Source organism: Methanofollis sp. UBA420 (genome assembly GCF_002498315.1).
In the GTDB taxonomy this organism is placed as follows: Archaea; Halobacteriota; Methanomicrobia; order Methanomicrobiales; family Methanofollaceae; genus Methanofollis.
The window spans coordinates 681,738-795,484 of the sequence record NZ_DAGX01000002.1; the positions used below are offsets into that span (position 1 = coordinate 681,738).

113 protein-coding genes and 1 tRNA gene (2 of these 114 cut by a window edge) are annotated in these 113,747 nt (G+C 60.7%); 50 read left to right on the top strand and 64 right to left on the bottom strand.

The genetic code is table 11. The features are described 5' to 3' along the window. The 5 genes from BP869_RS03325 to BP869_RS03345 form a co-directional block, all read right to left on the bottom strand. Positions 1-461: the start of an Ig-like domain-containing protein gene (locus BP869_RS03325; RefSeq protein WP_342676868.1), read on the bottom strand. Its footprint begins 1,312 nt before the window's first position; only the first 461 of its 1,773 coding nucleotides appear in the window; it begins with the start codon at positions 459-461; the stop codon falls past the left edge of the window. A gap of 3 nt (positions 462-464) precedes the next feature. Continuing rightward, complete coding sequence (locus BP869_RS03330) at positions 465-1,391, bottom strand: dockerin type I repeat-containing protein (RefSeq protein WP_342676870.1); 927 nt, start codon at positions 1,389-1,391, stop codon at positions 465-467. Between the two features lie 89 nt (positions 1,392-1,480). Continuing rightward, positions 1,481-7,009, bottom strand: coding sequence for a NosD domain-containing protein (locus tag BP869_RS03335; protein WP_342676872.1), 5,529 nt, complete (start codon positions 7,007-7,009; stop codon positions 1,481-1,483). 291 nt (positions 7,010-7,300) lie between these two features. Next, on the bottom strand, positions 7,301-9,403 hold the full coding sequence (locus BP869_RS03340) for a S8 family serine peptidase (protein WP_342676874.1): 2,103 nt from the start codon (positions 9,401-9,403) through the stop codon (positions 7,301-7,303). Positions 9,404-9,597: 194 nt separating this feature from the next. Then, entirely contained in the window at positions 9,598-10,884 is a 1,287-nt protein-coding gene (locus BP869_RS03345) for a bifunctional hexulose-6-phosphate synthase/ribonuclease regulator (protein ID WP_342676876.1), read from the bottom strand. 115 nt (positions 10,885-10,999) lie between these two features. Here BP869_RS03345 and gpmA point away from each other — a divergent pair, with 115 nt between their 5' ends. Beyond that, positions 11,000-11,749, top strand: coding sequence for a 2,3-diphosphoglycerate-dependent phosphoglycerate mutase (gene gpmA / locus BP869_RS03350; protein WP_342676878.1), 750 nt, complete (start codon positions 11,000-11,002; stop codon positions 11,747-11,749). Positions 11,750-11,906: 157 nt separating this feature from the next. Here gpmA and BP869_RS03355 read toward each other — a convergent pair whose 3' ends face one another. The 3 genes from BP869_RS03355 to BP869_RS03365 all read right to left on the bottom strand — a co-directional run bounded on the left by BP869_RS03355 (position 11,907) and on the right by BP869_RS03365 (position 14,303). Next, entirely contained in the window at positions 11,907-12,446 is a 540-nt protein-coding gene (locus BP869_RS03355) for a hypothetical protein (protein ID WP_153015953.1), read from the bottom strand. A gap of 170 nt (positions 12,447-12,616) precedes the next feature. Further along, positions 12,617-13,936, bottom strand: coding sequence for a cobyrinate a,c-diamide synthase (locus BP869_RS03360; protein WP_342676880.1), 1,320 nt, complete (start codon positions 13,934-13,936; stop codon positions 12,617-12,619). A 73-nt stretch (positions 13,937-14,009) separates the two neighbouring features. Then, positions 14,010-14,303 carry a hypothetical protein gene (locus BP869_RS03365; protein ID WP_300165410.1) on the bottom strand — a complete coding sequence of 98 codons (294 nt, stop codon included), beginning with the start codon at positions 14,301-14,303 and terminating at the stop codon, positions 14,010-14,012. A 183-nt stretch (positions 14,304-14,486) separates the two neighbouring features. On the opposite strand from BP869_RS03365, the gene BP869_RS03370 reads away from it, so the two are divergent. Beyond that, positions 14,487-14,627 (top strand): hypothetical protein, encoded by a 141-nt coding sequence (locus BP869_RS03370; RefSeq protein ID WP_342676882.1) that lies wholly within the window; start codon positions 14,487-14,489, stop codon positions 14,625-14,627. A 112-nt stretch (positions 14,628-14,739) separates the two neighbouring features. On the opposite strand, the gene BP869_RS03375 is transcribed toward BP869_RS03370, so the two are convergent. Further along, the gene (locus tag BP869_RS03375; protein WP_342676884.1) at positions 14,740-15,243 is read right to left on the bottom strand and encodes a hypothetical protein; all 504 of its coding nucleotides are present in this window, start codon (positions 15,241-15,243) and stop codon (positions 14,740-14,742) included. Between the two features lie 103 nt (positions 15,244-15,346). On the opposite strand from BP869_RS03375, the gene BP869_RS03380 reads away from it, so the two are divergent. The 4 genes from BP869_RS03380 (at position 15,347) to BP869_RS03395 (ending at position 19,120) form a co-directional block, all read left to right on the top strand. Then, positions 15,347-15,592: a hypothetical protein gene (locus BP869_RS03380; protein WP_394339010.1), complete on the top strand. Its 246-nt coding sequence runs from the start codon at positions 15,347-15,349 to the stop codon at positions 15,590-15,592. Positions 15,593-15,754: 162 nt separating this feature from the next. Further along, positions 15,755-16,693, top strand: a complete 939-nt coding sequence (locus BP869_RS03385) for a hypothetical protein (protein WP_342676888.1) — start codon at positions 15,755-15,757, stop codon at positions 16,691-16,693. Between the two features lie 46 nt (positions 16,694-16,739). Further along, positions 16,740-17,792 carry an ATP-binding protein gene (locus BP869_RS03390; RefSeq protein ID WP_342676890.1) on the top strand — a complete coding sequence of 351 codons (1,053 nt, stop codon included), beginning with the start codon at positions 16,740-16,742 and terminating at the stop codon, positions 17,790-17,792. 119 nt (positions 17,793-17,911) lie between these two features. Further along, complete coding sequence (locus tag BP869_RS03395; RefSeq protein WP_342676893.1) at positions 17,912-19,120, top strand: ORC1-type DNA replication protein; 1,209 nt, start codon at positions 17,912-17,914, stop codon at positions 19,118-19,120. A 172-nt stretch (positions 19,121-19,292) separates the two neighbouring features. Here BP869_RS03395 and BP869_RS03400 read toward each other — a convergent pair whose 3' ends face one another. Continuing rightward, a complete protein-coding gene (locus BP869_RS03400; protein WP_342676895.1) occupies positions 19,293-20,342 on the bottom strand; it encodes a BMP family ABC transporter substrate-binding protein in 1,050 nt (349 codons plus the stop codon). Positions 20,343-20,461: 119 nt separating this feature from the next. Between BP869_RS03400 and BP869_RS03405 the strand changes: the two genes are divergently transcribed. Continuing rightward, on the top strand, positions 20,462-20,641 hold the full coding sequence (locus BP869_RS03405) for a hypothetical protein (RefSeq protein WP_342676897.1): 180 nt from the start codon (positions 20,462-20,464) through the stop codon (positions 20,639-20,641). A gap of 56 nt (positions 20,642-20,697) precedes the next feature. On the opposite strand, the gene BP869_RS03410 is transcribed toward BP869_RS03405, so the two are convergent. From BP869_RS03410 to BP869_RS03435, 6 genes are all read right to left on the bottom strand, one after another. Next, complete coding sequence (locus tag BP869_RS03410) at positions 20,698-20,982, bottom strand: hypothetical protein (RefSeq protein ID WP_342676899.1); 285 nt, start codon at positions 20,980-20,982, stop codon at positions 20,698-20,700. A gap of 10 nt (positions 20,983-20,992) precedes the next feature. Then, positions 20,993-23,896, bottom strand: a complete 2,904-nt coding sequence (locus BP869_RS03415; RefSeq protein WP_342676901.1) for an HsdR family type I site-specific deoxyribonuclease — start codon at positions 23,894-23,896, stop codon at positions 20,993-20,995. Between the two features lie 101 nt (positions 23,897-23,997). Next, on the bottom strand, positions 23,998-24,372 hold the full coding sequence (locus BP869_RS03420; RefSeq protein WP_342676902.1) for a hypothetical protein: 375 nt from the start codon (positions 24,370-24,372) through the stop codon (positions 23,998-24,000). Between the two features lie 2 nt (positions 24,373-24,374). Further along, a complete protein-coding gene (locus tag BP869_RS03425; RefSeq protein WP_342676904.1) occupies positions 24,375-24,926 on the bottom strand; it encodes a hypothetical protein in 552 nt (183 codons plus the stop codon). Beyond that, positions 24,927-25,667, bottom strand: a complete 741-nt coding sequence (locus BP869_RS03430) for a TIGR04255 family protein (protein WP_342676906.1) — start codon at positions 25,665-25,667, stop codon at positions 24,927-24,929. A 162-nt stretch (positions 25,668-25,829) separates the two neighbouring features. Continuing rightward, complete coding sequence (locus tag BP869_RS03435; RefSeq protein ID WP_342676908.1) at positions 25,830-25,955, bottom strand: hypothetical protein; 126 nt, start codon at positions 25,953-25,955, stop codon at positions 25,830-25,832. Positions 25,956-26,172: 217 nt separating this feature from the next. Between BP869_RS03435 and BP869_RS03440 the strand changes: the two genes are divergently transcribed. Beyond that, a complete protein-coding gene (locus BP869_RS03440) occupies positions 26,173-27,807 on the top strand; it encodes a hypothetical protein (protein WP_342676910.1) in 1,635 nt (544 codons plus the stop codon). Positions 27,808-27,854: 47 nt separating this feature from the next. Here the strand turns inward: BP869_RS03440 and BP869_RS03445 are convergent, their stop codons facing one another. The 12 genes from BP869_RS03445 to BP869_RS03500 all read right to left on the bottom strand — a co-directional run bounded on the left by BP869_RS03445 (position 27,855) and on the right by BP869_RS03500 (position 39,215). Then, the gene (locus tag BP869_RS03445) at positions 27,855-28,820 is read right to left on the bottom strand and encodes a hypothetical protein (protein WP_342676912.1); all 966 of its coding nucleotides are present in this window, start codon (positions 28,818-28,820) and stop codon (positions 27,855-27,857) included. Beyond that, positions 28,801-29,328: a DUF6932 family protein gene (locus BP869_RS03450; RefSeq protein ID WP_342676914.1), complete on the bottom strand. Its 528-nt coding sequence runs from the start codon at positions 29,326-29,328 to the stop codon at positions 28,801-28,803. Before BP869_RS03450 ends, BP869_RS03445 begins: the two co-directional genes overlap by 20 nt. Before the next feature lie 63 nt (positions 29,329-29,391). Further along, positions 29,392-29,673 (bottom strand): hypothetical protein, encoded by a 282-nt coding sequence (locus BP869_RS03455; protein WP_342676915.1) that lies wholly within the window; start codon positions 29,671-29,673, stop codon positions 29,392-29,394. Beyond that, positions 29,670-30,488 carry a hypothetical protein gene (locus tag BP869_RS03460; RefSeq protein WP_342676916.1) on the bottom strand — a complete coding sequence of 273 codons (819 nt, stop codon included), beginning with the start codon at positions 30,486-30,488 and terminating at the stop codon, positions 29,670-29,672. Before BP869_RS03460 ends, BP869_RS03455 begins: the two co-directional genes overlap by 4 nt. Next, on the bottom strand, positions 30,488-31,735 hold the full coding sequence (locus tag BP869_RS03465) for a restriction endonuclease subunit S (protein ID WP_342676918.1): 1,248 nt from the start codon (positions 31,733-31,735) through the stop codon (positions 30,488-30,490). Before BP869_RS03465 ends, BP869_RS03460 begins: the two co-directional genes overlap by 1 nt. Beyond that, the gene (locus BP869_RS03470; protein WP_342676920.1) at positions 31,728-33,206 is read right to left on the bottom strand and encodes a class I SAM-dependent DNA methyltransferase; all 1,479 of its coding nucleotides are present in this window, start codon (positions 33,204-33,206) and stop codon (positions 31,728-31,730) included. Before BP869_RS03470 ends, BP869_RS03465 begins: the two co-directional genes overlap by 8 nt. Beyond that, positions 33,207-34,706, bottom strand: coding sequence for a class I SAM-dependent DNA methyltransferase (locus tag BP869_RS03475; protein ID WP_342676922.1), 1,500 nt, complete (start codon positions 34,704-34,706; stop codon positions 33,207-33,209). 86 nt (positions 34,707-34,792) lie between these two features. Continuing rightward, the gene (locus tag BP869_RS03480) at positions 34,793-35,044 is read right to left on the bottom strand and encodes a hypothetical protein (RefSeq protein ID WP_342676924.1); all 252 of its coding nucleotides are present in this window, start codon (positions 35,042-35,044) and stop codon (positions 34,793-34,795) included. Next, positions 35,014-37,791 carry a hypothetical protein gene (locus tag BP869_RS03485; protein ID WP_342676926.1) on the bottom strand — a complete coding sequence of 926 codons (2,778 nt, stop codon included), beginning with the start codon at positions 37,789-37,791 and terminating at the stop codon, positions 35,014-35,016. Before BP869_RS03485 ends, BP869_RS03480 begins: the two co-directional genes overlap by 31 nt. Beyond that, positions 37,788-38,087, bottom strand: a complete 300-nt coding sequence (locus tag BP869_RS03490; RefSeq protein WP_342676928.1) for a hypothetical protein — start codon at positions 38,085-38,087, stop codon at positions 37,788-37,790. The genes BP869_RS03485 and BP869_RS03490 overlap by 4 nt, the downstream gene beginning before the upstream one ends. Further along, positions 38,084-38,347 carry a hypothetical protein gene (locus BP869_RS03495; RefSeq protein ID WP_342676930.1) on the bottom strand — a complete coding sequence of 88 codons (264 nt, stop codon included), beginning with the start codon at positions 38,345-38,347 and terminating at the stop codon, positions 38,084-38,086. Before BP869_RS03495 ends, BP869_RS03490 begins: the two co-directional genes overlap by 4 nt. 298 nt (positions 38,348-38,645) lie before the next feature. Next, a complete protein-coding gene (locus BP869_RS03500) occupies positions 38,646-39,215 on the bottom strand; it encodes a cobalt-precorrin-7 (C(5))-methyltransferase (protein WP_342677399.1) in 570 nt (189 codons plus the stop codon). Between the two features lie 869 nt (positions 39,216-40,084). On the opposite strand from BP869_RS03500, the gene BP869_RS03505 reads away from it, so the two are divergent. After that, positions 40,085-41,290 (top strand): hypothetical protein, encoded by a 1,206-nt coding sequence (locus tag BP869_RS03505; RefSeq protein ID WP_342676932.1) that lies wholly within the window; start codon positions 40,085-40,087, stop codon positions 41,288-41,290. Positions 41,291-41,388: 98 nt separating this feature from the next. Here the strand turns inward: BP869_RS03505 and BP869_RS03510 are convergent, their stop codons facing one another. From BP869_RS03510 to cobT, 12 genes are all read right to left on the bottom strand, one after another. Then, on the bottom strand, positions 41,389-42,423 hold the full coding sequence (locus tag BP869_RS03510; protein WP_342676934.1) for a cobalt-precorrin-5B (C(1))-methyltransferase: 1,035 nt from the start codon (positions 42,421-42,423) through the stop codon (positions 41,389-41,391). Continuing rightward, positions 42,413-43,042, bottom strand: coding sequence for a precorrin-8X methylmutase (locus BP869_RS03515; RefSeq protein WP_342676935.1), 630 nt, complete (start codon positions 43,040-43,042; stop codon positions 42,413-42,415). The genes BP869_RS03510 and BP869_RS03515 overlap by 11 nt, the downstream gene beginning before the upstream one ends. Beyond that, positions 43,032-43,799, bottom strand: coding sequence for a precorrin-3B C(17)-methyltransferase (cobJ, locus tag BP869_RS03520; protein WP_342676937.1), 768 nt, complete (start codon positions 43,797-43,799; stop codon positions 43,032-43,034). The genes BP869_RS03515 and cobJ overlap by 11 nt, the downstream gene beginning before the upstream one ends. Further along, positions 43,783-44,655, bottom strand: coding sequence for a cobalt-precorrin 5A hydrolase (cbiG, locus tag BP869_RS03525; protein WP_342676939.1), 873 nt, complete (start codon positions 44,653-44,655; stop codon positions 43,783-43,785). Before cbiG ends, cobJ begins: the two co-directional genes overlap by 17 nt. After that, on the bottom strand, positions 44,652-45,371 hold the full coding sequence (gene cobM, locus BP869_RS03530) for a precorrin-4 C(11)-methyltransferase (protein WP_067052075.1): 720 nt from the start codon (positions 45,369-45,371) through the stop codon (positions 44,652-44,654). The genes cbiG and cobM overlap by 4 nt, the downstream gene beginning before the upstream one ends. After that, on the bottom strand, positions 45,368-45,982 hold the full coding sequence (locus BP869_RS03535; protein WP_342676941.1) for a cobalt-factor II C(20)-methyltransferase: 615 nt from the start codon (positions 45,980-45,982) through the stop codon (positions 45,368-45,370). The genes cobM and BP869_RS03535 overlap by 4 nt, the downstream gene beginning before the upstream one ends. After that, positions 45,983-46,513, bottom strand: a complete 531-nt coding sequence (locus tag BP869_RS03540) for a methyltransferase domain-containing protein (protein WP_342676943.1) — start codon at positions 46,511-46,513, stop codon at positions 45,983-45,985. Between the two features lie 121 nt (positions 46,514-46,634). After that, entirely contained in the window at positions 46,635-47,153 is a 519-nt protein-coding gene (locus BP869_RS03545; RefSeq protein WP_342676945.1) for a nitroreductase family protein, read from the bottom strand. Between the two features lie 579 nt (positions 47,154-47,732). Next, positions 47,733-48,935, bottom strand: coding sequence for a TraB/GumN family protein (locus BP869_RS03550; RefSeq protein ID WP_342676947.1), 1,203 nt, complete (start codon positions 48,933-48,935; stop codon positions 47,733-47,735). Further along, the gene (locus BP869_RS03555; RefSeq protein WP_342676948.1) at positions 48,928-49,470 is read right to left on the bottom strand and encodes a YkgJ family cysteine cluster protein; all 543 of its coding nucleotides are present in this window, start codon (positions 49,468-49,470) and stop codon (positions 48,928-48,930) included. The genes BP869_RS03550 and BP869_RS03555 overlap by 8 nt, the downstream gene beginning before the upstream one ends. Beyond that, a complete protein-coding gene (locus BP869_RS03560; RefSeq protein WP_300165493.1) occupies positions 49,458-50,012 on the bottom strand; it encodes a GMP synthase subunit A in 555 nt (184 codons plus the stop codon). Before BP869_RS03560 ends, BP869_RS03555 begins: the two co-directional genes overlap by 13 nt. A 35-nt stretch (positions 50,013-50,047) precedes the next feature. Further along, positions 50,048-51,058 (bottom strand): nicotinate mononucleotide-dependent phosphoribosyltransferase CobT, encoded by a 1,011-nt coding sequence (gene cobT, locus BP869_RS03565; protein ID WP_342676951.1) that lies wholly within the window; start codon positions 51,056-51,058, stop codon positions 50,048-50,050. Between the two features lie 106 nt (positions 51,059-51,164). On the opposite strand from cobT, the gene cobS reads away from it, so the two are divergent. Together cobS and BP869_RS03575 are read left to right on the top strand one after the other, a co-directional pair. Next, complete coding sequence (gene cobS, locus BP869_RS03570) at positions 51,165-51,878, top strand: adenosylcobinamide-GDP ribazoletransferase (RefSeq protein WP_342676953.1); 714 nt, start codon at positions 51,165-51,167, stop codon at positions 51,876-51,878. Positions 51,879-51,936: 58 nt separating this feature from the next. Further along, the gene (locus BP869_RS03575; protein ID WP_342676955.1) at positions 51,937-52,803 is read left to right on the top strand and encodes a 4Fe-4S binding protein; all 867 of its coding nucleotides are present in this window, start codon (positions 51,937-51,939) and stop codon (positions 52,801-52,803) included. On the opposite strand, the gene BP869_RS03580 is transcribed toward BP869_RS03575, so the two are convergent. Next, the gene (locus BP869_RS03580) at positions 52,787-53,038 is read right to left on the bottom strand and encodes a hypothetical protein (RefSeq protein WP_342676957.1); all 252 of its coding nucleotides are present in this window, start codon (positions 53,036-53,038) and stop codon (positions 52,787-52,789) included. The genes BP869_RS03575 and BP869_RS03580 overlap by 17 nt on opposite strands. Positions 53,039-53,262: 224 nt before the next feature. On the opposite strand from BP869_RS03580, the gene tuf reads away from it, so the two are divergent. The 3 genes from tuf to BP869_RS03595 are packed head-to-tail and all read left to right on the top strand — an operon-like array spanning position 53,263 to position 56,484. Continuing rightward, positions 53,263-54,543: a translation elongation factor EF-1 subunit alpha gene (tuf, locus tag BP869_RS03585; RefSeq protein ID WP_067052112.1), complete on the top strand. Its 1,281-nt coding sequence runs from the start codon at positions 53,263-53,265 to the stop codon at positions 54,541-54,543. A 20-nt stretch (positions 54,544-54,563) separates the two neighbouring features. Next, a complete protein-coding gene (gene rpsJ / locus BP869_RS03590; RefSeq protein WP_067052113.1) occupies positions 54,564-54,872 on the top strand; it encodes a 30S ribosomal protein S10 in 309 nt (102 codons plus the stop codon). Positions 54,873-54,876: 4 nt separating this feature from the next. Continuing rightward, positions 54,877-56,484 (top strand): flippase activity-associated protein Agl23, encoded by a 1,608-nt coding sequence (locus BP869_RS03595; protein ID WP_342676960.1) that lies wholly within the window; start codon positions 54,877-54,879, stop codon positions 56,482-56,484. Between the two features lie 821 nt (positions 56,485-57,305). On the opposite strand, the gene BP869_RS03600 is transcribed toward BP869_RS03595, so the two are convergent. Both BP869_RS03600 and BP869_RS03605 read right to left on the bottom strand, forming a co-directional pair. Then, positions 57,306-58,424, bottom strand: a complete 1,119-nt coding sequence (locus tag BP869_RS03600; protein WP_342676962.1) for a hypothetical protein — start codon at positions 58,422-58,424, stop codon at positions 57,306-57,308. Positions 58,425-58,429: 5 nt separating this feature from the next. Continuing rightward, positions 58,430-59,605, bottom strand: a complete 1,176-nt coding sequence (locus tag BP869_RS03605) for a tubulin/FtsZ family protein (RefSeq protein WP_342676964.1) — start codon at positions 59,603-59,605, stop codon at positions 58,430-58,432. A gap of 129 nt (positions 59,606-59,734) precedes the next feature. Here BP869_RS03605 and BP869_RS03610 point away from each other — a divergent pair, with 129 nt between their 5' ends. From BP869_RS03610 to BP869_RS03675, 14 genes are all read left to right on the top strand, one after another. Next, positions 59,735-60,967, top strand: coding sequence for an NAD(P)/FAD-dependent oxidoreductase (locus BP869_RS03610; protein WP_342676966.1), 1,233 nt, complete (start codon positions 59,735-59,737; stop codon positions 60,965-60,967). Continuing rightward, positions 60,960-61,676 carry a dolichyl-phosphate beta-glucosyltransferase gene (locus BP869_RS03615; RefSeq protein WP_342676968.1) on the top strand — a complete coding sequence of 239 codons (717 nt, stop codon included), beginning with the start codon at positions 60,960-60,962 and terminating at the stop codon, positions 61,674-61,676. The genes BP869_RS03610 and BP869_RS03615 overlap by 8 nt, the downstream gene beginning before the upstream one ends. Further along, positions 61,660-62,631 carry a lysylphosphatidylglycerol synthase transmembrane domain-containing protein gene (locus tag BP869_RS03620; protein ID WP_342676970.1) on the top strand — a complete coding sequence of 324 codons (972 nt, stop codon included), beginning with the start codon at positions 61,660-61,662 and terminating at the stop codon, positions 62,629-62,631. The genes BP869_RS03615 and BP869_RS03620 overlap by 17 nt, the downstream gene beginning before the upstream one ends. Then, on the top strand, positions 62,621-64,597 hold the full coding sequence (locus tag BP869_RS03625; protein ID WP_342676972.1) for a DUF2298 domain-containing protein: 1,977 nt from the start codon (positions 62,621-62,623) through the stop codon (positions 64,595-64,597). Before BP869_RS03620 ends, BP869_RS03625 begins: the two co-directional genes overlap by 11 nt. 97 nt (positions 64,598-64,694) lie before the next feature. Further along, positions 64,695-65,063 (top strand): 50S ribosomal protein L7Ae, encoded by a 369-nt coding sequence (rpl7ae, locus tag BP869_RS03630; RefSeq protein ID WP_067052131.1) that lies wholly within the window; start codon positions 64,695-64,697, stop codon positions 65,061-65,063. Positions 65,064-65,076: 13 nt separating this feature from the next. Further along, on the top strand, positions 65,077-65,283 hold the full coding sequence (locus tag BP869_RS03635) for a 30S ribosomal protein S28e (protein WP_004039246.1): 207 nt from the start codon (positions 65,077-65,079) through the stop codon (positions 65,281-65,283). Positions 65,284-65,285: 2 nt separating this feature from the next. Next, positions 65,286-65,477 (top strand): 50S ribosomal protein L24e, encoded by a 192-nt coding sequence (locus tag BP869_RS03640; protein WP_342676974.1) that lies wholly within the window; start codon positions 65,286-65,288, stop codon positions 65,475-65,477. 5 nt (positions 65,478-65,482) lie between these two features. Next, entirely contained in the window at positions 65,483-65,932 is a 450-nt protein-coding gene (ndk, locus tag BP869_RS03645; RefSeq protein ID WP_342676976.1) for a nucleoside-diphosphate kinase, read from the top strand. Between the two features lie 424 nt (positions 65,933-66,356). Beyond that, on the top strand, positions 66,357-67,013 hold the full coding sequence (locus BP869_RS03650; protein ID WP_342676978.1) for a MarC family protein: 657 nt from the start codon (positions 66,357-66,359) through the stop codon (positions 67,011-67,013). Then, positions 67,010-67,750 carry a carbon-nitrogen hydrolase family protein gene (locus BP869_RS03655; protein ID WP_342676980.1) on the top strand — a complete coding sequence of 247 codons (741 nt, stop codon included), beginning with the start codon at positions 67,010-67,012 and terminating at the stop codon, positions 67,748-67,750. The genes BP869_RS03650 and BP869_RS03655 overlap by 4 nt, the downstream gene beginning before the upstream one ends. Beyond that, positions 67,747-68,460 carry a metal-dependent hydrolase gene (locus BP869_RS03660; RefSeq protein WP_342676982.1) on the top strand — a complete coding sequence of 238 codons (714 nt, stop codon included), beginning with the start codon at positions 67,747-67,749 and terminating at the stop codon, positions 68,458-68,460. The genes BP869_RS03655 and BP869_RS03660 overlap by 4 nt, the downstream gene beginning before the upstream one ends. Before the next feature lie 40 nt (positions 68,461-68,500). Continuing rightward, a complete protein-coding gene (gene thrC, locus BP869_RS03665) occupies positions 68,501-69,706 on the top strand; it encodes a threonine synthase (protein ID WP_342676984.1) in 1,206 nt (401 codons plus the stop codon). Continuing rightward, positions 69,643-70,257: a DUF5803 family protein gene (locus BP869_RS03670; RefSeq protein WP_342676986.1), complete on the top strand. Its 615-nt coding sequence runs from the start codon at positions 69,643-69,645 to the stop codon at positions 70,255-70,257. Before thrC ends, BP869_RS03670 begins: the two co-directional genes overlap by 64 nt. 442 nt (positions 70,258-70,699) lie before the next feature. Next, positions 70,700-72,523, top strand: coding sequence for a HAMP domain-containing sensor histidine kinase (locus tag BP869_RS03675; RefSeq protein ID WP_342676988.1), 1,824 nt, complete (start codon positions 70,700-70,702; stop codon positions 72,521-72,523). Here BP869_RS03675 and BP869_RS03680 read toward each other — a convergent pair. From BP869_RS03680 to BP869_RS03710, 7 genes are all read right to left on the bottom strand, one after another. Next, a complete protein-coding gene (locus tag BP869_RS03680) occupies positions 72,465-72,893 on the bottom strand; it encodes a hypothetical protein (RefSeq protein WP_342676990.1) in 429 nt (142 codons plus the stop codon). The genes BP869_RS03675 and BP869_RS03680 overlap by 59 nt on opposite strands. A gap of 132 nt (positions 72,894-73,025) precedes the next feature. Beyond that, positions 73,026-73,925 carry a pyruvate synthase subunit PorB gene (gene porB, locus BP869_RS03685; RefSeq protein ID WP_342676992.1) on the bottom strand — a complete coding sequence of 300 codons (900 nt, stop codon included), beginning with the start codon at positions 73,923-73,925 and terminating at the stop codon, positions 73,026-73,028. 1 nt (position 73,926) lies between these two features. After that, positions 73,927-75,081 carry a pyruvate synthase subunit PorA gene (porA, locus tag BP869_RS03690; protein ID WP_342676994.1) on the bottom strand — a complete coding sequence of 385 codons (1,155 nt, stop codon included), beginning with the start codon at positions 75,079-75,081 and terminating at the stop codon, positions 73,927-73,929. Positions 75,082-75,084: 3 nt separating this feature from the next. After that, positions 75,085-75,345 carry a 4Fe-4S binding protein gene (locus BP869_RS03695; RefSeq protein WP_300163431.1) on the bottom strand — a complete coding sequence of 87 codons (261 nt, stop codon included), beginning with the start codon at positions 75,343-75,345 and terminating at the stop codon, positions 75,085-75,087. After that, positions 75,345-75,887: a pyruvate ferredoxin oxidoreductase subunit gamma gene (locus BP869_RS03700; protein WP_067052158.1), complete on the bottom strand. Its 543-nt coding sequence runs from the start codon at positions 75,885-75,887 to the stop codon at positions 75,345-75,347. Before BP869_RS03700 ends, BP869_RS03695 begins: the two co-directional genes overlap by 1 nt. Positions 75,888-76,183: 296 nt before the next feature. After that, positions 76,184-77,056 carry a methanogenesis marker 12 protein gene (locus tag BP869_RS03705; protein WP_342676999.1) on the bottom strand — a complete coding sequence of 291 codons (873 nt, stop codon included), beginning with the start codon at positions 77,054-77,056 and terminating at the stop codon, positions 76,184-76,186. A 150-nt stretch (positions 77,057-77,206) separates the two neighbouring features. Next, the gene (locus tag BP869_RS03710; protein WP_342677001.1) at positions 77,207-78,007 is read right to left on the bottom strand and encodes a DUF368 domain-containing protein; all 801 of its coding nucleotides are present in this window, start codon (positions 78,005-78,007) and stop codon (positions 77,207-77,209) included. A 227-nt stretch (positions 78,008-78,234) separates the two neighbouring features. Between BP869_RS03710 and BP869_RS03715 the strand changes: the two genes are divergently transcribed. From BP869_RS03715 to mch, 6 genes are all read left to right on the top strand, one after another. Then, positions 78,235-79,173, top strand: coding sequence for an NAD-dependent epimerase/dehydratase family protein (locus BP869_RS03715; protein WP_342677003.1), 939 nt, complete (start codon positions 78,235-78,237; stop codon positions 79,171-79,173). 25 nt (positions 79,174-79,198) lie between these two features. Further along, positions 79,199-80,356 (top strand): cofactor-independent phosphoglycerate mutase, encoded by a 1,158-nt coding sequence (locus BP869_RS03720; RefSeq protein ID WP_342677005.1) that lies wholly within the window; start codon positions 79,199-79,201, stop codon positions 80,354-80,356. 521 nt (positions 80,357-80,877) lie between these two features. Continuing rightward, the gene (locus BP869_RS03725; RefSeq protein ID WP_342677007.1) at positions 80,878-82,422 is read left to right on the top strand and encodes a beta-ribofuranosylaminobenzene 5'-phosphate synthase; all 1,545 of its coding nucleotides are present in this window, start codon (positions 80,878-80,880) and stop codon (positions 82,420-82,422) included. A 56-nt stretch (positions 82,423-82,478) separates the two neighbouring features. Continuing rightward, positions 82,479-83,060, top strand: coding sequence for a hypothetical protein (locus tag BP869_RS03730; protein WP_342677009.1), 582 nt, complete (start codon positions 82,479-82,481; stop codon positions 83,058-83,060). A 60-nt stretch (positions 83,061-83,120) separates the two neighbouring features. Beyond that, on the top strand, positions 83,121-84,245 hold the full coding sequence (locus tag BP869_RS03735) for an ORC1-type DNA replication protein (RefSeq protein ID WP_342677011.1): 1,125 nt from the start codon (positions 83,121-83,123) through the stop codon (positions 84,243-84,245). Positions 84,246-84,307: 62 nt separating this feature from the next. Continuing rightward, a complete protein-coding gene (gene mch / locus BP869_RS03740) occupies positions 84,308-85,252 on the top strand; it encodes a methenyltetrahydromethanopterin cyclohydrolase (RefSeq protein WP_342677013.1) in 945 nt (314 codons plus the stop codon). 38 nt (positions 85,253-85,290) lie between these two features. Here mch and BP869_RS03745 read toward each other — a convergent pair whose 3' ends face one another. Further along, positions 85,291-85,872, bottom strand: coding sequence for a nitroreductase (locus BP869_RS03745; RefSeq protein WP_342677015.1), 582 nt, complete (start codon positions 85,870-85,872; stop codon positions 85,291-85,293). Positions 85,873-85,951: 79 nt separating this feature from the next. Here BP869_RS03745 and BP869_RS03750 point away from each other — a divergent pair, with 79 nt between their 5' ends. The 5 genes from BP869_RS03750 (at position 85,952) to BP869_RS03770 (ending at position 88,590) form a co-directional block, all read left to right on the top strand. Next, positions 85,952-86,545 carry a PH domain-containing protein gene (locus tag BP869_RS03750; RefSeq protein WP_342677017.1) on the top strand — a complete coding sequence of 198 codons (594 nt, stop codon included), beginning with the start codon at positions 85,952-85,954 and terminating at the stop codon, positions 86,543-86,545. A gap of 108 nt (positions 86,546-86,653) precedes the next feature. Further along, positions 86,654-86,727 (top strand) — tRNA-Val (locus tag BP869_RS03755). Positions 86,728-87,071: 344 nt separating this feature from the next. Then, positions 87,072-87,473, top strand: coding sequence for a hypothetical protein (locus tag BP869_RS03760; protein ID WP_342677019.1), 402 nt, complete (start codon positions 87,072-87,074; stop codon positions 87,471-87,473). 213 nt (positions 87,474-87,686) lie between these two features. Next, positions 87,687-88,208, top strand: a complete 522-nt coding sequence (locus tag BP869_RS03765; RefSeq protein ID WP_342677021.1) for a hypothetical protein — start codon at positions 87,687-87,689, stop codon at positions 88,206-88,208. Positions 88,209-88,422: 214 nt separating this feature from the next. Continuing rightward, positions 88,423-88,590 (top strand): DUF1059 domain-containing protein, encoded by a 168-nt coding sequence (locus tag BP869_RS03770; RefSeq protein ID WP_342677023.1) that lies wholly within the window; start codon positions 88,423-88,425, stop codon positions 88,588-88,590. A 226-nt stretch (positions 88,591-88,816) separates the two neighbouring features. Here the strand turns inward: BP869_RS03770 and BP869_RS03775 are convergent, their stop codons facing one another. Then, complete coding sequence (locus tag BP869_RS03775; RefSeq protein WP_342677025.1) at positions 88,817-90,526, bottom strand: chloride channel protein; 1,710 nt, start codon at positions 90,524-90,526, stop codon at positions 88,817-88,819. Between the two features lie 479 nt (positions 90,527-91,005). Here BP869_RS03775 and BP869_RS03780 point away from each other — a divergent pair, with 479 nt between their 5' ends. Together BP869_RS03780 and BP869_RS03785 are read left to right on the top strand one after the other, a co-directional pair. Continuing rightward, a complete protein-coding gene (locus BP869_RS03780) occupies positions 91,006-91,872 on the top strand; it encodes a formate/nitrite transporter family protein (RefSeq protein ID WP_067052183.1) in 867 nt (288 codons plus the stop codon). 13 nt (positions 91,873-91,885) lie between these two features. Beyond that, on the top strand, positions 91,886-92,392 hold the full coding sequence (locus BP869_RS03785) for a nucleotide-binding protein (protein WP_342677028.1): 507 nt from the start codon (positions 91,886-91,888) through the stop codon (positions 92,390-92,392). A gap of 36 nt (positions 92,393-92,428) precedes the next feature. On the opposite strand, the gene BP869_RS03790 is transcribed toward BP869_RS03785, so the two are convergent. From BP869_RS03790 to BP869_RS03805, 4 genes are read right to left on the bottom strand one after another with little or no spacing between them, the layout of a single operon-like run. Continuing rightward, positions 92,429-94,027 carry an ATP-binding protein gene (locus BP869_RS03790; RefSeq protein WP_342677030.1) on the bottom strand — a complete coding sequence of 533 codons (1,599 nt, stop codon included), beginning with the start codon at positions 94,025-94,027 and terminating at the stop codon, positions 92,429-92,431. Further along, the gene (locus BP869_RS03795; protein ID WP_342677032.1) at positions 94,002-95,027 is read right to left on the bottom strand and encodes a DNA double-strand break repair nuclease NurA; all 1,026 of its coding nucleotides are present in this window, start codon (positions 95,025-95,027) and stop codon (positions 94,002-94,004) included. Before BP869_RS03795 ends, BP869_RS03790 begins: the two co-directional genes overlap by 26 nt. Further along, positions 95,024-98,188 carry an SMC family ATPase gene (locus BP869_RS03800; RefSeq protein WP_342677034.1) on the bottom strand — a complete coding sequence of 1,055 codons (3,165 nt, stop codon included), beginning with the start codon at positions 98,186-98,188 and terminating at the stop codon, positions 95,024-95,026. Before BP869_RS03800 ends, BP869_RS03795 begins: the two co-directional genes overlap by 4 nt. Continuing rightward, the gene (locus tag BP869_RS03805) at positions 98,175-99,323 is read right to left on the bottom strand and encodes an exonuclease SbcCD subunit D (RefSeq protein WP_342677035.1); all 1,149 of its coding nucleotides are present in this window, start codon (positions 99,321-99,323) and stop codon (positions 98,175-98,177) included. The genes BP869_RS03800 and BP869_RS03805 overlap by 14 nt, the downstream gene beginning before the upstream one ends. A 115-nt stretch (positions 99,324-99,438) precedes the next feature. Here BP869_RS03805 and BP869_RS03810 point away from each other — a divergent pair, with 115 nt between their 5' ends. The 3 genes from BP869_RS03810 (at position 99,439) to BP869_RS03820 (ending at position 101,897) form a co-directional block, all read left to right on the top strand. Next, a complete protein-coding gene (locus BP869_RS03810) occupies positions 99,439-99,621 on the top strand; it encodes a hypothetical protein (RefSeq protein WP_300167427.1) in 183 nt (60 codons plus the stop codon). Beyond that, positions 99,618-100,799: an O-phospho-L-seryl-tRNA:Cys-tRNA synthase gene (gene pscS / locus BP869_RS03815; RefSeq protein ID WP_342677039.1), complete on the top strand. Its 1,182-nt coding sequence runs from the start codon at positions 99,618-99,620 to the stop codon at positions 100,797-100,799. Before BP869_RS03810 ends, pscS begins: the two co-directional genes overlap by 4 nt. Positions 100,800-101,252: 453 nt before the next feature. Next, positions 101,253-101,897, top strand: coding sequence for a GNAT family N-acetyltransferase (locus BP869_RS03820; RefSeq protein ID WP_342677041.1), 645 nt, complete (start codon positions 101,253-101,255; stop codon positions 101,895-101,897). A gap of 9 nt (positions 101,898-101,906) precedes the next feature. On the opposite strand, the gene thiI is transcribed toward BP869_RS03820, so the two are convergent. The 3 genes from thiI to BP869_RS03835 are packed head-to-tail and all read right to left on the bottom strand — an operon-like array spanning position 101,907 to position 104,203. Continuing rightward, positions 101,907-103,094 (bottom strand): tRNA uracil 4-sulfurtransferase ThiI, encoded by a 1,188-nt coding sequence (thiI, locus tag BP869_RS03825; RefSeq protein WP_342677043.1) that lies wholly within the window; start codon positions 103,092-103,094, stop codon positions 101,907-101,909. Next, positions 103,095-103,826, bottom strand: coding sequence for an ATP-dependent sacrificial sulfur transferase LarE (gene larE, locus BP869_RS03830; RefSeq protein ID WP_342677044.1), 732 nt, complete (start codon positions 103,824-103,826; stop codon positions 103,095-103,097). It lies immediately after the preceding gene. A gap of 47 nt (positions 103,827-103,873) precedes the next feature. Further along, positions 103,874-104,203 (bottom strand): NifB/NifX family molybdenum-iron cluster-binding protein, encoded by a 330-nt coding sequence (locus BP869_RS03835; protein ID WP_342677046.1) that lies wholly within the window; start codon positions 104,201-104,203, stop codon positions 103,874-103,876. A gap of 116 nt (positions 104,204-104,319) precedes the next feature. Here BP869_RS03835 and BP869_RS03840 point away from each other — a divergent pair, with 116 nt between their 5' ends. Then, entirely contained in the window at positions 104,320-104,952 is a 633-nt protein-coding gene (locus tag BP869_RS03840; RefSeq protein ID WP_342677048.1) for a DUF2150 family protein, read from the top strand. Then, a complete protein-coding gene (locus BP869_RS03845; protein ID WP_342677050.1) occupies positions 104,949-105,401 on the top strand; it encodes a DUF5814 domain-containing protein in 453 nt (150 codons plus the stop codon). Before BP869_RS03840 ends, BP869_RS03845 begins: the two co-directional genes overlap by 4 nt. 102 nt (positions 105,402-105,503) lie before the next feature. On the opposite strand, the gene wecB (BP869_RS03850) is transcribed toward BP869_RS03845, so the two are convergent. After that, positions 105,504-106,565, bottom strand: coding sequence for a non-hydrolyzing UDP-N-acetylglucosamine 2-epimerase (wecB, locus tag BP869_RS03850; RefSeq protein WP_342677052.1), 1,062 nt, complete (start codon positions 106,563-106,565; stop codon positions 105,504-105,506). Between the two features lie 81 nt (positions 106,566-106,646). Between wecB (BP869_RS03850) and BP869_RS11830 the strand changes: the two genes are divergently transcribed. Continuing rightward, the gene (locus BP869_RS11830) at positions 106,647-107,093 is read left to right on the top strand and encodes a hypothetical protein (protein ID WP_422655884.1); all 447 of its coding nucleotides are present in this window, start codon (positions 106,647-106,649) and stop codon (positions 107,091-107,093) included. Here the strand turns inward: BP869_RS11830 and BP869_RS03860 are convergent. Continuing rightward, positions 107,038-107,373: a nucleotidyltransferase family protein gene (locus tag BP869_RS03860; protein ID WP_342677056.1), complete on the bottom strand. Its 336-nt coding sequence runs from the start codon at positions 107,371-107,373 to the stop codon at positions 107,038-107,040. The genes BP869_RS11830 and BP869_RS03860 overlap by 56 nt on opposite strands. 211 nt (positions 107,374-107,584) lie before the next feature. Further along, a complete protein-coding gene (locus tag BP869_RS03865) occupies positions 107,585-109,030 on the bottom strand; it encodes a flippase (protein WP_342677058.1) in 1,446 nt (481 codons plus the stop codon). Positions 109,031-109,342: 312 nt separating this feature from the next. On the opposite strand from BP869_RS03865, the gene wecB (BP869_RS03870) reads away from it, so the two are divergent. The 3 genes from wecB (BP869_RS03870) to BP869_RS03880 are packed head-to-tail and all read left to right on the top strand — an operon-like array spanning position 109,343 to position 112,349. After that, the gene (gene wecB, locus BP869_RS03870) at positions 109,343-110,425 is read left to right on the top strand and encodes a non-hydrolyzing UDP-N-acetylglucosamine 2-epimerase (protein ID WP_342677060.1); all 1,083 of its coding nucleotides are present in this window, start codon (positions 109,343-109,345) and stop codon (positions 110,423-110,425) included. Continuing rightward, entirely contained in the window at positions 110,422-111,672 is a 1,251-nt protein-coding gene (locus tag BP869_RS03875; RefSeq protein ID WP_342677062.1) for a nucleotide sugar dehydrogenase, read from the top strand. Before wecB (BP869_RS03870) ends, BP869_RS03875 begins: the two co-directional genes overlap by 4 nt. Continuing rightward, entirely contained in the window at positions 111,669-112,349 is a 681-nt protein-coding gene (locus BP869_RS03880) for a class I SAM-dependent methyltransferase (protein ID WP_342677064.1), read from the top strand. The genes BP869_RS03875 and BP869_RS03880 overlap by 4 nt, the downstream gene beginning before the upstream one ends. Positions 112,350-112,354: 5 nt before the next feature. On the opposite strand, the gene BP869_RS03885 is transcribed toward BP869_RS03880, so the two are convergent. Beyond that, positions 112,355-113,608: a glycosyltransferase gene (locus tag BP869_RS03885; protein ID WP_342677066.1), complete on the bottom strand. Its 1,254-nt coding sequence runs from the start codon at positions 113,606-113,608 to the stop codon at positions 112,355-112,357. After that, positions 113,605-113,747 carry the final stretch of a class I SAM-dependent methyltransferase gene (locus tag BP869_RS03890; protein WP_342677068.1) on the bottom strand. Its footprint extends 625 nt past the window's final position, so the window shows 143 of its 768 coding nt (coding positions 626-768); its start codon lies beyond the right edge, outside the window; its stop codon occupies positions 113,605-113,607. Before BP869_RS03890 ends, BP869_RS03885 begins: the two co-directional genes overlap by 4 nt.

Here is a 113,747-nt window from a genome sequence, read left to right on the forward strand (position 1 = left end):
CCGTTCACGACAGAATACTTTTTCGAGACATCGTCGCCGGGCGTGCCGGCAGAACCCTTCTCCGCGATACACCTGACAGTCAGGGTCACGGGCGCGGAGAGGCCCGACGTCGTCGGCGTACAGTCCACATAGAAAAGCGTCAGGTCGCCGGTAACGCCGGTCAGGTGATAGAAACTGACCTCCGCGGTATTATCGACGGTATTCACCGTCAATGTCGCCCCGTCGACGGGGTTCGTCGTGTTCGCGGCGATGACGACGCTCGACGCGTCCGCCGTGACACTGATATCGCATGCATCGAGTCTGTCCGCGCCGGTCACGGTGACAGGCACGACAACGGTCTCGCCGACAGGTATGGGTCCTGTCGGCGTCTTCACCGTGATCTCGGCGGCACCGACCGCACCGGCACTGCCCAGCAGGAGCAGGGCCAGCGCGACCAGCACCATAGAACGTACGAATCTCATCCTTCACCTCTGCTGGAAATGTTCGTCCAGGAGACCGACGGCATATCCGGCCATTTCACGCACGTCGCCCTCGTCAAGGACGCCGTCGCCGTTCACGTCGCCGTAGAAGACGCCCGTTTCATCGAGGGCCGACAGATGCGCCAGGTGTCGTGCACCATCGCGTGCATCCGCGGAGTTCGCGACACCGTTGCCGTTCGCATCGCCGATGACCCTCCCGGTAAAGGCCAGGTCGAGTTTTGCGGCGGCGCCCGGGTTTCCCGAGATCGTAACTCTGCCGTCGCCGGCGACACTGACATTCGACCGTGGCACGTCGGTCCACGATCCCCCGGCATACTTTCTCACCGCCAGGTCGCCCAGGAGGACCGACCTCTCACCGCGGGAGAGAGACGGGGCCCGGATAGTCGCGCCCGGCACAACCTCGTACCTGAGACCAGCAGGGGTCAGTGCGCTCCAGGTGCCGTCTTTCACCGTGTCGGCCACCATCTTCCTGAAGGAGAGGGTGTCGCAGGTTTCGTGGGCGAAGGCCAGGTTCTGGTAGCCGACGCTGTACTCGGAGTCGTGCAGCGTCATCCTGACAGATCCGGGTTCATCCGACCGGGTGACATACGCGACCGAGACGAGAGGTTCTTCAGCGGTCGCCGTCAGGGCCTCCGGGAAGATGAGCGCCACCGAGAGGGTGCCGTCGTGCGCATGGTGGTTCACGTACCCCGCAGAGATGTTCGTCACCCCGGTGATCTCCAGGTAGTCGGGGTCGTATGAAAGCCTGAACCCGACCCCTTCGACCGCGTCCAGGTCGGAGGCGGCGATCGTGAACGCCCCCTCGCCGGTCTCGACCATCGATTCCTGTACTGCAATATCTGCCGCGCAGGCCACGCCGCAGACCATCGCCAGGACGCAGACCGACAGCAGGCATATCTTTGTCGGTGTCATGTGCCGTACTCCTCGCACAAAAGAGAGGGTTTCCTGATCGGAAACCCGGTGCTCGTCATTCTGGTGTGCTGTCATTTTCCCCCGCCGGATCAGTCCCTGCGTCCCGAGAGGGCGACTGCAGCAGCCGCGCCCGCGAGGGCGGCGAGGGTGCCGAAGCCCGGACTCTGTGCGGGCGTGGTCGTGGCGGAGGCAACGGGTGCGTCGGTCGTCGGCGCCCCTGTGGGCGCGACCGTCGGCGTCGGGGTGTCGACCGCCGCCGAACCGCTGCCCGCGGTTACCTCCTTCCCGTACACGATTGCGCATGTGCCTGCCGCGGGGATGTGCGCCGCGTACGAGGTCATGCCTCCCTCCTCGCCGAGACAACGGGTGGACTGGACGGTCCAGTTCCCTCCCGCCAGGAAGGCGAGGGCGACATCGTCCTTCGTGTACCCGGCGCCGGTGCAGGCGGCGGTCGGCACGCAGAAGGTGATGTCGATGCCGTTCTCGACGGAGACGCGTTTGACGGTGACCGTGAAGGCCCGGTAGAACGCCTGTGCCGGCCTGACCCCGGCGTCCTCGTCGACGACGACGAGAGCGCCCGCGGCGCCTGAACCCGGGGAAACGTCCCGCACGACGCCCTTGAAGTGGGCGACGCCGTCGCCGTCACAGACGGCCGCAACAAGGTCGCTCTTCCCGCCGCTCCCGGAGGAACCGACAGGGGACGACGGGGTCGCCGGAGTGGGCGGCATGGCCTTCGGGATGGCACGCACGGCCGTGAAGACGGAGAAGCCCGGCGTCTTCACCTCATAGTGGTGATAGCCAGCCTCGGTCTTCACCCAGACGGTCGGCAGCGCCTCCCATGCCGCGGTGACGGTGTTGTACCGGTACACTCTCATGTTGTACTTCTCGTCCTCCGGGACCGTGCTCGTCGGGATGCAGACGGTCAGCACCGCACTGAAATTGAGTTTCTTCGCGTCCTTCAGGTTCTCCGGCGTGATGTCGAGGGAGAAGAACGCATCTTCAGGCCTGCCCATGCCCGCGACAAAGGTCGGGACATCCCCGCTCGCCGGGGTCACGACCGTAACATTGAACCTGGCATCTCCGTCGACATCCTGCCGGTCGACACAGATCTCCGGGACGATTGCCGAAACATCAGGGGAACCCGACTCGATCGTCGGCCTGACCGGGTTTTGGGGTGCGGGGGGCGTCGGAACGGAGGGCGTGGCAGTCACGACTGCGGTGCAGACGACAAAATCGGAAGGATACGTCTCCGCATCGACACCGCCGGGGGTCACGGTGAGTCTGATACCGCAGATGCCGGGCCGTGCAAAGGTGACGGTCGTCTCCGGGGTATCGCTGGAGGAGAACGTGCCGACGTCGTCACCGACAAACTCCCAGAGATAGGTTGCATTTTCCGGGTCATCCAGGTCGGGGACGTCGGCCCGGAATGTGGCGCTGGTGGTGACGGTGAAAGCCGCACCGTCTTCAATGTCGTCGATCCCGATCTTCAGGGGCAGACAGGCCACGGTGCCCGCCCAGCGGGCGGTGCCGATTGTCTGGCCGTCCCTGTCGGCGACGGTCAGGGTTACATTCGCAGGGCCGAAACGCGTGAAAGTGTGTTCCGCCTCCATCGCAGCAGAGGCGAAGGACAGCGTCGCGGTGCCGGAGGCATCGGTGAAGGTCCAGGTCCACGCACCGCACCAGTCAAGGCCGGTGCCGGCAGACTCCGCGGCGAAGACCGCGGGCATGCCGATGACCACGTCACCGTCCGCAACGCGGAGGGCGGGGTCGAGGACGAGGTCGGTGGTCTGCACGAGGGGATAGTAGTCGCAGGCGCCGGGTGCAGGTTCGTAGCGGTTTGCCGGGTCCACGCCGAGATATCCGTTGACCGCATGGTTCGTCTCCGAGTAGCCGCTCGCGCCGTCGGGGGAACCCCACCAGTTGCCGGCGCGGACACCGCCGCCGACGATGTTTTCTCCCTCTTCGGGCGTGATGTTCCAGGCATAGGCCGATGCGGCGATGCCGGAGACGTAGGTATCCGTGGAGAAGACGTTGTCATAGACGGAACCGCTGCCGCCGTCGGCCTCGACCGCACACCCGCCGACGCTGACAACCCTGTTCCGGGTGATCTCTGCCGGACGGGAAGCGCCCGCAGGGACGGCGATGCCGACCATGCACTCCCTGACCGTGTTCCCGGCGATCTCGCCGTCGCCCGAGATGCCGGTGCCGCAGTCCGTAACAGTGTTGCCGCGGGTCAGTTCAAGAGTCTTGACAGTCGAATCGATGCCGACCTCGCAGCCGGTCACGGTGTTGTCGAGCACGCGGACGGTGGCGCCCGCGATATCGGGATTGTTCGTCCCGGGCGTGACGGAGATGCCGGCGTGCCGCATGGCGGTCACGGTATTGCCGGTGACGGTGGTGGTGCCGTCCTTCCCGGTGACGGAGATGCCGTCTCCCCTGCCGTCCATAACCCTGTTGCCGGCGATCTCGGCGCCGCCGGCACCGTCGGAGAGAGTGTTGGAGTAGTAGATGCTGCTTTTGGTGGCGCCGGAGACGATGTTGTTCGTCACGCGGGCATGGTCGTAGGCAATGATGGACTGGTACCCGATGCCGCCGTAGGCGCAGTTCGTCAGGACGTTCCCATCGGCAACGCCGTTTTTGACATAGATGCCGTACGATTTCGTATTCTTCAGCGTGCAGTCGAGGACGGAGACATCAGTCCCCTCAGTCCCCTCCACCCTGATGCCGATGTACCCGCCGTCGATGTAGCAGTTTTTGACGGTAATGTTCCTGTACTCTGTCCGGGCCTTTGTCGAGACGACCGTGCTCCTGGTGTCGGCGGTGAGCAGGACGTCGCGCCCGTCCATGACAACGTTGTCGCTCTCGATGCTGACGATGTGGGGCTGGGCTGCGAAGTAGTAGTAGCCCGGGGCCGTGATGGTGTACTTGCCGCTGGCATACGCGTACCCGGCCTCTCCGGCCTCTGTCAGTTCCACGCCGGTGACAGGCGGCATACCCACGCTGCACAGCGGGGCCCTGTCATAGGCGCCGTCGGCCACCGCGAAGGGAGTCCGCGAGTACCCGGTCTCCGAGACGGCGGTGTCCGACCACCCGGTGCCGGTCGCGTTCGTCCAGTAGTTCCCCGCGATATACTTCCCGAGGACGATGTTCCGTCCCGACATATCGGTCGGGGCGATGTTCCAGGTGTAGGAGGCGGGCGCCGTGCCGGCGACATAGGTCGGGGCACAGAAGAGGTTGTTGTAGACCTGACCGCTCCCGCCATCGACGGCGAGGGCCGTCGCCTCCGACCGGACAATGTTTCCGGCGAGCGTCGCCGTGCCCGTCCACGCGGACGGAACGGCGATGCCGGTGGCCGTCGCTGTCACCGTGTTCGACGCGACGGAGACGGCCTCCGCGTCGCGGGCGACCTCGATGCCTGTCGGGGCTTCGACCGTGTTGCGGGAGATGGTGCCGCTTCCCCTGATGCCGACCGCCTTCGCGGTCACCGGGTTGTCGGTGACGGTCGCCGCGCCGGTGTATATGCCGTACAGGGCGCTGCCTGTGACGGTGTTCCCTGCGATGACGATCTCCGTCCCGGTGACATTGATGCCGACATCGCCGTTTTTGACCTGGCAGTTTTTAACGACGATATTCGACCGGCCTTCGGCGAAGATGCCGGTCTTGCCCGGTGTCTTCGCGCCGACATACATGGTGAGGTATCCGCCGTCCAGCGTGACGTCGTCCGAGGCGATGATCACCGGTTTGACATGGGCAGAGCCGGTGAACCAGTACTCGCCGGGCGCGGTGATCGTGTAGGTCATGGTGGCCCGGTCGTACGTGTAGCCGCTTCCTCCCGTGATCTTCAACTCGCCGCCGCCCGACTCCGAGATGCCGCAGAGGGGCATGGTGTCGTACACGCCCGACCCGGCGACGACCTCGAATGCCTCCTTGCCGAAGCCCTTGACCGAGGAGTGGGCATCAGAGTACCCGCTCGCGCCGTCGGTCGAACCCCACCAGTTGCCCGCGGTCCATTCCCCGCCGACAATGTTTCTCGCAAAGACCGGGGTCTCCGCATTCCACGCGTACTTCTCGATTGCCGCCGTCGTGACGTCGGGGTGGACGTAAGACGAGGTGTTGAAGGCGTTGTTGTAGATCCGGGACGACCCGATCTGGCCGCCGGTGAGGGAGAGTGCCGGGCCGTCGGCACTGATGCGGTTCTCCGTCATGGTGAGGGCCGATACCGAGTTCAGTCTCAGGCCTGCGGTGGCGCTCGTGCCGGCGATCGTGTTGTTCCTGATGACGCTCTTCGAACCAGTCTTTGACCCTGAATTCATGGCAACGATGCCATAGCCCTCGGCCGCGGAGACGCCGCAGCCGGAGACCTGGTTGTCGGCGAGAGTCAGGTCGGAGAACCCTCCGCTCAGGAAGATGCCGCAGCCGCCTTTGACGCAGTCGATGCCCGAGTCGGAGACGCGGTTGCCCGTGACCTCGGCGCCGGCGACAGACTGGATGCCGTAGCCCATGGGACTCTCCCGACCGCACCCGGTGACGACGTTGTCCCTGACAGACCCGTCTTCAGTCCTGATGCCGAAACCGAACGAGAGGTCGCTCTCTCCGTTGCTGAAACCGCTGTCGGTGACGGTGTTCTTCTCGATCGTCGTGCCGGCCATCCCGAAGATGCCGTTCCCGATGTTCTCGCCGCCGGCGCCGACGGTCTTGCCGCAGTCGGTGACCGTGTTGCCGGAGATGATGCCGCCCTGGGCAAAGATGCCGGTGCCGGAGACCTCCTCCGCGCCCGAGGTGGTGACCTTGCCGCAGTCGGTGACCGTGTTGCCGGAGACGACGAGGCCGGTCTTCACATAGATGCCGTACGACCCCGTGCGCCCGTCGCGGCTCTCGGCGATCTGAGCGCACCTGGTCACGGTGTTGTCCGAGACGCTGCCGTCATAGCCCATGGCCAGTATCCCGTAACTTCCCGGCCCCGGGGTCGTGCTGATCGCGGGGTTGCCGCAGTCAGTCACCGTGTTCGAGGTGACGACGACCTTCTGGGACGCCGCGTAGATGCCCTGGCACTCGGTGCTCTTCAGGGAGGTGATGGGTTCGTCGCCGCAGCCGTAAACGACGTTGTTGCGGATCGTGGTGGTCCGGAATGCTTCGGAGCGGATGCCAGGGCCGCGAAACCCGGTGATGTTCCCGAAGTTCTCGATGGTCGCACTGCCCGTGCCGTCCGTGACCTGCACGCCGTATGTCTGGCCGGCGGCATGGTCGGGGTCGGGCCTGAGGATATGCCCGTTGCCGTTCAGCACAACGCTCCCGTCGACCGCGACCTGGAACGTCCCGGAGACGTCCTCCTGCAGGGTGTACGTGCCGGGGACGGTGATCGTGCAGACGCCGTCCACGAATGCTTCCTGCGTGATATCTGACGGGGTGACGGCGAGGGCCGAGATGCCGTCCTCAGATGTTATTTCCGTGTCATTGCCGCCGGGAGTGACGGTCCCGACGATGTCTGTATCTTCGCCAGGGATTCCGGCGCCCGATGCGTTCTCGTTTCCCTGCATTCCTTCTGCCGCCGCACCGGGCATGCAGCAGAGTACCATTGCCGCCACAATGAGCAGCACCATCCATCGCATAGTTTTCATCGAACCACGATCCGTCGTACAGGGTACACGATATCACCCGAACGGGCAACCGTGTAACCAGATAATAATTTTCATGATAAAGGTAACACGCGGTTCGATATATAATGTATAGTTTCAAATCACGTATCCGTGACCCGAGGAAAACATATTACGCCATACCAGGACTGTCGAAGAAAGAAAGCACGAATAAAACGTTTAAAATAATTATGTGCGGCGAAGAGTCTGGCTGAGGCGGCGGATCAGTACCGTGCCGAAAAAAAAGAGTGCGCGGCCCCTGCCGCGCCACCGGTTTTACCTGCCTGGCGGCACCACCACGCCCACATACAGGTCAGAGATGTACGTCGCATCCGCGAGGTCGACGACACCGTAGGGTTCGGCATAATCGGCACGGAGGTCGGGTTCGGAGGCCGCGTCCCGTGCACAGCTGTACACATAGGCGACATCCCCGATGTCGGCCTCGACACCGTTGCCATTGAGGTCCGGCGTCGTTATCGACGGCAGGGTCGCCCGTGCCATCAGGACGGCACGGGAGGCGTTGACCCTCCCGCCTGAGGATATTTTCCCGTCAAGAGAGGGGATCCTGTCCACCGAGTCGATCAGGATCTGTCTGGTCTCTTCCGCGGTCAGACTCCGGTTCACCGACTTGATCAGCCCCGCAGTCCCCGAGACCATGGGCGTCGCCATGGACGTGCCGCTGTAGAACGCATACCCCTCTTCGGGGTCTGTATAGCGGGTGATCGTGAAACTGTCCAGCCAGGCAAAACTGCCCGGGTTTTTGGAATAATACAGGTACCCGATGTACAGGGGGTCGCCGACGAGCATCGTGCCATACCTGTCCAGACCGACGACCCGGGAGACGATCTTCCCGTGCGAACTCCCGGTGACGACGTCGGCGATGTAACAACTCTCATTGTGGATCATGTCGTCATAGGACGGATAATTTCTGAAGTCGGTGGTGGAGACAAGGACCTGAAGTTTGTCCGTCCCCTCCCTGAGGGCGTACGCGGTGACGAACTCCAGCGCGGTGTCCTCGAGGTCGGTGAACGGCGTGTCGGAGTACGTCAACGACACGTTCACGCCGGAGACGCCCAGGGCGTACCTGTCCGTCCCGCCCATGTACCCCCCGCTCCAGTTGTCGCTCTCCAGATAGGAGAGCACATTCCAGGCGGCCGCCGACGACTCGGTGATATCGTCCTGATATGCCGCGGACCATACGGGGACGGTGGAGAGGATGCCGACGCCCGGCGCCGCGACATGGACGCTGATCTTGCCGTAATTAGAGAAGATGGCAGGGTCGTCCCTGTTGTCGAGTGCGGCGACGGAGAGCACGTTCGGGCTGTTGTAGTTCGCCGGGTACATCGGGAAGGCGTCGTTGTCGGTGCCGTCATTGCCCGCGGCGCAGACGACCAGCGCCGACGAGGCCCGGATCGCATCCCTGTACGCCTCGCTCCCTTCGGCACCGCCGAACGAACAACTGATGACGTCGGCCCCCATCGCGGTCGCGTACTTGATGGCGGCGATGGAGTGATAGACCGTGCCGTACCCCTGCGTGTCGAGCACACGGACGGGCATGACCTTCGCCTCCCACATCACGCCGACAACGCCGGCGGTGTCGTTCCCGACGCCGGCAATGGTACCGGCACAGTGGGTCCCGTGCCCGTTGAAGTCCATCGGGTCGTTGTCAGAGTCGACAAAGTCCCAGCCGCGGATATCGTCGACATAGCCGTTGCCGTCGTCGTCGATACCGTTGCCCGGGATCTCCCCGGCGTTTGTCCAGATGTTCGCCGCAAGGTCGGCGTGGGTGTACATGACCCCGCTGTCGACGACCGCGATTGTAACGTCGGACGACCCGGTGGTGATGTTCCAGGCGGCGGGGACGCTCATGTCGGCGCCCGGCGTCCCGGCCTGGTTATTGTAGTAGGCCAGCATGCCATCGAAGCTCTGGCCGTCCTGCAGGACCTGGCCGGTGTTCTTCATGCCCCACAACTTCTCGAAGTAGGGATCGTCCGGTTCTTTCAGGGCGTGCACGTAATAGTTCGGCTCGGCATATTCGACACTGGAGAGACCGGTGTAGTAGGCGACGGCCTCGTCGACGGAGACGCCGTCGGGAAGTTCCACGACCTGCATGCCGGGGACGAGGTCGCTCAGGTCCTCGGCCACGTCCGCACCGAGGGCGGCGTGGGCGTTTGCCGATGCCGAACAGAGGGCCGGGCCGTCTCCTGCCCCGTCGGCAAACCGTACGATGACGGTGTCGGGTTCGTACAGGGACGCGTCGGGCACGACCTCGCCGCCGAAGCCCGAGCCCTGGACCAGAGGGACGACAGACAGCAGGCAGAGGACTGCCAGGAAGGCATGAAATCCCCTGAATTTTCTGAGGGGAGTATGAAAAATCATATTTGAGATATTGGAATGCATAATACCGGTTAATCAGGTGGGAGGCATTCACATATAATCGTTCTTTTTTCACACGACCTATTACTTAAAGTGCAATATGTATTATGCGGGAGTGTGCGCAGGTCTGCCAGGAAAAAGAATGTCGACAGAAAAGGATGGAGACTATCACCGAAAATTAGGGGGGCGGGACTTTTTCACTTCTTCTCCCACTTATACAGTTCCTGCACCTGCGCGAGGGTGCTCCCGCGTGCGATCTCCGCCCGCACCCGCTCCTCCATCTTCTTCACCTCGAGGGCGCGGCGGGCGATCTCGTAGGCCCGCTCCTTCGGGATGACGACGGCGCCGCTCTCGTCCGCGATGATCCAGTCGCCCGGCCTGACCTGCTGGCCGCAGCAGGCGATCTCGGCGTTGATCTCGCCGAAGCCCTTCGCCTCCCCGGCGTTCGGGACGCAGGCGCGGGCGAAGAGGGGGTACTGCATCGCCCTGATGTCGTCGACGTCGCGGACGGCGCCGTCGATGATGACGCCGGTGACGCCCCGGTTCTGTGCCGAGTGGGTGGCGAGTTCGCCCCAGGGGGCGACATGGGTCCGGCCGTCGTTGTTGATCACCAGGACGTCGCCGGGTCTGCAGAGGTCGATCGCCTCCACGGGTTTGGCCCAGTCGCCCGCGAAGGTCTGGACCGTCACCGCGGGGCCGACGGCCTTCACGCCCCTGGTGAGGGGGACGAGGCCGTTCATCGCACCTTTCCGGTGCATGGCGTCGGTGACGTTCGGGGCCGAGACCTGCATCAGGATCGCCCTGATCTCCTCGTCAGGGGAGGCCCTCTTCGCGGGGGCGAGGGAGGGGTCGTCCAGGGCCGCCCGGATCGTCCGTGCCGATCCTTCGACGTCCCCGGACTTGACGATCCAGCCGCCGACGATGACGATCTCGGCACCGGCACGCACGCACTCGGCCGCGGTCGCGGCGTCGAGGCCGCCGGCCACCGCGAGGGGGAGGGAGACCGACCCGGCAAGGGTGCGGAGGAGGTCGACGGAACTTTTGCCGAGCATCTGCTGGTCGATCCCGACGTGGGCGTTGACGATGTCGACGCCGAGGACTTCGAGGTCCTTCGCCCGCCCCACGGGGTCGGCGACATGGATCAGGTCGGCCATGATCTTCACGCCGTACAGGCGTGCGGCCCGGACGCACTCGGCGATGACCGAGTCGTCGGCGTCGGCGAGGACGCAGACGATGTTCGCCCCGGCCTTGGCCGCCATCTCGACCTCCAGCGTGCCGGTGTCGGCGATCTTCATGTCCGCGACGATCACCTGGTGGGGGAAGGCGCTGCGGAGTTCGCGCACCGCCGCCATCCCCTCGCTCTTGATCAGAGGGGTGCCCACCTCGATCCAGTCGGCGCCGCCCGCAACCGCTTCCCTCGCGATCAGGGCGGCCCGGTGCAGTTCGAGGATATCGAGCGCCACCTGGAGCGTCGGACGTGTCATGCCTGAAAATGGGGGCGCGAAGGTGTTAAGGCTTACTTTTGCCGGGACACGGGAAGCGTCACCAATAAGAGGCAGCCCCGTAAACCAGTAGAAGAGAACACTTCGAGGAATGGTCATGATCAAACTCGTCCTATTACGGCATGGTGAGAGTGTCTGGAACAGGGAAAACCGGTTCACCGGGTGGACCGACGTCGACCTCTCGGAAAAAGGGGTGGAGGAGGCGCACGAGGCTGGCCGCGTCCTGCGGGAGGAGGGCTACACCTTCGACTGCGCCTTCACCTCGGTCCTGAAGAGGGCGATCCGCACACTCTGGATCGTCCTCGACGAGACCGACCTGATGTGGATCCCGGTGACGCGCTCCTGGCGGCTGAACGAGCGCCACTACGGCGCCCTCCAGGGCCTGAACAAGGCCGAGATGGCAGCGAAGTTCGGCGACGAGCAGGTCTTCATCTGGCGGCGGAGTTATGCGACGCAGCCGCCGGCGCTCGAACGGGACGACGAACGCCACCCGGTCCACGACCGCCGGTACGCGGCGATCCCTGAGGCCGCGGCCACGGGGACCGAGTGCCTGAAGGACACGGTCGGGCGTTTCCTCCCGTACTGGGAGAAAGAGATCGTCCCGGCCCTGAAGGCGGGGAAGAGGGTGCTCATCGCCGCCCACGGGAACTCTCTCCGGGCCCTGGTGAAGCACCTCGACGCCATCCCCGACGACGAGATCGCGCAACTGAACATCCCGACAGGCATCCCTCTCGTCTACGAACTCGACGACGACCTGACGCCCCTGCGCCACTACTACCTCGGCGACCCGGCGAAGGTGAAGGCGGCGATCGAGGGCGTCAAGAAGCAGGGGACGGCAAAGAAATAATTTCTCTTTTTTTCGGTCCTGCCGGAACCACCCGACAGGTCAAAAAGATCCGGACGTCCCCGACCTCAGTCGGGGGAGGGGTCGCATGAATAGTATAGGGTATCAAAAAAGGGGTCCCGGTGGTGTTCCTGAGATCCCCACACAAAGGACGTGCCACCTATGCCAGCTGGTATTGCCGCTGAATGAGCTGCATCCCCCCGTCCTCAAGGAAGTTGTCCAGGAATATGTTCTGCACAAGTTCCCAGCCCTCCAGTTCCGTCTCCTCCTTTTCGGTCGGGAAGTAGAGCCAGAGGCGTTCTTTTCCCACCCTGAAGAGACAGAACCGTCGTCCTTCCTTGTAGAAGGTGACAAGGCCTTTCCCGGTTCTGTTGAGCGGCGACACCACAGGATCATACCCCACGGTGAAGGTGACGCCGCCGCCCAGGGCGAGCGTCCGGTCGAAGAGGTCGAGAGCAATTTTCCGGTAAACCGGGCTCTCCGGGAGCTCCACCCTCCCTTCGAAGTCAGATGAGTCGCGTGAGTGGATGCCGGCGTCATAGGCCTCATAGAAATCGAGCAGACGCTCGATCACATCGGAGAAGGAGTCCCGCACCGTGCCGAGGGCCTTGAGGCGGGCGTACTCCTGTTCCCTGACGCGGACCGTCCTCGTCTCCATCGCCCGTCCGGCCGCTACCTGTTCGATTGCCGATTCAGTCATAGAGTTTTTCCCCCTTGCACCGAAGTGCATCCCCATCTCTGTGCACAAATAATAAAAATGTATCGAAACGTATGAACAATAAACACGATGCGATCGCTGCGTAATACTCTGGCGGCGGCACAGGGAGAAGAGAGGTCACGACAGGGACAAAAAAAAGGGAGGAAAAACTTTCACCTTTCCCGCCGCCACCGGTCCAGGGCGGCGCAGAAGGCCCGGGCAAAGCGCTCCGTCATGTAGGCATGGCTGTAGCCGGCAAGGACGGCGTGCTCGGAGAGGCCGTCCCGCCCGTCGCCGATGCCTTTGCCGCGGCCAAGGCTGAGGGCGAAGCGGGCGTCGGCCGCCGGGTCGACGGAGGAGTAGTGGAACTCGTGCCCCCGGAAAGAGAGGCCGGCAGGGAGGAGGGGGGATGTGCCGGTGCTCTTTGCCTCCACGTAGCCGAGGGCCTGGAAGCGCGGGTTCATCCGGGCGTCGGCCGGGAGGACGCCGGCCATCGGGTAGTCGGCGTCGGAGGAGAGGCGTTCGCAGAGGTAGATGAGGCCGCCGCACTCGGCATAGACGGGCATCCCGTCTGCCGCCGCCGCACCGACCGCACGGGTGCAGGGGGCGCGGGAGAGGGCCGCCGCGTGGAGTTCGGGGTAGCCGCCGCCGAGGTACAGGCCGTCGACGTCGGGGAGGGGGTCGGCGAGAGGGGAGAAGAAGACCAGGTCGGCACCGGCCTGCCGCAGGAGGTCGAGGTTGTCCTGGTAGTAGAAGCAGAAGGCGGCGTCACGCGCCACGCCGAGGCGGACGCGGGGGGAGTCGCCGGCGGCGGCCGGGGCCGGGACGGCCGCGGGGGCCGATGTGGCCGCGGCGATGAGGGCGTCGAGGTCGCAGTGTTCCTCGCAGACCGCACCGAAGGCGGCCATGCTCGCCTCTCCGGCCATCGCAAGGCCGAGGTGGCGGCTGGAGACGGCCTTCGCCTTCTCTGTCGGCACCCAGCCCAGGGCCGGGACAGAGAGTCCTTCCTCGATCATCTGCCTGTGGCGCGTGCTCCCGACCCTGTTGAAGATCACGCCGGCGAAACGCACCGCGGGGTCGAAGGAGGTGTAGCCGCGGACGAGGGCGTGGGCGCTCCTTGACATGCCGCCGACGTCGGCGACCAGGACGACGGGTGCGCCGAGGGCCTTCGCCACGTGCGCGGTGGAGCCGAGGTCGCCGCCCTCCAGGCCGTCGTAGAGTCCCATCACGCCCTCGATGACGGCGATGTCCGCGCCTGCCGATGCCGATGCGAAGGTCCGCACCACGCCGTCCTCCCCCATCATGAAGGGGTCGAGGTTCCTGCAGGGGCGGCCGCAGATCGCGGTGTGGTGGGAGGGGTCGATGAAGTCCGGGCCGACCTTGAAGGGCTGGACGACGAGGCCCCGCGCCCGCAGCGCCGCCATGACGCCGCACGCGAGGGTGGTCTTGCCGCAGCCGGAGTGGGTGCCTGCGATGACGATTGCCGGGATCATGCCGGTGGATCTTGGCGAGGAAGAAAAATGAAGGTATGGTTTTTTCGGCCTCATTCAGGAAAAATTATCTGGTTCATTTAATAAGGGTATCAGATGCTTCTTTGAGCGAAATGACAGAAGAAATCCGCCCCTTATGATTTGTGAGCATTATACCGGAGAAGAATGCAGTTATCGTTTTGACATCATCTGATTCAAGAATGAAATAGAATGTGTGTTCGCTTGGGCAGGAATATGCTCCGTGAATCCTTATGTTCAGTTTCTTTGCCAGGTCATTCATTCCGTCGATCCAGCGCTTGGCTTCAGCATTGAATTCATTCCGTGCAAGACACAACTCGGGAGGATGGACAAGGGTGATCACAAACATCATAACTTCTCACCACCCCCACCATGCAAATTTTGGATAATAAATATATCGCATATATTTTATTCACAGATTTATTTCCCGCGTCGTTTGCACCGAGCAGGGGGGATGGCGAGGGAGGCACGGCGGATCCCTCTTACAATTCTCACGGAAAAAGAGTGAAAAAGATCAGAAATTGCCGTATTATGTATGCCATACACATGTGGCGAAAAATCCGGCAAGGGCGGATATGTCTGCCTGTATGACAACGAGGTCGTCCGTCTCAACGACGACACCGACACCCTTCCCCCCTGCCGCGTCTGCAAAGGCGAGGTGTACAGGAAAGAGTGAGCCGTCGTTTTTCGGCATTTTTCCGAACGCTGTTTCGCGCCGGAGAGGAGGGCGGTGAAAGGGGGAATAGAACCCAGAATAACGAGACCGGGAGAGGGGGGTGATCCCTCTCTCAGTTCAGCGCCGGCACGCTGTCGGCCCAGGTCTCGACCGTGGCGAGGACGGCATCGTCCTCGTAGGACGAGACCCGCACCGAGGTGCGGGTGAAGGCGACGGAGTACACCTCGCCGTTCGCCGCGTGGCAGCGGAGGCGGCAGGCGTAGGTCTCGCTGTCCGGGTCCGCGACCGGGGAGCCGCCGATGGCGGTCTCCAGTGCAGTGTTCCCGAGGATCTCGGTCTTCGCCGCGTTGAAACCGGCGAGGGTCGGGGCGCGGGCCGCGGCGGTGCCGACGACGCGGCCGAGGGTGTTCTCGTACATGACCCGCGCCGTGTAGGCCTCGCTGGCCTTCTCGACCGGGTCGTGGGACTCGCCCGCCCCCTCCCAGGACGTGCAGCCCCAGGGGTTGTTCGTCAGGATGTCCTGGATGATGCCGTTGAAGGCGGCAGCATCGGCGATCGGGGCGGCAAGTTTCCGCACCGACGTCTTGTTCGTGGTGGACAGGGTAAAGTCTGCCATGTTTCGTGTCTCCTGCCTGGAGGTCCCGGGTCCGTCGCAGGCACATCCCAATATTACTACAAGTAATATTAATCTGCCTTAACCGCCATTCTGTGTTCGGGAGATGGCGATGGCCGAGAACCTGCGGGAAAAGATCGTCGAGACGAACCGGGACGTGAAGTGGATCTGCCGGACTCTGCGGAGGATGGAGGAGAGGGACGCGGAGATGGAGGGGAGGCTGCGGGACCTGGAGAACTGGAAGAGCGAGACGGTCGGCGAGGAGAAGAGGGAGAGGCAGATCGCCGCCGGGGCCGGGGGCGTCGTCGGCGGCATCGTCGCCGTCGTCGTGAAGGTGATGGGGTGGGGGTGAATCTTTTGTGGAGGGTACGAATTCGAGATTCTCTGATGGATTGTCTAAAAATAGAAGACATTAAAATAATTTAATTCGACAAAAACACGATCAAAACGACAATATTATGTATTCACTCGATAAGCACCTTTCATGTGTCCTTCTAAACCATCAAAGGTCATAATGCCCAAAAACGTCGATGATCTTTTTAAACACGTTACTGAAAACAAAGAGAACACACGAAAAAAAGAGACCTGGGATACTTTTCTTGAGAGGTATTGGTCCATTCATAAAATCGATCCCGATGAGTTGTTTTGCAATATGCAGTTTCTCGGGAGCATACAATCAAGAAAGAATATGTATTTTTGTTACGACTATGGGGATCTCTACCTCATATCAACCGGATTTAAAGAGATCACCCGGCTAAACATCGCCATGAAAGAAGAAGTCGAAGAAATTGCCGACTTCATCTCACATACAAAGTCCCTTAAATCCTTTTCATTAAACCAGCTGATGGATGCGATGTCAGGTCACACCTTTTCATCAGAAAGGGTCTCAGAGGCATTGACATTGAACCGGACTGAAAAATTGAGGGATGATCCGCTCTATCTGTTGGTGCTAAATTCATGCTATGTCCTGACAGCCCTCAACAGTTTGTCCCTCGATAAAGTTGGAAGGGGCATTATCTTTTCCAGAAAGGTGCGAAAAGATCAGCACGCAGATGACACTGATATCTATGCAGGTATCAGATATGTCAGAAAAATCCGAGAGGACACATTGTTTTTCGAAAATAAAAGATTATACTTTACGATAAAGCTGAATCACTTCCGGGGAAGCCTCATTCCATACATAAAGGAGGAGATCGAGTATCTTCGAGACTTTGTAAAACGTTATCCTGTCGGTGAAAAGGTCGTCATAAATGATATCGTGGACGATCTTGATTATTCAAAACGCTTTCAAAAGATCTATACTCTGATCGAAGACCGGAATATCAGAAATAATCGTGATGATAGGGATTTTTTCGTAAGCAGGATAAAAAACAGTCTTGAAGTGGTCGAATATCTCGATAAATCTATAAAAGTGACTAAAGAAGGCAGAAATAGAATATTTAAAAGAGTTTGACTGCTGACCGAAGAATACCCTACATCAACTACCTGGAGCAAGACCCGTGACTGCAAAAATCTGGCTTGGAAAATTGGACGAACTGAATACGTGGGATCAAAAAGTCTTCTGGACCCCTGAATCAGAACAAAATCCCCATATGGTGATATCAGGGGCATCTGGTTCGGGAAAAACAGAAACGCTGAAAGTGATCTGTGAGGAACTGAATCGTCAGAATGTTCCCCTGTTAATCTTTGATTTTCACGATGATTATCTTGGCTTTGGATCGCATATTGTCAATGAAGATAAAATTCGGATTCATCCTCTCCAGATCCTTATTGGCGAAAAACCAAAAGATGTCGTCTATAAGGTGTCGTCGATCATCAGGCATACGTTCCAAGAGATCACTATCATTCAGGAAGGGACATTGCGGGAAGCAATGAGGTTGTTCTACAAAGATTCAGGGATCGCTGATCTCAGTGAACCGATTACAGAGGACATTTCTCTGCTTCCCTTCTCTGACTTTAAGGATTATATTGACCTGGCATCCTCTGATCAACGTACCGTAAACAGCCTGAAAATAAAACTGGACATTCTCTTCGATTATGAACTATTTCAGGCTACGGGAGACACCATTAACTTCGAATCGCTTCTTACTTTATCAACAGTTTTTCAATTAAAAAATGCCCCGAGCGATGACGTGAAACAAATTGTTGCGGATCTGATGATCAATAAATTAATTCAGTACTCATATCACCTTGAGAAGTCCAAAAAATTACGGTTGTACTGTGTTTTAGATGAAGCTCACAGGATGGTTTATCCTGGATCTCCGCTTGATACGCTCTTTCGAGAGGCAAGGAAGTATGGTATCGGTGTTATATTAGCATCTCAGAGAGCGAGTGACTTTAATGAAGTCCTTCTCTCAAATGCAGGCACGATAATTACCCTGAAGCAGAATCTGATAAAAGATGCAAGTTATATTGCAAAAAATAACTGGGCAGACAAACAGGTTCTGTTAAATGCCCGGCCAGGTTGTGGATTTATTAAAAGATCGAGTGATAAAAGGGCAAAGCAAATCCAGATTGTCCCACTGAGTGAGAGGTTAAAGGAAAATATCTGAGGGGACTTTTTCCGCAGGCAGAAGAGAGTGTGTGGGTGGGGATGATCCCCATCCCCCACTTTCAACTTTCGGCCCCCACACGCCTCACCCCTATATACCCCGGCCGCCACCCCTCACCCATGACGCACCGCCCCCTCATGGCCGACCAGACGCTCTTTCGCGACCCCGACCTCTTCGAGGCCGACCGCCTCCCCGAGGTCTTCAACCACCGCGACACACAACTCGAAGACCTCGCCTTCGCCCTGCGGCCCGCCCTCCGCGGCACCCGGCCGCTGAACACCGTGCTCCGCGGCACGCCCGGCACCGGCAAGACCACCGCGGTCAGACTCCTCTTCGCCGAGATCGAGGAGACGACCCGCCGGGTCGTGCCGGTGCTCGTCTCCTGCCAGGCCGAGAGGACGGCGCACGCCGTCTTCACCCGCCTCTTCACCTCCCTCTTCGGCCACCCGCCGCCCACCCACGGCGCCTCCAGCCAGCGGGTCCTCTCCGGGGTCGGCCACACCCTTGCCGGGCGGGGGGCGGTCCTCGTCGTCTGCCTGGACGACGCCAACTACCTCGCCCCGAAGGGAGTGCTGAACGACGTGCTCGCCCGCATCCTCCGCCTCCACGAAAGTTGCCCCGGAGCCCGGACCGGCGTGGTCATGACCGACTCGTCGCCCGACACCGACCTCTCCCGTGCCCTCGACCCGGCCACCCGCTCGGTGCTCCAGGCCTCGGAGATCCTCTTCCCCCCATACACCGCAGAGGAGGTGCGGGGCATCCTCGCCGACCGCCTGCGGGCCGGGGTGTACCCGGGCGTCGTGCCGCCGGCGGCCCTGGACCTCGTCGTCGGGCGGACGGTGGCCTGCGGGGACTCGCGGGTCGGCCTCCGCCTGCTGAAGGAGGCGGTGCTCCACGCCGAGAGGGCGGGGAGGACGGCGGTCGAGGCCGCCGATGTGGAGGCGGCGTTCGCAGTCGCCAGGCACGCCCGCCTCGCCGCCGGCGTGGAGGCCCTCGCCCCCCTGGAGAGGACGGTGCTCTCCGTGCTCGCCGGCATGGCGGAGAGAGGGGAGGAGACGACCTCGGGCCGGGTGTACGAGGCCGTCTCCGCAATCGAGCCGATGAGTTACACGATGTTTTTTGAACGCCTGAAGAGGCTGGAGGCGTTGCACCTGGTGGCGACGCGGCAGAGGAAGAAAGGGCAGGGGAGGACGCGGGAGATCGTGGTGCGGGAGGGAGTGGGGGACGCGGTCGCCCCTGTTCCGGCAGCGTCGTCGGGGACGTCGGTGAAGTGTCCTGCAGGCGTCGCGGACGACGAAAAACGTCGCTATGAAACAGGACAGGAATAAAAAAAGTCACCGGACGACCGGTCTCTCGGCCGGACTCCGGTACAGGGCGTCGGCGGCGTTCTCGCCCGGGGTCGGAATTGCACGCCGGGTCAAAGACCGGCGGCCACCTGACCTTCCTGTTCGTTCAGGGTCGAGACTCTCTCCCTGTCGGCCGGGATGGGGTGCTCCCGTATCAGGGCGTCATTGACGCAGGCGTATCGTCGCCCGGCCGAACGGACTGGTTGAGGGAAAATCCGCTCTCCGGCACGGAGCGGCGGAGGTATGCCTCTTCCGCGTCCTGCGCCCGCACCTCCCACGCGCTGACGGTCTCGTTGTAGACGGCGAACCTCGGGTTGACGACGATGCCGGTCGCACCGTCTTCGAGCCCGGCGACCTGGTCGCCGCCGGTGAACGTACCGTTCAGGTGCTCCGCGATGCCGGTGGAGACGACGCGGTCGACCCGCTTTATTGCGGACGCGAGCACGACGTCCGGGCCGAGCGGCGACTGGTCGGTGTCGGTCCCGATAATATACCGGCCGGTGGCATTCCCTGCCGCATCGAACACTCCCATGCTGGAATACCCGGCGCACGTGAAGATCACGTCGGTCCCGGTGCCGTACATCCTTTCGGCAATCCGGCCCGCCTCTCCGGGATCGGTGAACCCGTCGGTGGAGTGCTGCCGCACATAGGCATGGTCCACCACGACCGACGCGTTGACGGCACGGGCGCCGTCCGTGTATCCCCGGAGGAACGTATCGAGGAGGTCGGACTGCGTGCCGAGGATGATGCCGACCCGCCCGGTCCGCGTCGCCGAGGCCGCAAGGACGCCGGCCAGGTAACTGTCGCCGTAGGAGACGAACTCGTATGCCCTGACATTGTCGGACCCGATGCCCGCCTGGTCGACGGCGAGGAACCTGATGTCAGGGTGGTCCTGCGCGAGCTGGCGGGTGAGGTTGGCGTACTGGTAGCCGACCGTTATGACGAGGCCGGGTTTTTCCGTGCCGGCGAGAAGGCCGGGGAGGGTGTCGCAGTCGCGGGGCGTGAACTCCCGTGCGGTGAACGACAGGGTGTCGTGCGCCGCGAGCAGGCCCTGGTGTGCGGTGTCGGTGTACGAGAGGTCGCCAATATCCGACCCGTACAGGATGTACACGGAGGGGAGGGAGGACGACCCGGTGCACCCGGCGGCGGCGAGCAGGAGGGCGAGGACGATGGTGAGGGAGATGAGGGGGAAGGACGGTTTCATGGGGAGAGGTGGTTCTGGATGGGTATTAAACGGGGGGGATGGCGTGGGGGAGGTGGTCGCTCCTGTTTCGGCAGCTTCATCGGGGACGTTGCCGCATCGGTGTACAGGAGGTGCCGACGATGAAAAACGTCGATATGAAACGGGACGGGGATAGGCTGGTGATCACGGTCGACCTCTCGAAGGATTTCGGGGAGTCGAAGTCAGGGAAGTCGATCACGATCGCGTCCACGGAGGGGAATGTCTCGGTGCCGGGGGACGAGGAGGTCAAGATCGGGCTGAATGTGTACAGGAAAAAGTGAGATCGGGGTGTGGTGCTCAGGAGAGCAGAAGAGGGGAAAACGTGGCGGAGTAATGATCAGGGGAGATATCCCAGAACATGAAGGATCGCCCAGGCATATGCAGGCCTTTCATCTGCAACGTCACGTCTATAGTCAGTCGGAGAGGAGATACGTAACCCCCCTTCGATCTTCTCTACGGCTCTCTCCAGGTTTTTCCTGCTCATACTCTGTTTGCCCGAGGGGAGCTTGATGTACACAGAACTGGCCGTGACCCTTGCAATCGTTACTTTTTTTCGGTTAATTGTCTCTGTTTCCGGATTTTCCTGATACCTTCTCATCACACTGTTCCAGTCAAGCGGCATTTCCATCCCCTCAATAATACTGCCTGATATATTCATACGCCCTGTCGAAGAGATCCTGATCGTTCTGCAACTGGTATTTTCTGAGCGCCCCCCGGAGGGCCTTCTTCACGTCCCGCTCCCCCGGGTTGCTCTGCTGCCAGCCATCGAACCTGACCGCCCGCACCACCGCGTCGATGTCGGTGACAATTCTCTCGATGATCACCGGCGTCGTATCGGTCCGCGCCTCCTCAAAAAGTTCGGTCAGGGCAGCCTTCGCCTGCTGCTGTTCCTCGACCGTTTCAACCTCTTTCTCGGCCTGCACCACATCGCGTGCGAGCTGGATGAGGGACTTCAGAAATTCCAGACTGTCGATGAACCCACGCTCGTACTGCTCTTTGATCTGCTCCAGACGCTCCCCAAGCCTGACGAATGCCGGATTGTTGGCATGTTTCCTGAGGCGCTTGATGATCTGGATCTCCAGTTTCTTGATCGTGTGCTCGTCCCTGTTCTCCAGCAGATCCCTCACCGTATCCTCATCGATCACGATCTCGTCGAAGTCGTCCCTGATCCCTTCGACGTGCACATTTTCATGGATGATCTCGATGGTCTTCGCCCCCAGTTTCTTCCAGAGGAGACGGCCTGCACAGTTGACCGGCCTCACCGATTCATAGACCTGGGTAAGCCAGCGGTAGTCCCCCTTGTATGTCGCCAGGAAGGGGTCAGGCGACATGGCCTCCCAGAGTTTTGCAAGGTTGATATAATCGAGGGCGAAGGCATCGCGTGCCTCGTTGGTCGGGATGCACTGCTGGGCGGCGATGAGTCCCTCCCACCCGTTCACACCCCGGTCGACACCGGGAAAATGGGCGAGGCAGGCCGCGAGCATCTGGGGGAACTGGTCTTTCAGGCTGTCGATGTTGGTGACGATCTCTCTCATCCTCTTCTCGTCGAAGGCGAGGGATCTGGCCACCTCGTCGAAGACCCCGATGTAGTCCACGATCAACCCGAAGGACTTGCCTGAATAGGGCCGGTTGGTCCGGCAGATCGCCTGCAGGAGAGTGTGGTTCTTCATGAGTTTGTCGAGGTACATCGTCTGGAGGACGGGTGCGTCAAAGCCGGTGAGGAGTTTGGCGGTGACGATGACAAACTGCAGGGGGTCGAGCGGGTCACGGTAGCGGTCGAGGAGTTTCTCCTCGTCCTCCTTGCTCCGATCCCAGCGGTGCTTCCACTCGTCGGGGTCGCTGCGGCCGAGGGTCATGACAATATCCGACGCCTCGGGCGGGAGGAGTTTATCGAGGGCCTCTTTGTACTGGACGCAGGACTGCCGGTCATAACAGACGATCATCGCCTTGAAGCCATGCGGCTCGACCGATTCCTTGAAATGACGCACGATGTCCTCGGCCACCCGTTCAATCCGTTCACGGGCATGGACGAAGGTGGACCGGCGGCTGGCCCTCCGGATCAGGTCCCGTGTCTCGTCTTCCTCAAGGGAGTCGGTGAGGGTGGAGAAGGCCTCGTCGATCCCCTCCCGATCGATATGGTACTCGATGAGACGGGGCTCGAAGTGGAGGGGAAGTGTGGCGCCGTCTCGCATGGCGTCCTCGGGCGAGTAGATGCTGAGGTATCCTGACTCGTCCTCCGTTGCTCCGAAGGCCCGGAAGGTGTTGCGGTCCACCTCGTTGATGGGGGTGCCGGTGAGGCCGAAGAGGAAGGCATTAGGGAGGGCCTCCCGCATCTTCTGGCCGAGGTCGCCCTCCTGTGTGCGGTGGGCCTCGTCGCAGAGGAGGATGATGTTGGCCCGGTCGTTGAGGACGCCGTCGGCCTCGGCGAACTTGTGGATGGTGGTGATGATGATCTTTCTGGTGTCCTGGGAAAGGAGGCGCCTGAGGTCTTCCCGGCTGCCGGCGTTGACGGTGTTGGGGATGTCGGTGGTGTGGAAGGTGGCGTTGATCTGGGTGTCGAGGTCGGTCCGGTCCACGACGACGATCACGGTCGGGTTTCTGAGGGCCGGGTGGAGACGGAGTTTCTGGGCGGCGAAGACCATGAGGAAGGATTTCCCCGAGCCCTGGAAGTGCCAGATGAGCCCTTTTTTGATCCGGCCGTCCACGACGCGGTTGACGATCTTGTTGCCGGCATCGTACTGCTGGTGGCGGCAGACGATCTTGATCTTCCGGTTCTGTGCGTCGGTGGCATAGAGGGTGTAGTTCTTGAGGATGTCGAGGACGGTTGCGGGGGCGAGGAGGTTCATGGCGGTGTCCATGACGTCGGCGATGGGGGAGGGGGTCTCCTCGTCTTCGTCCTCTTTCCAGGGGGCCCAGGCATCGAGGGGAGCACGGACGGCGCCGTAATAGAATTTCTTGCCTTCGGTGGCGAAGGAGAAGATGCCAGGGACGAAGAGTGCCGGGACGTTCACCTCATAGTCGTCATGGATCTGTTCGGCGGCGTCGATCCAGCTGATCGCCGGGCGGACGGGGGTTTTACATTCGCCGACGACGAGCGGGATGCCGTTGACGAGGAGGACGTTGTCGGCCCGTCTGGTGACGGCGCCGGCATAGGAGTATTCGGTGGTGGTGACGAAGTGGTTGCTGGCCGGGTGGGCGAAGTCGATGATCTTCACCGGGACATAGCGGTAGTTCTCGCCGAAGGGCATGGAGAGGCCGCCGCAGATGATCTCGGCGAAGCGTTCGTTGGCCCTTACGAGTCCTTCGCCCTGCACGGCGAGGAGGATGGCCCTGAGACGGTAGATGACCTCGTCGGCCCGGTCGGGCTGGCGGGCGATCTCGGGGTTGAGCCTGATGAGAGCGGTTTTGAGGTAGGGTTCGACCAGCACGTCTCCCTCTGTGCGGGGAAGGGTGGCGGCGGGGATGTATGTCCACCCGTTCTGCTTCAGGTGGTCCCGGAGGCCGTCGCGGGCGGTGTTTGCTTCGTCAAAACTCATGGGAGGTCATCTCGATGGATAAAATATTGCTCGAAAGGCAATTGATAGAGAGAATAGTGGCTCAGGGTTATTGTATTTTCGATATGGTTCTTTCTGGGGGGTCATTTGAGGGCATTAATGATCTGATGAGCTTCAGAGATTGAATCGCGCACGCAACTGGATACATTGACTATTTTCTGGAAGGGTTCGTTATAATCACAATCTTTCCGCCACTGGTGAAGGCGACTGAGGTGACGGGCAATATCTGCCATATTTTCGCCTTTAAATCGCTCTCTCAAATTTTTATGGTCGGTGCCGTCGATTTCCGGCACGTACCCCCAGGTATCCTTCGCGTAGTTCTGGGCATGGCGATAGGCACCGTAATACGCTCTGCTCACTGAACAGCGGTATGCGGCCTCCTGTGGGATCAGGTTGTCATCGCCCTGTTTTTTGAGATGTTCGGCAATCTCAACGAACTGCGACCAGGAAAAAATCATGGTTATGAGGTGGGGGGCCTGTAATCGGTGGTCAGGAGGAGCCAGCCGGACTGACCCCAGAGGGCGGGTTCGTATTCGTCACAAATTCTGTCCATTCTTGCGATGATAGTGGGGTCGTACTCCTTCTGCCTGACATAGATGGTCAGGTAGCGGTCGTCGCTTTCCGGGTCCTGGAAGAGGTCGAGGGTAATGGTTGCGTCGTGCCCGAATTCATCTTTGGTGAGGAGGCAGGCGTACATCGTGATCAGGTCGAGGCCGGGATTCTGGAGAATATACTCAAGGACATCTGCCCGGTGTGCGATCTCGATATCCACAAGATCCAGGATTGTGAGGAGGGACTGTTCGACCGTATATGAGAGGCTCGCACTTTCCCCCAGGGCATCTTCGGTATAGGGATCCTGATAACAGGCATAGGTGTCGCTGAAGAGGCGGATGATGAGGTTCCTGAGTTTTGTTATCCATGAGTCTTCCGATGCTTTTTCTTCAGGGAGTTCGGCAAAATACCAGACCTTCTTCGGGGACTCGAAGGGATAGCCTGAGAGATATGCTGTCATTCACTCCTCCTGATCAAAGATCTCTTCCAACTTTTTCGTAATGCAGCCTTTGAAGAGGTTTTTCACCTCGGTATGCGCCTCTTCCACCCATGCGTATGCGTCGTCGGGTTGCACGGTGTCCTTCCGTGCAAGGAAGTAGTCGGTGGTGAGCAGGTAGGCCAGGGTGTTCTGTTTCTCCGGCATCGCCTGGGTCAGTTTCAGCCGGCAGATGTCCCGGTCTTTGTAGGTGAAGTCGCACCCGACCATGAAGTTCTCGACGTCCTGGGGAAGTCCCTCACCCAGATGGGGATAAAAGGTGAAGTAGTCTTCGAGCCTGATTCTCTCTCCCAGGATCTCGATCTTGTCGATGTAGAGGAGGCCGATGCGGTCGAACCCTCTGATGCCCCCGGTAAGGGAGGCGATGGTCTCGTAGGCCTGGCGGATCATCGGGCCGAACACTTCCCACGAGGGATAGGGCCTGAGGCAGTGGATGGAGAGTCCCCGCGGGCCGAGCTGGACGAGCATCTTGCGGTCTTTCGCGAGGAAGACCTGTATATCGATCGTCTCCACCCTGTGCCCCTCGATGCCGGTGGTGTTTGTCTTGATCTCCAGACTCTGTCCCTTTCTGGACTCGCGGATCGGGAAATGATCTCTGACGGCGTCGTAGAAGCGGTCGGGGAGGTCGTGGTCCCACGGCGTATCGGACGAAAACCGGAACTCACAGACTGCTTCGACGATGGGTGGGTTCCGATACTCGTTCATGGATATTCACGCTCCCGTATACAATTGTTCGGAAGATGGTAATAGGTTCTTCTTTCTTGACCTGATATCCTGTGGCATCATGGATATAGGTGTCGGTTGGGTCGGGAGAGGGTCGCAGGGGCGAGAAAAGAGGGATGTTTCCAGCGAAAGAAAGGGAAGGGTTTACTTCTTCCCCTTCGATGCAGCCGCCTGGGCACGGGCCTTGAAGCCCTGATTGGTTCCACTCCGGTCGGCATGGGACTGGACGCGGGCCGCAGCCTTCTGGTTCATTGCTGTGTTCTTTGCCATCATTCACCTCCCTACACATAAAATTCTGAATGTCGGCAGGATAAATCCCGTGAAAGGGTCGGGTGGAGAGAGGTGTGGTCGACGCGTCTGGTGACCGTCTGTAGAGTCGACGCGTCTGCTGATGGTCGGTCGGGTCGATGCTTTCCGGCCTCTTATCCGGTGCATTGATGACATATGAACGGGTATTTTCATGGAAAGCGACAGGGAAGATTCTGTTATGGAACCGGAAGAGATGACGAAACAGAAGTGGGGGGTGCTCAGGTATTTTGTCGAGAACACGACAGGATACAAAAAACCCTATTGGACGAGAAAATGCGGTGTCGTGATCACGACCGCTGAGGGGGAGGACCGCTTCTATTCGTATCCGTCACGGATCCACGAAGATTTTGGGAAGTCATACTTTTTACCGCAGGAGAAGACGTCGATCACAAAGGACTGGGCCGGAAAGATCTGCGAGGATCTCTGTGCAGTCGGGATCCTGGGGTCTGAGATGATAAAGGCGCCCCGGCAGAGCGGAGAAACGCCGCACTACTATCTGAAGGAGGGGTATGAGCCGTACATCCAGGTCATGAAATTCTTCTTCGAGATGGTCACCGACCCCAGGATGCAGCGGGTGACGATGAGCGACTATGTCCAGGAGCACACCGACGCCGGGCTGGTCAGGTATATCCTCCACAAAAATGGGGCGGAGATGCGGCGGATGGTTCCGCTCAGGGAGTGGGACGTCCATGAGGCGCCGAAGGTCTTCGAGGAGTATTATCGTGCGGAGAACCAGAACGGGGGTGTTCCGCCGTGCTCGTTTGCGGCATATGTGCAGGGTGAGGAGTCATGCTCCCCGACGGTGTCGCTCAGGCTCCCGGTGTTTCCGGACGGTCTCTCTGAGGAGGAGAGGATGGCGGCGATCGAGTATCTGAACAGGCAGACGTTTGAGCGCCATGCCTGGCTGAAACATTACCGGAGCGGGATTCTGGAGCACTATGAACGTGTTGAGTACGAACGCTGGGTCCTCCCGATCCTCGCCCTGATCCGGGCGTCGCCCGCGGCCCTTGAAGTGTTCCTCTTCGGGGACTGGAAGCCCTATGGGCTGGAGTCAAGGTGCTACTGTTTCTCTGCAGACGGAGGGTCCTGCATGAGCTATCCCCTCTTCACCCTGCTGTTTGCGGCGGTCAGGGACCTGGCGATGGTGCGGGACGTGGAGGGGGACCATCTGGTAGAGAAGGTGTGCTTCCGCCCGGCGCATGTGGCGTCGCCAGACGGCACCGGGTCGGCATTGCTGGAGATCGAGTTGACTGATTGGCGGAGGGTGTACTATGACGCGGAGTTCGACACGGAACAGCGGTGGATCGCCGTCAGCGACAGCGATGTGGTCCAGCCGGCCAATGAAACGAATTACTCCTTCAGGTCGTGGGTGACGATCCCGGTGTACAGGTCAGGCGGTACATTTTTTGCGCCCGATGAATTTCCGGCAGTGCTGCGGTTCCTCGGGCACCTCCGGGACACGCCGACCATAGCGGCCAGAGATCTGTTCGGGCGGCTCTCGCACGAGGTGCAGAACACCATCGCCACCCTCGGCGATGGGGAGGTCCCGGCCGACTCTCCGAAGGGGCGGGCGGTCCTCCGGGACCTGAACGAACTGCTTCTCTGTGAAGACCTCTATGTGCCTGAACGGTTTCCCGATCTCTGCCTGACGAAGGAGGGAGAACGGGTGATCGGCCCCGATCCAATCTGCCGCTCGTCGTGGGATACGATCGAACGGGCATACTTCAACCGGGAACTGCTGGAGCGGGTGTTTCCCGGCGTGGTGCCGGAAAGGAAGAGAGGGGAGGGGGAGACGATGCGGTATTTTGTGTAATCTTGCTAAAATAGTATCAAAGTAACAGAATGGAAATTACTATGAGATCATTGATCTCTGAGAGCAGATTGAACAAATTCAATTAATTCCCATTCTTGATGCTCTTCATCAGTGACTTCATTATACTGAGTTGAGACTACAAATTTTACTGTTGTAAATTGATCTAAATATTTCTTTACTGTCGAGTCTGAAATTTTTTCGTTATAGTGGCCATTAATTTGCTTCTCTCCATCTTCTAAAACAAATGTAATCTTACGTTTTAACAGATCAACCATCTTAAGGGTTCCATTATAGGTCTCTTCTTTATCCGGAACTTTTTCCATCTCATCAATAACACGGAATATACTCTCTGCGTTTTCTTTCGTGATTGTAGTTGTGTCAAAGTATTCTCGACCAAATTTATCGTATAATGTTACGTTGGACGAATGGGATTTTAGAACTCCAAGAAATTCTTTGTATTTACTCATCACGCGGGTTCCGACGATTTGTTTTATATTTTTAATTTTTTCTTTGTTGTTTCCACATTCTATTAGATCATTGAATTTCATTAGTGCTCGTTTTGATGGAGCGTCAATTAGAGTAGGAGTATTTCCACTCACAATAACACGAAAAGATCCGCTTGCAGTTGCAATGACATTTAATTGAGCCATTTTTTTGATTTCATTTGATATTGGCCCCCGAGAGGCATCTCCCTGATTTTCTTTTTGGACGAACGCCGTAATAAGGTCCTGGAGTGCACGTAGCGATCCTCCTAAGTAGGAGAGCGAAACCGCAGTTCCACGTACTGCGTCTCCTGTTAAGACGATATCATATGTATCAATCATATTCGACCGATATGACATTTCAAGCTCGTTGAATAACTGCTGCTGCCGACATTTGAGATTATCAAGACCAATCTTTAGGGCAAAATCCTCAGGATAATTGTCTAATAATCTAATATTCTCGTTAATCAGAGAATCAAGATCTTCAAGTTCTTCTTTTATAATTATTGGTTCACGAGGTTTCACTGGCATAAGCCTCCTCCATTATCTTGCTCTGATGGTCTTGAGAGGAGAGATCAAATTGGATCAATCCTTTGGGATTCATTTCTCGATCATGCCCAAACCATTTGATCCAATACTCTTTTCCCGCCAAGGTATGACTATAGCGGGGATCTTCTTTGGGATAGACAAAGATGAAATAAGTGTCGCAACGATAGTTTTCCTTGACCTCTCCATGATTTAGTAGAGAGACGAAATCCGAATCATTTTTTAAGCTATTCACTTTTATTGCATCCACATGGGTTACAAAATCAATGTCACCCGGGTTTTCCTTTTTGGTGGTATAACTTCCGTCAAGCCATTGAAGATCAGCCACATCATATTGTATCATTTTATTGCAGTAATGGGTATATCTCGCAAATATATCTTTACGGGATGCAGATTTTTTGAAATTTAAAACGTATTTTTGTTTAAATTCTGGTATCGAAGGCTTATGGATCCCTTCGGGGAGATTTCCATGCTGGTTAAGGTCCGGAATCATTCAAAAGCAATAAGAGTCGTCATCAATATTATCTTTTCTATTTGATTGCGGGAATGTTCCTGATTAGTAACGATTCGTAGTATTCAAAAAAGTTACGAAAGATAATGCCCCACCGACACCAAAGGCCGTATCAATAGCGATCCTTCCACAATCGATAACATTTTCCTGGGCTTCTTTCCATGCCCCCTCAACAGGACATGCAGAGGTTATCGCCGATGTAATGTCTGGGAAAACAACCTGGGTTATCAGCACTTGAATGACCTCTCCTATTATCGCCCCAACAATGAAACCCATGATGGCAAGGATTATCGTACCATCAACAACACCGAGATCGTTCAGTTTCATACCGCATCATTCTCAAAGAAATCCCGTAATTCATAGATCCTCTTACAACACGGGATGAACAACTGAAGATTGACGTAGCACTGCTCTCGCGAAAGCACCTTGCCGCTCGGGTGGCCGGACTCGTTGCGATAGTTTCTGATGAGTGAAACGATCATGTCGAGGTTCGTGTCGAGGTCTTCTTTGAGGTTGGAAGGGAGATCCTTTTTGATCTCGGTGAGTTTATGCTTGAATTTGTTGAATTTCTTCAGCAGGGTTGTTTCCTGAGATACTTTCTCAAAGTGGGCAGAGTATTTACTGTTCTTTTCGATGACATCATACAGAGAATCAAGCGTGTATTCGAGGGCGACGCCCAGCATCACGGCAGAGGAGAGCCTGCATCCCACTAAAAACGCCTGCATTGCCTCTTTGAGATAGGAAACAGTGAGTCTGTCGATGGCGGGGATGCTTTCTCTGATGATATTTTCATAACTCGTTAAATCGTGGAAGAAGTAGACATCCTCGTTTTCAAGAATTTTCTTTCCAAAACTGGATACTCTGAAGAAAGGATATGCCAGATTTGGATCATTCTCTGCCCCGAGGGTAATAATATTCTGTCTGAACAGATCCCAGAAAACTTCCTGCAATAAGGCTAAATCGTTCTTAGACAACCTTTCTCTTTGCGTTGGGTCATGTGGTAACCCATCCCTCTTCCGTAATACTTCTTTGACATCATCACGAAGGTAAACAAATTGTTGCGAGGTAGGGGAGGATGACGGCTCCCGTCCTGCCAGTATATCAATCGCTGCCTTTCTGATTTCTTCGTATGAATGATCCATCAACTATCATCTCCTGCAGACGGCGAGAGCAATTGACTGATCAACCGCATCTTCAGCGCCTTCGAGGCCTCAACGCTCGCACGGGCGGCGGCGATGGTGTCGTCGATGGCGGAGAGGATGGTGGCGATCTGGCGCTGTTCGGGGAGGGGAGGAAGGGGGATTTCAGTTTTTTTCAAACGACCTACACTTAGGGTGAATAGACCACTTGTACTCATACTTTGTTTTCTTATGATCTGCTGTCCAGCAGGACTATTTAGGAAATATGTCAGATATTCGGAGATAAGCAAATCGTGATCTGGTCGGACACGAATTACATGATTCTGATGTACGCAATCTTTAACTTCCCCCATAAATATCGCCGTTCTACCAACTTCGTCTTGATTCCCGTTCCCTTCAATAACGAGTACATCTCCAGATACTAATCTCCATTGTTCCAGTTCTTCATCGGAAACTTCAAAATAGCGGGGATCACTAAAGTCGATGTAATTTCTTTGAACATGAGCAACGGTAAGATATCTTCGAGGATTATTTTTTGGAGTTCTGTCTTTTGTTTTCTGAATTCCTCCCTTAACATCGCTTATAGATCCGATCTGTAACCCTTCCCACTCCTTCGGCACCACGCCAACCTTCTTCACCTCCCAAAACTCCTCATGCCCGATCCCCTTCGAGAACAACTCCCGCATCATCACCTGCTTATAGTGCTCGGCCTCGGCGAGGAGCGCCTCGTCTTTCACGATCACGTCCTCCGCCGCCCAGAGCACCTTCGCAATGCGGCGCTGCTCCTCGATGGGAGGGAGGGGGAAGGTGTAGGCGGCGAGGTCTCGCCAGATGATGTACGGATTCGTTGACCCCTTCGAGTGCTGGATCGAATACTGGGTAAAGTCCTCGCTCTGCATGAGGAAGGGCAGAAGTTCCGGGATCATCATATCGCCCGTTGGCTCGATAACGAAGGTGGTATTGGCACAGATCCCGTCGAAGGGAGCAATGGCAACCTTTCTCAGATAGGTCCTCCGTGACCCGTAGAGGATCTGGCCCTTCTCAAACTTGCAGTGAAAAGCCGGACCGAGATAATCGTCACCGATGGTTCCCCACTCTCTGATGTGGAGATCATCGGTCTTCATGTGTTCCCCTGCGATGAACTTGTCGAGGCCGCAGGTCTCTCTGTCCACGACATTCTTGACATTCCTGGCAACCTCCTCAAACGAGGCCATCCTCCACCCTCTCGGGAGGTCCGTTGCATCACCCATCCAGCCCCACCTCCTTCAGCACTGCACGCAGTTCTTCCATCGCGTCGCTCTTCTCCGTCGCATACTCCGCCCACTCCTCATACACCCCTGCAAACGTCGGTGTCACCGCCCCGTCATCGCACCGGGCGATATACCGGGGGATGCTCAGGTTCGCGTCCTTCGCCAGGATCTCCTCGACCGGCACAGAGCGGGAAAATCCCTCGACATCCTCGTCGCTCAGGTAGGCCGCCAGGATCTTCTCGATATGCCGGGACTCCAGGAAACTCTGCGCCTTCTCATGGGTCACCTCGTCCACCGCGTTGATGAAGAGGACCCGGCCCTGTCGTGCAGGCGGTTTCTGCATCCGGCACACGATCACGCACGCCTCCATCGGCGAGTTGTAGAAGAGGTTCGGCCCGAGGCCCAGCACACACTCGATCAGGTCGGCCTCCACGATCCGACGACGCATCTCTCTCTCCGCATCGCGGAAGAGCACCCCATGCGGGAAGAGGATCGCACACCGCCCTGTCGCCGGGTCCATGCTCCTGATGATATGCTGGAAAAAGGCGTAGTCCGCACGCCCCTGCGGCGGCACCCCGAAGAGGTTCCGGCCCCAGCGGTCACTCGAAAACGCCTCCCTGTCCCAGCGCGAGATCGAGTACGGCGGATTGGCAAGAATACAGTCAAAGGTCTGCAGACGGTCCTGCTCCACAAACGCCGGGCCCGCCAGGGTGTCGCCCCGCACAATCGTGCAGTCCTCGATACCGTGGAGCAGGAGGTTCGTCCGCCCGATCGAGGACGTGATCAGGTTGATCTCCTGTCCGAAGAGACGCAGACTCCGGTACTCCTTCCCCTGCTCCCGCACCTGCAGGGCGGCGACAAGAAGCATCCCCGCGCTCCCGCAGGTAGGATCGTACACCGACTCCCCCTCCTGCGGGTCGAGCATCTGCGTCATCAACCGCACCAGAGTCCGGTTCGTGTAGAACTCCGCCGCCGTATGCCCCGAATCGTCAGCAAACTTCTTGATCAGATACTCGTAGCCCTGCCCCAGTTCGTCCTGCGGCACATGGGCAAGGGAGAGCGTCTCGGACGAGAAATGCTCCACCAGATCGCGGAGCGTCGCGTCGGAGAGGAAGTTCTTGTTCGTCCACGACGTGTCCCCGAAGATCCCGGCAAGCGTCTCCCTGTTCGCGTCCTCGATCCGGTGCATCGCCTCCTGGACCGCCACCCCCACATCCTCGGTCACCGCCCGGACATCACGCCAGTGCGCCCCCTCCGGCACCACGAAGCGGTGGTCCTCAGGGAAGACCTCGCCGCACGCCGCCAGCGCCCGCTCCGTCTCCTCGTCGTAACAGTCGCAGATCCGCTTGAAGTAGAGCAGCGGGAAGATGTACTGCTTATAGTCGCTCGCATCGATATAGCCCCTGAGCAGCACCGCCGCCCCCCAGAGATACTTCTCCAGTGCGGCCTGGGTGATTGGTTCAGGCGCCATTCAGACCACCCCCTCCTCGGCAAGCAACCTCTTCAACCGCTCCTCGGCCTCGGTGCACGCGGCCGCCGCATCCTTCACCCGTGTAAGGCCTTCTTCGACCGTCATCGGGTCCTCCTCGACCACAGGCTCGACATAGAGCGAGATGTTCAGGTTATGGTCCTCTCCCCTGATCTCGTCGAGCGTCGCCACCCGCACCGCACCCGGCACGTCCTGGCACCCCTCGTACCAGGCAGAGATCCGGCCCACATGCTCAGGACAGAGCTGGTTCTGGTTCCGCCCCTTCTGGTACTCATCCGATGCATCGATGAAGAGCACCCGGCCCCGGAGACGCTCCTCCTTCTGCCACCTGAAAACCAGAATGCACGCCGCAAGCGTCGTCCCGTAGAAGAGGTTCGGTCCAAGACCGATCACCGCCTCCAGCAGGTCCATCTCCAGGAGCGCCTTTCTGATCCGCCCCTCGGCACCCTTCCGGAAAAGCGCACCCTGCGGCAACACGATCGCCATCCGCCCGTTCGGCTTCGCCATCGAGGCGATCATGTGCTGGACCCAGGCGAAATCGCCATAACTCTGGGGCGGCATCCCGGCAAAATTCCGGCCATAGGGATCGTGTTCCCAGACCTCCTCCCCCCACTTCTTCAGGGAGAAAGGCGGGTTTGCCACCACGCAGTCGAAGGTCTGGAGACGGTCCTGCTCCACAAACGCCGGGTTCCGGAGCGTGTCCCCCCGCACGATCTGGAAATCCTCGCGGCCGTGCAGGATCAGGTTCATCCGGGCGATCGAGGAGGTGGTCATATTCTTCTCCTGCCCGTAGAGGTGGAGGAGGTTGATGTCCCCCCCATGCTCCTGCACATAGGAAAGGGCCTCCAGCAGCATCCCGGCCGTCCCCACCGCCGGGTCATAGATGCTCTCCCTCTCCTGCGGCTTGAGGATCCGCATCATCAACGTGATGACCATCCTCGGCGTGTAGAACTCGCCGGCCGCCTTATTCGACTCGTCCGCAAATTTCTTGATGAGATACTCATAGGCCCTCCCGGCGATGTCGGGCTCCACAGAGGCATTTGAGAGGTTTTTTTCCGAGAAGTGCTCGATCAGGTTCTTGAGCAGGGCATCGGAGAGGCGCTCCTTGTTCGACCACTGCACATCTCCGAAGATCTGGCTGAGCGTCTTCTCGTTTGCGTGCTCGATACACCGCATCGCGTCCTGGATCGCCTTCCCGATATCCTCGCTCTGTCCCCGGATAGTCTTCCAGTGGCAGCCCGTGGGGATCAGGAAACGGAAGTTCTCCCTGTACTCCGCCTCCTCGATATTCCCATCGGCCTCTGCAACAGCCAGATCGTATTCTTCGTCGTAAACATCGCAGATCCGCTTCAGGAAGAGGAGGGGGAAGATGTAAGTCTTGAAATCAGCCGCGTCGATCGGGCCGCGGAGGATGTTCGCGGCCTCAAAGAGCCATGATTCCAGTTCTGAGAGTGAAAGGGTGTTCTGTTCGTGTGGATCCATCGATTGTATTCACCTGATATCTGTCAAGATGTCGATCTTCCCCCCTAAAAGGAGATCGAAAAAATTTTAGTGCAAATAAAGGTTTTTTAGAGATCACAAATTCTCTTATGTCTTCTTTCGCCGATCTGGTTCACCACCCCCACGATCGCCGTCACCCAGTAAAACCCGAACATCACCATCACGTACACATTCCCGGTCACCCACATCCCAAACCCACACCTCCGCGCCCTCGCCCCTCGGCCGGCCACGAGGACCGCACCCGCCATGCCGAGCACCACCGCCGGCGTCTGGAGAGGGTCGAGGGGGATCACCCGCCCAACCCCCTCTTCTCGTTCCACGCCTGCACCAACCGACCATAACACCTCTCGCAGAGCACCGCCCGCCCGTCGACCGACCGGAACACCGCCCTCCCCTCATCGCACACACTGCACCGCCCGAGGTCGGTCTTCGTCCGGACGAACTCCCGGTGCTCCAGCACACCCGGCAGGGACTCTTGCAGCAGGCCACCTTTATTTACAGCCGTTTGCAGCAGTTTGCGGAAGGCGACGTCATTCAACGGACGATGAGAAATAGTTTGAATCAGATTATCTCCCCCGTGCGGCGATATCCCCCGATCACTTCCAGCATTTTTGATTTCGCACACACACCCACACTCACCCACCCGGAGAGAGGGGGCACCGGGTGTGTGTGTGTTTTGCTGTAAACTAGTACTGAGAGAGAGACGCGTCTCTCTATCTGTACTAGTACTGTCAGTTTCCGGGCCGTCCCTCGCCTTCTGATCTTCGCGGCGGGTGCTGGAATTCTGCTGGAAACCTGCTGCAATGTTGCAAGGGTCGTCGGGGCCGGGACCGCCGTCCCGGTCCGTATCCCCGCCACCGTTATCGATCCACACTCCGGCCCCGCGCGCCCACTGTCGGTAGATCCTCGGATCGAAGGAGAAGAGGTGCTCCCGCCGGCGGACCGCACACCCGTCCCTGTCCTCCAGGACCGTGGTGTCGAGGTAACTGATCGCCGGACACTTCTCCAGGAGGCCGGAGTAGGTCGTCCCGCGGCTTGCGTAGCCATGGAGGATGCGGCGGGTCTGGTGATACGAGAGGCCGAGGGCGTCCTGGAGCATCCTGACGGTGAACTGCTCCCACCCCATCGTCTCGACGGTCGCCAGCGCGGCGGATTCGTTCTTCGTGAGTTTCGTCTCCTGCCCGCCGGCCTCGCCGTTGATCGCGGCGTAGATCCTGGCGGCGGCGGCGAAGTCAGACCTGTCGGCCCTGATGCCGCCGTCGTACGCCTCCCTCTGGAAACGGTGGAGGAGGGCGTGGCACTTGATGAGGTCGAAGAGCATGCCGGGGTTCCGGCGGTTCGTCGTGGCGGAGAAGTGCACCTTCTCGGCGTACGGGATGGAGACGTGGAGACGTTCCTCCTTCAACACCTCCCAGATGGCCCGGCAGACCGGGAGGGCCGGGTCCTCGTCGTCGCCGTCGTCCTCTCTGGCTTCCTTCTCTTTCATGTGCCTGAGCACTCTCTCGTCCTGCTCGGCCGAGTCGTCGATCCAGACGGTGAGCATCCTGTTCATCACCTGGTCGTCGCCGACGCTCTCCACTTTCGCGAGCCACCAGACGCACCTCTCCGGGATCCGGCAGACCTGGAGTTTTCTGTCTGCGGTGACGGTGTGGTGCTCGATCCTCTCCCTGAAGTTCGCCGTTGCGCTTTTGAGGACCTCCTGGAGGTCGTCGGAGAGGGAGACGTCGTCGAAGAGGAAGACGGTGCTCGGCCGCATGGCGTCGTTGTAGTAGAGGGCCTTGTTGCTCACCGTCCCCGCGAGGCGGTAGGCCGCGGGGACCTGCTTGAGCATGGTGGTGCAGGCGTGGGTCTTGCCCTTGCCCGAGTTCCCCGACACCGAGACGTGGAGGCCGTTCGTATTCTCGACAGACTGCGAGGCGAGGGACATGACAAGGCACTCGGCGACGGTCCTGTCGCCGACATGCTCGCGGGTGAAGGTGTCGAGGAGGAAGGCGAGCGGGTCGCTGTGGGTGAGGATGTCGAGGGCTTTCTCGCGGTACGCGGGGTCTGGCGCCGGCGGCGAGGGGGGAGGGGGCGGCACCTCCTCTTTCATCCTCTTTTTTTTCGGTTCGTGCATGGCCCGCAACTCCGGCCACCTCTGCGTCCCGCCGCCGCAACTCGCGTGATGGCAGCCGGCATAGACCGCTCCCGAGGGGAACTGCACGGCGAAGGCGCCGTCGTGGTGGGCGGTCGAGAAGGGACAGTCCTCCAGGACATGGAGGGTGCCGCCCTGCCAGGGCCGCGTGCTCCGCACCCCGAGGCCGTGCTCCCTGAGCCACGCGGCGAGGTTGATCTTCCCGCCCGTCGGCGCCGCCGGGGCCTCGACCGGGAGGCGAGTGGCGATCTCCTTGAGGCGTTCTGCCGTGACGATCTCCCTCTCCTCGGGCACCGAGAGGACCCGCGCCCGCCGGTGCGGCCTCCCGGGGGTGTTGTCCCCCTTCCGCGAGCACGTCCCGTAGAGTTTCCAGATCCGGGCGGCGTTGAAGTTCGCCGTGTCGACAGTGACCGTCTCGTCGGAGAACAACGCGTCGAGGGTGGCGAGCACGCCCTTCACGAGTCCCCCGTCGTCGTTCGGAAGGTCGATCGGGTAGAGGAGGTGGGCCCCGTTCCCGGAGTCGGCGCGGATCGGATGGGGGAACCCCTGCTCGTCGAGCCAGAGGGCGATCGCGTCCGCACGGCGGAGCGCCGCGGCGTGCTCCTCCTCCGTCGACGACACCCCGCTCGGCCGCACAGGGTCGAGGTCGACGGGCAGCCAGCGGCGGCGGACGATGTCGGCGTCCGCGGTCGTTGCGTCGCTCCGCGAGAGGCGCATCTTCACCCTGTTCGCCCTGCGGGCCAGGAGGGCCGGGTCCACCTCGTTCAGGGTGACGTAGATCCCCTTCACATCGGGATCGGCGTCGAGGGCCTCCGCAGACGCGGCGAGTTTCGCAAAGTCGTCGAAGTAGCCGGAGTGCGTCGCATAGTCGCCGAGGGCCCGCACCTCCACCACGCCGCCGGAAAACAGGGCGGCAAGGGCCTGCCTGATCATCCCCACCCCTCCGGCACCAGGGGAAACAGCGGGGCCGAACGGGCCTCGCCCGTGGCGACGCGGCGGAACGAGACGAGCGGCACGATGAAGTGGCCGGAGACCGTGAAGACCTTCACCGCACGGCCTGCAGGGTTCACGGCCGCGTGGCCCACGATCGCCGGGCCCTCCCGCGTCACCGGCACCGCGTGGCCGTGGAAGATCAGGCCACGCAGGTCGTCGGGTGCGATCCGGTAACGTTCGCGGCCGACGAGCAGGTAGACGGCGTCGTCGGACCCGAGACGGAGAGTGGCACTCATTCCCGCACCACCACCGTGATCCCGTACATGTGCCGGCCGCCCCGCGTCACGTGCACCTCGCTGACCACGCCGCCGAGCCTCTTCACCTCGGCCATGACGGTAGGGGCGATGAGGTACAGGGGTACCGGGCCGGTGGTGTGGACACCATTCGATGCGCTTAATACCGAGGACGCCGACGTGGTGGTGGCGGTCTTCCTGGATCCGGTGTTGGCGCACGGGGAGTCATGAAGGCTGCCGTCTATCCTGTCATCGCCCGGCATTTCTCTCCCTCTTTGCAGTTTGTCGTCTTCCGGCCGTACAGTCCCTGATCCGCGGACCCGGGACATCCTGAGATCTCTTGCATGTTTTTCAGTCCTCCTGTGCGGGCCGCCGCATCGATCCGGGCGACGCCGCACCGGGGAGAAGGTGGGGGAGAGAGGATAAAAGAGGGAGGTAAGTGGGCCGAAAGAGCGAAAGTCGAATCGAGAGGGGGGGTATTGACCGCCCGGCAACAGGTCGTGAAGACGGCGACGAAAAAAAGAATTTTTCAGGGCCAGGAGGCCCCGTCCATTTCGCGGCTCAGAACCCCGCGACCACGACGAAGAGGCCGGACACCGGCACCGGCGGGGCGGCCGCCGTGCCGACATCGATCCGCTCCTCAGGGTAGCCGAGGTCCTCGCAGACGGCGATACGCGCCTCGCCGTCCAGCGCCGCGGCGAGGTCGGGGACCGAGAACGCCGGGTCGGCGATGAGGAAGACGACCCGGCCGCGGCCGATCTCCTCTGCCGCGAGGGCGATCGCCGCCGCGTGGTCCCTGCCGTGGGCGTTCACGACGACGCCCCGCACCTGGGAGACGCCGAGGCGGGCGAAGGCGACCTGCATCGAGGAGATGCCGGGCACCACCTCGCCGCCGAGATAGCCGAGGCCCGCGAGCATCGGGTCGCCTGTCGAGAGGACGACCGCGTCCTCCGGGAGGGAGCGGAGGGCTTTGTAGTCGTCGATCTCGTGCACCTCGCACCCGTCGCGGATATGCGGGCGGGCGAGGGCGATCGCACGGGCCGAGCCATAGACGAGGGCGGCGGCCGCAATGACGCGGGCCGCCTCCCCGGTGAGCATGCCCGGGCCGCAGCCCACGCCGACGACCTTCATCGCCGTCGGTTGTGGCATCCCGGTCTGTTCAGACAGGGGGCGATTTTTCTTTTTCACTTCAGATTCGTTTTTTCCAGGCATACTTCCCTCGTTCATCAGGGAATTTTTCATTCGTGCAGGGGATGAACACTATCGTCTCTATGACATCAGGCATATAATGCACCCCTACAACGCTTGAGTGGCCTTTTCTGGTGCATCATCTTTTTCAGGGGACGTGAGTACAGGAAAAGACGTATCACCCGAACAATGTGTCCGACTTTCCTCTCACATGTTGCTATCGTACGTCTCCGCTGGCTCTGTCGTCTGTCTATCCTCTGAATGATAAACGAATTGATCATAAGTAGTATATATTCATATTAATATACTTTAGAACGTGGATGCCAAAATTGGTGTCCCACGGAGGCCTGATCCTCTTATCTACATGTGAAGTCAGGCCCCTGTGTTGCCCGAAGGCTATGGTGCTGTTGGTCATCTGATGAGATAGCCATTGCGGTCCTCTGCCTCCGGAAAGGGTTCACGGAGAATATGAAAATTACGTAGGAAATAATTGGGACTCAGGGAAAAATTTCAAGAAAATATGCAATGACAACTGGTATTACTACGCCATGTCAAACCCAGCACAATCAGTAAAGTCATTGGCTTCCTATTCAAACGCTAAACTTGATGATCTGTATTACGCGGTATATAATCATCGCTATACATTCGAATCAGATCCAGCTGTAAAGGAGATTACTGATGACTGCTTATTAGATCTGGCAAAACATACAATGGGCCTTGTAAAATATGTGAGGGATTGAAATCGGCCTTAATATCATCTTTTTTTCTTCAGAATATTGTGTGGATGCTCAATAAGAGAGAGCATCGGAATTTTGGTATTTGATCACAGAGTTTTCGAAAAAGAAAAAAGGGAGAGGGGAAGTATGAAACCAAATACATACGGAGAGATCGGTACCCTGGTGCTCTGTCTCTGTTTTCTGCTGGTCTTTGCGGCTGGGTGCCTTGTGCAGGAATATGGGATAAGCCGCGATATCATGGTCTTCAAGGTCGACGCCGGGGGGACAGAGCAGTGGCAGACAGTCATCGATACCGGCGGAGATGATATCGCAGATACTATCATCCAGACTGAAGACGGCGATTATCTCATCGGGGGAAGGGTCTGGCCCTGGCGGGGTGATTCATCCTATGGGATTTTCAGGGTCGACAGCAACGGCGCCTTCGTCTGGAATGTCACTGATAAAGGGGATCCGATCTCTTCTCTCACCCGGACAATGGGAGACACCATCGTCGCGGTAAGCGGTTCGAGACTCCTGTTCTTCGATCAGGTGGGGAACCCTCTGGACGACGACGGTATGGAGACCGACGGTGTCCTGCGGTCGGTTACTGGGACTGCCGACGGCGGGTTTGTCGCCGCCGGGAAGGCCGGTGGAGATGTCCTGGTGCTCAAGAGGGATCGGAACCTCACCGAAGAGTGGAGAAATACCTATGGGGCAGACGGACAGGACGACGCATGGACCATCATCCAGACATCGGATGGCGGATACCTGGTGAGCGGCATCACAGAACCCGCTGGTCGGACAGACTATGATCTATGGGTACTCAGGCTGAATGCCACAGGAGATCTGCTCTGGAAAACGACACTTATCGAAACAGACCTTTTAAAAGGCGCAGAATTTATGGGAGAGTTACCCGAAGGCGGATGTAGCGTCATCTACAGCAACGTGACGCTGGAGAAGGGGCGGTATGTCAGAAAAATCGTGGATGTTACATTTGATCACGAAGGGAAAGTGCTGGAAGAGAAAGCAGTCAATGCAGAACTCCCTATTATCAAAACGACCGATGGGGGATATGTATCCGGCAATGTTACGTATCATACCGTATCCCGATACCTGATACGTCAGGATCAGGTCGGCGTTCCTCACATCATGAAACTCCGGGGCGATGGATTGCAGGAATGGAATACCGAATTGAACTCCACATTCGAACTGATAGGCGACCCGGTTTCAGTGATCCAGACCGCCGACGGAGGATATGTCCTCCTTGTGAACAGACAGAACTACCCCAAGGAACCTGAGTAACAGGAATCTGGAATCCATTCTTTTATTCTCAGAAATTACTCCTTGTGACCTCAGAAATGAAGCAGACTGAGCAAAAGGAGGGCGTAGGTACACGTCCCTCAGGCCGGAGGAGTCGACGCCGAGTCCCCCAGGACCGTTCCGGCCCGGTCCACCACGACGACCCGCACGCCGGGGTGCTCCTGGCGGCAGCGTGCGAAGGCCCGTTCGAGGACGCGGGGCCAGGCCGGGGTCGCGGTCAGGTCCTCCACCGTGGCGCACCCGGTCCCCGTGAGGACGTCGGGGTCGATGAACTTCAGGACAAGGCCGGGCAGGCCGCAGATCACCGCCTCGCCCCGCACCTCGTCGAGGGCCCGGCCCAGGTTCACGCCGACGAGCACGGCCTCGTGGGAGGGGAAGAGGAGGCGGGAGTACCGGAGACCGATCCGGCCCGTCGTCAGCACCACGCGGTCGGCCCCCCGGATCCTCTCGAAGGCCGCCTCTGAGAGGTGGTCGTCCCAGGGCTCCACCAGGCCGGTCGAGCCGAGGACAGAGACCCCGCCCTCGACGCCGATGCGGGGGTTGAGGGTCTTCTGTGCGACAGCCGCACCCTCGGGGATGGCGAGGACGACACGCACGCCGGCACGGCCGACCTCCTCCCTGGCCTCGTCGACCGCCCTCTCGATCGACGCCATGGCCGTCTGGCTGACCGCCGCGTCCCCGGCACGGTACCGGGGGGTGTCGCGGACGAACCTCCCAATACCCTCGCCGGCGACGACCTCGACGCCCGCGGGGGCCGGTTCTGCCGTCGCCACGAAGAGGAGGCCCGCGGTGACGTCGGAGGGGTAGTCGCCCGAGTCCTTTCTCGCCTCGCCCCGGCCCCCCTCGCCGCGGGCGGGCACCGCGACCCTGAGGCCGCAGGGGAGAGTGATGGCGACCCCGTCCACCGGCCGCCCGAGGGAGAGAACCGCCGCCTTCGCCGCGGCCGCGGCCGTCGTCCCGGTCGTGAAGCCCCGCCTGAGCACCCGGCCGTCGGCAGTCAGCACGCCGAGGCCCGACGCGGCGAGGGCACGGGTTGCAGGGTCCTCGCACCTCGCGACCCACTCGTCCGGGTAGGCGTACCCCGTCACCGGGTCGACGACCCTCTCACTCCCCACCTTTCTGCTCCACATACATCGTGACGATCTCGTTCATCGCCGCCACCGCGGGCGGCGTCCCGCCCCGCGTCCCCTGCGTCGAGATCGAGGGGATGTCGAGGGTGCGCAGTTCCTCCTTCGACTCCGCGGCATTCACGAACCCCACGGCCATCCCGATGACCAGGGCCGGCCGCACGCCCTCCTCCCGCACCATCGTGCAGAGGGAGAGGAGGGACGAAGGGGCGTTGCCGATCACGACGATCGCGCCGTCCAGGCGGTCGCGCAATGCGATGAGGCCGGCCGAGGAACGGGTGATCCCCCGCTCCGCGGAGATCTCCCGGCCGAAGTCCAGGGCGCAGAGCACCTCGGACGAGTGCTCCTTCTTCCGGATCCCCATCTGCACCATGTGGATGTCGGTGACGATCGGGGCGCCGCGGGCGAGGGCCGCAAGCCCGGCAGAGATGGCGTCGCCCCTGAACCGCACCAGGTCGGCCATCACGAAGTCGCCGACCGAGATCGCGCACCTCTGCCTGATCCTGTCCTCAGGCGTCCGATCGCCGATCACCTGTCTGGCGAGGGCGCGGCTCGTCTTCGAGATCGTGTAGCCTTCGGGCGTGTCTGCCCCCGGGTCAATATACATACTTCCTCCCATACCCCCGCGGCGTCAGCATGCCGCCGTCCTTCATCGCAAAGGTCTCCTTCCCGCCGATGAAGACGACCGTGCGCATGTCCACCGCGCCGTCGTCCTCGGAAAGGGCACCGAGGGTCGTGACCCCTGTCTCCTGGCCGTCCCGGTAGGCGTTCCGCACCAGGCCCACCGGCGTCTCGGGCGGGAGGTGGCGGGCGGCGATCGCAAGGGCGCGGCCCAGGTTCTCCGGCCGTCCGTGGCTCTTCGGGTTGTAGAGCACGACCGGCACGCCCATCTGGAAGGCGAGGTCGAGGCGGTGCTCGATCTCCTCCCAGGGGGTGAGCAGGTCGGAGAGGGAGAGGGTGACATGGTCGCCGGAGAGGGGCGACCCGAGGAGGGAGGCGCCGGCGCAGGACGCCGTGACGCCCGGCACGACCTCCCAGTCCACCGTCTCCCCGGCGCGGTCCAGCACCTCGAGGACGATGCTCGCCATCCCGTAGATGCCGGGGTCGCCGCCGCTCACCATGACGACCCGGTGGTCGCGGGCGAGGTCGATGCACGCCTTCGCCCTGTCGACCTCGCGGCCCATCGAACTCCTGACCACCTGCTTTCCCGGCAGGAGGGGGGCGATCTGGTCCAGATAGAAGGCGTTCCCGACGACGTACTCCGCCTCCCTGATCGCCTCCACGGCCCTGCCTGTCATCTGCGCCATACCGCCGGGGCCGATGCCCACGACGGAGAGTTTTCCTGTTTTATCGTCCGATTGCAACGGTCACATCCCCATAGACATGTTTTTTCAGCACCAGTTCGCCCCGGCGTGCGAGTGCGAGCACGGCGGGTTCGGCGACCCCGACAAGCCCGATGAGCCCGGCCCGCGAGGGCGAGGGGGGCGTCAGGGCGTTGAGCGTCCGGTCCGGGAGACAGAGGAGGACGCCGCCGAGAGCGGCGACGCCGTCCCGCAGTCCCGGTTCGTCGCGTTTCTTTTCGGTCGTGGCGTACACGAGCACCTCATCCTGCCCGACCCCGGCCTCCGCAAGGGCCGAGCGTATCGCCGCCTCGACCGCGGCCGCCGGCACGCCCCGCCTGCACCCGACGCCGACGACGTACTCACCGCCCCGCACCAGCACCGAGACGGCGGAGGAGGCGACGACGATCGCCGGGCCGCCGACCGTATAGACGGGCACGTCGCCGTCGAGCATGGCGGCGTTCACCGGCAGGGTGGAAGGGGGGTTCGCGATGACGGTGCCGGTCGCGGCCGCCACGCCCTCGACGCAGGGGCGGCCCAGGGCCTCGGTCGCCGTCGAGATGACGGGCACGGCGCCGATCGCCGCCCCGATCTCGCGGGCGAGGTCGTTCGCCCCGTGGTGGCCGCCGAGGACCGGGACCGCAAAGCGGAGGTCGGGGCTCACGACGACGACCGCCGGGTCCTGCCACTTGGTGACCAGGAGGGGTGCGCACTTGCGCACCGCGATCCCGGCCGACATCAGGGCGACGATCCGGTCAAAGCCGGCGAAGGCCCGCTCGAAGACGTCGGGGGCGTACGGGAGGAACTCTCCCTCGATCGCCGCCGCAAGCCGCCGCGCCTCGTCCTCGAAGCGCTCCAGCGCGATGACCGCCGTCGTCATCCGTAGAGGTCCGAGTTGGTGTAGGCCGACCTGGTGGCGTCGACGACGCCGCCGATGATGATCAGGGCCGAACGCTCGATCCCGGCGGCCCGCGCCTTCGCCGCGATGTCGGCGACCGTCCCCCGCACCACGATCTGGTCTGGCCAGGTGGCGTGGTACACGACGGCCGCCGGGGTCTCGGGCGGGCAGGCGGCCTTGGCGAGCACCTCCTCCATGTGCTCGGTCCCCAGGAAGACGACCAGCGTCGCCCCGGTCCGTGCGAACTCGGCGATCTGGTCGCTCTCCAGGGTCGCGCCCGCGGGCCGCGTGACGATCACCGACTCTGAGACGCCCCGGAGGGTGAACTGGGTCTTCAGGGCGGCGGCCGCCCCGAACATCGACGAGACGCCGGGGACGACCTCGACCTCGATCCCGGCCTTTTCCAGGTCCGCGATCTGCTCGACGATCGCGCCGTACAGCGCGGGGTCGCCCGAGTGGAGCCTGACGACGCACTTCCCCGCGTCGGCGGCCTCCTGCATGATCCCGACCATCTCCGGGAGCTTCATGCCCCAGGAGTCGTACTTCTCCGGGGCCGGCGACCTGGCGACGAGCGCCGGGTTCACGAGCGACCCCGCATAGATGAGCACGTCGGCCCGCATCAGGAGGGCGTTGCCCTTCACCGTGATCAGGTCGGGGTCGCCCGGCCCTGCGCCGACAAAATACACTGTCTTCGTCATCTCTTCTTCCTCGCAAACAGCACGCTGAAATAACTGCTCTCCTCCGGGAGGGCGTCGTTCTTGACGACCTGCTGGCCGTCCATGTACATCTTCTCGACCAGCACGAAGTCGTCGAAGCCCTCGGTGCGGAGACGGGCGGCCGTCTCCTGCGGCCTCTTCACCTTCAGGAGGAGACGCGCCTCCTCCTCGGATCCGTCGCTCACCCCGATGCCGCCGGCGACATGGACGCCCGCGACCGAGGCGAAAGCGGTGATGGCGCTGATGCCCGGCACGGTCGAGCACGCCACGTCGGGGTGGCGCCTTTCGAGCACCTCTGTCAGGCGGGAGAAGGTGCCGTAGAAGTTCGGGTCGCCGAGGATGCAGAAGACCGCAAGGCCGTCCCGCGCATGGGGGGCGATCCTCTCCGCATTCTCCTCGATGCACCGGGAGATATACGCTTCGTCGTCGGTCATCGGGAAGGAGAGGACCTCGACGTCGGTGCGGTACGGGGCGATGATCGTCGCCGCCACCCTGCCCGGCACGAAGACGGCGTCCGCCTCCCTGATCAGGCGTGCCGCCTTGACGGTGAGGAGTTCGGGGTCGCCGGGGCCGATGCCCACGCCGACGAGCACTCAGGCCACCTCCCCGATGACGAGCCAGACCGGGTTTGCCGGTCTGAACATCAGGCCTGTGCCGAGGGGGCGGGTGCGGGCGACCTGGAGGGAGACGGCCTCCCTGAATATGCCGAGTCTCTGCATCTCCTTCACCGCCCTTTCCAGGGTCTCCAGGAGGACGCAGTCGACGACGATCCGGCCCCGCACCGTGCGGGCGAGGACGCCGAGCACCTCTTCAAGGTCGCGGGAGCCCCCGACGAACGCGGCGCCGAGGGGTCCGGCGGCCGGGAGGACCTCCGCGGCCTCCCCGCAGATCACCTCGATATTCGCGGCGCCCGCCTCCGCGACAGACTGCCGTGCGACGGCGGCCGCCTCGGGGCGGCGGTCGATCGCGATCACCCGTCCGGCCGTGCGGGCGGCGGCGACCGCGATCTTCCCGGTCCCGCACCCGACATCGGCGACGGCGCACCCCGGCACGATCCCGAGGTGCCAGAGTGCCACGGCCGCCACCTCGTCCTGCGTCGGGCCACCCGAAAGTCCCCTATCCATGTAGGTAAAGGTGATTTGCGCAGGATAAATAACCCTTGTTTTCCGCGGCCACGAAACCCGGAAATCAGGCGGGGCACACGACAGGGAAAAAAAGATCGGGGGGAACAACCCCGAGGGCGGTTCAGTTCCCGGAATAGCGTTCCCGGAAGACGAGGTCGTCCAGGTCTTTCTTCTCGGCGAGGGTCAACTCCTTCGGGTACCCGGCCGGGAGGAGGGAGACGAGGGTGTACTCCTCGGGGACGCCGAGGAGCGCACGCACGTCCTCGGCATAGTCCTTCTTCTCCCCGGCGACCCAGCAGGAGCCGATGCCATAGGCCCACAGCCCGAGGATGAGCTGGGTGGTGGCCGCGGAGCAGTCTTCCAGGTAATATTTCGCGTCCCTCTTGCCGAAGACCGCGAAGCAGACCTGGGCACCGGCGATGAACTTCCCGTGGTCGGCGAGACCGGCGATCTTCGCGAGGGTCTCCTTGTCCCTGACCACGCCGAAGAGCCACGGCTGCTCGTTTCTGGCCGTCGGGGCGAGACGGGCGCAGTCCAGGGCGTTCTGGATGATCTTCTCCTCGATGGGTTCATCCTTGTACTGCCTGATGGAGTGACGCGTCCTGATGATGGTAAGCCCAAGGTTCGGACCAAGATACATGCTCCTCACTAGGCCGTGAAATAGGATAAGATTTGCGCAGAGCGTGATTCGGGTGGGGGGGAGGAGGCGAGGAGGGAAGTCTTCCGGTCGGCGGGGGAAGACCACGGTGCGGGATGCCGATCAACTGCCTTCCCTGCAATCTGGACCGGGGGCTATCGCCCCCAGACCCTCCGAAATTATGATAGTGCCGGGGAAGGGTGAACACAAGATCCGGGGAGGGAGCCTTCCATCCCCTCGCCTATCTTGAGCGGGGGGCCGGGGGCGTAGTCCCCCGGCGCGAGATGTCGATCAACTGCCTTCCCCAAGTCTTCCACCGGGGGCTCCTCGAAGGTCTTCGACCTTCTCATGCTCCCTTCGGTCGCACCTCGAAAACCTACGGTTCGTGGCACATCGAAGATGTGCCCGAACAGGAAAATCTTCGATTTTCCGTATTCTCGAACTCGCTATCGCTCGTCGCCCCCAGACCCCCACCTGCGATAGGACCGGGGAAGGGCGAACACAAGCTCTCGGTGAGGGAGACGACTGCTCCTTCCATCCCATGAGGAGAAGCGAGTGATAGCAAGTTCGTCCAAAAAAAAGTTAGAACGGCAGGAGACTGCCGAGCCAATCGACGAAGTTTGCGAAACCCTGCGGGATGATCACCGTCGGGTCGATCCCGAGAATCGGGGAGATGAACGCGAAGTAGGCGATCGTCCCGAGAGTCGAGCCCACATTGGCGAGGGCGGCGACGAGCACCACCCTGAAGATCGGGACCTTCCGCATCTCCGAGAAGTTCGCGGCGTCCATGATCTTCTGGAAGTCCGCGGCCGAGGGTTTCCTGATCTTCGCCTCCGTCAACGCCGCAAACCAGCCCGCGGCGACGAGGGGGTTGAGGGACGTCGCCCACGCCACCGCAAAGGCCGTCGCCGCCGAGAGGGGGTGGCCGCCCGCGGCGATGGTGAAGGCCGCCGCGAGGACGCCGTTGATGAGCACCCAGTACAGGACCGCCCAGACGAGCACGCTGGTCCCGACGCCGGAGAAGGCGATCGAGATGATGAGCAGGGCGAAGATCACGACGACGATCCCGCCGAGGATCTTCCCCCAGGGGTACGTCTTCGGCGCCGCGGTGAGTTCCGCGTCCGACGGGAGGAGGTCGGGCGCCGCAAGGTAGCGCTCCACACCCCGCACGTGCCCGGCGCCGATCACCGCCATCACCCGGTCGTAACGCCGCGAGAGGTCGATAAGGCGGCGGGCGAGGTACGCGTCCCTCTCGTCGATGAGGGCCCGCGCCCCGTTCGGCGAGAACTTCCTGAACTCCTCCAGAGCCACGGCGACGACGTCCTGGTTCTTCAGGGCCTCGATGTCCAGTTCCTGCTCCTCTGTACCGCCGAGAGAGACCGCCAGAGCGTAGACCATCTTCGTCTTCTCCCAGAGGGTCATCCCCTGCCAGAACCTGGCCAGGGTCAGCCTGATATCGCGGTCGATGAGGGCCAGGGGCAGGCCGCGGCCCTCCACCTCCTCGATGGCCGCGACCATCTCCGCGCCCGGTTCCACCCCGACGTCCATCCCGATCTTGCGCTGGAGGTAGGCCAGAGTCCACTGGAAGAGGATCTGCGAGAAGTTCCCGGCCTTCAGGACCTCCTCCACCTTCGGCGGCGCCTGCTCCTTCCTGAGAGCCGAGTACCTCCCGGGATCGAGTTCGACCCCGACGATGTCGGGCGCGAACTCCTCGATCGCCGCCCGCACCTCCTCAACGCTCTTCTCCGATACATGCGCCGTTCCGACGAGTTTGATCTCACCCATGAACGACCCACACTCCTTCGCTGTCAATCACCGCAACACTTCCTGAAGGGACAGGCACGGCCCCCATGACCGCCCTGATCCCTGCTTCCTCCCTGACCTCGGCCTTCTGCCGTTCAAGCAGATCCCGGGCGAGGGCGATAGCCGCCTCCCGACCGATCGGCCGCCCGAGGCCCGGGCACTCGGAGACGATCAGTCGGTCCCCGTCGAGCATAAAAGGGTAGGTCCGGCAGATCCAGGGACGGGCGGCGTACACCCGGCACCTCCCCTCGCCGAGAAAGCGGCAGCGTCCGCCCTCGCGCCGCAGGCACCAGTCGAAGGTGAAACGCCGGCCGTCCTCGCCGTCCAGGAACTCGGGGAAAGGGTCCGCGACCTCGTCGGCAGGGATGCCTGCCGCACCCGCGACCGCCCGCACCTCAGGCGGCGAGACGATGACGAGGTTCGAGTCCCCGGAGACCTCGGTGCAACAGGCGCCGCACCGCGTGCAGGAGAACCCGATCTTCATGACCTCGTCGGCGAGGTCGTCTACTCCCCGCATATCCTCTCGAAGTTGCGGAAGACCAGGTCGCCGTTCTCGGTGTGACTCACCTCGGGGTGCCACTGGACCCCGTAGATGCGGTCCTTCTCTGACCCCATCGCCTCGACAGGGCAGATGTCTGACCGGGCATAGACCGTGAAGCCCTCCGGGACCTGCTTCACCTCGTCCGCGTGCGAGGCCCAGACATGGATCTGGTCCGGGTAGCCCGCCAGGATCTCGCTCTTCCCGGCGATGTCGACGGCGACGCCGCCGTAGCCCCCGTGGGCGCCCGGCCCGACGATGCCGCCGCGTGCCGTCGCGATGATATGGAGACCGAGGCAGATGCCGAGCACCGGCAGTCCGAGGTCCAGGTACGCAGCAGCGTTGCCGGCGCGTTCGAGCGTGGGCCCGCCGCCGAGAATGATCCCCCTGCACCCCTTCTCGACCTCGGCCGGAGAGGTGGTGTTCGGGACCATCGCCACCTCTATCTCCAGGTCCCGCAGTTTGCGGTGGATGAGGTGGTTGAATTGCCCATGGTTGTTCACGACAAAAATGGGAAGCATCAAAAAGGTATGGAGATGTCAGGGTATATCATTTTTCAGCGGAAGGAGATCGTGGTCGAGAGGATCGCGGACCTGATCTCTTCAGGGGAGTGGCCCATGAGCCGCGCCAGGAACATGGCGCCGCCGGCACCCATGCCTTCCTTCACCTCGCCCTCGCAGTACCGGGCGATGCCGGTGTCGCCGATGGTCCCGAAGTCGGGGTCGACGAAGTATGCCTTCACGCCGATCGCGTCCGCGATCGCCTCGACGTTCGCCGAGGCGTCTCTGCGCACGTACTCGGTCGTCGCAATGGGCACCGTCGTCTTCCCGAGGCCCTTCAGGACGGCGTCGACGGCGAGCATCTGGGTGCCGCCGCCAAAGACCAGGGTGCCTGTATAGGTACTCGCAATACCGGCGGCCACCGGCATCATGGGGTCGCCGCCGATCCGCACGACGTCGAGGGAGTCACGGATATCGGCCTCCTCGACCTTCTCTATCACCGCCCGGCAGATCTCCTCCTTCAGGCCCACCGGGTTCTCGATGAAACTGCTCGACACCCGCGCCTCGTAGCCGAGGGCGCGCAGCACGCAGAGGGCCGTCGTCGTCCCGCCGGGGACGCACTCACCGAGGACGAGGAAGTCGGCGCACCGGGAGAGGTGACGGCCGACCCGCTCGCCCGCGGCAAAGAGGGCCCGCGCCTTCGGCACGGCCTCGCCCGTCCTGGGGTCGCCGCCCGCGTCGCCGTACACGTCGATGCAGGGCACGGTCGGCGGGTTGAACATCCCGGCATTCACGAAGACAGGGTCGATGCCGGCGAGGGCCATCATCGACCGCGTGATCACCGCCGGCGTCGGGCACCCGGTCGGGGTGTTCGGCTTGAGGGGCAGGGAGGTGATCGACCCGGTGGTGATCAGTTCGGCGTCCAGGATCGGGGTGAAGACCGTTTTCTGGGGAGACGGCCCGGCCCCGGAGACGCCGGGCACCATCGAGAGTGCGGTGTTCCCGAGCACGCTCGCAAAGAGCGGCCTGGAGAACTGTATAGAGGGGACTTCGGAGAGAAATGCCATACACGGTATAGAACGAGTCCGACTTTAAAGTCTCCTCGGGAACGCGGCCGGAGAGCGGTGCGGCGACGCAGGACTTATCGCCGGGAACGCCTCACATCTATTCAGGATGATTCTCGAACCCGTCCGCGCCCTCCTGCAGTTCTGCACCGTCCTCCCGCTCGGACGGCCCGCAGACTTCGACGCCTTCGCCCGCCACTCCTGGCTCTACCCCGTTGCCGGGTGGGTCACCGGCGGGTGCGCCGCAGGCGTCGCCTTCCTCCTCTCCGGCAACCCGGGCCTTGCCGCGGCCGCCGCGATCGCCGCGGCGATCATCGTCTCCGGGGCAAACCACTTCGACGGCCTCCTCGACCTCGGCGACGGCCTGATGGCGCACGGCAGCCGCGAAAAAAGGGTCACCGCCCTCACCGACAGGCAGATCGGCGCGGGGGGCGTCGCCTGCGGCATCCTCACGACCCTCCTCGCGGTTCAGGGCCTCTCCACCGTCGCCTCAATTCCCCTCGCCGTCCTGACCGCCGAGGTCTGCGCAAAACTCGCCATGGCCGGGATCACCGCCCTCGGCACACCCTTCCACGAGGGCATCCACGCCTACCTCCACGGCTTTGCACGGCCCTGGTTCGCGGGCCTCGCCCTGCTCCCGGTCGTTCCCCTCGTCCTCCTGACGGGCCCGGTCCCCCTCCTGAAGGCCCTCCTCGCGACCGGGATCGTCGCCGCCCTCCTGGTCGCCCTCGCGTACCGCCTCTTCGGCGGGGTGAACGGCGACGTCGCCGGCGCCTCGAACGAGATCGTACGGGCGGCCGCCATTATCGCCCTCGCGATCTAGGGCGCATACACCTTTTTATGCTCATCTTCAGCATCTATTCCTGATGATAACGGACAAAATGATACAGGAAAAAACCGTCCATACACGGGGCGGGGTGATCACGCAGAGGAACCCGGACCTCTGTGCGATCAGGATCCGGATCCCTGCAGGTGTCCTTTCAATCGAAAAGATGAGAGGGATCGCACGGATCGCCAAAAAATACGGGAGCGGCGAGGTGCACCTCACCACCAGGCAGACCATGGAGATCCCGGCCGTCGACGCCACCAAAATTGCCAATATCGCCCGCGATCTCGAAAAGAACGGGACGCCCCTTGGCGCCGAGCACAACGAAGTCGTCAATATCATCGCCTGCCCGGGGACGGCACAGTGCAAGTTCTCCAATATCGAGACCTTCGACCTTGCCCGGAAGATCGACGCACTGGTCTTCGGCCGCGAGATGCCGGTCAGGGTACGGATCTCCGTGTCAGGGTGCCCGAACGCCTGCACGAGCCCGGTGCTCAACGAGATCGGGATCGTCGGCCGGATCCGCCCCCTCAGGGTGGAGGGGATGTGCACCGGGTGCGGGACCTGTGCCGAATACTGCAAGGAAAAGGCGATCATCATCAAGAACGGGATCTCCGAACTGATCCCGGAAAAATGCGTCCAGTGCGGCATCTGCATCCAGTCCTGCCCCTTCGACCTGCTGAAGTCTGAGTACCGCCACTATCTCGTCACCGTCGGCGGGCGGCGCGGCCGGCACCCGGCGCCAGGCCGGGAACTTGTCACCGTCGAAACCGAGGAAGATGTCCTGAAGGTGATCGACAAAACCGTCTACTGGATCTTCAGAAAAGCATGGAGCGGAAGGCACCTCGCCGACCAGCTCGACGAGATCGGCTTTGAAGACTTCCGCAAAGGTATACGAGAGGAATTCAGCGGCGAAACATAGACGTATAGCCACAACCGGCATCGTCTTCACAGGCGACGGCGTCCCCGTCCCGCACTATCGAGTTGAAGAGCATCGCGGCGTTCAGGACCTCTTCGTCCATTCCGAACCCCGCGGGCTTCTTCATGATCTCGCGCTGCGGGGCAGGGAGCACCCTTTTGCCCGCACGGACGCCGGTACAGTGCTTGCAGTAAGCGCAGTGGCTGTAAACGGAAACCTCTCCCGTAGCGCAGGTCACAGTTACCCTGCCTTTTTCAGTATCGCGGTGGAACTCCAGTGTTTTCATAGGACACTGAGTGTTTGTACAATCAGGAATTTGAGCGTGTCGATACTCCAGTATAAACCCCGATGGCCAGAGAGCAGATGGATATCGAAATGGTTTATATAGATCGATGCCCAATATATGATACTCGCTTCAATCCGACTGTGCAAACAGTCCCATATTTGAGTGGAGGATAACCAATGGCAACCGAAAAACCACACATGAACCTCGCTGTCATCGGGCACATCGACCACGGCAAGTCGACTACCGTCGGTCGCATTCTCTTCGAGACAGGAGCCGTAGCGCCTCATATCATTGAGGGATTCAGAAAGGAAGCCGAAACCAAGGGTAAGGGTACCTTTGAGTTCGCATGGGTCATGGACAGTCTCAAGGAAGAGCGTGACCGCGGTATCACGATCGATATCGCTCACAAGCGCTTCGACACGGAGAAGTACTACTTCACCGTCGTGGACTGCCCCGGCCACCGTGACTTCGTCAAGAACATGATCACCGGTGCATCCCAGGCCGACGCCGCACTCCTTGTCGTCGCCGCACCCGATGGTGTCATGGAGCAGACCAAGGAGCACGTCTTCCTTTCGAGGACCCTCGGTATCAACCAGCTCATCGTCGGCATCAACAAGATGGACGCCGTCAAGTACGATGAGAAGCGTTACAACGAAGTCAAGGAACAGCTCTCCCAGCTCCTGAAGATGGTCGGCTTCAAGCCGTCGGAAGTTCCGTTCATTCCGATCTCCTCGTACGAAGGGACCAACATCAAGCCGAAGAGCAACGAGAAGACCCCGTGGTACACCGGCCCGTCGGTCATCGAAGCACTCAACGCGCTCAAGGAGCCCGAGAAACCCACGAGCCTTCCGCTCCGCCTCCCGCTTCAGGATGTCTACACGATCTCCGGCGTCGGCACCGTGCCTGTCGGCCGTATCGAGACCGGCATCATGAAGAAGGGTATGAAGGTCTCCTTCATGCCGGCAAACGTGAACGGCGAAATCAAGTCCATCGAGATGCACCACGAGGAAGAACTCGAGGCGCTTCCGGGTGACAACGTCGGCTTCAACGTCCGTGGCGTCTCCAAGAACGAGATCCGCCGTGGCGACGTCTGCGGTCCCATCGAGGCCCCGCCGGTCGTTGCCGAGGAGTTCACCGCACAGATCGTCGTTCTCCACCACCCGAGCGCGATCACCGTCGGTTACACCCCGGTCTTCCACTGCCACACTGCACAGGTCGCCTGCACCTTCACCGAACTCGTGAAGAAGCTCGACCCGCGTACCGGCCAGGTCAAGGAAGAGAACCCGACCTTCCTCAAGACCGGCGATGCGGCGATCGTCAAGATCCGCCCGACCCGCCCGATGGTCATTGAGAAGATCAAGGAGATCCCGCAGCTCGGCCGCTTCGCGGTCCGTGATATGGGATCGACGATTGCCGCCGGCATGTGCATCGACATCCAGGCAAAGCAGATGAGATAAGTCTTCAGTGGGTGAAGTCAATGCAAAAAGCCAGAATACGCCTTTCAGGGACGGACTACGATAAGGTTGAGATGGTCTGCGACAGGATCAGGGAAATCGCTGAGAGGACAGGCGTGAATCTGGCAGGGCCGATCCCTCTGCCCACCAAGAAGCTTGTCGTCCCGATCCGGAAGAGCCCTGATGGCGAGGGAACAGCGACCTGGGATCGCTGGCAGATGCGCGTGCACAAGCGGCTCATCGACATCGACGCCGACGAGCGTGCTCTCAGGCAGCTGATGCGTATCCAGGTGCCGAAGGATATCGGCATCGAAATCGTGCTGGAGAGTTGATGCTGTGAGCGGCACTTCAGCCGCCGGATTTGCCATTCGAATCCAGAAATCTCTCTCTTTTGAGAGACTATTTTTTTTTATCTTCGTGCTTGCGGCGGTCCTGCGGTTCGCATTCCTGGATCTCAAACTCTTTCACCACGACGAGGCCATCCACGCGTGGTTTTCGTACAAACTCCTGACCGAGGGCACCTATATCTATGACCCCTCGTATCACGGCCCTCTCCTCTACTATGTGACGGCCGGCATGTTCGCCCTCTTCGGCGACTCCGACCTTGTCGGCAGGCTTGTCCCGGCATTTCTCGGCACCATGGTCGTGGCCCTGGTGTACCCCCTGTACCGCCTGGGATATCTCGACCGGATGCAGGCGCTGGTCGCGGCTCTGTTCCTCGCGATCTCGCCGAACATGGTGTACTTCTCACGGTTTCTCCGAAACGACATCTTCATTCTCTTCCTGACCTTCGTCCTTCTCCTCGCCCTGATCCTCTACTTCGAACGGGGGCAGGTGCGGTACGCCGTCCTTGCAGGGCTTGCGGCGGGCCTCGGCATATCGTCCAAGGAGAACATGCCGATCGTGCTCGGCATCTTTGCGGCGTACATCCTGTACCTCCTCTGGACACAGAAGGTGAAGCTCCCGAAGCGGTGGATACGCGACTTCGTCCTCGGCGTCCTGGTGATGGGCGGGGTGATCGCCGTCCTCTACTCGTCCTTCGGCGCCAACCCGGAGCGGGTGCTCACCTGGGTGCCCGACGCCATCGGTCACTGGTGGGCGATGCACGAACAGGAAAGGCTCGGCGGCCCGTTCTTCTTCTACATCATCTTCTTCCTGCTGTACGAGCTGCCGATCTTCGCCCTTGCCATTGTGGGCACGGCCCAGTTCATCCAGAAGGGGCGAAAGAAGGCGGAGACGGCGGTCCAGAGCCTGCACGAGGTCGTCGAGACGTCCCTTGCGCAGGTCAACGGCCACGTGCCCGTGCCCGTAGCCGCCGATCCCCCCTTCGACAAGAAGGAAGAGTTCTTCAGGTTCTGTATCGTCTGGATGGTCCTCTCGCTTGTGGCCTATGCCTATATCGGCGAGAAAGTGCCCTGGCTCATCGTCCACCAGCTCCTGCCCCTCATCTTCGTCGCAACCTACGCGATGACGAAGAAGAAGGCGGTCATCGCCGTGGTGTCGAGCATCTTCCTGGTGCTCGCCCTCTGGCATGTCGCCTATGTCCCGGCCGACGTGAACGAACCGATCGTGCAGGTCCAGAACTCCGAGGACATGCGGGAGGTAATGGCCCTGATCGACGCCTCGAACGCGACGGCGATCGCCTCCGACCGCTACTGGCCGCTGCCGTGGTACTACCGCGGTGAGAGGGCAGAGAAGTTGAGTTATTACGGGCGGAAGATCGAAGAGAGCAATTTCAGGGACGGGAAGTTCGACGTGGTCATCGCCTCGGACCAGGACAGTTATGATTCTCTCCCGGGCTTTGAGAAAAAGACCTACAACCTCAACTACTGGTTCTCGTGGTACGACAACAAGGACCGTCTCCTCCAGTATTACTTCCTCCGTGACGGGAAGATGGGGAACATGAAGCTCGATGTCTTTACGAGAAACGTGACATCGGCCTGAATCCTTTTTTTTCGGCTCTGTAGAAATCCTGTTCTGGAGTGCCTGGCCCGGGGGACTCCGCCCCCGGACAATCGACTCCCTTCGGTCGTCCCTCGAAAATCACAGATTTTCTCGACTCCCTTCGGTCGTCCCCGCTCAGGATAGGTGGTGATACGGCAATCTCCCTCCTCTGGATATCCCGTTCGCTCTTCCCGGTCCTATCCCAAATGGGGGTCTGGGGGCGATAGCCCCCGGTTCAGATGGAGGGGAAGGCGGGGGGTCCACACTCACTCAAGGAAATTCGAGGGGACGACATCACCCTGAACAGGAGGGTTTACTATGAAAATGATCCAGAAGATTGGCTCAATAGATATGAATAAGGATTTAACCACATCGAACCCCCCTGGCACCGATACACAGAGGACTGAAAGACCTTCTGAACGATCCGGCTCTCTGCCTTCCCCGCTCTATCTTCATCCCGGGGGTCCGGCGGTATAGTCCCCCGGCGCAAAGGTGTGGGAAGGCGTGGTGATCAGGCGTGCCGCCCTCATCGTAGAATCTTTCCTGTACTCTCGCACCGGGGGGTTGTACCCTCCCCGACCCCCCACGTCGAGGATAGGCCGGGGCGGCAATGAAGTGGTTGCATGTTGAATTCTACAAAGCCTTTTTTTTCGTCGAGAGGGGGCAGGGAATTACCTCCCTCCCCGGGATCTCGTGTTCGCTCTTACCGGGCCTTATCCTGATGGCAGCAATCGAAAACACAGAACCGCAAGAGAAAGAGAAACAGGCAAAAAAGAATAGAGAGACGAAGTCTCCCTGGCCGACTGATGGTAAATTATGGTTTATCCCAGTTCGTCCCACTTTCTCCGGCCCCTGAAGTGGAGCACACCGGCGACGATGAGGACGATCAGGACACCGGCACCGATATAGAGCGGGAGGTTCCCGAAGTTGAAGGAGAAGCCCTCGCCAACCTCCTGGCGGACCTGCGTCCCCATGGTGAGGGTGGAGTTCGCCTTCTGGTAGGCCTCTGTCGCCTTGATCCTGGCAGAGTTATAGTCCTTCGCGTTCATCTTCTCGTTCGCCGCAGAGAGGGACTGGGCCGCGAGGTCGCGCTGGGTCTTGAGGTTGATCACCCGCTGGTCGGTGCCCATCCTTCTCTCCACCTCGAAGTAGGTGATGATCCCGTCGATCTGGCCGATGGTATTCTGGGTGTCCGTGATCGCCTTCTGGGCCCAGGCCTGGGAGAGGGCGGTCTCTGCAGCGGTCATGGCGTCCTGTGCGGCGGTCAGGTCCTTCTGGGCCGCCGCATAGTCGGAGGTCGCCTCGGCCCGGTTGATCGCGATCTTCGCCTCGTCGTACTTCGTCTGGGCCGCCGAGGTGTCGACACCCATGGCAAGTTTCTCGTCGATACCGGCCTTCAGTGTGTTCATGCGGGTCTTTGCCGTGCCGATGTTCGCCTGGACGTCCTGCGGGTTCACGACCGTCCGCTTGATCACGTACTCGGTGCCATCCCTGACCTTGTAATCGGCATCGACCTGCCTGTACCTGGTGATGATCTTCTCCTGGGTGCTCGTCACCTTCGGGACGGTCCCCTCGAAGTCGACGATAAGGGCCTCGTCGCCCTTATAGTCGAGGAGCCAGACGCTGAGCCGGAGATTGCGGCTGGAAGAGACAGTCGGTTTGCCGCCCGACATATCCTTGCCATCGACCGAGACATAGTACGTCCACTTGATGTTGTCAAGGTCGGAGTAGAACTCCAGCAGATCGTCTTCGTACTTGTCGGCGGTCTCCTTCGGCGTTATCTTCATGGAGACGGTCACTTTCTCGCCGGGAGTGAGATCTCCCGATGACGGACTGACCGTCGGATTTCCTGAAACCGTGTAACTTGACGATGCAGCCGCCGCCTGGACCAGACAGGCGGCAATGAGAAGCCCGATCAATACCTTTGTTATCGTCCTCATAGTCCTCACTCAAACAACGGATCGACATCGGAGTCATCGAACATCGAAGAGCGCTTCTTCGACTGGATAACATCCTCTTTCGTCTGCTTTGCAATTTCAAAGAGCTCGCGGACCCGCGGGGCCTCGCCGATGGTCGCAAGGACGACCACGGCCGCGACATAGTTGCTGGCGACCGGGTAGTCGCCGCCGCGGACCTCGACACCGGCGATGTTCTCCTCGACCCAGCTCTTCGCCTTCTCGACACCTTTCCGGTCCATCTCGGCCGAGTTGCCGGCGACGAGAACAAGCGCACGCTCCGCGGTCGAGTAGTCGCAGGGGAGGGTCAGACGCCCGAGCATGGCCCGGCGGACGAGGGCGATGATCTTTGCAGATTTGTCCTCGCCGGTCAGCACTTCCTCGACCTGCTCCTTCTTCGAGAGCGTGTCACGCAGGCCCCCGAAGAACCCTTTCTTCTGCTTCGTCCGCTCGCTCACGACCTCGGTGACGGCATAGCCGACACTCGTGATCCCGCCGCCGCGGAGGGTGTTGATCACTTCGGACGAATCGACGACCATCTCGCCGACGCCGGCCTTGCCGACCTCGCCGGCACGGAAGAGGACGCCGAAACGCCTGACGATCTCGTCGTTCAGACGGGAGTAGGCGGTCTTGACGCTCTCCCCCTCGTTCTTCCAGGCGGCATTGTCGAAGACGAAGACGTTGTCGGCCTCGTTGACAAGAGTGGAGAGGCTGCGTGCCGCGTTGTAGGTGTACAGCCTGCCCTCTTCCGGCGCGGGGATGAGACCGAGCGCGTAGACAGGTTCACGGTAGATCCTCTTCAGGTGCCGGGCGAGCACAGGGGAGCCGCCCGATCCGGTCCCTCCGCCGAGGCCGGCGACGATGACAAAGGCGTCGACGTCATGGGTGCCGCGCGTGTCGATCGCATTGATGACCGAGTCGATCTCGTCCGCGGCGATCCGGGCGCCGGTGACGTTGTCGGTACCCACGCCGTGCCCCTTGACCACTGTCTGGCCGATGAGAATCCGATCTTTAAGTTCGATATGCTTTAGCCCCATCAGGTCGGTGCGTGCGGTGTTGACGACGATGCCCCTGAAGTTATTCGAGCCGGACACTCTGTCCTGCTCGATAAACATGTCAACGACCTTCCCGCCAGCCTGACCGAATCCTATGAAAAATACCCTCATTCAGTTACACCATCCAGTCGGCTCCATAAGTATAAGGACACTATTGCTGGTATCTAGCTAATAGTAAAGTTCTCCCATGAGTTCAAAAACTTTCTTATGCGCTTTCGATGATACACAGTATTGCAGATTATGGATATTTGTATTCTCGGAGGGGGCCTATCAGGCCTTGTCGCCGCCCTCTCCCTCTCTGATATATCTGAGGTCACGATCCTTGAAAAAAGACCGGTCCTCGGCGGCTGCCTCGCTTCATATCACCGCGGGGACTCCTGGGTCGAAGAATATTATCATCACTGTTTTGCCGGGGACGAGCACCTTTTCGCCCTCCTCCGCGACCTCGGCCTCTACGAGAGGCTCGAATGGCTGAAGGGCTCGACAGGCTACTACGTGGACGGAAAGATCCATCCCCTGACCTCCCCGATGGAGATCCTCCGCTATCCCCACCTCTCCTTTTTCGATAAATTCCGCCTGGGCATGCTCACTCTCAGGGCAAAGCACCTCGACCTGGGACCTCTGGACGCGGTCCCCGCGGTCGACTACATCAGGGAGCACCTGGGCGACCGGGTCTACACCTCCTTCTTCGAGCCCCTGCTGCGGAGCAAGTTCGGGGAGAGGCGGCACGAGGTCTCGGCGGCGTGGCTCATCTCCCGCATTGCGATCCGGTCTGACCGCGGCGTCGAGGGGGAGAGGCTCGGGTACCTGAAGGGCGGGTGGCACCAGGTCATCGACGGGATGGAAGAGAGGCTCCTCACAAAGGGGTGCACGATCGAGAAAGGGACGCCCGCAACCTCGATCAGACGCGAGGGGGAGAAATGGCTCGTCAATGATCGGGCCTTCGATGCCGTGCTCGCCACCATACCGCCGCAGGAGGTCGCACGCCTCAGCGGGATCGGGGAGTTCTCTCCCGTGCCGTACCAGGGGGCGGCCTGCATGACCATCGGTCTCGACCGCGACGTCTCGAAGGGTATCTACTGGCTGAACATGAAGGACCAGGCGCCGTACGGCGCCGTCGTCATGCACACGAACTTCGCGCCGCGCGAGCGTTACGGCGAGGATATCGTCTACCTGGCCTCGTACTTCAGCGACAGGCCGGCGCCAGGCCTGAAGGAGACGATGCTCGCCGACTTCCGCCGCCGGTTCTCGGTGCCGGAGAGCGCGGTTCACTGGAGCGAACTTGCGGTGGAGCGTTTCGCCGGCCCGGTCTACACGACGGGTTTCGCCGACCAGATCCCGGCGTACGAGGAGCACGGCCTCTACCTTGCCGGGATGTTCTCGAAGCCCAACTACCCGGAGCGTTCGATGGAGGGGTCGATCATCGCCGGGCAGGAGGTCGCCCGGAAGATGACGGGGGCGCTCCGTGGCTGAGGACGGGGTCTCGGTGATCCTGCCGGTCTTCAATGACAGACCTGCTCTTGAACGGGCTATCCCGGAGTCGGTCGCCGCACTCGCGGCGATCACCGACGCCTTCGAGGTGATCGTCGCGGAGGACGGGAGCACGGACGGGAGTGCGGAGTTCGTGCGGGCATGGCACGAGAAGGACCCGAGGGTCCGCCTCCTCCATGCCGACGAACGTCTCGGCCGGGGAAGAGCGCTGAACCGCGCGATCGAGGCCGCACGCTACGAGGTCGTCTGCTACTATGACGTGGACCTGGCGACCGACCTTGCCCATCTCCCCGAACTTGTCGGGGCGATCAGGTCGGGTGCGGACATCGCGACGGGGTCGCGCCTGATGCCCGACTCGGACATCGTCAGGAGCGGCGGCAGGGAGGTCGCAAGCAGGGGCTACAACTTCCTGGTGAGGACGATCCTCGGGAGCCGCCTCCACGACCACCAGTGCGGCTTCAAGGCCTTCAGGCGGGAGACGATCCTCGCCCTCGTCCCCGAGGTGCAGGCGCCGCACTGGTTCTGGGACACCGAGGTGCTCGTGCGGGGGCAGCGCAAAGGCTATGTGGTGAGAGAGTTCCCTGTGGTCTGGCGGCAGGGGCCAGGGACGACCGTCCGGTTCAAGGACGTCTTCTCGATGGGCTCGCAGATCCTCGGGCTCTGGTGGCAGATTCATGTGGCGAAAAATTAGTGCGGTCGTTATCCCGACTGTCATCGCGGTCGGAATCCTGGCGTACATGCTCTGGCGGGTCTGGGACGACCTTGTGATGACAATCGCCAGCGCCGACCCGCTGTACCTTGCGGCGGCCGTCGTCGTCTGCACGGCCGCCTGGTTCCTGCGGGGCTGGCGGTACCGGGCGGTCCTGGGGGGGCTCACCGTCAGGGTGGGCCTCATCTTCTCGACGGCCTGCATCTTCCTCTCCCAGACGGCGAACCTGATCGTGCCGGCACGCCTCGGCGACCTTGTGCGTCTCTTCATCCTGAAGCACGAGAGGCTGGCCACCTATTCCCAGGGATTCTCGTCGATCGTCGTCGAGCGGGTCTTCGATGTCGTGACCGTCGCTGTCCTCGGCCTGATCGCCCTGCCCTTCGTCCTCGACGTGCCCGACTGGTTCCTGCCCCTGATCGCCGTCCCGATCATCGGGGGGATCGCCTTCGCCCTCTTCCTCTGGTTCGTGGGCGACCGGCACTCGGAGAACCGCATCCTGGCCGTCGTCTACCGGATGCTCGCGGAGATCAGGGCGGCCTCCCTCAACCTGCAGGCCGTCCTGGTCCTGGGGGCCTCGTCCATCGCGATCTGGCTCGTGGACATCGCGGTCTGCGCCATCGTCGTCCTGATGTTCGGGGAGTGGATACCTTTCCCGATCATCGTCCTTGCGGTGGTCGTCGGCAACCTGGTGAAGGCCGTCCCGATCACGCCCGGCGGCGTCGGCACCTACGAGTTCGCCCTTGCCGTCACCTTCGAACTCGCGGGCATGGCGCCGGCGACGGCGACGGTGATCGCGGTCATCGACCACCTGATCAAAAACGGCGTCACCCTGGTCGGCGGCATCGCGTCCCTCTACTACTTCGGCGACTGGTCGGTCTCCCTGATGAAGCGCTCCTTCTCGGAGGGGCTTTCCCGGGAGGAGTTGCGTGAGCCCTGAGGCGCAGGTCCTCATGGTCCTCTCCTGGCTCGTGCTGGTCAAGTTTCTCCAGGTCGCCCTCTGGCCCCGCCTTGCCGGGGCGCTCGGCGAGTATGCCGCACCTGTCGCATACCCGGCGTCGGTCCTCATCTACGGGGCCGTCTCGTGGTACGCGGCCCTCGCGGGGCTTCCGGTGCAGACGGCGCTGGCACCTTTCGTCGCCCTCGCGGGTTACGCCCTATACAGGGGCGAGTACACGCGGGAAGCCCTGCGGTCGGCCCTGATCTGGGACGCCGTATTCCTGGCCTTCTTCGCCGCGATGCTCTCCGCACGGTTCGTCACCCCGTCCATCTCCTTTGCCGAGAAGTTCATGGACCACGCTTTCCTCGCCTCGGTGATGCGGGAACCGGTCGTGCCGCCCCTCGACCCCTGGTTTGCCGGCGGCACTCTCGATGTCTACTACTATCTCGGCTACTGGATCGCGGGCGTCCTCGGGGTCACGGCGGGCGTGCCCTCGACGGTGGCGTACAACCTCGCCCTGCCGACGATCGCGGGCGCCGCGGCGGTGACGGCCTATGCCACCGGCCGTCTCCTGGTCCCGCGTCTCCCCTGGGCGCCGCTCGCGATCTTCCTCCTGATGAACCCGGCGTTCATCAGGGAGGTCGTCATCGGCACGCCTGTGGCAAAGGTCCTCTGGAACAGCACCCGCGTCATCGACGGGACGATCAACGAGTACACTTTCTTCTCTTTCGTCTGGGGCGACCTCCACCCCCATGTCTCCGGGATCGCCGTCCAGTTCCTCCTCATCTTCCTGATCGCGTACGCTCTCTGCCGCTGGGAGGAGTCAGGGGAGAGGGCGCGGTGGACGGTCGTCGGCCTCTCGGCTCTCGCCCTCGGCTCGATGCCCGCGATCAATTCCTGGGACGTTCTCCTGTACGCTCCCGTCATCGTCGCCGTCGGTCTCCTGATCTGGCGGCGGCACGGCGACCTGCGCTACCTGCTGGCGGTCCCGCCCCTCGGGATCGCCCTCTATGCGCCGTACTATCTCATGCTCAACGGCGCCGGTGTCAAGGGGCCGGGTTTCGTCACCGCACCGTCGGACCCGGTCCAGTTCCTCTTCGTCCACGGCTTTTTCCTCGCCGTCCTCATCGCACTCCTCCTGCCTGAGATCAGGCGGATGCCGGCCCTCCTCCTGGTGCCCGTCCCCTTCGCCCTCGCGGGCTACCTCGCGGCAGGGATCGCCGCCCTGCCTCTTGCTGTGCTCCTTGCCCGGCGCAAGGTCTCCCCGGAGGCATTCCTCTGCGCCGCGGGCCTCGTCATCGTCATCGTCTGCGAGTTCGTCTACCTCCAGGACAACATGGGGGAGACGTATTTCAGGATGAACACCGTCTTCAAGTGTTACTCGGTCGCCTGGATACTCCTCGGCACCGGCACCCTTGTCGCGGCTGGGAAGAGGCTTGCAGGGGTGGTCAGGCCCGAGAGGGTCTCCGCCGCACAGTGGCGGGCCCTCGGGGCGATCGCGGCCCTTGTCCTGGTCATCATCCCCTTCACCGTCCCCATCGGGTACGGCAGCGGCACCCACACCCTCGACGGCGCCGCCTGGATCGCGGAGCAGCACCCCGGCGATGCCGAAGCGATCGCGTGGCTCAGGACGCAGGAGGGAGACCTCACCCTCGTCGAGGCGGTGAAAGGGGACTACACCTACTACTCGCGGGTCTCCTCCTTCACCGGCATCCCGGCAGTTCTTGGCATGCCCTTCCACGAACAGATGTGGCGGAACGACTGGCCGGAGATCGCGCAGCGGAAAAATGACGTGCAGGCCATCTATGAAGACCCGTCGAGAACTCTCTCCCTGATGGAGAAATACGGCGTGACGCACCTGTACGTCGGCGACCTCGAACGCTCGCACTACCAGATCGCCCTCCCGTCAGAGGGCCTTGTGCCTGCGTATAATGCCGGTGGGGTTACGGTGTATATCAGGCAGTGAAGGAAGGTTTATCAGTTTCCCTGTAGAATTGATATGGTTGCTCAATCACGACTGATGATTGATGAGGGAGAATCTACGCTCCTGAATGAGGTGAGTTATGGCAAAGATATACGTTAAATTCGAAGTTCCGGAGGAAATCCAGAACAAGGCTCTTGAATCGCTCGAGATCGCCCGTGACACCGGTAAGATCAAGAAGGGATCGAACGAGGCCACCAAGTGCATCGAGCGCGGTACAGCACAGCTCGTACTCATCGGATCCGATGTCGAGCCCGAAGAGATCGTCATGCACCTTGCTCCTCTCTGCGACGAGAAGAAGATCCCGTACCTCTTCATCAGCAAGCAGAACGAGATCGGCGCGGCATCCGGCCTGAATGTAGGCTCTGCTGCAGCGGCGATCGTCAAGTCCGGCAAGGCAAAAGAGCTCGTCGAAGAGATCGTGAAGCAGGTCAGCGAACTGCGCGCTTAAGGGGGTTTTCAGAATGGCAGACGGAACACCCGCAGAGGTCATTGAAGTCATCGGCAGCACCGGGATGCACGGCGAGGCCATGCAGGTGAAGTGCCGCGTCCTTGAAGGCAACAACAAGGGCCGGATCATCACCCGCAACACCGTCGGCCCCATCCGCGAGGGTGACATCCTGATGCTCCTCGAGACCGAGCGCGAAGCGAAGAAGCTTTCGAGGCGGTAAGGATGGTAGAGACGTACAAGTGCAGCTTCTGCGGCAAGACGATTGAGCCGGGGACGGGGAGACTCTTCGTCCGGAAGGACGGGGCTCTCTTCTACTTCTGCTCGACGAAGTGCCAGAAGAACAACAAGCTCGGGCGTGTCCCCCGTAAGGTCGCCTGGACCGAAGCAGGCCGCAAGGCTCTCGGCAAGGAGTGAACCTGATGGACAGGACCTTCGTGATGATCAAGCCCGACGGTGTCCAGCGCGGCATCATCGGCGCGGTCATCTCCCGGCTCGAGGCCAAGGGCCTCAAGCTCGTGGCGGCGCGGCTCACCATGCTCCCTGAGGAGAAGGTCATGGAGCACTATGCCGAGCACGTCAGCAAGCCCTTCTTCCCCTCCCTCAAGGAGTACGTCATGAGCGGTCCCGTGCTCACGATGGTCTGGGAAGGCAAGGGTGCCGTGGCGATTGTGCGCAAGCTCGTCGGCGCAACCAACCCGGCCGAGGCCGCACCCGGGACTATCAGGGGAGACTTCGGCATGGAGACCGGCAAGAACGTGATCCACGCCTCGGACTCCGACGAGAGCGCCGCCCGCGAGATTGCAATCCACTTCGCCGGCGACGAGATCGTATCCTACACCAGGATCGACGAACCGGTCCTGTACGAGTAAATAATACCGGGATTTTCCCGGTTTCTTTTTCTCGTCTGTTCTGTACGGTTCTTTTCTTCTTCGCGGTTTCTTTTGCGGATCTCCACAGGGCCGACTTTGTTAGTGCGGAATCCGGTCAGGTGTGCGCGATGAAATTGCGGAGAGAGAGCAAGCGCCTGCCCTGAAATCTGAAACAGGGGAGAGATCCGATCCCCTGCCTTCCCCGAGGAGTGGACCGGGGGCAAGCCCCCGGACCCCCAGTCAGGATAGGACCGGGGAAGAGTGAACACGAGATCCCGAGGAGGGAGATTGCCCATCCCCTGCCTATCCTAACGAGCGGCAGCCCCCCGGTGGAGACACCGATCAACTGCCTCTCCCTGCCTGCCTTCCGCCCCAGAAGAGATCCCTCGAAAGGCATTAACCCGGAGAGAGCCTACCTTTCTCCATGAGCGGCGACATGCTGAGTTTTGTACTGCTCAGCGTATCATCGATTTTCATCGTCATCAACCCTCTGGCAGCGACGCTTCTTTATGTCTCCCTGACCGAAGGGATGGAAGAGGTCCAGAAAAGGTCGGTCGCCAGGGTGGCATGCTGGTACGCCCTCGCCGTCCTCCTCCTCTTTGCGATCGCGGGCAGCCTGATCCTGCAGCTCTTCGGGATCACCCTGGAGGCCTTCAGGATCGCGGGCGGGCTTCTCCTCTTCGGCATCGGCATGGAGATGGTCCACGCGAAGACCTCGCGGACGAAGATCTCGGCGACCGAGAAGTACGAGAGTCAGGACGCCGACGACGTCGGGGTGATGCCCCTCGCGATCCCGATGATCGCGGGGCCGGGCGCCATCACGACGGCGATCGTGCTCACCAACGAGGCGACGTCCAGCCACCCGGTCGGCATCGCCGTCGTGATCGGGGCGATCCTCCTGGCGGTCGGGACCACGTACCTGATGCTCGCCAACTCCGAGAGGATCATGCGCCATGTCGGGCAGCGGGAGTACCGCGCCGTGAACAGGCTGATGGGTATGATGCTCATCGCCATCGCCGTCCAGTTCGTGATCACCGGGATCAAGGCGGCCTTCCCCATCCTTGTGGGGGTGGGGCTGTGAAGGTCTGCTGTGCCGGCATGGCGCCCGCCGCCACGGTCGCGGACGGCCTTGCCCGGGCCGGCGCCCTCGCCGGAGAGGCACGGACCGCCGGGGCCGACCTCCTCCTCCTCCCGGAGCAATTCGCGACCGGGTGGTCGGCCACGGAGCCGCGGGCCGACCCCCGCATCCTCCGGTCCCTCTGCCGGACCGCCGCGGAGCACGGCATCTGGATCGTCGGGTCGTGCTATGAAGGCTATCTCAGGCCGCGGAACATGGCCTATGCCGTCAGCCCGGAGGGCCGGGTCGCCGCAGGCTATGCGAAGGTCCACCTCTTCTCCCCTGACGGCGAGGATGCGGCCTGCACGCCGGGCACCGTCCCGGCGACCTTCGAGGCCGGGGGCGTCAGGTTCGCCCTCGCGGTCTGCTACGACCTCAGGTTCCCAGACCTCTTCGCCCACTACGCGGCCTGCGGGGCCGACTGCGTCCTCGTCCCTGCCGCGTGGCCGGCGGTGCGCCTCGCCCAGTGGGACCTCCTCGTGCGGGCGCGGGCCCTCGACGGGGAATATTATGTCGCCGGCGCGAACGCCGGGGCCGGTTCCTGCATCGCCGGCCCGGACGGGGAACTCGTCGGCGAAGAGAGGGGCGGCCTCGTCATCGGCGAGATCGACCTCACGAAAATTTCAGCGATGCGGACGGCCCTCCCGGTCGTGAAAGACCGGCGGCCCGACCTGTACGCTGCATGGAAGGAGTGCCTTTGAACGGTAACGAACATATCACCATCAGCCTTGCGACAGCCGCCGCCGTGCTCGCCCCCTGGCTCTGGTCCATCCACCCGGCCTGGCTGATCGCCAGCCTCTTCGGCGTCTTCATCGGGGCCCTCGCGCCCGACGCCGACGCAAACGACTCCGCAATCTTCCACACCCGCGTGCCGGGCGGCAGGGGAAAGAGGCTTGTCATCCTCCCGGTCTTCGGCTACGGCATCCGCTACCTGATCTACTACCCGATCTCCCTGCCCTTCATCCTCCTCTGCGGGGAGAGGGGCATGCCCCGGCACCGCGGCGTCCTCCACTCCCTCATCGGCGTCGTGCTGATGACGGCCCTCCTCGGCTTCTATGCCTGGGTGATCGGGGCCATCGTCTTCGCGATACCCTGGGACATGGGCTTCACCATCTTCCTCCTCGGGTTCCTGGGCGGGGCAATCGGCCACCTCCTCGAAGACTCGTGCACGAAGAGCGGGGTCGCCTGGCTCTTCCCCCTCTCCGACCACCGGACGAGAGGGAAGATCGTCACAGGCAGCGGCGACCAGAGGCCTGCCATCTATGCGGGCGCGATGTGCGCCGCGGCCTTCGGCCTTGCGGCCGCAGGGCCCGCCGGACTCGTCCCGGCCGACCTCTACCCCTGGACGGGCGTCGTTGCAGCCTGTATTCTCTGGCTTCTCTTTCTCATCACCGCCCGGATAGGGCGGTAGCGTCCCGAATTTTATCTACCCTGACGACCTACTCTCTTCCATGTACCGTCTCTCGTGCATCCACTGCGGTGCCGAATACGCGCCCGGCGAGATCATCTATACCTGCAAAAAATGCGGGCACCTGCTCACCGTCAACTACGACCTTGACGCGATCAGCGTGACAAAGAAGGAGTGGGAACAGCGCCCCCTCTCGGTCTGGCGCTACCGGGAGCTCCTGCCGGTCACCATCAAGCCGGTCACCCTCCAGGAAGGCGGAACACCCCTGTACCACCTTGAGAGGCTCGGAAAGGAACTCGGCCTCCCCCACCTCTATGCCAAACACGAGGGCATGAACCCGAGCGGCTCCTTCAAGGACCGCGGCATGACTGTCGGCGTCTCGATGGCCATTCAGCTCGGCATGAAGAGCGTGGCCTGCGCGAGCACCGGCAACACCTCGGCAAGCCTTGCGGTGTACGCCGCAAAGGCGGGCATCCCGGCTGTCGTCCTCCTCCCGGCGGGGAAGGTCGCTCTCGGCAAGGTCGCCCAGGCGCTGATGCACGGCGCCAAGGTGATCGCGATCCGCGACAACTTCGACGTGGCCCTCGCCCTTGTCCGCGAACTCTGTATCAAGCATGGCATCTACCTCCTCAATTCCATCAACCCCTACCGGCTTGAGGGGCAGAAGACCATCGGCTTCGAGTCGGTCGACCAGCTCGGCGAGGTGCCGGACAGGCTCGTCCTCCCTGTCGGCAACGCGGGCAACATCTCCGCAGTCTACAAGGGGCTGAAAGAACTGGAGACTCTCGGATTCATCGACCGCCTCCCGAAGATGACAGGCATCCAGGCCGCCGGCTCGCAGCCTCTCGTGCGTGCGATCCAGGGCAACCTCGGTGAGGTCGTGCCGGACGAGCACCCGGAGACGGTGGCGACCGCGATCAGGATCGGCGCACCGGTGAATGCCGAGAAGGCCCTCATCTCCATCAGGGCGACCGGCGGCACTGCGGCCTCGGTGACAGACGAGGAGATCCTGGCCATGCAGCGTGCCCTCGCCCAGAAGGAAGGGATCGGCGTCGAACCGGCCTCGGCGGCCTCGGTGGCGGGGATCAAGAAACTCGTGGAGGAGGGTGCGATCGACCGCGACGAGAAGATCGTCTGCGTCGTGACCGGCCACCTCCTCAAGGACCCGGAAACGGTGATAAAACAGTGTCCACCCCCGATCGAGATCGACGCCACCGAACAGGCGTTGCTCTCTGTCTTGCACTTGTAATCCTGCTGGCGCCTGCCGCGGCCTTCGAGGCGACGGTGACGGTGCTCCCCGGCGGCGATGCCTACCGGGGGGAGGTCACCCTCGTCAACGCGAGTGAATACTCTTTCTGGGAGCCCGGGATGCTCGGGGAGAGGGTGCCCCTTACGGGCAAAAATGTGACGGTCTCCGGGGCGTGCGGGGAGAACTGCACCTACACGCAGAAGAACCGGAACACCATCGCCTTCGAGAAGGGGAATGTGACGGTGACCTACGAGGGCCCGATCACGGAGAAGAACCTCCAGCTGATCTTTACCGAGCCTTCGAACATCACGGTCACCCTCCCTGAAGGCCAGGCCGTCAAAAACCCCCTCCTCGGGCGGGTGAGCGAGGGGGGGAAGGTCTCGACGGAGAACAACACGACGGCGATCGCATTCGACCGCGTGCGTTCTGCCGAGGTGCGCTTCTACGACCCGGCACGGGAGCGTCTCCTCTATATCTTCGGGAGCGTCTGGCTCACCGTGGCGGTTGTGCTCCTCTTCCCCTTCCTGCTGATGCGAAGACGGCAGGAGTGAGGTAAACTTTCTCCAGAGTCCTCTTTTTCCTCTCCCCTTCAGGCAGACGACCCGATGCCGGGGCAGGGGGCGTTTCATCAGAGCATCACTCTCAGGGCCATACAGGAAAAGTACAATCGCACCTCTATCCGTGCAGCCTCTGCTGCAGGTGAACACCAGAGGAGGCCGGACAACAGCCCTGTCGGTTCCGGGATGGTCACGAGACCGCCGGCCAGCCCCGGTCACGGGGGCACATATATAATAACCCCCCTCATAGAGGATAATTCTGCAGAATATTATGATAAAAATAAATATATCAAGAGTTTTACAAATAGATAATTTTATAATCGAATGATAACAATAGAAAATATCGTACGAAAATGACACCTGTGCAGCAATTCCGGTACACCCCATGAATAAGACCAGCACCACCTCCCGGGACAGAAGGCCGTATCTTCATTACGTGCTGTTCTTCGTTTTTCTGGTCATCAGCGCCACCATCGGTTTTCTCTCGACGATCTCGTATCTCGAAGTGAGTGGCGAGATCGTCGAGGCGTACGAGGAGGTGATGGACCATACCGACGAGATGATCCGCGAGGCCGTCGTCCTGGTCAACAGAGAGGATGCATACAGGGGAAGAGACTACAGCACGGAGATGGTCACCATCCTCGACACGTACGTCACAGGGTACACCCCGCCGCCGGACAATGCGTCCCTGCCCGACACCCGGGCGCTGGAGGAATATCTGCACCGTCTGTTCGGCGAAAACACCGCGACATCGGTGCACCTCACCAGAACCACCGAGGTCGCCGACGTTGTCAGGTACAGCAGGCATTTCCAGCCCACATGGGAGGTCAGGACGAACTCCGACGGTTCGGTCACCACCAGCGCATACGACCTGACGCCGGACGGGTCCTATCTCCTGGAAGTGGCCGTCATCATCCCAAAGCAGGGCGGGATACCGGCGATCTACCAGCAGGACATCGTCGCGAAAGCGCGGGAGGTCAACCCGTTCATGGAATCGGCCAGGGTCTACGACGCTGCCGGAGACCTGGTCATCGACCTCACCGACCCGATGAACACGACGGCAGGGACGCTGGGGCCGGAGATGTTGCAACAGGTCCTCACGACGCAGGCAGACGGTGCGGTCATGGACAAAGAGACCCACAGGATGACCAGGTACCTCTTCGTCGACCCTGACAGGGGGACAGACGAGAACGCCAGGATCGTCGAGGTCACCTACAACCTGCAGGAGAGGGTCGACCACATCAACGCGGTCAAACTGTTCAATATCATCACGGGGATGCTCGGCGTCCTCTTCGGGGCGCTGGTCGCCCTCGCCTCCTCCTGGTACATCACCCGCCCGGTGGACGCCATCGTGGAGGACGTCGGGATCATCGCGCGGGGCGACCTCGACCACAGGATCAGGGCGACAAAAGGGATCGAGTTCGCCCGCCTGGAAGAGAGCGTCAACATGATGGTCGGGCGTCTCAAGGAGACCATCGAAAAGTTGAGGGAGTCTGAGGAGCAGGTCAGAGAGTACAGCGGAGACCTCGAAGAGATGGTGGACCAGAGGACCGGACAACTGGAAGTTGCCAACGAGGAGGCAAACCTCTACATCGACATCCTCCTCCACGACATCAACAACGCGAACACCGTCACCCTCGCGTACCTCGAGTTCCTGAAAGAGTCGGACCTGTCAGACGACCAGAAAGAGTACGCCGAGAAGGCCCTGGCCGGTGCGCAGAAGAGCGTCGAGATCATCAGGAATGTCGGGACGATCAGGAAGACCTACGAGAAGAAGACTGACCTCTCGCCCATCTCTCTCGACCGCGTCATCAGGGAGGAGGTCGCCCATCATCCCGACACGGGGATCCTGTACGACGGCACGGACGCGGTGGTGGTCGCGGACAATCTCCTCGGGGAGGTCTTCGCCAACCTCATCGGGAACAGCCTGAAGCATGGCGGCGACGGCACGGAGATCAGGATCGCCGTTGCCGATCGCGGCGATAAGGTGGAGGTCTCGGTCGAAGACACCGGTCCGGGCATCCCTGACGACCTCAAGGGCGCCGTCTTCGAGCGCTTCAGGCGTGGGAGGACCAAGGCATCGGGCAAAGGTCTCGGCCTCCATATCTGCCGGTCCCTGGTGACCTGGTACGGCGGGACGATCCGGGCGGACGACCGCGTGGCGGGCCGTCCGGGAGAGGGGGCGGCGATACGGTTCACCCTCAGGAAATACCCTGACCCCGGGCACACATCAGGTGAGGGAAAAGAAAGGCAGAGATAAAGATGAGGCAAAACCCTCCAAGACCGTTTGCCAGTGCCGGCACAACGGCACCTGACATTTCAAGGGCCGTCACCACAAGGAGCCAGATAATAAAACCAGAAAGAGCGCTCATCATACCGAGGCGTCCTTCGGTCTCCTGCCGCCTGCCCGCCCTCCTGTCATAGAGGAGATACCGCCCGGCGACGACGAAGAAGATGACCGGGCCGACGATGAACCACCATACTGTCTGGCTATCGATCATGGTCCGTGCCGGGACGAACAGGGCACAGAGGTACGTGAGGGCAAGAGCCCAGATACCATACAGAATGACACCGAAGAGCACACCCAGCGCCTTGTCGCCGTTTTTCGGAGTGTTGTTTTCCATTTCCATGGGTCGTCACCATCAGGCGAAAGCAGAAGAGACGTCTCTGATGACACATCTAGATACGACCCTATAAAGGATTTCTTGCCTGATCATCCAGCCATCAGGGCGGCAAAAAAAGATCGACTGACCGGGTCCCGGTCACTCTTCCTTCTTCATGTTCAGGTCGACCCCGAACTTTCTGGCGTTGGCGTCGGCGATCGCCTGGATCTTGGCGATCTCCTCCTCGTTCCGGCCGGGCCGGTAGAGGTGGCGGAACCGCTTCTGGACAGAGAGGTAGTCGTCGACGGGCTTTCTGTGGGCGACCTTGCGCACACGCTCGACCTCGCCGTTCATCATCTCGTAGTTCACCCAGAGACCGGTCTCGACCGCGAGGCGGCCGATCGCCATCGTCTGCGAGCCGTCAAAGCCCCAGCCGGTTGCGCAGGGGGCGTGGACCTGAATGTAGTTCGGGCCGTGCGTCGAGACGGCGCGCTGCACCTTCTTGATCAGGTCGTTCGGGTAGGCGATCGAGGCCGTGGCCACATAGGCCGCGCCGTGGGCCGCCAGGATCGCCGGGAGGTCCTTCTTCGGCCGCTGGTTGCCGGTCGAACACTTGCCGGCAGGGCTCGTCGTCGTGTCGGCGTCGTACGGCGTCGCACCCGAGCGCTGGATGCCGGTGTTCATGTAGGCCTCGTTGTCGTAGCAGATGTAGGTGATGTCGTGCCCCCGCTCGAAGGCGCCGGAGATGCAGAGCATCCCGATATCGAAGGTGGCGCCGTCGCCGCAGATGCAGACGACATGCTCGTCCCGCCCCTGCTTCTTGAGGGATGCCTCGATCCCGGACGCCACGGCCGCGGCATTCTCGAAGAGGGAGTGGATCCAGGGCACGCCCCACGCCGTCTCCGGGTACGGGGTCGAGAAGACCTCCATGCACCCGGTGGAGGCGACGACGATCGTGTTCTCGCCGGTCGCCTTCATGATCAGCCTGGCCGCAAGGGCCGGGCCGCAGCCGCCGCAGGCGCGGTGGCCGCACTCAAAGAGTTCGCATTCCTCGGTCATCTCAGAGCACCTCCGTCCGCAGGCCGAAGAACTGGTCGCCCTCTCCTTTTTCGAGGAGGTCGGCGATCGCCTTGATATCGGCCTGCCGCACGTCCCTGCCGCCGAGGGCCAGGATGTAGCCTTTCACGTCGATCCCGCTGCCGTACAGGGCGTCCCGCACTTCGAGCGCGACCGCGCCCTTCTGGCCGAGGGAAATGTTCTTGTCGAGGACTGCGACCTTCGAGACGCCCGAGAGGGCGGCCCTGATCTCCTCGGAGGGGAAGGGGCGGAAGCTGCGGATCTTCAGCAGGCCGACCTTCTTCCCTTCGGCCCGCATCTCGTCGATCGCTTCCCTGACAGTCCCGCAGATCGAGCCCAGCGCGATAAACGCCATGTCGGCGTCCTCAAGGCGGTAGCCCTCGACCAGGCCGGAGTAGTCGCGGCCGAACTTTGCGGCGAACTCGGCGCCGACCTCGGCAAAGACTTCCTTCGCCCGCTTCTGGGCCTGGTCAATCTCGTACCTGAACTCCATGTAATAGTCGGGGGTGGCGTACATGCCAAGGGACATCGGCTTCTTCGCGTCCAGGATGGTGACCGGTTTGTACGGCGGGAGGAAGGCGTCGATCGCCTCCTGCGAGGGCATGTCCACCGGTTCGTAGGTGTGCGTCAGGATGAAACCGTCGAAGCAGACCATCGCGGGCAGGAGGACCCTGTGGTCCTCGGCAACCTTGTACGCGATGAAGTGGAGGTCTGTCGCCTCCTGGTTGTCCTCGGCGTAGAACTGCAGCCAGCCCGAGTCCCGCAGGGAGATCGAGTCCTGCTGGTCGTTCCAGATATTCAGGGGCGCACCGAGGGCGCGGTTTGCGATCGTCATGATGACCGGCTGGCGCATCCCGGCCACATTGAAGCAGACCTCGAACATCAGGGCAAGGCCCTGCGAGGTGGTCGCGGAGTAGACGCGGGACCCCGCGGCGCTTGCCCCGAGGCAGGCCGAAAGGGCCGAAAACTCGCTCTCCACACAGATATACTCGGCGTCCAGTTTGCAGTCGGCGACCATGCTCGCGAGCGCCTCGACGATATGGGTCTGCGGGGTGATCGGGTATGCCGCGACCACCTGGGGGCGGCAGAGCCTGACGGCCTCGGCGACCGCATGGGAACCTTCCAGAATCTCCATCATGTCTTACTTCGCCTCCTGGACGAGTTCGATGTCATCAACAGGGCACTCCTCGGCACAGAGGCCGCAGCCCTTGCAATAGTTATAGTCAGGGTGGTAATAGCCGTCCTCGCCTTCGTACACACAGCCCTCGGGACAGACGACCTCACAGAGACCACATTTCACGCATTTGTCGTACTTGAAAACAGGCTTGAAGACCCGCCAGGACCCGGTCTTATTGTCCCGCGCCCGGCCCGGTGCGGCGGCGCACCCGACATTCAACCCCATCAGGCCTCACCTTTCACGAGTTTGTAGGCATATTCGGCTGCCGCCACGTTCTTCTCGCCAAGTTTTCCCGGGAAGCGCCGCATAAGGGCCTTCCTGATCGCGGGGAGGGCGATCTCGCCGGTCGCCGCGGCGAAGGCGCCGATGAGCGTGGTGTTCATGATCGGAACACCGAGTTTCTCAAGGGCGATGCCGGTGGCGTCGAGGGTGATCAGCCTGACCCCCTCGGGAACAGCGGCGTCGATCGAGCGTTCTGTATTCACGATCGCGATGCCCCCCTTCTTCAGACCGCCGAAGACATCGACGTCACGGATCAGGCTGCTGTCCTGGACGATGATGTAGTCGGGTTCATAGACCTGACTGCGCAGGCGGATCTTCGCGTCGTTGAACCGGACGAACGCCTGCACGGGGGCGCCGCGCCGTTCGACTCCAAACGCAGGAAATGCCTGCGAATAGACGCCGTCTTCGAATGCAGCGACGGCGATCAGTTCGGCAGCAGTGACAGAACCCTGCCCACCCCTGCCATGGATGCGTAACTCTCTCACTCAGACTACCCCATAGAATTTATCATGATTAATAAATAAGAATCTTGTGTAGGGGACAATCGACCCGGAATCGCGGGAAAAACCCCTATCCACTCATGCATATCCCGGGACATCAATGTACCATATAAATGAAAAACCCCATCGGGTTTCAACCTTCCGAAAAGAAGGAAAAAACCGGAAACGAAAAAATACCCCGGCAAATAATATTTCACGGATAGTTTTGCCTGCCCGCCGGGGAAGGGGGAGGGAGGCACCCGGACTCTTTCCTGCGCGGGGCCACGGTTCCCGGCACGGCGTCAGAGGTCAACGGAAAGTCCCAGGATCTCCTTTTTTCCGGAGAAGACGTCCCGCGCTATCCGGGCAAGGCCGCGGGCCGCACACCACTCGTCATAGACCGCGACCGGGCGGCCGAGCAACGCGCTCACCTCTTCGGCCACGATGGGCCCCTTCGACCCGGCCAGGGCCACATGAGCCTCGGGGTTGAGGAGGAGCATCGCGGCGCACTCCATCGCCGCGAACATCGCGATCGTCCTGTCCTGCTCCTCGGGCGGGAGGGTGTGGGAGACGCCGGCATGGAGGAAGGCCTCGTTCGCGGTCTCGACCCCCGCGTCGATCCTCCGGATCGCGTCGACGTCCAGGGCGCCGTGCTGCGTGCCCGGGGCAAAGACGCAGGCGTCGAAGGCGCCGACGATCCGCCCCACGGAGACCAGGAGGGTGACGGTGTTCGAGGAGGTGTCGCAGACCACGACGTCGGGGCCGAGGTCGTGGCAGACCTCGTAGGCGATCCCGATCTTCTCCGGGCTTGTCTGGTGGGAGTACGCCTTGAACCGGGGATCTGTCGGGGAGCCGCGGTGGATGCCCGGCATCACGACGGCAGGGATGCCGCTTGCGGTGACCTCGTCGAAGACCCGCGTCCCCCCGCCGATGTGCTTGCCCGCGCCTTCCTGCGAGACGACGCCGCGGTTCTCGACCCTGCGGATGTCGGTGATGGTCGATATGCCGTCTCCCATCGAATAGCAGACCGCAATGCCCTCGATCTCGTCGAGAGGACAGAGACGTTCGAGGTCACGGACCGAAAAGTCCCGCGCGGCCTCGCGCGAGACTTTGAAGTGGTCGACCTCGGATGCAAAGCGCATGGCCGTTGTGCCATGATCGATCCCGATGAACATGATATCTTCCGTACCTCTTGCACCTGCCTGCACAAGTACGTTTTCCGATTAATCGGGCATGAAACGAAGTTTCAAGCGGTTCTTTGAAAACCACCCAGGTGGTTTTCATGGTAATCCCGGAAAAAGAGGGGGTTCAGGCACCGCCCGACCCTAGCGCCGTTTTACGTACTCCACCATGCCGATGACGACGATGCCGGCGATGAGGAAGATGCCGCCGTCGACGAGGATGGTGCCGGACATAGCGGCCTTTTCGTAGAGCATCCTGGTCGAACCGAGCATCAGGCCGGTGAGGAAGGCGAGCATCGCGGTCTTGTGGTTCTTCAGGAGATATTTGAGGGCCTTCGTGAAGAGGAGGAGACCGGTGAGGCCGCCGACCATGAAGGTGACGATCTCGGGGAGGGCGAATGACTTGAGCGCCGCGAGCATGAACTCGTACTGGTTGAGGATGAGGGTCATGTAGGCGCCCGATATGCCGGGGAGGACCATGGCGCAGATCGCCACCATCCCGGTCAGAAAGATCACCGGCAGGGAGTGGCCGGCGTCGAGGTGGCCGAGGCCGGTCAGGAAAAACCCGGCGACGGTTCCGGCGAGAAGGAAGGCCAGGCCCGCAAGGCCGGGCGAGCGGATCTCCCGGAAGAGGACGACGGCGGAGGCGATGATCAGCCCGATGAAGAAGGAGTAGGTCTCGACCCCGTGGTATCCCAGGAGGTACAGGATGACTCCCGACATGACCAGGAATGCCGTGGCGATCCCGGCAAGGAGGACGACCAGGAAGGGGAAGTCGATTTTTTCGAGGTCGTTCCTGAACGCCCCGAAGTCGCCGTGCAGCACGTGCTTCAGCGACCCGGGATCGACGGCGCCGATCGCCCCGATCAGGCGCTCGTAGATGCCGGTGATGAGGGCGATGGTCCCTCCCGAGACGCCCGGGATGACGTCGCAGGCCCCCATCATCAGGCCACGGAGATATATCCCGGCGTGTTCTCGTAGTTCTCTGCGCATGGTCATGGTCCTGTGTGCATAGGGTGTGGAGGCGGGCCGTAATTAATGATTATGATAGAAGCATGGCAGGCATGCCGCGGCGGAAAGGGACGGCACTCGACGACCCGGACGAGTGAGGAGAGGGGAGGGAATGGTCCTGCCGTCACCCATATTATCTCGCGGTGCCAATGAGATCGTATATGTTCTCGATCGTCACGGGCGGCGCCGGATTTATCGGCTCCCATCTGGTCGACACCCTTGTGGAGCAGGGGGATCGCGTGCTGGTTCTCGACAGCCTCCGCACCGGGGATCTCGCCAATATCAGGGGGCATCTCGATGCCGGGAGAATCGATTATCTTCAGGCCGACCTGCTCGAAGATGGCTGGCAGGAGAGGTTCGAAGGGGCAGAGAGGGTCTATCACCTCGCCGCCGACCCTGATGTTCGGGGGAGCGCCGCAACGCCGGCAGACGTCTATGAGAACAATGTCACCGCCACGATCCGCGTCCTCGAAGCGATGCGGGTCCACGGCGTCGGCGAGATCGTCTTCACCTCCACCTCGACGGTCTACGGCGAGGCGTCGGTCATCCCGACGCCCGAGGACTACAGCCCGATGGAACCGATCTCGGTCTATGCCGCGAGCAAACTGGCCGCCGAGGCGATGATCTCGTCCTATGCCCACACCTACGGGATGAAGGCGCGGGTCTTCCGGTTCGCCAACATCATCGGCGAGCGGAGCAACCACGGCGTGATCTGGGACTTCGCCCACAAACTGAAAGAGAACCCGGCCGAACTGGAGATCCTGGGGGACGGAAAGCAGATCAAGTCGTACCTCATCGTCTCGGAGTGCGTGGCGGCCCTCCTCCACGCGGTCAGGGCGGCAGACGGGCCTTTTGCCTGTTTCAATATCGGGTCCGAGGACTGGATCGATGTCACGGCGATCGCCCGGATCGTCGCCGACGAGATGGGTCTCCCCGACGTGCGTTTCCGGTACACCGGGGGCGACCGCGGCTGGGTGGGCGATGTCCCGAGGATGCAGCTTGCCGTCGAAAAGATCGGGGCGACGGGGTGGCACACGACCGTCGGGTCCGAGGAGTCGGTGCGGCAGGCGGCACGCGCCCTTGTCAGGGAAATCTGCTGAAAAACAGAGGAGAAAAAGACCAGTCATGAAATATATCGTCGTTCTAGGAGACGGCATGGCCGACGAGCCCATCGACGCGCTCGGCGGCATGACCCCCCTCGACTATGCCGACACCCCGAACATGGACCGCATCGCCCGCGAGGGCGCCTGCGGTCTTCTCCGGACGGTGAAGGATGAGTTCGAGCCGGGGAGCGACGTCGCAAACCTATCGGTGCTCGGCTACGACCCGGCCACCTGCTATACCGGCAGGGGCCCTCTCGAAGCCGCGAGCATGGGGATCGACCTCGGGCCGGCAGACTATGCCTACCGCTTCAACCTGGTGACGGTGCGGGACGGCGTCATGGAGGACTTCAATGCCGGGCACATCACGAGCGAGGAGGGGGCCGACCTCATCGGGTCCCTTGCGGTGCCGGGCGCGGACTTCCACCCCGGGATCTCGTACAGGAATCTGATGGTCGTCCACGGCGCAAAGGGGTCTGTGACCACGCCGCCCCACGACATCGTCGGGCAGGCGGTCGGGCCCCACCTCCCCTCAGGCGGGGACGCTCCCCTCCTGATGCGGTGCATGGACGCCGCGAGGGAGGCCTTTGCCGACCACCCGGTGAACCGCGCCCGCGTTGCCGCCGGCAGACTCCCGGCCACGACGATCTGGCCGTGGAGCGGCGGGAAGCGCCCGGCGATCCCTGACTTCAGGGGCCGCTGGGGCCTTGCGGGCGGGATGATCTCGGCGGTCGACCTCCTCAACGGGATCGCCCGCTATGCCGGTATGGAGGTGATCCATGTCCCGGGCGCGACCGGGTTCATCGACACCGACTACCAGGCGAAGGCGCGGTACGCCCTGGACGCGATCGAGCGCCTCGACTTCGTCTATGTCCATGTGGAGGCCCCTGACGAGGCCGGGCACATGGGCGGCGTCGAGGAGAAGGTAAAGGCGATCGAAGGGGTGGACGGTCTCATCGGCACCATCCTGGACAATTTCGACGGCACGGTCGCGGTCCTCCCCGACCACCCGACCCCGATCCGGCTGAAGACCCACACCAGGACGCCGGTGCCCTTCGCGATCCGCGGCGAGGTGAAGGACAGCACCGCCTGCTTCTCTGAGAAGGAAGCGGCGAAGGGCGGGTTCGGCCTGCACGAGGCCGCGGACTTCCTGCCCCTCCTCTTCGGGCGGAAGGCGGCGTGAAGGGCAGGATAGATTTTTCTTTTTTTTTCGGGTCTGGAGATTCCCTTCATGATCGATCGATGTCTGCGGGACCACACGGAGAGCGTCGATCAACTGCCTTCCCAACAATCCTGACCGGGGGACTGCTCGAAGGTCTTCGACCTTCTCATGCTCACTTCGTTCGCACCTCGAAGATCTACGATTTTCTCATGCTCCCTTCGGTCGTCCCCCCTTGCGATTGGCCCCGGGAAGAGTGAACACGAGGTTCAGAGGGGGATATCGCCACTCACCTCCTATCCTGACACGGTACCCTCTCCAGAAAACTCTTCGGAGTTGCGTCGATGGAAACACCGGCGACACATATTCACGCCCGAAAAAAAGTCGCACACACTTCAAAAGGAAAGAGCGGCATCAGCACCCTGCTTCATCATGGATCAGAGGGGGTAACTCTCATCATCTGCCGCTGGTGGGTGTACTATAATATCCTCCCCATGGAATAATGTTCTGACCGTCCCGGCACAGACCTCCGGGACACATGGCTGATGAAGACCATGGCATCATTCAACATCGCCGGAAAACTCCGGGAACTGGAGAAGGATGTCGGCACTCTCTCGCCGATGCAGAAGATCCTCCTCGGCACCGACGGTTCGGTGACCACTCTTCTGGAAAACGTGCTGGGCTGCGAGGTGACCGTGCAGACGCTCTCGCAGGAGGTGGTGCCTGCCGACGAACGCGTGGCGGCATCCCTCGGTATCCGTGCAGGAGAAGAAGTCAACCACCGGATCGTGACCCTGAACGAGAAGGAGAGCGGGAAGGCACTCCTGTACGCGGCGTCCGACACCCCGCTCTCCCGCCTCGACCCCTCATTCAAGAACGACCTGATGCGGGCTGACATCCCGATCGGGCGGATCATGCAGAAGCACCGGATCGAGGCGCGGCGCGAACTCAGCGACGTGCGGGTGTGCCGGGCAGGCACGGGGATCAGCGGCGTCTTCGGCATCTTCCGCCACGAACCCCTCCTCTCCCGCAGGTATCGGATCATCACCCGCGGAGAACCCCTGATCGCCATCAGGGAAACTTTCCCGTACTGCAACTTCACCGACGAGGCCAGGGTGATCGTGGAGGCCCCGGCACGGATCCATATGACCCTCATCGACATGAACGGGAGTTCGGGAAGGGTCGACGGCGGGATCGGCCTCTCTGTCGAGGACCCGGCCGTCGTCGTCGAGGCGAAAAAGAGCGACGGACTCACGGTCAGGGGAGAGGGGGAGAGCGTGGAGAGAGTGAAAAAGACCGCAGAAAAAGTCCTTGCCGCCCTCGGCGTCCGGGGAGGTGCCGAGATCACGCTCCACCGCACCTATCCCGGACACATCGGCCTCGGCAGCGGCACCCAGATCGCCCTCGCCACCGCCCGCGCCCTCACCGCCCTGTACCGGCCCATGGATGTCAGGGAGATCGCGGCGATCGCCGGGAGAGGCGGGACGTCGGGGATCGGGACCGCGGCATTCGAGTTGGGCGGCTTCATCATCGACGGCGGGCACAGTTTCGGCCCCTCGGGAGAGAAGTCGGACTTCAGGCCGTCGGCGGCCTCAGGCGGCGTGAGGCCCGCCCCCGTACTCTTCAGGCACCCCGTCCCCGAGGACTGGCAGATTCTCCTCGCAACCCCTGCCATTCCGGAGGGCGCAAACGGGAAGGTCGAGGTCGACATCTTCAGGCAGTACTGCCCGGTGCCCATCGGCGACGTGCAGGCGCTCTGCCACACGGTGCTGATGCAAATGCTCCCCGGCATCGTCGAGAAAGACCTCGACCTCTTCGGGACGGCGGTGAACGCGATCCAGGGCCTCGGGTTCAAACGTGTCGAACACAGCCTCCAGCCCCCTCTCATCCACGACCTCGTCGCCGCACTCAGGGCCACCGACGCCGCAGGAGTCGGCCTGAGTTCCTTCGGCCCGACTGTCTACGCGATCGGCGACACCGGCATGCAGGACGCCCTCGGGGCCGCGGAGGAGGCGATGGCGGAGACCGGCGGGACGGCGTTCCTCACCCGCGCCCGGAACCGCGGGGCGGACGTCAGGGCATACCCCTGAATCCCCGGACAAATATACACAGATATAGATATGCCGCCCATAGTAGAGTGAGTATCATGCCGGCAAAAAAGACTCTTACCCTTGGAATCACCGTCAACCTGGACAACTACGAGAACCTCCGCCTGGAGGTGAGCGGGGAGGTGGGATCACAGGAGGACGCCGACGACCTCGCGGGCTTCCTCGACACCACCCTCGCACGTCTCGGCAGGGGGGACGAGGCGACGGCCGAGCGTGTGGACGCCTACCGCCGCCGGGTCTTCTCGATGAAACCCGCTGAAACACCCCTGCCCCCGCAGCCCGAAGAGGGGGGCCAGACCGTCCTCGTCCCGATCGAGGCAGAGGAAGCGGAGGCCCCGGAGGCCGTGCCCGAACAGGCGCCGGCGCCGGCGCCAGACGTTGTCGTTGCACCGGAACCGGAACCAGCACCTGCACCACAGCCCGAACCCAGACCGGCACCAGAACCGGCCGCCGCACCCGCACCCGTATCGCAGCCCGAACAGCCGCAGGCCCCCGCGGCGGCCGCCGCCTGTGAAGAGTGCGGCGGGCCCGTCACGAAGACCCAGAAACAGATGAGCAACCTCTTCCTGAACAAGACGCTCTGCAAGGCCTGTATGGACCGCCTGAGCCACCGACAGTGAACAGAAGGTGAAAGTAAAGATCTACAGCCTATAAATAGAGAAAAATCGAGGAAATAGGTGATGACAAAGGATCTCCTCATGTGGGATGAGACACTCTTCAGGGACCCCGAGGTCTTCGAGATCGACTATGTCCCGGAGCAGTTCAACCACAGGGAGACGCAGATGCGGGAACTCGCCTTCCAGATCAGGCCGGGAGCGCGGGGCGGCCGGCCCCTGAACACGATCTGCAGGGGTCTGCCCGGCACCGGCAAGACGACGAGCGTGCGAAAACTCTTCGCCGAGATCGAGGCCGAGACCAAGAAACTCGTGCCCGTCTACGTCAACTGCGAGATCGACAACACGAAGTTCGCCGTCTTCGCCCAGATCTACCGGAAACTCTCCGGCCACCTGCCGCCTGCCTCCGGCACCTCCTTCAAGCAGGTCTTCGACGCCGTCGCCCGGATCCTCCAGAAGGAGGAGATCGTCCTGCTCGTCGCCCTCGACGACGCCAACTACCTCCTGTACGAGAACGAGATCAACCGGGTACTGTACGCCCTCCTGCGGTCGCACGAGTCCTATCCGGGTACCAGGATCGGCGTGATCGCGATCATCTCCGATATGAACGTCGACCTCTCGCGCGAGGTGGACCCGCGGGTCGCCTCGGTCTTCAGGCCGACAGAGATCTATTTCCCCCCGTACTCCGCGGACGAGGCCCGCCACATCCTCACCGAGAGGGTGATGAGCGGCCTGTACCCCGGCGTCCTCTCCGATGCGATGCTCGACCTGGTCGTCGAGCAGACGATGAAGAGCGGCGACCTGCGGGTCGGCCTCGACCTCCTGAAGCGTGCCGCCCTCAATGCCGAGAAGGACGCGAGAAAGAAGATCGAGGAGGACGACATCTGCCTGGCCTACCAGATCTCGAAGTACCTCCACCTCTCCTTCACCCTGCGGACCCTGAAGGACGAGGAAAAAGTCCTCTTAAAGGTCATCGCCGGCATGAGCAGCGAAGGGAAAGAGATGAACGCGGGAGAGGTCTATACCCATGCAAAAGAGGTGATGAAAATCGGCTATACCCGCTTCTACGAGATCGTCAAAAAGCTCGATGCGATGCGGCTGATCAACCTCGATTACAGGCAGGGACGGGGCCGAACGCGTGTTATCACGCTGCGATACGAGCCGCAACGCGTCCTCGAACTCCTGGCCTGAGCGATCGATTGGCAAGTCTTATCTATTCTCTCCGCGTTGTTTATGTGAATGGTGATATTTCCATGCTGAGCGTGAATGAACAGGCCCTTGACATTTTCAACGACATTTTCGAATATCCCGATGATTACAACGCGGCGTCCCATGAACTTGACAACGGCGCCAGGATCGTCGATGCAGGCGTCTCCGTTCCCGGCGGGTACCAGGCCGGCCGGACCTTCACCGAGATCTGCATGGGCGGCCTCGCCGACGTGAACCTCACGATGGGACAGATCAAGGGGATCCCGATGCCCTTCATCGAGGTCTCCACCGACTTCCCCTCGGTCTCCTGCCTCGGCGCCCAGAAGGCCGGCTGGACGATCAAGGTCGGCAACTACTTCGCGATGGGTTCAGGCCCGGCCCGCGCCCTCTCCCTCAAGCCGAAGCACACCTATGAGGTCATCGGATACGAGGACGAGTGCGACTCAGCCGTGATCTGCCTGGAGAGCGACCACCTCCCGAACGGCGAGGTCATGCAGACGATCGCCGACGCGTGCAAGGTGGACGTCGCCAACACCTGCGCCATCGTCGCCCCCACCTCCTCCATCGTCGGCTCGGTCCAGGTCGCCGGCCGTTGCGTGGAGACCGCGGTCTACAAGCTGAACGAACTCGGCTTCGACACCAGGAAGATCGTCGCCGGTTTCGGCACCGCCCCGGTCCCGCCGGTCCGCGGCGCCAAGCGTGCGATGGGTGTCACGAACGACGCCACCATCTACCACGGCCAGATCGCCCTCACCATGAATGCCCCGGAGATCAAGGACTACCTCGGGAAGATCCCGTCCAATACGTCCCAGGGCTACGGCAAGCCTTTCAACGAGATCTTCAAGGAAGCGGGCTACGACTTCTACAAGATCGACACGTCGCTTTTCTCCCCGGCCCAGGTGGTCATCAACGAGATCTCCGAGGGCGTCGTCTATCATGTCGGCGAGGTCAACCCCGACGTGACCCTGCAGTCCTTCGGTCTCCAGTAAACGCTCTTTTCCCGGGGGGCCATACCCCCCTCCAGATTTTATCCGATCCAGGTGATGACAGGGTCGCGCCGGGTCTGCGGTTCGGGCGTACCTTTTGGGTAGCCGAAGATGATCGGCGCCACGGTCCGCCAGCCTTCGGGCACGCCGAGGGCGGCGAGGAACTCGGGGCTGCCGGAGACAGGTTCGGCGGATCCGATCCAGCAGCTCCCGACACCCAGTGCATGGGCGGCGAGCATCATGGTCCCGGCGCAGAGGGTGCAGTCGTAGATGCTGTACCTGTTCCGCACGTCGCCGAGGACGAGGACGAGCACGGGGGCATCGTAGAAGATGTCGTACTCCTCATGTGCAAGGATCTCCCTGTACGCGATGGAGGCCTCGTCGGTGGCGTCCCGGAGGGCTGCACGGAGGAAGGGCTTGCAGTACTCCGAGATCTGTTTCATGAGGGTCTGGTCACGGACGACGATGAACTGCCAGGGCTGGAGGCCGAGGGCCGTTGGGGCATGGATGCCGGCGTCGATGATCGCCTGCACGGTCCCATCGTCGAGGGGTCTGTCCTCATACGACCTGATGCTCCGTCTCCCCCGGATCGCCGCCATGACGGCGTCATGCTCTCTCTGCATGATCCGCCCTCCAACCCCGCGTCATATAAAGGTTCGGCGGCGACCATACCTTGATGTGGCGGGAGGAGAAAATCTGCACATGACGGATTCTATCACAATCGGGGAGGACTTCAAGCCGTCCCCGCAGTTCAAGACATATTATTTCCTCTATCTTTTCCTTACGACACTGGTCGCGGCCGCCTTCATCCTCTTCCCGGTCTCCCTTGCAGGCGAACCGGTGCTCAACGCCCTCTTTGCCGGGGGTCTGATCGCGGTCGTCGTCTTTGTGGCGGTCTGGATCCCGCTCTACTACCGGAGCGTGGTCTACCACCTCGGCGGGACAGAGATGACCTGGAAGAGAGGGGTCTGGTTCAGGGGGACGGGCATCGTCCCGTACAACAGGATCACGAATGTCGATATCGTGCAGGGGCCGCTGATGCGCATCTTCGGCATCTCCGACCTCCGCATCCAGACGGCCGGGTACTCGGCCCAGGCCCAGGCCGAGATCCGCATCCAGGGTGTCGAGGAGCCCGAGGAGGTGCGGGAACTGATCATGGCCCAGGTCCGCGGCAGGCCGCCGGTGGCGGCGACGACAGGGGGCGAGGAGACTGTCCCGGCACCCGAGGACGCGGTGCTCGCCGAACTGCGGGCGATCCGCCGGGTGCTTGAGGGGATGACAGAGAAGAAGGAGTGAATTTTCCCCCCTTTTTTCGTCGACGGCCGGCCGGGAGCGTCACCCGCGGTGCCGCCGGCCCGACAACAGAGATATAAGGAAGAGGGTAAAAGAGTACACGGCATTTCTGGGCTTGTGGTCTAGTCGGTTATGACGTCGCCCTTACACGGCGAAGATCTCCGGTTCGAACCCGGACAGGCCCATCTGTTTTGAACAGGATTTTGCGATATCGTGAATAAAACAGGACTCATTCCTGATTTGGTATTCAGGATTTGAGATTCAATGAATCGAGATGCATTCGTGACTGATTCATGCAAAAATTCTGCCGCTTCATCTGAGAGTGTGAACGTATACTTCTTCCTCTTTCGCTCGTAATTCTTTTCTTTTACCATTTTCTCATCTCTCCTCTTTTCTCATCAACTGTCCATACTGTTTCGGCTGCCCTAACATCTCATGCGGCGCGGATCTGATAAAGAGGGGGTAACAAAAGTGCGGGGCTGAGTTTGTCACCCTCTCTTTATCTGGAGATGATCGCCATGCAGTCGGTATGGAGTACAACGCACAGGGAGAGGTTTTCCACCAAACTACTGTCCGTATCAGAGAGGGGGTCTATTCACTCACTAAAAATGAGGGCATTCCGATCTCCGAGTCGGCAGAGAAGGGTCTGATCGCTGAACTTCGCGCGCGGTATCGAAGTATGAGGGAAGAGGCGATGATCCGAAGAGAGTACCAGGGGCGGAAAGGCCCTCCGGTTCTTCCCGTCACCGACGACAAAGGAGGTGAAAAAACGGCTGTGATGCAAATCCAGAGAAGAGAATGTTCAACAGGCCCTCATAACCAGATGAACATCATCCTCCCTTCAAGTGCCTTCACAAGGGACGCAGTTCCCGTGTGGCTGACAATCGGCCTGATGACATTTGTGATCTTTGCCGCGATGACACGGCAATGATCAGGCAGGGAACTAACACCCCTTGCTGCATTTCCCTATACCATTTTTGCACGCTTCAAACTTCTCTTGGCCGACCGGAGCGATCATACCGCGTCGCGAAGGGTTGAGCGGGTTTCCCACACCAAAGGGAGGCTATGAACAAATAGAAAGGGATATCATCGCACCAGCATATCCGGTTGATTAAGTTGAATCTGTAATTCTGGCGATGATAAAATGGACATTCTGCTTGACACGCTGATTTTTATTCTCACGATTTATCCCCTTCTAGCAATAGTAGGAACAATTGGTGTCGGATTATATGTTAAAATACACCAGAAAAGAAAAACAGGGGATGCTTTTCAATTTGCCACCGCAGCATTCACAATTTTTGTGATAGCATATTTATCAATCCCATTAGTTATGAAATATGAAATCCCACAATATCTATTAAATGAATTTACATTAATGAGCCTAATTCTTGCCTTAATAGCATTAACGTCCAATAACCTAAAAGAACTAAACGCAGATCAACCATTCATATCTTTGAATTCGGAAATCAAAGCCATTCAAGATGAAATTACCACCGAAGGAGAGCAGAACACCCAGAAAATCATCACACAAATAAATCACTTAGAAGAGTCACAAAAGACATTGGCACAACAAATCCAATCCCTGAAGGACAGTATCCTCGCGTCCGAACCCTCAGAGCCACATGAGGGCGATGATGCGGCGGGCCTCTCCACTAAAAAAGAATAATAACGCCAATAACGGTTTGCGGGGAGCGTTTCGATCAATTCAGGATAAACAAAAGCCGACCCGCTCGGGAGGGCAGACACAAAGGGGCAAAAAAGTTTTGTAAAAGGACAAAACAACTCCCGATGGTGTGCGTGAAATTTTCCCCCCATCTCTCAAGAAATCCCAGAGAAAATACTATATCCCATGCATTCTATTGACCGCCCGGTGATGGTATATGCCGTCGTTCAAATGCAAAGACACCGGGCTGAAATGCCCCTTCGAGGCGTCCGAAGCGAATGAGTTCGACCTGGAACAGAAGATCGCCGACCACGCACGGGAGGCACACGACAGAGCGCACCTCTCCGCGGATGAGTGGACGAAGATCAAGAAGGTCATCCACTGAGAAGAGCAGGGCACAATTTTTCCACTCCTTTTTTGCACCCCTTCGTCACCCGACCCTCGCACAGGGGTACCTCCCTTTACCGACGCAGGTACCGCCCGCGGGACGGTGCGGCGAGCAGATCCTCCTGCACAGGCCGATGTCTCCTCCGATCCCATGAGGGAGAGTGCGGACCACGGCATCCCATACCAGAAATTCCCCAGAGCCGAAAAAAAGGGGCCAGACCCGCTCACGGCGCACGGGCGGCGACCGCCTGACTGTGGGCGAGCATCAGGTCTGTCCGCGTGATAAACCCGGCAAGACGCCCGGGGTCGCCGGCCGAGACCACGGGGAGGTGGTGGATGTCATGGTCGATCATCAGGCGCAGGGCCTCCTCCAGGGTCCGGTCCTCGCGTATCGAAACCAGGGACCTCGTCATCCTCTCCCCCACAGGGAGGGAGAGGTCGCCGCCCGCCAGGAGTTCGCGCACGTCCCTCGTCGTGATGATGCCGGCCAGGCGGTCGCCGTCGAGCACCGGATAGCCCGTGTGGTGCGTCGAAGTGATGAGGGAGAAGACCTGCGAACAGGCGTCGGCAGGGGAGAGGGAGATCACACGGTCACGCGGGACCATCACCTCGGCCACCCGGATCTTCTCCAGGATATCGACCTCGAACTCGCCGCGGTGGGCACTGGAGAAGGACTTGTTCCGCACCTGCTCCACGAAGATCGTCTCCTCGCCGGTGAGCACATGGGCGACGGCCACCGCCCCCATCGCGGGCACGAAGAGGGAGAAGTTGCCGGTCATCTCCACGACCATGATCATCACCGCGATGGGCGCGTTCGAGATCGCCCCGAAGAGGGCGATCATGCCGACGACCACAAAACCCGGCACCAGTTCGATGGGTACCATACCGGGCAGGAAGGTGTGGAGGGCCATCCCGACAGCCCCGCCTGTCGCCCCGCCGATGACCAGGCCGGGCGCGAAGACGCCGCCGCTCCCCCCCGACCCGATGGTCAGGGACGTGGTGAGGATCTTGACGAACGGGATGAAGAGGAGGACCGAGAGGGGGAGCATCGAGTACATCGCAAGCTGGATGAAGCCGTAACCGGTACCCAGGCCGGCAAGCCCGATGATCGCGGTCTCAGGCGAGAGGTAGACGAGGGCGACGACAAGGCTGCCGGTGATGAAGGCCCCGGCGAGGGGCTTGACATGCTTCGGGAGATGGTACCTCTCGAAGATCCCGGCAAAGAGGCGTTTCGTCCCGTAGAACGTCCTGATATAGAGAACGCCGACCGCGGCGCAGACCACGCCGAGGAAGAGGAAGAACGGGATCTGGCCGGTCGTCCACTCGACCGCGACCGGCGAGAAGACCGGTTCGAAACCCTCGAATGCACCGAAGATTGCGTACCCGATGACCGAGGCGAGGAAGCCCGGGATGATCGCATCGGACTCGAAGTCCCGGCTGTAGAGCACCTCGGCCGCAAGGATGGCGCCGCCGAGGGGCGCCTTGAAGATCGTCCCTATACCGGCGCCGATACCTGTCGCCAGGGCGATCCGCCGCTCCCTCTCGGAGAGGCCGAGGAGGTCGGCGACAAGGGACCCGAAACCCGCCGACATCTGGGCGGTCGGCCCCTCCCTGCCGGCACTCCCGCCTGTGGAGATGGTGATGATCGCGGTCAGGGCCTTGAGGATGGGGATGCGGCGGCGGATCCGCCCCTCGCCATGGAAGGCCCGGATCGCCGCGTCCGTCCCGTGGCCCTCGGCCTCGGGGGCATAGGTGTACACGAGGAGGCCGGAGACGAGGGCACCAAAGCAGATCACGGGGAGGATGAGCCACGGCGTCTCGGGCGGGGCCCATTGTGAGATCTCGGCTATGCTCTGCCCCTCCTCGGGCAGGTTGAACCCGACGATGGTCTCCATGAAGAAGGAGGTGCCGATCTTGAGGCCCTCGAAGAACAAAAGGGCACCGATTCCAGAAATTATTCCCACGATCACGGATATGAGAAAGATACGCTGTACAGGTGCGGCACCGTCTGACATAATGCAGAATATTGTTGCAGGACAAAGAACATAAAATATATCGCGAAACTGCCTGATAGTCCTGAAATCACCGTATCCTCCGGAAATAGGGAGGCACGGGGGCCGGTGCGCGCCCATGCCCGATCCGGCCTCCAGGGAGGGCAGGGAAGTGGCATCAGGTCATCTCAGGGGGGGAAAAGGCGGACGGCCCGGCATGATACTTATTAACATAACGCATGAGTAAAGATCATATTGTTTACTCCAGCCCTGACAGGTGCTGAAAGGTGTCAGACAAAGAAAAGCCATGTGCAGCAACGATTAGAAAGATTTTAATAAGATTTCGGGGTATTTTAGTTTGACCTATACAAGAAAGGATTTATAGTGTCGGTATAGGTAGGACGTTTAGAGGTGTTAAAAAAATGGTGTTCCATCCTCCAGTAGCAATCGTCGCAAAGGCTGGCGATGCAGGGAAGTACAAGGTTTCCCTGCCCGCATGGAACATGATCCTGAGAGGGTTCATGTCCGGTGCGTACATCGCCATGGGTGCCGGACTGGCAACGGTCTGTGCCACCGGCGTCGCACCGTTCCTCGGTGCGGGTATAGCCAAGCTTGTCCTGGGCGCCGTCTTCCCCGTCGGCCTTATCATCACCGTCATGACCGGTGCAGAACTCTTCACCGGTGACGCGATGTTCGCCCCGATGGCGGCATTCATCCACAAGGTCTCCTGGGCAAGCGTGCTCAATCTCTGGCTCTGGGTCTACATCGGCAACCTCATCGGTTCCCTTGTCTACGCCTACATCATGGCCTACGGCCCCCTGACCTCCTGGTCGGCCGCCGGTGTCGGCACAGCAACCGCCTTCGGCGTCAATGCAGTCGGTATCGCCGCAGGCAAGACCTCTTATCTTGGCGCAGCAGCCCTCTGGTCCTGCTTCCTCAAGGCCATCGGTTGTAACTGGCTCGTCAACCTCGCCATCCTCCTCGGCATCTGCGCCGACGACGCGATCGGCAAGATTGTCGGCATCTGGTTCCCGATCATGGCCTTCGTTTCCACCGGCTTCGAGCACTGTGTCGCGAACATGTACTTCATCCCCGCAGGCATCCTGACAATGCCGTACCTCTCCGCTGAACAGGCGGCAGGTATCGCTGGCCTCAGCAACCTCGGCTGGGTGACCATGTGGACGAACAACATCATCATCGTCACCCTCGGCAACATCGTCGGTGGCCTGCTCTTCGTCGGTGTTATCTACTGGGTCGCCTTCCGGAAGGAAATCGCCGCACTCAAGTAAACCCGAGCAGACAATGGAAATAAAGAATGTCAATGTGCGAATATCGGCCGTTTCCCTGGCCGTATTCGCATTTTTTACCATTCTGGTCGTTTTTGCAGTCGCTCTTACAGGAGACCTCTCGATCCTCATCTGGGGAATTCCGACTCTCGTCCTCCTCATCATCATCCCGGGCATGCTCAACTACATGAGCCAGAGCCAGTACGCAGGCCTGGTCCCGGTCTATGAGAAGGAAGCAAAGGACGTCAGGGCCAGGGCAATCACCATGGCCATGATCGGAAAGCCCGTCAGGCTTCGCGGCACCGTCAAAACGGTGAAGTTCCGCTACCTCAACAGGCCCCACTACATCGTCGAGGACACCAGCGGCGAGATGACGGTGAAGATGTTCACCACGCCGCAGGAAGACGTGCAGGAAGGGGACAGGGTCGAGATCCTGGGCCTTGTGATCAAGCGCTACGTGGTATCGGGCGACGCCGTGGTCAACTGCGTCTCGATCAGGCGGATCAAAAAAGAAGAACAGTAAAGCCCGCAAGGGATTGTTAAGGAGAGGATGGGGCTTTCAGGAAAAGCCCCGTTTCAGTCCTTCCCCGGGAGACGGGCGTACACTTTTGTTGCATTCCTTGAGATAATCGTCGAAGAGATGGATCCTGGTGCTCACCGGGAAGGGGATCTTCAGGGTAGAGATCACCGCTTCGCCGGCGTCGAGAGTCTGGATCTCGGTGTCCATCTTTGAAAGATCCTGTTTTGCGCTGCTTGCGATGGTGTCGCGGTCGCCCCGGTCGCCAAGCCCCATCACCACGAAGGTGTTCAACTGGGCAAGGACGCGGGGGTCGATGTTCTTCGGCTGCTGGGTGACGACGCAGAGGCCGACGCCGAACTTGCGCCCCTCCATCGCAGCCTCCCTGAAGATCTGGGTCCGCCGTCCGCCCGCGCCGAGGACGCGCTGCGCCTCCTCGATCGCGATCAGGACCTGCGGCGGTTTTTCATCCCGGCCGACGCCCCACTCCCTGTGGCGTTCCATGATCTGCCGGGTGATCACCGAGAGGACGAAGAGTTCGCTCCTCTCGCCCATGCCGGGGATGTCGATGAGGACGACCCTGTTCTCGTCGAGGGCCCGCATGATCTCCGGGATGGACGAACCCCTTTCGCGGAAGAACCGGCCGTTCACCCGTGTCAGGATATCAAAGTGGCGCTTGAGGACATTCAGGGGACCGGGATGGGAGGTCCGGAGTTTGTCCGCGATCCACCCGAAGTCCCCGACGTACTCTTTCTTGTCGAAATCGGCGAACTCGGTCTCCCGGAAAAAGGCGATGAGGTCTGACCCCTTCTCGTCCTCAAGGATTTCGAGGGCGTCGTGCTGCGGTTCCGAGTGGTCGAAGAGGATGTTCAGGTCGGAGGCCCTGATGTCGTCGTACTCGAGCCAGAGGCGGTTGAGGTGGTACGTCTTCATCTTCTCGGCATCGATGGTGAAGACGGACAGTCCGTCCAGGGCCGCGGTGACGTGGATGAGGCCCTTTGTCGCATCGCCTGTGGACGAGCGGCCGCCCGTGGCGTACTCGCCGTGCGGGTCGACGATGAGCATGCCAAACTGCTTCGCCTTCATGCAGGAGGCGGAGAAGACCTTCATGAAGTTGCTCTTGCCCATGCCTGTGGTCGCAAAGACCCCCATGTGCTGGGCCATCACCTCTGCATGGAGGGCGACCGGCACCCCCTCGACGACGCCCTGGCCCGTCTTCAGGAGGCCGACCTCGATCTCGCCCATCTCCTCCTTCAGGAAGGCGAAGTCGTCGGCCGTCGGGTTGGCGACGACCTCGGAGAACTTCGAGGGGAGGGTGTTCGGTTTCCTGAACCGGCCGTCGCCGTCGAGGTAGCCGAGGGGCACCGCCTCGACGCCCAGGAAGACGTCCTCGCCCAGTTCGTAGAAGTGCGCGGTGTGAGGGCGGGTGTCCCATTTCGGGTCGGCGAAGTTGCAGTCGTGGCAGATCTCGGTCACCTTCGCAAAGAAGGTGAGGCCCTTCGTCTCGTCCCGGATCTTCAGGAGGTCGCCGACGAAGATCCTGCTGTCATGGGGGACGATGAACCTGTACGAGAGGACCTTCTCGCCGATGAGCCTGAACTTGGCCGGGTCGGCATTATCGATAGGATGCAAATGTGTCATGGTAGTCACCGAAATAGGCGCGGAAATCCGCGTTTTTCATGCCCGTCTCGCTCATGCGGCGGATGAGGGCCTGCCTGACCATATCCACCTGGTCCTTCCCGATCGCCGCGAAACGGTGGGCGTCGAAGAGGGGGAAGGGGTAGCCGGTGACCCTTCCATCGTTCGCATAGGAGGCGAGGGCGGCAAAGGTGGCCCTGACCGCCGCCGCCGGCGCCCCTGCCGGGAGGTCGACCTTGAAGGCGCGGGGAGATCTGGGGTGGAGGGAGGCGACATAGGTCGCGCTGAAGTCCCACTGGCGGTACCTCACCGCGTCCAGGACATACGGCGGGACGGCGAGGTGCCAGGCCCCTGCCACCCCGAGGTCGCGGGCAAGGGCCTCGGCCGCGGGGACGAGGGGGATGCCGCCGCCCCAGGTGGACGACGCCATCTTGGTCACCGCGGCGACGAGGACGCCGCGGGACCGGGCTGTGTCGAGGATTTCTTTGAGGACAGGGCGGTGGCTCTCGTGGTCGACACGCAGGGCGCCGTCGAGGAGGAGGACGTCGCCCCTGTCGAGGGTCTCGGCGAGGCGGAGGGCCGTCCAGTACTCGAGGGTGTCCCTGAACGCGGCCGCGGCGCGGGAGAGGTTCTCGTTGTCAAGGGGTTCCCTGGGCGTGTCCTCGAAGCACTCCCGGTAGAGGGCTTCATAGGCCGTGTTCTTTTCTTCCGGCCCGATCCTGAAGGCCCGGAGGGACGTCTCCCCGGCATGGTCCCGCCGGCCGGCAAGGAATGTCGTCTCGACGGCACGGACGAGCACGACGGAGAAACTCCCGGTCTCAAGGACCATGGCATTGCTCCCGTCCACCGCGGCGACAGAGCCCCCAAAGCCCGTGCCGCAGGAGGAGAAGGAGGAGAGGTCAAAGCCACCGGCGCGGGCAAAGCGCGAGGCCATGTCTGCCGGGCGGATCTGCCCGAGATAGCCGATGATGCCGGCGAGGTCGCCCTCGTCGAGGGGGATCACCTGTCCGCCTCCTCGATGTGGCTCTCGGGGCCGGGCCCGAGTTCGACCCGCAGGGTCGTCTCGAACTCGTCCTGGACCTCGCCGACATGGGAGATGAGGAAGATCTGGGGGAAGTGGGCCTCCTGTGTCCTGAGGGCCCTGACCAGGTTGGCCCGCCTCTCTTCGTCCTGGCTGCCGAAGATCTCGTCGAAGATCAGGACGGCGGGGTCGTGCATGCCCCGCATGCCGGCGAGGTACCGGGAGAGGGCGATGCGGAGGGCGATCGCGATGTCGTCCTGCTCGCCCCCGGAGAAACGGTCGGCCGGGTAGTCTGCCCCCATGTCATTGACCAGGAGGGTGAAGGTGTCGTCGAAGGAGACGGTGTCGTACCGGCCGTCGGTGATCTCGGCGAGCACCTCGCCGACGACCCCTTCGAGCTGGCCGCGCACGACGCCGAGGAGGTAGGCGATGTACTCGGAGAGGAGGGAACGGGTCAGTTTCAGGTTCTCCCTCTCCTCGCCGAGAGCGGCGACCCTGTCCCTGAACTCACGCACCTGCCTGAGTTTCCCGGCGATCTCCCCCTCCTTCTCGACGAGGTGGGCGAGGGCGGCCTGGAACTTCGTGGTCTCCGCCTGCTTTTCCTGGACCGCGTCCGCGGCCCTCGCGGCCTTCTCCCGCGCCCCGGCAAGGCGGTCGGGGTCGAAGGCGAGGGCCTCGATATCGTGCCCGACGGCGGCACGGCGTTCCTCCGCGGCGGCGAGGGCCGATTTCGCACCTCCCAGCCTCTTTTCCAGGTCAGGGAGGCGGGCCGCCTCACGCTCGCACGCGAGGTACCGGCGGTGCTTCTCTTCGGCCGCCTCCCTCGCCCCGGCGAGACGGGCATACCCGGCCTCGTCGAAGCCGACCTCGTCCCTCTCTGCCGTGCATGCCGCGATCAAACCGTCGATGCGGGCGAGGGCGGCACTCACCTCCCGGCGATCGGCCTCCACCTGCGGACGCCTCTCGCACTTCGTCTTCAATGCGAGGTACTCCTGCCAGAGGGGTTCGAGACGCCTGTACTCCTCGTCGAGGGCGGCCTTCCGGTTCGGGTCGTAGGCGAAGGCCTCGCAGTCGGCGCGGGCGACCTCGGCGGCGACAAGCGCCGTCGCGGCCTCGGCGTCGAGGGCCTCCAGGTCCCCGGCCTTCGAGGGGAGGACCGCGACCTCGCCGGAAAGCCTGTCGTACCTCTCCTTGAGACGGGAGAGGGCGGCGAGGCGCCTGGCCACCTCCGCGTGACGGGCGGGGTCGTAGGTGCCGGCGGCGCGTTCCTCGGTCTCCAGGCGCTCCCTGAGGGCGTCGCACCGGCGCGTCTGCTCCGCACATCTCTCCTCCTGTGCGGAGATACCGGCCATGAGGGCCTGGAGGGCCTGGCGGCGGCCTTCGATCTCCTGTATCCCGGCCTGCACCGCGGCACGGTCCCTGTCGATGCGGGCGATCTCCCTGTCGAGGGTGCGGGCCTCCTCCTCGCCTGCCGCCGCCGTCCTCTCCAGGTCGGCGACAAGGCCCCCATAATGCCCGCCAAGGGGGCGGTGGCAGGTGGGGCAGGGGGAGTCAGGCCCGAGGGACGCAACCTCCGCAAGGTGCGCCCTGAGAGACTCTACCTGTTCGGTGCAGGCCTTCTTCTTCGCCTCCGCGGCGGCGCGGGCGCGGGTGAGGTCGTCCCTCCTCTCCCCGGCCGCCTTCAGGTCCGCGGCAGGGTCGCCGGCCGACTTTACGTCCTTTTTCAGGCCCTCGACCGTTGCCTGAAGCGCTGCCTCTTCCCTCTCCGCCGTTGCGATCTCGCCCCTGATGCGGAGGGCCTCGCGGGCATGGACCGCGGCCAGGTCGAGCGCCTCCTTCTCCTGGAGGAGGTCGTCGTACCCGGCAAGGTCGGCCTCAAGGTCGGCGCACTCCGCGTCTTTCTCCCTGAGAGCTCCGACCTCCCGGACGAGTCCGGCCATCGCCCTCCCCAGCGCGGCGACATGCTGCTCCGCGGCGCGGACACTCCCGGCAAGGTCGCGGTGCCTGATCTCGTCGGCCGCACAGGCCTCGCGTGCCCCGAGCACCTCGTCCCGCCGTGCGGCAACGGGCGCAAGGTCCCGGCACCGGGCGAGGTCGGCGTCGAGTCCTTCGAGCGTGCGTGCAAGGGTGTCGAGACGATCGGCCTCGCGTCGCCGTTCGCCGCCGAGAGAGGAGAGACGTGTCGAGAGGAGGTCGTGGCTCTGCTTCTTCCGGCCCCACTCCTCAGAGGCCTCCTGGAGGGCCGCGTACTCCTCCTCTGCCGCGGCGAGGGTATCGTACTCACCGAGGCGTTCCCGAATATCGCTGATGTCCTTCTCAAGCCCCGATGCCTCGGCCGCGTACCGTTCTTTCTCCCTGACGGCAGAGGCCTGTGCCTCGCCGAGGCGCGCTGCCTCGCGGCCTGCCGCATCGAGGGCGGCGAGGTCGGCACCGGCCGCGTCCCTCTCCGCACAGAGGGAGACCAGGGCCCCGGTGCATGCCTCCATACCGGCCCTGGCGGCGTCGTTATCTGCCCGGCAGATCTCCATCCCGCTCTCCAGCGCCTCCTCGTCGAGGACGGAGAGGGCGCCCTCGGCACGGCTGATGGCCGCCTCGACGGCGTCGATCTCCCCCTTCAGGGCGGCCTGCCCCTCGTCCTTCAGGTAGTCGATGCCGAGGGCCTTCATGAACCACTCCCGCCTGGCCGCCGGCCTCTCGTCAAGGAGGGCGAGCAGGTCCTTCTGGGCGGCAAAGACCGTGCTCCTGAAGTCGGCCGGCCCCATGCCGAGGACCCGCAGCACCTCCGCGGCGACAGCGCTCACCCCCTCGGCCAGCTGCTTCTCGCCCCCGTCCATGAAGAGGGAGGCATTGTGCTGGGTGGAACTCCCGGTCTTCCTGAAGGTCCGCTGGACGACGTACTCCTCGCCGCCGGCCGAGAACTCCAGGACGACCTCGCACTTCTCCTTCGGGCCGGCAAAGGAGGAGACGACGTACTCGCCGTCGACCCCGCCCTGCACGCCGTACAGCGCGAAGAGGACGGCGTCGGTGATCGTGCTCTTGCCCGCGCCGTTGTTCCCGACGATGCCGGTGATCCCGTCGCGGAAGAGGATCTCCTCGTCCCGGTAACGCTTGAAGTTACGGAGGACGAGTTTATGCAGGAGCATCGTCGACCTCCTGGCGCTCCCTGATCACCGTCTTCAGGACCTCCTGCCCCTTTTTGAGGACGTACGCCTCCCTCTCCGGGGGGAGGTGCTTCTCGCCCAGGAACCGCCCGAACTCGGCGACATAGTCGAGGCCGGCAAGGTCGCCGCCGGCAAGGCGGGGAACCTCCTCCTCGGCCACCTCGGCCCTCACCTTCAGGTCGAGGAGGCGGTCGGCGGCACAGGCAGGGCCGCGGCGCCCGAGGTCGCGGAGCGTCTCCCGCCCCACACCGGCGACCGTGACCTGGCACATCGCATGGGGCGCGGCGACCCTCTCCACCGCGCCGGCGATCGCGTCGGCGACCCCGCCGGCCGAAAGATCGGCGCAGTCCAGGGTGCCGAGGTCGTACATCGGTGTCTTCGGGAGGAGGAGGGGCGTGACCCGACCCGTCGCCGTGTCGACGACAAGGCCCCCCTTCCTGTCATGGATCTCGCCGTACGTGCAGTGTTCCAGGGACCCACTGTACCAGGCGCGGTTGCCGACCTGCATCTGCCCGTGGTAGTGGCCGAGGGCGATGTAGTCGAAGTCGTCGGAGATCATCGTGTTGTCGATCTCGTGCTCCGCTATTGTGTGGAGTTTTTTGTCGGCGACCATGCTCGCGAGGCCGTGGGTGACCAGCACATTGGCCGATGAGGGAGAGAGGTCGACCCCGTCGAAGGCGACCCTGTAATCGCCGGCTTCGAGCATGTTCGGGATGAGGTGGAAGACGGTGTCGCCGACCTCCACCCTCTCGTATCTGTACCGGTACGCGGCATGGACCTCGGCGCCATGGTATGCGAGCACGGCAAAGGGCGACTCGGTGTACCTGGTCTTCGCCATCGAGTGGTTGCCGGCGATGAGGATGAGGGGGACGCCCGCGTCCTGCAGCCTGTCCAGGGCCTCAAGGACTGTCGTGTAGGCCCTGGTCTTCGGCCTGACAGTGTGGAAGAGGTCGCCCGCGTGGACGACGGCGTCGGGCCTCTCCCTGATGACCATGTCGACGGCCGCAAGAAAATTCTCGTAGACCAGTTTTTCCCGCAGGTTCATCCCGGTCTCGGGGTCGATTTTATTGAAGGCCGCAAGGCCGAGGTGCGTATCGGCAATATGGACGAATTTCATCTTTATCAAGACCTCATCTGCCGGTCGTATATAGAGCTCTCCGGCGGACCCTGAAAGTGAAGGGGAGCGTCACCACTATCTAATAGCGGGTGCACAATATGAGGGTGGTGATTCTGTGACACAGCGGGCTGTGGACGCAATATTTCAGGCGATGTTCCTCCTCACCGATCTGCGGGTGCTGATGCGGGAGACGGCGCCCCTTCACGATCTCGACGAGGAGCAGCGGGCAAAGGCCGCAAAGGCCCTGGAAAAACTGAAAAAACAGATCAATACTCTTGAGCAGGAGCTGGCCCGATGAAGTGCACGGCCGATATCGAGGCACGCGACCTCGAAGAGATGTCCATCAATATCGACCCGATCCAGGCCGGCGGCAGGCTGACCGCGGACGCGATGAAGGCGATCATCGCCTGGGGCGACGGCTACTCGGTCTGCGACAACTGCAGGAAACCTTTCAGGCTGGACTACATCGAAAAGCCGGCCATCAACGTCTTCCACGACGACCTGGCGGCATTCGTCGGCATGGACGAGGCGCGGGTCGTGCCCGGCGCGAGGCGCGGCTTCCAGGCGGTCGCCGGCACCTATGTGCAGAAGGGCGACCCGGTGATGCTCACCGGCCTCTCCCACTACACCGAGTTCCTGGCCGTCGAGAACACCGGGGGCGTGCCCCTGGAGATCCCGAAGGACGGGAAGAATATCATCAGGGCCGAGGCGGCGGCGGAGAAACTCGAAGAGGCGGTGCGGACCTTCGGGCGGCCGCCTGTCCTCCTCTTCATCGACCATGTCGACTACCAGTACGGCAACCTCCATGAGGTGAAGGAGATCGCCCGCGTCGCCCACCAGTACGACGTCCCCGTCCTCCTAAACGGCGCCTACACGGTCGGCATCCTGCCGGTGGACGGGAAAGCGCTCGGCGTCGACTTCGTCGTCGGGTCGGGGCACAAGAGCATGGCGGCGCCGGCGCCCTCGGGCGTGCTCGCCACGACCGCGGAGCGTGCCGACGAGGTCTTCAGGACGACGACGATCAAGGGAGACGTCACGGGCCGGACCTTCGGGTTGAAGGAGGTGGAGATGATGGGCTGCACCCTGATGGGCGTCACCCTCATGGGCATGATGGCCTCCTTCCCGCACGTGCAGGAGCGGGTGAACCACTGGGAGGAGCACCTTGCCAATGGCACGCTCTTCGTCGACGCCCTTGCCTCGATCGAGGGGACGGAGATCAGGTCCGAGATGCCGCGGCGCCACACCCTGACCCGCGTCGACACGACCGCCTCCTTCGATCGGGTGGCCGAGACCCACAAAAAACGCGGTTTCTTCCTCTCCTCCGCGCTGAAGAAGAAGGGGATCGTCGGCGTCATTCCCGGGGCGACGAAGGTCTGGAAGTTCAACACCTACGGCCTCTCCCGGGCGCAGGTGGAGTACCTCGCCGCCGCGTACCTGGAGATCGCGGAGGAGAACGGGCTTTCCGTCTCCGCGTAAGGATAGGATAGAGTGCCGGCCCTGAAGGGGTCGGTGCGGTTCTTTTTTTCTATCACATTTTTTTTTCTATCACATTGTTCCGGATAGAGTCTTATGGAAATCTGGAGGGAACTTGAAAAGACGAAGGCTTCGAAGAAAATCCCGGGAGAAACATGGGAAGGCATTATCTCCAGGGATAAATCGGTGGAGCGGCATCTTGTCCGGGGGGCATCGCTCGAAAACGTTCCGTTTTCTCAAGCTCCCTTCGGTCGCACCCCCGGTCCCCCCACCATTAGGATAGGGGAGGGATGGTAACCTCCTCCTTCAGGATCTCTGCTCTGTCTTCCCGGGGTTTATCCTGAGTCGGGGACGACCAGAGGGAGTCGAGAAGACGAGGGCTTTCGAGGCCAGCACCCCCGGGCAGAAAACCATAACATCTCAGAATCTATTCCATGATGCCATGGGGGGATCACCGTGCCGGCAGACCTCGGCGACCTTCTGCGCCTGAAAAAGGATCAGGTCGGCCCTGCTGCCGAAATGCTCGCCCGGGCCTTCGATCAGGACCCGAAGATGGACTATTTCGCTCCCGACGACGGGACGCGGGGGACGATCGCGCGTCACCACTTCGAGTTCCTGCTCAGGTACGGCCTGATCTACGGGGAGGTCTACGCGACATCGCCGCGGCTGGAGGGCGTCGCGGTCTGGCTCCCCGCAAAAAAGGTGGAGATCACCCTCTGGAGGGCCTTCCGGGCCGGGCTCTTCCGGTTCAGGAAGGGAGTCGGGAAAGAGGCCATGGAACGCATCATCTCCTTCTCGGAGTACGTCGACGGCCTCCACCGCCGGCATATGCCCGGCCCCCACCACTATCTCTTCTTCATCGGCGTGGACCCGACCTTCCAGGGAAAGGGGCATGCGAGCCGCCTTATCCGTCCGATGCTCGACCGCCTGGACAGGGAGGGACTCCCCTGCCATCTCGTCACCCAGAACGAGCAGAACGTGGCGCTGTACGAGCACTACGGCTTTCGGGTGATCGAACACACCGTCGTCCCCGGGACAGAGGTGGGGAACTGGGCGATGGTGTGGGAGGGAGGAAAAAATCCCGGTTCCGCTACGCAGTGAAGAAACTCCTCAGGCCCCTTCCTCTTCGCCGACAATCTTCCCGTTCTTCGCCCTGACCCGCCTGAGAGTCTCCATCGCCGCGGCCACCAGGTCGTCGACCCCGATCTTCTCCTCCGCAGCTTCGATCTTTGTGACGTCGGCCTTCGTCGCCGGTTTTTTCGGGACGGCCCGGCACGCGAGGTCGCCGGCATCGTCGTCGAAGGTGCCGATCATCCGGGCGAGATCGATCGCCTCGGCCTTCTCGTAGGTGAGAAGGGGGCGGAGGACAGGGAGAGTCGCCGCCGCCTCGATCACCCCGAGGTTCACCAGGGTCTGGGACGCCACCTGGCCGAGGTTGTCCCCGGTGACGACCGCGAGCGCCCCCTCCTTCCGGGCGACGGCGTCGGCCATCCTGGCCATGAAGCGCTTGCAGAGGATGCAGCGGTAGTGGTACTCCCCCGACGCCGTCATCGCGTCGAAGAAGGGCTCCATATCCGCGACGACCAGGTCGAGGGGTCGGCCCATGCACCAGGTCGAGAGGACGGCATGGTGGCGGATGACCGCGTCCCGCACCGCCTCCCCCTGCCAGCGCCCCGCGTCCAGGGAGAGGTGGGTGACCGTGCAGCCCCGGCGCATCATCAGCCAGCTCGCGACAGGCGAGTCGATCCCGGCGGAGAGGAGGGTGAGCACCCGGTCCTGCGTCCCGAAGGGCAGGCCGCGGGGCGCCGGGATACGTTCGTCGTACACGAGCCCGCCGTACGGCCGCGCCTCGACAAAGACCTCGTAGTCGGGATGGGAGAGGTCGACCCTGAGGCCAGGGATCGCGTCATAGATCACGCTCCCGACCTCGGCCCCGATCTCCGGGCTCGTATAGCCCTCCACCCCTTCCCTCTTCGCCCGGACCGCGAAACTCATGCCTGCCCGCAGGTGGCGGCGCGCCCGCTCCAGGGCCGCCGCCCCCATCTCGGGGATGGTGGTCCCTGTCCGGGTGCAGACCGCCACATCGACGATCCCGAAGGTCCGGGAGACGACACCGGCGATCCCATCGACGTCAGGGCCGTGCACCAGGATACGGTCCCGTCGCACCTCGATATCGTGCTCGGCCCCGGCGGCCGTAAGGGCCAGGTCGATGTTCTGCCTGAGCATCCGCATGTAGACTTTCTTGACCGCCTCGCTCTTCAGGAAAAGTTCGCCAAAACGCAGGAGCACCGTTCCCATTTACACACCTCTGATCGTCACGTCGTCAAAACCGATGGCCCGGACACGCTCGATGAGCGCCCGTGCCTCGTCCTCGTGCCCGGCAGGCACCTCGACCCTGGCCGAGCGCCCCTGCACCCGCACCCGCACGCGGCCGGGTATCCTCTCCCTGAGGATGGCCTCGGCCTCGCCGACGAGCCCGAGTTTTTCGGGCGTCACCTCCTCGCCGACAGGGAGGCGGGTCGCAAGGCAGGAGGAGGATGGCCTGACAGGCACGCCGAAGGCGCGGGCCATGGCGACGATCTCCTCCCTGCCGATCCCGCAGGCCGCAAAGGGACTCTCGACCCCCAGTTCGCGGAGGGCCCGCAGGCCCGGACGGTCTGCCGGGTCGTCGCCCGCATGGGTGCCGTCGACGACATGGGCGTAGCCGTGCTCCTCCGCCCACGCGAGGACCGCCTCCATCATCAGCCTCTTGCAGACATAGCACCGCTCAGCGGTGTTGTGCCTGACCGCGTCGACGGCAAGCATCTCGACCCTGACCGCCGCGTGGGGCACGCCAAGGGAGGCCGCGACCTTCGCCGCAATCCCGGCCTCGGCCGGGGCCGCAAGCCCGGTCTCCACTGTCACCGCCGCCGTCCTGACGCCGGCCCGCGCCGCCGCCGCAAGGAGGACCGCACTGTCGGTCCCGCCCGAGAGGGCGACGACAAGAGGGGCATGCTCACGGAGATAACTGCAGAGGCAGTCGGGAATCATGCCATCTGGTGGGCGCTGATCTCAGATGAAGATTGGGTGGAGACAGTTCAGGCCACCTTCAGATAGCGCTCCACCGCATCTTTCGCCATCACCTTCGGCATCAGCACGATTATGATCCCCTCCTCGCCGAACATCTCCTCGGCATGGGGGCCGAAGTGCCCGGCGACCACGGCGTCAACCCCCTCTCTCATCATCTGATCGGCGGCGGCCATGCCGGCCCCCTGTGCCACGCGGCAGGCATCGTTCGCCACGGTCTCGACCGTGCCGATCGCACCCCCCTCCACCTCGACAAAAGTGAATGTGTCGGCACGGCCGAAATCGGTGGCCACAACGGCGTCAAGGCCGCCCTCTCCATCGGTTGCTACGGCGATCTTCATACAAAACCCTTTTCGCACATCAGATAAAGCGCTTGCCCCCCTCCTGCCGGCCGGAAAATCATGTGCAGCCGCCGTTCCCGGATAGAAAATTCTTTAATTGGAGGTATTCTATCTCTATGGGAATGGCAAAGAAGAGCGCAAAAGAACAGGAGCCAATGAAGTTATTCTATATTTTCTACAGCGAAGAACGCTGGAATAACTGGTTGTCCACCCTCAGGGAGGCGGACTTCGAGGGTGGCGACGACGAGGAGGAGATGCCGCAGGGCTTCCAGACCCTCCAGAGTTTTGTCGAGGACGTCACCATCTCGGTCCTGAAGATCGTGAAACTCTACCAGAACGAGCGGTTCAGCAAGGAAGATGCGCTCGAGAAACTCGAGGGCGTCGAGAATATCGTGATGGCCGGCCTCCCTGAAGACGACCCCCTCGTCGATATCGTCGGAGACGTGCAGATCTCTCTGCTTGCGCTCTTTGCATCCTGCAGGACATTCCTTGAGGGCGACTATGAGGCCGATCCGAAGGCTCTCGTCAAGGACGGGAGAAAGGCGGCCGACGACGAACCCGAGGTCGCCCTGGACATGGCGGCAAAACTCGGCGCACAGATCATCAACGGAGGCAAGTGGAGCGCCACTTACCTCAAGAGCAAGGGGGACCCGACCGTCTTCGACGAGTGGCTCACCGAGATCGAGACGATGTCGGAGGCCGTGCAGTCCCTGAAGAAGTTCGACGAAGAGCCCGGTGAAGGGACGTGATCGCAGACAAGGCCCGGTTCCGCGCAAGCAGGAAGATTGAACGAGTTACGGGAGTCCGCCTCCCCGACCGGGTCTTCAACACTGCATTTCTGGAAGCGGTCGCCCCGGCGATGGGCAACCGCGCCCTCGATACCCGCGTGCGGGAGCAACTCCTCAATATCCACCGGGACTTTCTCGCCTGCAAGTGCAGGGACAACCCGAACTGCGGGTGTCCTGAGAAGAAGTTTGCAAAGACGATCCTCGAATACAGGGAGACCGGCCTCGACCACCGCCAGATCGCGGATGCGATCCTGGACGAATATGGCATCGATGTCTTCCCTGCCGATATACTCTCGTTCCTCGAAGAGATGGTCCACACCCTCGAAGTGGTCAAGGAGGTGGCCAGGATCGAGGGGAAAGAGGGCCTGATGAAGGAGACGGACAGGCATATCAAAGCGGTGGAGCGGTGATCACCGCAGGCCTGCAGGATCCCTTCTTTCATCTCCAGAACAAATAGCGATTATTGATGTTATTTTTGCGAATATAGGGGGAGTCGGCACTGATGCCGCCCCTCATACTCCCATCTGCCCGATGACCCTCGCGATCGCCGACGCCGCGTCGCCCTTCCCGAAGACATCTGAGCGCTCAATTTCTGGCACGAACTCGCGGGCGGCCCGCACGATCACGTCGTGGTCGCTCCCCACGAGGATGTTCCAGCCGTCCTGCACGGTCTCGACCCACTCGGTCGTCTCCCGCATCGTGATGCAGGGGACACCGAGGACATAGGCCTCCTTCTGGACGCCGCCCGAGTCGGTGAGGATCGTCTGTGCGCCGCTTTCAAGGGCGAGCATCTCCAGGTAGCCGACAGGTTTGATGAACGTGATCCGGCGGTTTGCCTCCTCATAGAGGCCGAAACCCTTGAGCATCTTCTCGGTCCGCGGGTGGCAGGGGAGGACGACGTCGCCGATATCGCCGAGCGCCCGCATGATCGCGGCGAGTTTTACCGGGTCGTCGGTGTTCTCCGCGCGGTGGACGGTGGCGAGGCGGTATGTCCCCGCGGAGAGGCCGAGATCGGCAAGGACAGGGGAGGCCTGCGCCACCCGCGTGTGCTCCAGGAGGGCGTCGACCATCACGTCGCCGGTGAGGTGGACGCCTCTGGTGATTCCCTCTGACCTCAGGTTCTCGACGGCGGTCTGTGTGGGGCAGAGGAGGAGAGTGGAGATGTGGTCGGTGAGGACGCGGTTGATCTCCTCCGGCATCCGCCGGTCGAAACTCCGCAGGCCTGCCTCGACATGCGCGACAGGCACATGGAGCTTTGCCGCCGCGAGGGCGCCTGCAAGGGTGGAGTTCGTGTCGCCGTACACGAGGACGCAGTCTGGCGTCTCCTGCAGGATCAGATCCTCGATCGCGGCGAGCATCGCCCCGGTCTGGTGGCCGTGGGTGCCCGAACCGATGCCCAGGTTGTGGTCAGGGTGCGGGATCCCGAGTTCCTCGAAGAAGAGGTCTGACATCTCCCGGTCATAGTGCTGGCCGGTGTGGACGAGGACCTCCTCGTGCTCTTTCCGCAGTTCCCTGGAGACGGGCGCACACTTGATGAACTGGGGGCGGGCCCCGACGACGGTGAGGATCTTCATGCTGAGGATAGGGTAGGGAGGAGGAGGGCAAGAGGGTTGCGATAAGGAGACGATGCCATGGTCGGGTGAGATGTCATCCTGATGACAGGAATTCAGAGAGGCATCAGTAACCTCGAAATATCACTCGTTCTCTGGAGGCTTCAAGGTGCGCCGCATCGTCTCAATCTGATCTCTCAGTTCAGGGAGTTGCCGGGTGATGATGAACCAGACCGTCTCAGGGTCAACACCGAAGTAATGGTGAATGACAACATTCCTGAGGCCGACAATTTTTCGCCAGGGAATCTGGGCATACTGCTCCCGGAGAGCGTCAGGTATATTGCCGCAGGCCTCACCGATCACCTCAAGATTCCGGATCACCGCATCAAAGGTCTTTCGATCAGTGGCGAACTCCTCTTCAGAGAGACCGCGGATATATTCTTCAATGGCACCGATGCCTTCCAGAATATCGTCGAGAAAGAAGGTGATTTCACGCTCAGACATAGACGAGGTCCCGGGAAATGGATCTCCTCAGATTTTTGCGCCGGTTGATCCCGCCTTTCAGGACGAGGTCGACCCTGAGACCAAGAAGATGTTCCAGGTCATCCCGCAGGTCCACGACATCCCACCCGATAGGATGTGCAAGATCGACCAGGATATCCACATCGCTCCCTTCGACCTGTTCATTTCGGGAATAGGACCCAAAGACACCGATCTCCCTGACCCCATATTTCCTCAGGAGATCAGGCTTTGCCTGCCTGAGAACCTCAAGGATCCGTTGCACTTCCCAGGTTCCAGGAATGGTGTCAACTGTTCCGGCCATGCATTCCATTCTGTTGCTGGAATATTAACGATTCCGGTCATACTCTGCTGAACTTCCCAGGAACAGAACGGTGTCGATTCATGCGGATCTCCAGGGCCATATCATATCAAAGTTTGATTGAGAAAGCAGTTCACAGAGGATCAGAAAATTATCAGGTAAATACAGATCCCGGGAAAAGAGTAAACTGCCGAAAGATTTTTTGCATCTCTCCTCCGGCAGATCACAACCACCGCGGCCAGGGCGCGCCGAGCTGCACGACAAGGTCCCGGATCTCGTCGCGGAGGCCGGGGTCTGCCTTCAGGAGGACGAGGCCATAGACGAGGCCGCCGAGGGCGACGGCGGCAAGGACGATGAAGACGTTTGTGAGGGGGATTGTGAGGCGGTAGAGGAGGACGACGAGGGCCATCGCTCCGGCGGCGAGGAGGATGTGGAGGACAGGACCACGTTCGAGTTTTACCGGGATTTGTTTCGAAAGATAATATCTGGCGATCCCTGCATTGACGAGCATCGTTACGAGGGTGGCAATCGCCGCCCCTTCGATCCCGAAGAGGGGGATGAGGGCGAGGTCGAGGACTATGTTCACGACCGCCGCCGTCCCGGTGGCATAGAAGGACTCCCTCGGGCGGTCGATGGCATTGAGGCACATGGTCTGGAGGTACATGAAGACATTGACCACCTGCACGAGGAGGAGGATGCCGAGTACTGCTGCCCCTTCGGCAAAGCCCGCACCATAGAAGAAGTACAGGAGGCGGTCGCCAAGGATCCATCCCCCGACCGCCACCGGGACTGCGAGGAGGAGGGAGTAGGTGACGGCGCGAGATAGGGAGAGGGTGACGCGGTCGAGGGCGCCGTCGGCGTGCCAGCGGCTGATCTTCGGATACAGAGTGGTGTGGAGTGCCGTCGTCGTGAAGGTGGCGGCAGCGGTGAACTGGAAGGCGATCCTGTAGATGCCGACATCGGCAGAGGACATGAAATAGCCGACGAGGACAGTATCGGCGTATGAGAAGACGGTGGCGCCACTGGAGGCGAGGAAGATCCAGAAGGAGAAGGTGAGAAGGTTTTTGAGGTGGGCAGCGGTGAAGCGAGCAAGACGGAGATGGAGATAGCGGAGGCAGAAGAGGCCGCCGACGATCATCCCGGCGACAAAACCGCCGATCAGTCCGGCGATCCCGTAACCGAGGAATACGGCGAGAACCTGGCTGAGAACCTTGACGACGTTATTCAGCAGGCTGGAGGTCTGGTTGACGCCGACCATTCCCTCGCCGTAAACACCATTCACCGTGACACCGAGGAAGACACCGACGATGAGGGCGAGGATGAGCCAGGGGACCATGCCTGTTGCTCCTTCCGTCATGAGATAATCGGAAAGGGCGAGTACCGCCGTTGCTGAGACGGCAAGGAAGGTGATTCTGAGGAAGAGGAAGGCGGTGAAGTGAGCGTTCTGCTCCTTCCCCTCTGAGATCCTCTTGACGGCAGCACCGCCAAAGCCGCCGTCTCCAAGAAGAGTGAATATTGAATAGTATGCTAGAAATAAAGAGTAAATACCGTAAATAGACGGACCCAGAGTATGAGCGAAGTACATCGTTGCTATAAATCCAATGGCCGTTACAGATATTGTCGAGAATAAGCTGATGATACTCTGCCGATGCAGAGGATCAATGCCCATAAAATGAAGGATACAACAACGAACCGGGCGCACACACTATAATAGTCGGAAAATGGATTAAAGATTTTGGAGTTTCGGAATGGTTCAAAGGGAGAAAAGGATATATTACCACAACTAACAAAAATAGACAAAGGAATATTAATTAGCCTCGCAATCGTCAATTTTGACTCATAATAGGTAAAATCATCTTACGATGCACCCATTCTAAAATCATCACAATCAAGAAAATGAGTTGGCATATGGGATCGATCTACTACAGATAGTAGTTGATCACGCGTAATAATATAGGCAGCAAAATACAATAATAGTAAAATGAAAGTCAGCATTATTCTTGGAACCAGACCAGAAATTATCAAGATGTCACCAGTGATCCGCCAGTTGCAAAGCCGATCTCTTGATTTTTATATCATACACACAGGACAGCATTATTCGTATAACATGGACAAAATTTTTTTTGATCAATTACATCTACCCAATCCACACTATAACCTCGACGTGGGATCTGGAACCCATGGAAGACAGACGGGATTAATGCTTGAAAAAATAGAAGATATTTTTATCAAGAACACACCCGATATAATACTGGTCCAGGGCGATACCAACACCGTATTGGCTGCGGCCCTTGTCGCCTCCAAAATGGGGATTAAAATTGGACATATTGAAGCAGGACTGCGGAGTTTTGACAGGTCCATGCCAGAAGAAACGAACAGAGTAATCACAGATCATCTTTCAGATTACTTATTCGCACCGACAGAAATTGCAAAGAACAATCTTTTACATGAAGGGATCGATGACCGATCCATCTTTGTCTGCGGGAATACCGTCGTAGATGCAGTCATGCAGAATCTCGATATCTCAAAAAAGGATACACAAATACTTGAAAAGTACGGGATATCAAAAAACAATTATTTTTTAATAACAGCACACCGGCAAGAAAACGTAGATCAGAAATCGAAACTTATAGGCATCATCCAGGGGTTAAAAATGCTGTATGAAGAATATGGAATCCCGATTCTGTTCCCAGCCCATCCACGAACGCAAAAGAATCTTCATCAATTCGGCATCCCTATCCCAGATGGCACCATAATGTTTGATCCCCCGGGATATCTTGAATTCCTCCAACTTGAAGAGAATGCCAAACTCATACTTACCGATTCTGGAGGTGTTCAGGAGGAAAGTTGTATTCTTGGAGTACCCACTGTGACACTTCGGGAAAACACAGAAAGACCGGAGACGATCCATATTGGGGCAAATATGATTGTCGGTACCGATCCAAATAAAATTATACAAGGCGTACGTACCATGATATTACAACAAATAAAATGGATTAATCCCTTCGGGGATGGAAATGCAGGAAAAAGAATTGTAGACACAATTATCGAGGGAAAATCATGAAAATATGTGTGATCGGTCTGGGATATATCGGTTTTCCTACCGCATTGCTCCTATCGAAGAATTATGAGGTTACCGGTTGCGACATTAACGAAGATCTGGTTAAAAAAATCAAAAATAAAATAGTACCTTTCTTTGAACCAGGAATAGAAGATTTATTTGACAAAACTCAACTAAAAGCAGAGACGCATCCGGTCCCATCGGATGTTTTTCTGATCTGTGTACCAACGCCATTTGATAAAGAAGTAAAAATGGCTGATCTCAGATACGTAAAAGGAGCATTGGAGAGTATCGTATCCGTGCTCGTCCCCGGTAACCTCGTGATAATCGAGTCCACGATTACACCAGGAACCTGCGAAAAAATTGCCGTACCCATTCTCGAACGTTCGGGTCTCAAGGTAGGAGAAGATATACACCTATCACACTGCCCTGAGCGGGCTATCCCCGGAAAAACCCTCTCCGAAATGGTTCAGAACGACAGGATCATTGGAGGCATCGACAAGTTTTCAGCAGATCTCACAGAGGATATCTATCGTACGTATGTAAAAGGAAAAATCTATAAAACGAATATCCGGACCGCAGAATTCGTAAAACTCATTGAAAATACATATAGGGATGTCAATATCGCTCTAGCAAACGAAATTGCAATGCTTTCGGAAGAAATGGGCATTAACATTTGGGAAGCCATAGATCTTGCAAATAAACACCCAAGAGTAAACATTCATCTTCCCGGACCAGGCGTTGGAGGTCATTGTATTGCTGTAGATCCTTGGTTTCTCACGGAGAACAGCATCAACGCAACACTGATCACTACCGCCCGAGAAATCAATGACAATATGCCATCTTTTGTGGTCAGCCGAATAAAGAGAATCTTAAAGGATCACGGCATTCTCAACCCTACAGTATCAGTTTTCGGTGTCGCCTACAAAGCAAATGTCGACGATACACGGGAGACGCCAGCGCTGAAACTGATCAAACTCTGCGAAAAAGAGGGGTGGAGCGTACGCATATTTGATCCAAATGTTAAAAAATTCGAATATCCACTCCTTTCGCTTGAAAAAGCAATCGATGGAACAGATATCATCATTATAGAAACCGGACACGACCAGTTCAAAGATGTGCTATCAAATCCGGATATTAGATCGCGCTTAAACAATAAAATTGTCTTAGATTGCCACAATATCATTGATAAGTCCGCGTGGAAGAAAGCAGGATTTTCAATCTACACTCTCGGAGACGGAAGTATATGAAAAAGGAGATGTCTTGTCACTCAGGCCCCTGCGATCATAGTCTCGGACACGATCCCCAAGGACACACCGATACAACAAAAAAAAGACACATAGTCACGGATTCATATAGTCTCAACCAGTATCAGGACGCTCCGCTCGAACGTGGTGATGTTCTCAGGTTTCAATTACTTGCCAAATATGCGTACGGCTCTGTATTGGATGTAGGATGTGGTACCGGGGATATGGCGAACTACATGAGTGATGTTGTACAGGAGTATGTTGGACTCGATACTGGTGGATTAATTCAGGTCCATGGTTCCCTCTACCAGCTCCCGATCAAAGACTCCGCATTCGATACAGTTATTCTCTCAGAGGTGCTGGAGCATCTAGAACATCCAATATACGCATTAAAAGAGATTGCGAGAGTGAGCAAAGAAAGGATCCTAATATCAGTTCCAAATCCCTGGAACATGAATCAAATTCTATCCTTAATATTCCAGAACCACAATATCATCGAAAAAAAACATATTTCGCTCTTCGGGGATAACGAAATCTCAGTTTTATGTGAGCGAGCAGGCATTAATATCATCAAAAAAGAGAGATTTTATCTCCCCATTCCTAGAACACAGAGATATATCCCGATAAGATCGCGTTTTGGTGTATGGAACATCTATGTGTGTAATAAAAAATCATCATAACCATATTATTGTGTGATTTGCTCAAAAATATGGGAGAGGGATGCAGTTAGGGATTCGTAATTATATTTTTTCCGGAACTCCTTGATTCTGTCGGATACAACGATTTGTTTCCCTGATGCTGATTGATAGTTGTGATATTCATCTACAATCACGTTGATAATATCAGATATTTCTCCAGTCTGGATCACATGAGCATGGTCAGCATATTTCTTTAAAAATGTCAGAGATGATCCTTCAGAAACCAAAGCAAGTATAGGCCTTGCAGAGGCAATATATGGGAATAATTTATTAGGGATTGCATACGTAGGTGTAGAATCTTTTGTTTTTCCCTCAATGAGGAGCAGCAGGTGTGAACGGTATAGCAGATTATCAGCATCCACTTTTGGGATTAACCCTAAATAACGCACAATTTCCGATAGTCCCAAATGGTCAACAATCTGATGTATAGAAGGGACATCCCTCCCAGCCCATAGAAACTGGATCCTGTCTTTTGGTATCATTCCTTCTTGAATGATCTGATGAAGGGCTAGCAAAAATGCTTCCGGGTTTCGGGATCCGTAAAAATAGCCAGTATATGCTATTGTATATTTATCAAAAGGCTCCGGATCTGCCGGGATGTCCTGAATATCAAAGCCATTGTTAATTACGGAGGATTTTAATATGAGAGATGGAGAGGCCCGGACATAATGGTCTCTCAACTCATCGGTGTTGAATATTACATGATCGGTGGAACTCAATACAGTCCTTTCAAATTTCTGATCGAATCGCTCAACAACCTTTAGAGAATATGAAGAGCCATAAGGATTAATTGTCCACCCATCTCGAAAATCTATGATAAGAGGAACTCCAGTTAATTCTTTCAAGCGTTTTCCGATTAGTGCAGAGGAAAAAGGAGGGCCGGAGACATAGATCAGATCAATATTTTCCTGTTCAATTATTTCTTTACCCTTTTTTACCGCCATCGGGATCCATCCGAGATATGCATCAGGTATCAGAACCTTCGAATGGACGCCTATTCTCCTCAGTCCACCTTCCACGACTGAGAGGTTGTTGAGGATGTTCCATGCCCGGTATACCCTGACATGGTCCGGGATCTCATCCCTCCCAAAGTCGGTATAAAAGCGATCCCTGTTTTTGACGGTGAGCACATAGGGCATCCACCCAAATTCCGGCAGATATTTTGTGAACTTCAAAGTCCGAATAACACCAACGCCGCCAAGAGGGGGATAAAAATATGATATAACCAGGACTTTTTTCATTTCTTTACCCCGGCAAGGATGATGATACTCGAGGCATAGTGCGGCGTAAACTGTACACAACGATCAAGCATCTGAACGGAAAAACGTAGGACTGTATCCCCGACAAAAGGATGCATTTTATTCAGAATTTCCCGGGATA

Bases quoted from the DNA above. Each gene is read 5' to 3' on its own strand.
- BP869_RS03335 (WP_342676872.1), bottom strand. From the start codon at position 7,009: ATGAAAACTATGCGATGGATGGTGCTGCTCATTGTGGCGGCAATGGTA.
- BP869_RS03550 (WP_342676947.1), bottom strand. From the start codon at position 48,935: ATGGGTGAGATCAAACTCGTCGGAACGGCGCATGTATCGGAGAAGAGC.
- BP869_RS03865 (WP_342677058.1), bottom strand. From the start codon at position 109,030: ATGGGCATTGATCCTCTGCATCGGCAGAGTATCATCAGCTTATTCTCG.
- BP869_RS03735 (WP_342677011.1), top strand. From the start codon at position 83,121: ATGACAAAGGATCTCCTCATGTGGGATGAGACACTCTTCAGGGACCCC.
- BP869_RS03435 (WP_342676908.1), bottom strand. From the start codon at position 25,955: ATGGCAAAGAACACAGCAATGAACCAGAAGGCTGCGGCCCGCGTCCAG.
- BP869_RS03440 (WP_342676910.1), top strand. From the start codon at position 26,173: ATGGAACCGGAAGAGATGACGAAACAGAAGTGGGGGGTGCTCAGGTAT.
- larE (WP_342677044.1), bottom strand. From the start codon at position 103,826: ATGATTCCCGACTGCCTCTGCAGTTATCTCCGTGAGCATGCCCCTCTT.
- BP869_RS03545 (WP_342676945.1), bottom strand. From the start codon at position 47,153: ATGTATCTTGGTCCGAACCTTGGGCTTACCATCATCAGGACGCGTCAC.
- BP869_RS03395 (WP_342676893.1), top strand. From the start codon at position 17,912: ATGACGCACCGCCCCCTCATGGCCGACCAGACGCTCTTTCGCGACCCC.
- rpsJ (WP_067052113.1), top strand. From the start codon at position 54,564: ATGCAAAAAGCCAGAATACGCCTTTCAGGGACGGACTACGATAAGGTT.
- BP869_RS03345 (WP_342676876.1), bottom strand. From the start codon at position 10,884: ATGACACGTCCGACGCTCCAGGTGGCGCTCGATATCCTCGAACTGCAC.
- BP869_RS03450 (WP_342676914.1), bottom strand. From the start codon at position 29,328: ATGATTCCGGACCTTAACCAGCATGGAAATCTCCCCGAAGGGATCCAT.
- pscS (WP_342677039.1), top strand. From the start codon at position 99,618: ATGAAGTGCACGGCCGATATCGAGGCACGCGACCTCGAAGAGATGTCC.
- BP869_RS03330 (WP_342676870.1), bottom strand. From the start codon at position 1,391: ATGACACCGACAAAGATATGCCTGCTGTCGGTCTGCGTCCTGGCGATG.
- BP869_RS03495 (WP_342676930.1), bottom strand. From the start codon at position 38,347: ATGCCGGGCGATGACAGGATAGACGGCAGCCTTCATGACTCCCCGTGC.
- BP869_RS03715 (WP_342677003.1), top strand. From the start codon at position 78,235: ATGTTCTCGATCGTCACGGGCGGCGCCGGATTTATCGGCTCCCATCTG.
- BP869_RS03485 (WP_342676926.1), bottom strand. From the start codon at position 37,791: ATGATCAGGCAGGCCCTTGCCGCCCTGTTTTCCGGCGGCGTGGTGGAG.
- mch (WP_342677013.1), top strand. From the start codon at position 84,308: ATGCTGAGCGTGAATGAACAGGCCCTTGACATTTTCAACGACATTTTC.
- BP869_RS03790 (WP_342677030.1), bottom strand. From the start codon at position 94,027: ATGACACATTTGCATCCTATCGATAATGCCGACCCGGCCAAGTTCAGG.
- BP869_RS03610 (WP_342676966.1), top strand. From the start codon at position 59,735: ATGGATATTTGTATTCTCGGAGGGGGCCTATCAGGCCTTGTCGCCGCC.
- BP869_RS03725 (WP_342677007.1), top strand. From the start codon at position 80,878: ATGAAGACCATGGCATCATTCAACATCGCCGGAAAACTCCGGGAACTG.
- gpmA (WP_342676878.1), top strand. From the start codon at position 11,000: ATGATCAAACTCGTCCTATTACGGCATGGTGAGAGTGTCTGGAACAGG.
- BP869_RS03445 (WP_342676912.1), bottom strand. From the start codon at position 28,820: ATGCCAGTGAAACCTCGTGAACCAATAATTATAAAAGAAGAACTTGAA.
- BP869_RS03745 (WP_342677015.1), bottom strand. From the start codon at position 85,872: ATGCAGAGAGAGCATGACGCCGTCATGGCGGCGATCCGGGGGAGACGG.
- BP869_RS03780 (WP_067052183.1), top strand. From the start codon at position 91,006: ATGGTGTTCCATCCTCCAGTAGCAATCGTCGCAAAGGCTGGCGATGCA.
- BP869_RS03425 (WP_342676904.1), bottom strand. From the start codon at position 24,926: ATGACAGCATATCTCTCAGGCTATCCCTTCGAGTCCCCGAAGAAGGTC.
- BP869_RS03785 (WP_342677028.1), top strand. From the start codon at position 91,886: ATGGAAATAAAGAATGTCAATGTGCGAATATCGGCCGTTTCCCTGGCC.
- BP869_RS03575 (WP_342676955.1), top strand. From the start codon at position 51,937: ATGATACAGGAAAAAACCGTCCATACACGGGGCGGGGTGATCACGCAG.
- tuf (WP_067052112.1), top strand. From the start codon at position 53,263: ATGGCAACCGAAAAACCACACATGAACCTCGCTGTCATCGGGCACATC.
- BP869_RS03375 (WP_342676884.1), bottom strand. From the start codon at position 15,243: ATGGCAGACTTTACCCTGTCCACCACGAACAAGACGTCGGTGCGGAAA.
- BP869_RS03380 (WP_394339010.1), top strand. From the start codon at position 15,347: ATGGCGATGGCCGAGAACCTGCGGGAAAAGATCGTCGAGACGAACCGG.
- BP869_RS03875 (WP_342677062.1), top strand. From the start codon at position 110,422: ATGAAAATATGTGTGATCGGTCTGGGATATATCGGTTTTCCTACCGCA.
- BP869_RS03365 (WP_300165410.1), bottom strand. From the start codon at position 14,303: ATGATGTTTGTGATCACCCTTGTCCATCCTCCCGAGTTGTGTCTTGCA.
- BP869_RS03455 (WP_342676915.1), bottom strand. From the start codon at position 29,673: ATGAAACTGAACGATCTCGGTGTTGTTGATGGTACGATAATCCTTGCC.
- porB (WP_342676992.1), bottom strand. From the start codon at position 73,925: ATGACCGAGGAATGCGAACTCTTTGAGTGCGGCCACCGCGCCTGCGGC.
- BP869_RS03880 (WP_342677064.1), top strand. From the start codon at position 111,669: ATGAAAAAGGAGATGTCTTGTCACTCAGGCCCCTGCGATCATAGTCTC.
- cobS (WP_342676953.1), top strand. From the start codon at position 51,165: ATGATTCTCGAACCCGTCCGCGCCCTCCTGCAGTTCTGCACCGTCCTC.
- thiI (WP_342677043.1), bottom strand. From the start codon at position 103,094: ATGGGAACGGTGCTCCTGCGTTTTGGCGAACTTTTCCTGAAGAGCGAG.
- BP869_RS03410 (WP_342676899.1), bottom strand. From the start codon at position 20,982: ATGCCGCTTGACTGGAACAGTGTGATGAGAAGGTATCAGGAAAATCCG.
- cobT (WP_342676951.1), bottom strand. From the start codon at position 51,058: ATGGCATTTCTCTCCGAAGTCCCCTCTATACAGTTCTCCAGGCCGCTC.
- BP869_RS03420 (WP_342676902.1), bottom strand. From the start codon at position 24,372: ATGATTTTTTCCTGGTCGCAGTTCGTTGAGATTGCCGAACATCTCAAA.
- BP869_RS03385 (WP_342676888.1), top strand. From the start codon at position 15,755: ATGCCCAAAAACGTCGATGATCTTTTTAAACACGTTACTGAAAACAAA.
- wecB (WP_342677060.1), top strand. From the start codon at position 109,343: ATGAAAGTCAGCATTATTCTTGGAACCAGACCAGAAATTATCAAGATG.
- BP869_RS03640 (WP_342676974.1), top strand. From the start codon at position 65,286: ATGGTAGAGACGTACAAGTGCAGCTTCTGCGGCAAGACGATTGAGCCG.
- BP869_RS03750 (WP_342677017.1), top strand. From the start codon at position 85,952: ATGACGGATTCTATCACAATCGGGGAGGACTTCAAGCCGTCCCCGCAG.
- BP869_RS03835 (WP_342677046.1), bottom strand. From the start codon at position 104,203: ATGAAGATCGCCGTAGCAACCGATGGAGAGGGCGGCCTTGACGCCGTT.
- BP869_RS03695 (WP_300163431.1), bottom strand. From the start codon at position 75,345: ATGGGGTTGAATGTCGGGTGCGCCGCCGCACCGGGCCGGGCGCGGGAC.
- BP869_RS03555 (WP_342676948.1), bottom strand. From the start codon at position 49,470: ATGCGGGGAGTAGACGACCTCGCCGACGAGGTCATGAAGATCGGGTTC.
- BP869_RS03600 (WP_342676962.1), bottom strand. From the start codon at position 58,424: ATGAGGACGATAACAAAGGTATTGATCGGGCTTCTCATTGCCGCCTGT.
- BP869_RS03490 (WP_342676928.1), bottom strand. From the start codon at position 38,087: ATGAGTGCCACTCTCCGTCTCGGGTCCGACGACGCCGTCTACCTGCTC.
- BP869_RS03635 (WP_004039246.1), top strand. From the start codon at position 65,077: ATGGCAGACGGAACACCCGCAGAGGTCATTGAAGTCATCGGCAGCACC.
- BP869_RS03840 (WP_342677048.1), top strand. From the start codon at position 104,320: ATGGGAATGGCAAAGAAGAGCGCAAAAGAACAGGAGCCAATGAAGTTA.
- BP869_RS03500 (WP_342677399.1), bottom strand. From the start codon at position 39,215: ATGAAGGTCGTCGGCGTGGGCTGCGGCCCGGGCATGCTCACCGGGGAG.
- BP869_RS03720 (WP_342677005.1), top strand. From the start codon at position 79,199: ATGAAATATATCGTCGTTCTAGGAGACGGCATGGCCGACGAGCCCATC.
- BP869_RS03705 (WP_342676999.1), bottom strand. From the start codon at position 77,056: ATGTTCATCGGGATCGATCATGGCACAACGGCCATGCGCTTTGCATCC.
- BP869_RS11830 (WP_422655884.1), top strand. From the start codon at position 106,647: ATGACAGGAATTCAGAGAGGCATCAGTAACCTCGAAATATCACTCGTT.
- BP869_RS03860 (WP_342677056.1), bottom strand. From the start codon at position 107,373: ATGGAATGCATGGCCGGAACAGTTGACACCATTCCTGGAACCTGGGAA.
- BP869_RS03370 (WP_342676882.1), top strand. From the start codon at position 14,487: ATGCCATACACATGTGGCGAAAAATCCGGCAAGGGCGGATATGTCTGC.
- BP869_RS03605 (WP_342676964.1), bottom strand. From the start codon at position 59,605: ATGAGGGTATTTTTCATAGGATTCGGTCAGGCTGGCGGGAAGGTCGTT.
- BP869_RS03560 (WP_300165493.1), bottom strand. From the start codon at position 50,012: ATGCTTCCCATTTTTGTCGTGAACAACCATGGGCAATTCAACCACCTC.
- BP869_RS03460 (WP_342676916.1), bottom strand. From the start codon at position 30,488: ATGGATCATTCATACGAAGAAATCAGAAAGGCAGCGATTGATATACTG.
- BP869_RS03770 (WP_342677023.1), top strand. From the start codon at position 88,423: ATGCCGTCGTTCAAATGCAAAGACACCGGGCTGAAATGCCCCTTCGAG.
- cobM (WP_067052075.1), bottom strand. From the start codon at position 45,371: ATGACGAAGACAGTGTATTTTGTCGGCGCAGGGCCGGGCGACCCCGAC.
- ndk (WP_342676976.1), top strand. From the start codon at position 65,483: ATGGACAGGACCTTCGTGATGATCAAGCCCGACGGTGTCCAGCGCGGC.
- BP869_RS03470 (WP_342676920.1), bottom strand. From the start codon at position 33,206: ATGGCGCCTGAACCAATCACCCAGGCCGCACTGGAGAAGTATCTCTGG.
- BP869_RS03400 (WP_342676895.1), bottom strand. From the start codon at position 20,342: ATGAAACCGTCCTTCCCCCTCATCTCCCTCACCATCGTCCTCGCCCTC.
- BP869_RS03650 (WP_342676978.1), top strand. From the start codon at position 66,357: ATGAGCGGCGACATGCTGAGTTTTGTACTGCTCAGCGTATCATCGATT.
- BP869_RS03760 (WP_342677019.1), top strand. From the start codon at position 87,072: ATGGAGTACAACGCACAGGGAGAGGTTTTCCACCAAACTACTGTCCGT.
- porA (WP_342676994.1), bottom strand. From the start codon at position 75,081: ATGATGGAGATTCTGGAAGGTTCCCATGCGGTCGCCGAGGCCGTCAGG.
- BP869_RS03540 (WP_342676943.1), bottom strand. From the start codon at position 46,513: ATGGATAGGGGACTTTCGGGTGGCCCGACGCAGGACGAGGTGGCGGCC.
- BP869_RS03710 (WP_342677001.1), bottom strand. From the start codon at position 78,007: ATGATGGGGGCCTGCGACGTCATCCCGGGCGTCTCGGGAGGGACCATC.
- BP869_RS03475 (WP_342676922.1), bottom strand. From the start codon at position 34,706: ATGGATCCACACGAACAGAACACCCTTTCACTCTCAGAACTGGAATCA.
- rpl7ae (WP_067052131.1), top strand. From the start codon at position 64,695: ATGGCAAAGATATACGTTAAATTCGAAGTTCCGGAGGAAATCCAGAAC.
- BP869_RS03620 (WP_342676970.1), top strand. From the start codon at position 61,660: ATGTGGCGAAAAATTAGTGCGGTCGTTATCCCGACTGTCATCGCGGTC.
- BP869_RS03340 (WP_342676874.1), bottom strand. From the start codon at position 9,403: ATGATTTTTCATACTCCCCTCAGAAAATTCAGGGGATTTCATGCCTTC.
- BP869_RS03680 (WP_342676990.1), bottom strand. From the start codon at position 72,893: ATGGAAATGGAAAACAACACTCCGAAAAACGGCGACAAGGCGCTGGGT.
- thrC (WP_342676984.1), top strand. From the start codon at position 68,501: ATGTACCGTCTCTCGTGCATCCACTGCGGTGCCGAATACGCGCCCGGC.
- cbiG (WP_342676939.1), bottom strand. From the start codon at position 44,655: ATGACGACGGCGGTCATCGCGCTGGAGCGCTTCGAGGACGAGGCGCGG.
- BP869_RS03765 (WP_342677021.1), top strand. From the start codon at position 87,687: ATGGACATTCTGCTTGACACGCTGATTTTTATTCTCACGATTTATCCC.
- BP869_RS03465 (WP_342676918.1), bottom strand. From the start codon at position 31,735: ATGGGTGATGCAACGGACCTCCCGAGAGGGTGGAGGATGGCCTCGTTT.
- BP869_RS03730 (WP_342677009.1), top strand. From the start codon at position 82,479: ATGCCGGCAAAAAAGACTCTTACCCTTGGAATCACCGTCAACCTGGAC.
- BP869_RS03430 (WP_342676906.1), bottom strand. From the start codon at position 25,667: ATGAACGAGTATCGGAACCCACCCATCGTCGAAGCAGTCTGTGAGTTC.
- BP869_RS03515 (WP_342676935.1), bottom strand. From the start codon at position 43,042: ATGTATATTGACCCGGGGGCAGACACGCCCGAAGGCTACACGATCTCG.
- BP869_RS03405 (WP_342676897.1), top strand. From the start codon at position 20,462: ATGAAAAACGTCGATATGAAACGGGACGGGGATAGGCTGGTGATCACG.
- BP869_RS03415 (WP_342676901.1), bottom strand. From the start codon at position 23,896: ATGAGTTTTGACGAAGCAAACACCGCCCGCGACGGCCTCCGGGACCAC.
- BP869_RS03800 (WP_342677034.1), bottom strand. From the start codon at position 98,188: ATGCTCCTGCATAAACTCGTCCTCCGTAACTTCAAGCGTTACCGGGAC.
- BP869_RS03805 (WP_342677035.1), bottom strand. From the start codon at position 99,323: ATGAAATTCGTCCATATTGCCGATACGCACCTCGGCCTTGCGGCCTTC.
- BP869_RS03355 (WP_153015953.1), bottom strand. From the start codon at position 12,446: ATGACTGAATCGGCAATCGAACAGGTAGCGGCCGGACGGGCGATGGAG.
- BP869_RS03360 (WP_342676880.1), bottom strand. From the start codon at position 13,936: ATGATCCCGGCAATCGTCATCGCAGGCACCCACTCCGGCTGCGGCAAG.
- BP869_RS03885 (WP_342677066.1), bottom strand. From the start codon at position 113,608: ATGAAAAAAGTCCTGGTTATATCATATTTTTATCCCCCTCTTGGCGGC.
- wecB (WP_342677052.1), bottom strand. From the start codon at position 106,565: ATGAAGATCCTCACCGTCGTCGGGGCCCGCCCCCAGTTCATCAAGTGT.